Origin of the sequence: Paenibacillus sp. PSB04, assembly GCF_025809195.1 — a bacterium.
Classification (GTDB): Bacteria; Bacillota; Bacilli; order Paenibacillales; family Paenibacillaceae; genus Paenibacillus_AQ; species Paenibacillus_AQ favisporus.
Genome location: NZ_CP081301.1, coordinates 1,218,874 through 1,334,216, shown reverse-complemented (window position 1 = coordinate 1,334,216; position 115,343 = coordinate 1,218,874). Strand labels below are relative to the sequence as shown.

98 protein-coding genes, 1 tRNA gene and 1 other annotated feature (2 of these 100 only partly in view) are annotated in these 115,343 nt (G+C 51.1%); of the genes, 81 read left to right on the top strand and 18 right to left on the bottom strand.

All coding sequences use genetic code 11. The annotated features are described in order from the left end of the window. The 7 genes from mnmG to K2F33_RS06450 form a co-directional block, all read left to right on the top strand. Positions 1 to 856 carry the 3' end of a tRNA uridine-5-carboxymethylaminomethyl(34) synthesis enzyme MnmG gene (gene mnmG / locus K2F33_RS06480; protein WP_076172498.1) on the top strand. Its footprint begins 1,031 nt before the window's first position, so only the last 856 of its 1,887 coding nucleotides appear in the window; its start codon lies off the left edge, out of view; its stop codon occupies positions 854 to 856. A gap of 3 nt (positions 857 to 859) precedes the next feature. After that, positions 860 to 1,582 (top strand): 16S rRNA (guanine(527)-N(7))-methyltransferase RsmG, encoded by a 723-nt coding sequence (rsmG, locus tag K2F33_RS06475; RefSeq protein WP_145140300.1) that lies wholly within the window; start codon positions 860 to 862, stop codon positions 1,580 to 1,582. A gap of 745 nt (positions 1,583 to 2,327) precedes the next feature. Continuing rightward, entirely contained in the window at positions 2,328 to 3,143 is an 816-nt protein-coding gene (gene noc, locus K2F33_RS06470; RefSeq protein ID WP_076172496.1) for a nucleoid occlusion protein, read from the top strand. 403 nt (positions 3,144 to 3,546) lie between these two features. Then, a complete protein-coding gene (locus K2F33_RS06465) occupies positions 3,547 to 4,308 on the top strand; it encodes a ParA family protein (RefSeq protein WP_076172495.1) in 762 nt (253 codons plus the stop codon). Beyond that, positions 4,301 to 5,140: a ParB/RepB/Spo0J family partition protein gene (locus tag K2F33_RS06460; protein ID WP_076172494.1), complete on the top strand. Its 840-nt coding sequence runs from the start codon at positions 4,301 to 4,303 to the stop codon at positions 5,138 to 5,140. Before K2F33_RS06465 ends, K2F33_RS06460 begins: the two co-directional genes overlap by 8 nt. A 92-nt stretch (positions 5,141 to 5,232) precedes the next feature. Then, entirely contained in the window at positions 5,233 to 6,381 is a 1,149-nt protein-coding gene (locus K2F33_RS06455; RefSeq protein ID WP_263881284.1) for an aminotransferase class V-fold PLP-dependent enzyme, read from the top strand. A gap of 210 nt (positions 6,382 to 6,591) precedes the next feature. Beyond that, positions 6,592 to 7,092, top strand: a complete 501-nt coding sequence (locus K2F33_RS06450) for a DUF4446 family protein (protein ID WP_263882298.1) — start codon at positions 6,592 to 6,594, stop codon at positions 7,090 to 7,092. Here K2F33_RS06450 and yyaC read toward each other — a convergent pair. After that, positions 7,067 to 7,672, bottom strand: a complete 606-nt coding sequence (gene yyaC / locus K2F33_RS06445; protein WP_076172492.1) for a spore protease YyaC — start codon at positions 7,670 to 7,672, stop codon at positions 7,067 to 7,069. The genes K2F33_RS06450 and yyaC overlap by 26 nt on opposite strands. A gap of 144 nt (positions 7,673 to 7,816) precedes the next feature. Here yyaC and K2F33_RS06440 point away from each other — a divergent pair, with 144 nt between their 5' ends. The 4 genes from K2F33_RS06440 to K2F33_RS06425 all read left to right on the top strand — a co-directional run bounded on the left by K2F33_RS06440 (position 7,817) and on the right by K2F33_RS06425 (position 9,392). Beyond that, positions 7,817 to 8,077 (top strand): putative Se/S carrier protein, encoded by a 261-nt coding sequence (locus K2F33_RS06440; protein WP_076172602.1) that lies wholly within the window; start codon positions 7,817 to 7,819, stop codon positions 8,075 to 8,077. A 6-nt stretch (positions 8,078 to 8,083) separates the two neighbouring features. After that, complete coding sequence (locus K2F33_RS06435; protein WP_397345283.1) at positions 8,084 to 9,013, top strand: mechanosensitive ion channel family protein; 930 nt, start codon at positions 8,084 to 8,086, stop codon at positions 9,011 to 9,013. 2 nt (positions 9,014 to 9,015) lie between these two features. Continuing rightward, entirely contained in the window at positions 9,016 to 9,234 is a 219-nt protein-coding gene (locus K2F33_RS06430) for a DUF951 domain-containing protein (protein ID WP_263881283.1), read from the top strand. Positions 9,235 to 9,301: 67 nt separating this feature from the next. Further along, positions 9,302 to 9,392, top strand: a tRNA-Ser gene (locus K2F33_RS06425). Positions 9,393 to 9,825: 433 nt separating this feature from the next. Here the strand turns inward: K2F33_RS06425 and K2F33_RS06420 are convergent. Beyond that, positions 9,826 to 10,020 (bottom strand): YjzC family protein, encoded by a 195-nt coding sequence (locus K2F33_RS06420; protein WP_076172489.1) that lies wholly within the window; start codon positions 10,018 to 10,020, stop codon positions 9,826 to 9,828. A gap of 201 nt (positions 10,021 to 10,221) precedes the next feature. Between K2F33_RS06420 and rpsF the strand changes: the two genes are divergently transcribed. From rpsF to K2F33_RS06255, 33 genes are all read left to right on the top strand, one after another. Beyond that, on the top strand, positions 10,222 to 10,509 hold the full coding sequence (gene rpsF, locus K2F33_RS06415) for a 30S ribosomal protein S6 (RefSeq protein ID WP_076172488.1): 288 nt from the start codon (positions 10,222 to 10,224) through the stop codon (positions 10,507 to 10,509). A gap of 50 nt (positions 10,510 to 10,559) precedes the next feature. After that, on the top strand, positions 10,560 to 11,039 hold the full coding sequence (ssb, locus tag K2F33_RS06410) for a single-stranded DNA-binding protein (RefSeq protein ID WP_076172487.1): 480 nt from the start codon (positions 10,560 to 10,562) through the stop codon (positions 11,037 to 11,039). Positions 11,040 to 11,060: 21 nt separating this feature from the next. Beyond that, the gene (gene rpsR / locus K2F33_RS06405) at positions 11,061 to 11,333 is read left to right on the top strand and encodes a 30S ribosomal protein S18 (protein WP_076172485.1); all 273 of its coding nucleotides are present in this window, start codon (positions 11,061 to 11,063) and stop codon (positions 11,331 to 11,333) included. A gap of 326 nt (positions 11,334 to 11,659) precedes the next feature. Continuing rightward, the gene (locus tag K2F33_RS06400) at positions 11,660 to 13,495 is read left to right on the top strand and encodes a cache domain-containing sensor histidine kinase (protein ID WP_263881282.1); all 1,836 of its coding nucleotides are present in this window, start codon (positions 11,660 to 11,662) and stop codon (positions 13,493 to 13,495) included. Next, complete coding sequence (locus K2F33_RS06395; RefSeq protein WP_263881281.1) at positions 13,488 to 15,008, top strand: response regulator transcription factor; 1,521 nt, start codon at positions 13,488 to 13,490, stop codon at positions 15,006 to 15,008. The genes K2F33_RS06400 and K2F33_RS06395 overlap by 8 nt, the downstream gene beginning before the upstream one ends. Before the next feature lie 349 nt (positions 15,009 to 15,357). After that, complete coding sequence (locus K2F33_RS06390) at positions 15,358 to 16,848, top strand: ABC transporter substrate-binding protein (protein ID WP_076172481.1); 1,491 nt, start codon at positions 15,358 to 15,360, stop codon at positions 16,846 to 16,848. A gap of 91 nt (positions 16,849 to 16,939) precedes the next feature. Then, positions 16,940 to 17,869, top strand: coding sequence for an ABC transporter permease (locus tag K2F33_RS06385; RefSeq protein WP_076172479.1), 930 nt, complete (start codon positions 16,940 to 16,942; stop codon positions 17,867 to 17,869). Positions 17,870 to 17,896: 27 nt separating this feature from the next. Beyond that, on the top strand, positions 17,897 to 18,817 hold the full coding sequence (locus K2F33_RS06380) for a carbohydrate ABC transporter permease (protein WP_076172477.1): 921 nt from the start codon (positions 17,897 to 17,899) through the stop codon (positions 18,815 to 18,817). A gap of 39 nt (positions 18,818 to 18,856) precedes the next feature. Then, complete coding sequence (locus K2F33_RS06375) at positions 18,857 to 21,160, top strand: glycoside hydrolase family 3 N-terminal domain-containing protein (protein ID WP_263881280.1); 2,304 nt, start codon at positions 18,857 to 18,859, stop codon at positions 21,158 to 21,160. Further along, positions 21,161 to 24,262, top strand: a complete 3,102-nt coding sequence (locus K2F33_RS06370; protein ID WP_263881279.1) for an alpha-mannosidase — start codon at positions 21,161 to 21,163, stop codon at positions 24,260 to 24,262. It abuts the gene before it with no gap. Between the two features lie 99 nt (positions 24,263 to 24,361). Beyond that, the gene (locus tag K2F33_RS06365; RefSeq protein ID WP_076172470.1) at positions 24,362 to 25,681 is read left to right on the top strand and encodes a glycoside hydrolase family 125 protein; all 1,320 of its coding nucleotides are present in this window, start codon (positions 24,362 to 24,364) and stop codon (positions 25,679 to 25,681) included. Then, positions 25,678 to 28,800, top strand: a complete 3,123-nt coding sequence (locus K2F33_RS06360) for a beta-galactosidase (protein ID WP_263881278.1) — start codon at positions 25,678 to 25,680, stop codon at positions 28,798 to 28,800. Before K2F33_RS06365 ends, K2F33_RS06360 begins: the two co-directional genes overlap by 4 nt. 694 nt (positions 28,801 to 29,494) lie before the next feature. Next, complete coding sequence (locus tag K2F33_RS06355; protein ID WP_263881277.1) at positions 29,495 to 32,239, top strand: alpha-mannosidase; 2,745 nt, start codon at positions 29,495 to 29,497, stop codon at positions 32,237 to 32,239. A 964-nt stretch (positions 32,240 to 33,203) separates the two neighbouring features. After that, entirely contained in the window at positions 33,204 to 34,940 is a 1,737-nt protein-coding gene (locus tag K2F33_RS06350) for a peptide-binding protein (RefSeq protein ID WP_263881276.1), read from the top strand. 124 nt (positions 34,941 to 35,064) lie between these two features. Then, the gene (locus tag K2F33_RS06345) at positions 35,065 to 36,036 is read left to right on the top strand and encodes an ABC transporter permease (RefSeq protein WP_076172462.1); all 972 of its coding nucleotides are present in this window, start codon (positions 35,065 to 35,067) and stop codon (positions 36,034 to 36,036) included. Beyond that, positions 36,033 to 37,025, top strand: coding sequence for an ABC transporter permease (locus tag K2F33_RS06340; protein WP_076172460.1), 993 nt, complete (start codon positions 36,033 to 36,035; stop codon positions 37,023 to 37,025). Before K2F33_RS06345 ends, K2F33_RS06340 begins: the two co-directional genes overlap by 4 nt. Then, positions 36,992 to 38,020 carry an ABC transporter ATP-binding protein gene (locus tag K2F33_RS06335; RefSeq protein WP_076172458.1) on the top strand — a complete coding sequence of 343 codons (1,029 nt, stop codon included), beginning with the start codon at positions 36,992 to 36,994 and terminating at the stop codon, positions 38,018 to 38,020. The genes K2F33_RS06340 and K2F33_RS06335 overlap by 34 nt, the downstream gene beginning before the upstream one ends. After that, entirely contained in the window at positions 38,013 to 39,017 is a 1,005-nt protein-coding gene (locus tag K2F33_RS06330) for an ABC transporter ATP-binding protein (RefSeq protein ID WP_089549489.1), read from the top strand. Before K2F33_RS06335 ends, K2F33_RS06330 begins: the two co-directional genes overlap by 8 nt. A gap of 363 nt (positions 39,018 to 39,380) precedes the next feature. Then, entirely contained in the window at positions 39,381 to 40,400 is a 1,020-nt protein-coding gene (locus tag K2F33_RS06325) for an LCP family protein (RefSeq protein WP_076172453.1), read from the top strand. Between the two features lie 425 nt (positions 40,401 to 40,825). Further along, positions 40,826 to 41,278, top strand: a complete 453-nt coding sequence (locus tag K2F33_RS06320) for a CBS domain-containing protein (RefSeq protein WP_076172451.1) — start codon at positions 40,826 to 40,828, stop codon at positions 41,276 to 41,278. A 356-nt stretch (positions 41,279 to 41,634) separates the two neighbouring features. Further along, a complete protein-coding gene (locus tag K2F33_RS06315; protein ID WP_076172449.1) occupies positions 41,635 to 41,937 on the top strand; it encodes a MazG-like family protein in 303 nt (100 codons plus the stop codon). A gap of 11 nt (positions 41,938 to 41,948) precedes the next feature. After that, complete coding sequence (locus K2F33_RS06310) at positions 41,949 to 42,860, top strand: DUF2232 domain-containing protein (RefSeq protein ID WP_234489821.1); 912 nt, start codon at positions 41,949 to 41,951, stop codon at positions 42,858 to 42,860. 10 nt (positions 42,861 to 42,870) lie between these two features. After that, on the top strand, positions 42,871 to 44,874 hold the full coding sequence (locus K2F33_RS06305; protein WP_076172445.1) for a DHH family phosphoesterase: 2,004 nt from the start codon (positions 42,871 to 42,873) through the stop codon (positions 44,872 to 44,874). Continuing rightward, positions 44,871 to 45,314, top strand: coding sequence for a 50S ribosomal protein L9 (gene rplI / locus K2F33_RS06300; protein ID WP_076172443.1), 444 nt, complete (start codon positions 44,871 to 44,873; stop codon positions 45,312 to 45,314). Before K2F33_RS06305 ends, rplI begins: the two co-directional genes overlap by 4 nt. 1 nt (position 45,315) lies before the next feature. Continuing rightward, on the top strand, positions 45,316 to 46,677 hold the full coding sequence (gene dnaB / locus K2F33_RS06295; protein WP_076172441.1) for a replicative DNA helicase: 1,362 nt from the start codon (positions 45,316 to 45,318) through the stop codon (positions 46,675 to 46,677). Positions 46,678 to 47,027: 350 nt separating this feature from the next. Next, positions 47,028 to 48,308 carry an adenylosuccinate synthase gene (locus K2F33_RS06290; protein ID WP_076172439.1) on the top strand — a complete coding sequence of 427 codons (1,281 nt, stop codon included), beginning with the start codon at positions 47,028 to 47,030 and terminating at the stop codon, positions 48,306 to 48,308. Between the two features lie 513 nt (positions 48,309 to 48,821). Further along, positions 48,822 to 49,559, top strand: a complete 738-nt coding sequence (locus tag K2F33_RS06285) for a hypothetical protein (RefSeq protein WP_263881275.1) — start codon at positions 48,822 to 48,824, stop codon at positions 49,557 to 49,559. A 246-nt stretch (positions 49,560 to 49,805) separates the two neighbouring features. After that, positions 49,806 to 51,377: a peptidoglycan DD-metalloendopeptidase family protein gene (locus K2F33_RS06280; protein ID WP_263881274.1), complete on the top strand. Its 1,572-nt coding sequence runs from the start codon at positions 49,806 to 49,808 to the stop codon at positions 51,375 to 51,377. A 254-nt stretch (positions 51,378 to 51,631) separates the two neighbouring features. After that, entirely contained in the window at positions 51,632 to 52,366 is a 735-nt protein-coding gene (yycF, locus tag K2F33_RS06275; protein ID WP_076172433.1) for a response regulator YycF, read from the top strand. Continuing rightward, the gene (walK, locus tag K2F33_RS06270) at positions 52,367 to 54,205 is read left to right on the top strand and encodes a cell wall metabolism sensor histidine kinase WalK (protein WP_212985743.1); all 1,839 of its coding nucleotides are present in this window, start codon (positions 52,367 to 52,369) and stop codon (positions 54,203 to 54,205) included. It begins immediately after the preceding gene. Further along, the gene (locus K2F33_RS06265; RefSeq protein WP_263881273.1) at positions 54,202 to 55,488 is read left to right on the top strand and encodes a YycH family regulatory protein; all 1,287 of its coding nucleotides are present in this window, start codon (positions 54,202 to 54,204) and stop codon (positions 55,486 to 55,488) included. Before walK ends, K2F33_RS06265 begins: the two co-directional genes overlap by 4 nt. A gap of 272 nt (positions 55,489 to 55,760) precedes the next feature. Continuing rightward, positions 55,761 to 56,564 carry a two-component system regulatory protein YycI gene (gene yycI / locus K2F33_RS06260; RefSeq protein WP_076172427.1) on the top strand — a complete coding sequence of 268 codons (804 nt, stop codon included), beginning with the start codon at positions 55,761 to 55,763 and terminating at the stop codon, positions 56,562 to 56,564. Further along, on the top strand, positions 56,564 to 57,370 hold the full coding sequence (locus K2F33_RS06255; RefSeq protein WP_076172425.1) for an MBL fold metallo-hydrolase: 807 nt from the start codon (positions 56,564 to 56,566) through the stop codon (positions 57,368 to 57,370). Before yycI ends, K2F33_RS06255 begins: the two co-directional genes overlap by 1 nt. Here the strand turns inward: K2F33_RS06255 and K2F33_RS06250 are convergent. After that, positions 57,339 to 57,545 carry a hypothetical protein gene (locus K2F33_RS06250; RefSeq protein ID WP_076172423.1) on the bottom strand — a complete coding sequence of 69 codons (207 nt, stop codon included), beginning with the start codon at positions 57,543 to 57,545 and terminating at the stop codon, positions 57,339 to 57,341. The genes K2F33_RS06255 and K2F33_RS06250 overlap by 32 nt on opposite strands. Positions 57,546 to 58,248: 703 nt before the next feature. Here K2F33_RS06250 and K2F33_RS06245 point away from each other — a divergent pair. From K2F33_RS06245 to K2F33_RS06200, 10 genes are all read left to right on the top strand, one after another. Beyond that, the gene (locus tag K2F33_RS06245) at positions 58,249 to 59,502 is read left to right on the top strand and encodes a S1C family serine protease (RefSeq protein WP_076172421.1); all 1,254 of its coding nucleotides are present in this window, start codon (positions 58,249 to 58,251) and stop codon (positions 59,500 to 59,502) included. A 112-nt stretch (positions 59,503 to 59,614) separates the two neighbouring features. Next, positions 59,615 to 59,782, top strand: a complete 168-nt coding sequence (locus K2F33_RS06240; RefSeq protein ID WP_076172419.1) for a CxxH/CxxC protein — start codon at positions 59,615 to 59,617, stop codon at positions 59,780 to 59,782. 263 nt (positions 59,783 to 60,045) lie between these two features. After that, positions 60,046 to 60,525 (top strand): 23S rRNA (pseudouridine(1915)-N(3))-methyltransferase RlmH, encoded by a 480-nt coding sequence (gene rlmH, locus K2F33_RS06235; protein WP_263881272.1) that lies wholly within the window; start codon positions 60,046 to 60,048, stop codon positions 60,523 to 60,525. A 176-nt stretch (positions 60,526 to 60,701) separates the two neighbouring features. Continuing rightward, a complete protein-coding gene (locus tag K2F33_RS06230; protein WP_179232097.1) occupies positions 60,702 to 61,073 on the top strand; it encodes a hypothetical protein in 372 nt (123 codons plus the stop codon). 149 nt (positions 61,074 to 61,222) lie between these two features. Beyond that, positions 61,223 to 61,864: a hypothetical protein gene (locus K2F33_RS06225; RefSeq protein WP_263881271.1), complete on the top strand. Its 642-nt coding sequence runs from the start codon at positions 61,223 to 61,225 to the stop codon at positions 61,862 to 61,864. Positions 61,865 to 62,030: 166 nt separating this feature from the next. Then, entirely contained in the window at positions 62,031 to 63,863 is a 1,833-nt protein-coding gene (locus K2F33_RS06220) for a hypothetical protein (protein ID WP_263881270.1), read from the top strand. Between the two features lie 100 nt (positions 63,864 to 63,963). Then, positions 63,964 to 64,533 carry a TetR/AcrR family transcriptional regulator gene (locus K2F33_RS06215; RefSeq protein WP_076172408.1) on the top strand — a complete coding sequence of 190 codons (570 nt, stop codon included), beginning with the start codon at positions 63,964 to 63,966 and terminating at the stop codon, positions 64,531 to 64,533. A gap of 118 nt (positions 64,534 to 64,651) precedes the next feature. Then, positions 64,652 to 65,773 (top strand): ABC transporter permease, encoded by a 1,122-nt coding sequence (locus K2F33_RS06210; protein ID WP_263881269.1) that lies wholly within the window; start codon positions 64,652 to 64,654, stop codon positions 65,771 to 65,773. Beyond that, positions 65,773 to 66,468 carry an ABC transporter ATP-binding protein gene (locus K2F33_RS06205; protein WP_263881268.1) on the top strand — a complete coding sequence of 232 codons (696 nt, stop codon included), beginning with the start codon at positions 65,773 to 65,775 and terminating at the stop codon, positions 66,466 to 66,468. Before K2F33_RS06210 ends, K2F33_RS06205 begins: the two co-directional genes overlap by 1 nt. A gap of 260 nt (positions 66,469 to 66,728) precedes the next feature. Then, complete coding sequence (locus tag K2F33_RS06200; protein WP_263881267.1) at positions 66,729 to 68,852, top strand: bifunctional metallophosphatase/5'-nucleotidase; 2,124 nt, start codon at positions 66,729 to 66,731, stop codon at positions 68,850 to 68,852. 196 nt (positions 68,853 to 69,048) lie between these two features. Here K2F33_RS06200 and K2F33_RS06195 read toward each other — a convergent pair whose 3' ends face one another. After that, positions 69,049 to 69,435: a winged helix-turn-helix transcriptional regulator gene (locus K2F33_RS06195; protein WP_263881266.1), complete on the bottom strand. Its 387-nt coding sequence runs from the start codon at positions 69,433 to 69,435 to the stop codon at positions 69,049 to 69,051. Positions 69,436 to 69,646: 211 nt separating this feature from the next. Between K2F33_RS06195 and K2F33_RS06190 the strand changes: the two genes are divergently transcribed. From K2F33_RS06190 to srtB, 3 genes are all read left to right on the top strand, one after another. Beyond that, on the top strand, positions 69,647 to 70,237 hold the full coding sequence (locus tag K2F33_RS06190) for an NAD(P)H oxidoreductase (RefSeq protein ID WP_212985733.1): 591 nt from the start codon (positions 69,647 to 69,649) through the stop codon (positions 70,235 to 70,237). 552 nt (positions 70,238 to 70,789) lie between these two features. Further along, positions 70,790 to 77,050 carry a DUF7601 domain-containing protein gene (locus tag K2F33_RS06185; protein ID WP_263881265.1) on the top strand — a complete coding sequence of 2,087 codons (6,261 nt, stop codon included), beginning with the start codon at positions 70,790 to 70,792 and terminating at the stop codon, positions 77,048 to 77,050. 18 nt (positions 77,051 to 77,068) lie between these two features. Further along, on the top strand, positions 77,069 to 77,848 hold the full coding sequence (gene srtB, locus K2F33_RS06180) for a class B sortase (RefSeq protein ID WP_263881264.1): 780 nt from the start codon (positions 77,069 to 77,071) through the stop codon (positions 77,846 to 77,848). Between the two features lie 97 nt (positions 77,849 to 77,945). Here srtB and K2F33_RS06175 read toward each other — a convergent pair whose 3' ends face one another. After that, complete coding sequence (locus tag K2F33_RS06175) at positions 77,946 to 78,512, bottom strand: DUF4062 domain-containing protein (RefSeq protein ID WP_263881263.1); 567 nt, start codon at positions 78,510 to 78,512, stop codon at positions 77,946 to 77,948. Between the two features lie 368 nt (positions 78,513 to 78,880). Between K2F33_RS06175 and K2F33_RS06170 the strand changes: the two genes are divergently transcribed. From K2F33_RS06170 to K2F33_RS06160, 3 genes are all read left to right on the top strand, one after another. Continuing rightward, a complete protein-coding gene (locus K2F33_RS06170; RefSeq protein ID WP_263881262.1) occupies positions 78,881 to 79,228 on the top strand; it encodes a YciI family protein in 348 nt (115 codons plus the stop codon). 8 nt (positions 79,229 to 79,236) lie between these two features. Beyond that, complete coding sequence (locus K2F33_RS06165; RefSeq protein WP_263881261.1) at positions 79,237 to 80,460, top strand: RNA polymerase sigma factor; 1,224 nt, start codon at positions 79,237 to 79,239, stop codon at positions 80,458 to 80,460. A gap of 274 nt (positions 80,461 to 80,734) precedes the next feature. Further along, on the top strand, positions 80,735 to 81,748 hold the full coding sequence (locus tag K2F33_RS06160) for a DUF3231 family protein (protein WP_076172388.1): 1,014 nt from the start codon (positions 80,735 to 80,737) through the stop codon (positions 81,746 to 81,748). A gap of 158 nt (positions 81,749 to 81,906) precedes the next feature. Here the strand turns inward: K2F33_RS06160 and K2F33_RS06155 are convergent, their stop codons facing one another. After that, positions 81,907 to 82,557 (bottom strand): SDR family NAD(P)-dependent oxidoreductase, encoded by a 651-nt coding sequence (locus K2F33_RS06155; RefSeq protein WP_263881260.1) that lies wholly within the window; start codon positions 82,555 to 82,557, stop codon positions 81,907 to 81,909. A gap of 149 nt (positions 82,558 to 82,706) precedes the next feature. On the opposite strand from K2F33_RS06155, the gene K2F33_RS06150 reads away from it, so the two are divergent. Continuing rightward, the gene (locus K2F33_RS06150) at positions 82,707 to 83,162 is read left to right on the top strand and encodes an Lrp/AsnC family transcriptional regulator (protein WP_318672194.1); all 456 of its coding nucleotides are present in this window, start codon (positions 82,707 to 82,709) and stop codon (positions 83,160 to 83,162) included. Between the two features lie 74 nt (positions 83,163 to 83,236). Here the strand turns inward: K2F33_RS06150 and K2F33_RS06145 are convergent, their stop codons facing one another. Continuing rightward, positions 83,237 to 83,839 carry an isochorismatase family protein gene (locus K2F33_RS06145; RefSeq protein ID WP_089549512.1) on the bottom strand — a complete coding sequence of 201 codons (603 nt, stop codon included), beginning with the start codon at positions 83,837 to 83,839 and terminating at the stop codon, positions 83,237 to 83,239. A gap of 278 nt (positions 83,840 to 84,117) precedes the next feature. On the opposite strand from K2F33_RS06145, the gene K2F33_RS06140 reads away from it, so the two are divergent. After that, positions 84,118 to 84,582, top strand: a complete 465-nt coding sequence (locus K2F33_RS06140; RefSeq protein WP_263882297.1) for a phage tail protein — start codon at positions 84,118 to 84,120, stop codon at positions 84,580 to 84,582. A gap of 123 nt (positions 84,583 to 84,705) precedes the next feature. On the opposite strand, the gene K2F33_RS06135 is transcribed toward K2F33_RS06140, so the two are convergent. Further along, on the bottom strand, positions 84,706 to 85,314 hold the full coding sequence (locus K2F33_RS06135; protein WP_263881258.1) for a TetR/AcrR family transcriptional regulator: 609 nt from the start codon (positions 85,312 to 85,314) through the stop codon (positions 84,706 to 84,708). 249 nt (positions 85,315 to 85,563) lie between these two features. Here K2F33_RS06135 and K2F33_RS06130 point away from each other — a divergent pair, with 249 nt between their 5' ends. Then, positions 85,564 to 86,343 carry a nuclear transport factor 2 family protein gene (locus K2F33_RS06130; RefSeq protein ID WP_263881257.1) on the top strand — a complete coding sequence of 260 codons (780 nt, stop codon included), beginning with the start codon at positions 85,564 to 85,566 and terminating at the stop codon, positions 86,341 to 86,343. A gap of 226 nt (positions 86,344 to 86,569) precedes the next feature. Here the strand turns inward: K2F33_RS06130 and nfsA are convergent, their stop codons facing one another. After that, positions 86,570 to 87,310 carry an oxygen-insensitive NADPH nitroreductase gene (gene nfsA / locus K2F33_RS06125; protein WP_263881256.1) on the bottom strand — a complete coding sequence of 247 codons (741 nt, stop codon included), beginning with the start codon at positions 87,308 to 87,310 and terminating at the stop codon, positions 86,570 to 86,572. A gap of 232 nt (positions 87,311 to 87,542) precedes the next feature. On the opposite strand from nfsA, the gene K2F33_RS06120 reads away from it, so the two are divergent. Further along, entirely contained in the window at positions 87,543 to 87,887 is a 345-nt protein-coding gene (locus K2F33_RS06120) for a winged helix-turn-helix transcriptional regulator (protein WP_076172373.1), read from the top strand. Between the two features lie 440 nt (positions 87,888 to 88,327). Further along, positions 88,328 to 88,590, top strand: a binding site (T-box leader). A 76-nt stretch (positions 88,591 to 88,666) separates the two neighbouring features. Continuing rightward, entirely contained in the window at positions 88,667 to 90,337 is a 1,671-nt protein-coding gene (gene leuA / locus K2F33_RS06115; protein WP_076172371.1) for a 2-isopropylmalate synthase, read from the top strand. 242 nt (positions 90,338 to 90,579) lie between these two features. Here the strand turns inward: leuA and K2F33_RS06110 are convergent, their stop codons facing one another. Continuing rightward, positions 90,580 to 91,041 carry a MarR family winged helix-turn-helix transcriptional regulator gene (locus K2F33_RS06110; RefSeq protein WP_076172369.1) on the bottom strand — a complete coding sequence of 154 codons (462 nt, stop codon included), beginning with the start codon at positions 91,039 to 91,041 and terminating at the stop codon, positions 90,580 to 90,582. Positions 91,042 to 91,267: 226 nt separating this feature from the next. On the opposite strand from K2F33_RS06110, the gene K2F33_RS06105 reads away from it, so the two are divergent. From K2F33_RS06105 to K2F33_RS06090, 4 genes are all read left to right on the top strand, one after another. Continuing rightward, the gene (locus K2F33_RS06105) at positions 91,268 to 92,020 is read left to right on the top strand and encodes an SDR family oxidoreductase (protein ID WP_263881255.1); all 753 of its coding nucleotides are present in this window, start codon (positions 91,268 to 91,270) and stop codon (positions 92,018 to 92,020) included. 63 nt (positions 92,021 to 92,083) lie between these two features. Continuing rightward, positions 92,084 to 93,004 (top strand): alpha/beta hydrolase family protein, encoded by a 921-nt coding sequence (locus tag K2F33_RS06100; protein ID WP_263881254.1) that lies wholly within the window; start codon positions 92,084 to 92,086, stop codon positions 93,002 to 93,004. A 380-nt stretch (positions 93,005 to 93,384) separates the two neighbouring features. Then, positions 93,385 to 93,786 carry an RrF2 family transcriptional regulator gene (locus tag K2F33_RS06095; protein WP_076172363.1) on the top strand — a complete coding sequence of 134 codons (402 nt, stop codon included), beginning with the start codon at positions 93,385 to 93,387 and terminating at the stop codon, positions 93,784 to 93,786. 136 nt (positions 93,787 to 93,922) lie between these two features. Then, positions 93,923 to 94,585 (top strand): nitroreductase family protein, encoded by a 663-nt coding sequence (locus K2F33_RS06090; protein ID WP_263881253.1) that lies wholly within the window; start codon positions 93,923 to 93,925, stop codon positions 94,583 to 94,585. A 130-nt stretch (positions 94,586 to 94,715) separates the two neighbouring features. On the opposite strand, the gene K2F33_RS06085 is transcribed toward K2F33_RS06090, so the two are convergent. Then, positions 94,716 to 95,993: an MFS transporter gene (locus K2F33_RS06085; protein WP_263881252.1), complete on the bottom strand. Its 1,278-nt coding sequence runs from the start codon at positions 95,991 to 95,993 to the stop codon at positions 94,716 to 94,718. Between the two features lie 245 nt (positions 95,994 to 96,238). Between K2F33_RS06085 and K2F33_RS06080 the strand changes: the two genes are divergently transcribed. Then, positions 96,239 to 97,378, top strand: coding sequence for a 5-methyltetrahydropteroyltriglutamate--homocysteine S-methyltransferase (locus tag K2F33_RS06080; RefSeq protein WP_076172357.1), 1,140 nt, complete (start codon positions 96,239 to 96,241; stop codon positions 97,376 to 97,378). Positions 97,379 to 97,539: 161 nt separating this feature from the next. Here the strand turns inward: K2F33_RS06080 and K2F33_RS06075 are convergent, their stop codons facing one another. From K2F33_RS06075 to K2F33_RS06060, 4 genes are all read right to left on the bottom strand, one after another. Beyond that, a complete protein-coding gene (locus K2F33_RS06075; protein ID WP_076172354.1) occupies positions 97,540 to 97,923 on the bottom strand; it encodes a Dabb family protein in 384 nt (127 codons plus the stop codon). Between the two features lie 284 nt (positions 97,924 to 98,207). Further along, positions 98,208 to 98,564 (bottom strand): hypothetical protein, encoded by a 357-nt coding sequence (locus K2F33_RS06070; RefSeq protein ID WP_076172322.1) that lies wholly within the window; start codon positions 98,562 to 98,564, stop codon positions 98,208 to 98,210. Between the two features lie 178 nt (positions 98,565 to 98,742). Next, complete coding sequence (locus K2F33_RS06065) at positions 98,743 to 99,816, bottom strand: hypothetical protein (protein ID WP_263881251.1); 1,074 nt, start codon at positions 99,814 to 99,816, stop codon at positions 98,743 to 98,745. Between the two features lie 111 nt (positions 99,817 to 99,927). Beyond that, entirely contained in the window at positions 99,928 to 100,347 is a 420-nt protein-coding gene (locus K2F33_RS06060; protein WP_212985712.1) for a YybH family protein, read from the bottom strand. Between the two features lie 119 nt (positions 100,348 to 100,466). On the opposite strand from K2F33_RS06060, the gene K2F33_RS06055 reads away from it, so the two are divergent. The 6 genes from K2F33_RS06055 to K2F33_RS06030 all read left to right on the top strand — a co-directional run bounded on the left by K2F33_RS06055 (position 100,467) and on the right by K2F33_RS06030 (position 105,977). Continuing rightward, complete coding sequence (locus tag K2F33_RS06055; RefSeq protein ID WP_089549524.1) at positions 100,467 to 100,820, top strand: winged helix-turn-helix transcriptional regulator; 354 nt, start codon at positions 100,467 to 100,469, stop codon at positions 100,818 to 100,820. A 195-nt stretch (positions 100,821 to 101,015) separates the two neighbouring features. Beyond that, the gene (locus tag K2F33_RS06050; protein ID WP_263881250.1) at positions 101,016 to 101,834 is read left to right on the top strand and encodes a TIM barrel protein; all 819 of its coding nucleotides are present in this window, start codon (positions 101,016 to 101,018) and stop codon (positions 101,832 to 101,834) included. A gap of 25 nt (positions 101,835 to 101,859) precedes the next feature. Continuing rightward, on the top strand, positions 101,860 to 103,230 hold the full coding sequence (locus K2F33_RS06045) for an amino acid permease (RefSeq protein ID WP_076172312.1): 1,371 nt from the start codon (positions 101,860 to 101,862) through the stop codon (positions 103,228 to 103,230). A 79-nt stretch (positions 103,231 to 103,309) separates the two neighbouring features. Then, a complete protein-coding gene (locus K2F33_RS06040; RefSeq protein WP_263881249.1) occupies positions 103,310 to 104,323 on the top strand; it encodes an SIS domain-containing protein in 1,014 nt (337 codons plus the stop codon). A 63-nt stretch (positions 104,324 to 104,386) separates the two neighbouring features. After that, on the top strand, positions 104,387 to 105,169 hold the full coding sequence (gene frlD / locus K2F33_RS06035; protein ID WP_163882185.1) for a fructoselysine 6-kinase: 783 nt from the start codon (positions 104,387 to 104,389) through the stop codon (positions 105,167 to 105,169). Between the two features lie 70 nt (positions 105,170 to 105,239). Beyond that, entirely contained in the window at positions 105,240 to 105,977 is a 738-nt protein-coding gene (locus K2F33_RS06030; RefSeq protein WP_076172305.1) for a GntR family transcriptional regulator, read from the top strand. Between the two features lie 103 nt (positions 105,978 to 106,080). Here the strand turns inward: K2F33_RS06030 and K2F33_RS06025 are convergent, their stop codons facing one another. Further along, complete coding sequence (locus tag K2F33_RS06025) at positions 106,081 to 106,572, bottom strand: pyridoxamine 5'-phosphate oxidase family protein (protein ID WP_089549529.1); 492 nt, start codon at positions 106,570 to 106,572, stop codon at positions 106,081 to 106,083. Between the two features lie 456 nt (positions 106,573 to 107,028). Here K2F33_RS06025 and mqo point away from each other — a divergent pair, with 456 nt between their 5' ends. Continuing rightward, positions 107,029 to 108,537 carry a malate dehydrogenase (quinone) gene (gene mqo / locus K2F33_RS06020; protein WP_263881248.1) on the top strand — a complete coding sequence of 503 codons (1,509 nt, stop codon included), beginning with the start codon at positions 107,029 to 107,031 and terminating at the stop codon, positions 108,535 to 108,537. 195 nt (positions 108,538 to 108,732) lie between these two features. Here mqo and K2F33_RS06015 read toward each other — a convergent pair whose 3' ends face one another. Next, positions 108,733 to 109,113: a hypothetical protein gene (locus K2F33_RS06015; protein WP_244169313.1), complete on the bottom strand. Its 381-nt coding sequence runs from the start codon at positions 109,111 to 109,113 to the stop codon at positions 108,733 to 108,735. Between the two features lie 156 nt (positions 109,114 to 109,269). Here K2F33_RS06015 and K2F33_RS06010 point away from each other — a divergent pair, with 156 nt between their 5' ends. From K2F33_RS06010 to K2F33_RS05995, 4 genes are all read left to right on the top strand, one after another. Then, positions 109,270 to 110,349, top strand: a complete 1,080-nt coding sequence (locus K2F33_RS06010; RefSeq protein WP_263881247.1) for an ankyrin repeat domain-containing protein — start codon at positions 109,270 to 109,272, stop codon at positions 110,347 to 110,349. Between the two features lie 311 nt (positions 110,350 to 110,660). After that, positions 110,661 to 112,763 carry a TerD family protein gene (locus K2F33_RS06005; protein WP_263881246.1) on the top strand — a complete coding sequence of 701 codons (2,103 nt, stop codon included), beginning with the start codon at positions 110,661 to 110,663 and terminating at the stop codon, positions 112,761 to 112,763. A gap of 211 nt (positions 112,764 to 112,974) precedes the next feature. Continuing rightward, positions 112,975 to 113,475 (top strand): DinB family protein, encoded by a 501-nt coding sequence (locus K2F33_RS06000; RefSeq protein ID WP_089549533.1) that lies wholly within the window; start codon positions 112,975 to 112,977, stop codon positions 113,473 to 113,475. A gap of 130 nt (positions 113,476 to 113,605) precedes the next feature. Beyond that, positions 113,606 to 114,631: an SMI1/KNR4 family protein gene (locus tag K2F33_RS05995; protein ID WP_263881245.1), complete on the top strand. Its 1,026-nt coding sequence runs from the start codon at positions 113,606 to 113,608 to the stop codon at positions 114,629 to 114,631. A gap of 140 nt (positions 114,632 to 114,771) precedes the next feature. Here the strand turns inward: K2F33_RS05995 and tatC are convergent, their stop codons facing one another. Next, positions 114,772 to 115,343, bottom strand: partial view of a twin-arginine translocase subunit TatC gene (gene tatC / locus K2F33_RS05990; protein ID WP_076172290.1) — the 3' portion only. 199 nt of this gene lie beyond the right edge of the window; 572 of the gene's 771 nt are visible here — the last part of the coding sequence; its start codon lies off the right edge, out of view; it ends in the stop codon at positions 114,772 to 114,774.

Below are 115,343 nucleotides of genomic sequence, written 5' to 3'. Positions count from 1 at the left end.
ATATGACGCTATGGTACCGACGCAGCTGTGGCCATCTCTGGAAACGAAGAAGATGCCGGGATTGTTCACCGCCGGTCAAATTAACGGAACCTCCGGTTATGAAGAAGCTGCAGGTCAAGGCATCATGGCCGGCATTAACGCTGCACGCAAAGTACAGGGCAAAGAACCGGTCATTCTCGACCGTTCGCAAGGCTATATCGGAGTTCTGATCGACGACCTCGTGACGAAAGGTACCAATGAGCCTTACCGTCTCCTGACTTCCCGTGCGGAATACAGACTGCTGCTTCGCCATGACAACGCCGATCTGCGGTTGACGCCGGTAGGGCATGAGATCGGTCTGATCTCGGAGGAACGCTTCGCGAAGTTTTTGGATAAGAAGGAAAAGGTGGAGCTGGAAATCGAACGTCTACGTTCAACGAAGGTGGGTCCTTCACATGTGAATGCACTGTTAGAATCGATCGGTTCCGCCCCGATTCAGGATGGTAGCAACCTGCTGACCATTCTGCGCCGTCCAGAAGTAACCCACAGCCATATTGAACAAATTTCACCTTCGCCATATGAACTTACGGAAGAAATGAAGGAGCAGGTCGAAATTCAAATCAAGTATGCAGGGTATATCGAAAAGCAGCTGATCCACGTGGAACGTCTGCAAAAGATGGATAAGAAGAAGATTCCGGAATCGATCGACTATAACGATGTTCAAGGCATCGCCATCGAGGCTCGTCAAAAGCTCAGCAGCATCCGTCCGATTTCGATCGGTCAAGCTTCACGCATTTCCGGCGTGACGCCGGCGGATATTTCGATTCTGCTGGTATATCTGGAACACTATAATCGCGTTACAGCGGCAAGAGGTTAACGAATGGATCCGATACAAGAGCAATTTGTGCAGCGTTTAAAAGAACATGGCATTACGCTCGAACCATCCCAGTTGGAACAATTTGAAATTTATTTCAAGGAACTGGTCGAATGGAATGAGAAAATGAACCTTACCGGGATTACCGAGCGGGAGCAAGTGTATACCAAGCATTTCTATGATTCCATCTCCCTGGCGTTTTATGTGAATATGGGGGAGATCGGAACACTGGCCGATATCGGCTCAGGGGCGGGATTCCCAGGAATCCCGCTGAAGATTTGTTTTCCACACTTGAAGCTGACGATTATCGACTCGTTAAACAAGCGCATTTCCTTCCTGCAGCACGTTGTTCAGGAGACTGGCCTTAAGGATGTAGAACTTCTCCATGGCCGGGCCGAGGATTGGGGAAGGAAGGCGGGGTACCGTGATCATTTTGATCTCGTTACCGCCCGAGCAGTGGCCAGGCAGGCCGTCCTGAATGAGTTCTGTCTCCCCTTTGTCAAAGTGAACGGTCTGTTTGCGGCGATGAAAGGAAGCGATCCGGCGGAGGAAGTACAGGAGGCAGCCAAAAGCTTGAAGGAACTGCGGGGCAAGGTAATCGAAGTGGAACGCTTCTTGCTACCTGTAGAGGAATCGGCTCGCCATATTGTCCAGATCCGTAAGACTGCGCCTACCCCAGGCAAATATCCGAGAAAGGCCGGAACTGCGGTTAAATCGCCTTTAGTATAAGAAAAAAACTGGTTTCAGCTAGCTGTATCAGACCCTATGGAATGTGCAGTCGACTGACTTCCTATCAACGGACTGTCTGAAACCAAGTCATATTTATAAAATGAAGAGGATTGTTTCACGTGGAACAGTCCTCTTTTTTTGGATGATGAAAATATAAATTATCAGCGGAGCAGTTCGATCCTATATAATTTCAAGAAGACTTCTGAAATATGCGGCCTGTCCTCTATAGAGATACATCGATAGTCGCTTTACTAAGATTATAGAGTGATGAATATAACGGTGCCGAATCACTGTAAAATCGCAAGAAATGCTTCTGCTAGAAGCGGTTTGTCTTCTTTGATGTTCCATCGATAAGTGCTTTTATTAATGTGAAAAAATGGATAAATGGCAGGAAAAATCGGGAACTTTGGAGAATAGGATTATATGAAGAAAAGTGGTAGAATAGAGTATAAACTGTATTCTATGAACTGGCTTCAAATGGTATGATAGAGAGGGATGATCGTTGGTAAGTGGTCTAACAGTCAGACCGTTCAGTCATGTGAACCCTATACATAAAATCGCGTTCGGATCTGACGATTCTCATCTTCCATTTTGAAGTCATTGAACGACTCTCTATGTCTGGATTGCAGCTGTCAAAGCTCAAGGTTAGTTGTTACCCTTATCCTACATGGATGTCTCGATGACCTGTAGATTGTTGTTAGGTGCTCTAGCGGTGCTATTACGAATTTAGGTGGTAATATACGGAATGAAAGAACAATTTTCTAAATTGTTTGGTTTGACGGAACGAAGCAATGGGGATGAAGTAAAGCAAATTCCGGTGGCGGAAATCGTAAGCAGTCCTTACCAGCCCCGGACCATTTTTGATGACGATAAAATCGACGAACTCTGTCAAACGATCAAGACGCATGGGGTGATCCAGCCCATTGTTGTTCGTATCCGTAATGCCAAATATGAGATTATTGCCGGTGAGCGGCGCTGGCGTGCCGTTTCCAAACTCGGTTTGGAGACCATTCCCGCCATTGTCCGTGAATTCAATGATTCCCAAGCTGCTTCCATTGCATTGATCGAAAACCTCCAGCGTGAAGGCCTGACTTCCATTGAGGAAGCCGTTGCCTATCAAAAGCTCATTGACCTTCATCAGCTTACGCAGGAGAGCTTGGCGCAGCGTCTTGGGAAAAGCCAATCAACGATTGCCAATAAAATCCGGCTGCTTCATCTTCCGGAGGAAGTAAAAAATGCACTGATGGAGCGCAAAATTACTGAGCGGCACGCCCGCGCGTTACTGTCCCTCGATACCGAGGAACTGCAGCTGAAAGTGCTGGCTGAGATTGTATCCAAAGAGCTGAACGTGAAACAAACGGAGGCTAGGGTTGCCTTTTACAAGGAATCGGCAAAAATTAAAAAGGCAAAGCGCATCTCTTACTCCAAGGACGTCCGGTTGGCGCTGAACACGATTCGCCAATCCATCGATATGGTGTCTGGATCCGGGATGGCCATTAAAACGCAGGAAAACGACCATGAGGATCATTATGAAATCGTGATCAAAATTCCTAAGCGCTAATACGATGGAGCTTAGCGGCTGAGCGGCCGCTTTTTTTAGGAAGTCATAATGAATTTATGCTCTAAACCATGAAATCATAGGTTCCAGGCAGCTGAATTTCATAAGATGGAAGAATAGAGGGGAGGGGGAAAGTTCGCATCTCCCATTTTTCTCGTCAATGTTCTGAAATCAAAGTAGTTCATTAATGGTGTCCGAATAATTGAGTAAAGGTTTTTCTTGTTATTCCAGCAAGGGGAAGCGCACTACTGCAGGGCGAAGCCGTTTCTGCGTATCTGTATACTTGAAAACCGGTACTTCTGATTTACCGCCGGGGGCATACAGGTATTTGCAGCCGTTTGTTTTGCTGATGATCACAATCCCGCGACCTACAAGAAGAGTCTTCATACACATAGAGGTGAATTGAGTGTCCAAAATTATTGCCATAGCAAATCAAAAGGGCGGAGTCGGCAAGACGACAACCTCCGTCAATCTCGGTGCAGGATTGGCTTCGCTCGGAAAAAGGGTGCTGCTCGTCGATATCGATCCCCAAGGCAATACAACCAGTGGGGTAGGTGTCAATAAAGCGGATGTAGCGAACTGCATTTATGATGTGATTATCAATGATGTACATCCCAAGGATGCGATCCTGCAAACGCAAATCGAAGGACTTCATATTATTCCGGCAACGATTCAATTGGCTGGAGCGGAAATTGAACTGGTACCGACCATTTCAAGGGAGCTTCGGCTTAAAAAGTCGCTTCAGTTGGTGAAAGCAAATTATGACTATATTTTAATCGATTGTCCGCCGTCTCTTGGTATACTTACTATTAACTCACTTACTGCCGCTGACTCGGTCATTATTCCTATCCAGTGCGAATACTATGCCCTTGAAGGATTAAGCCAGCTGCTGAATTCGATTCGTCTCGTCCAGAAGCATTTGAACACTTCGCTCCGGATTGAAGGCGTTCTGCTCACCATGCTGGATGCTCGGACGAATTTGGGGATTCAAGTGATTGAAGAAGTAAAGAAATACTTTCAGGAAAAAGTGTACCAAACGATCATTCCGAGAAATATTCGACTTAGTGAAGCTCCGTCCCATGGTCAGTCGATCATTACGTATGATCCGCGTTCGAAAGGCGCTGAGGTATATTTAGAGTTGGCAAAGGAAGTGATTTCGTATGAGTAAACGATTGGGTAAAGGGCTCGATGCTTTAATTCCTTCACTTTCGATTAATGAAGATGACAAAATCGTAGAAATCCCACTCAGCCAACTTCGTGCCAATCCTTACCAGCCGCGCAAGGACTTTAACGAGGAATCAATTCAGGAATTGGCCGAATCGATTCGTCAGCATGGGGTCATTCAACCGATTATTGTACGCAGCGTGCTCAAAGGATATGAAATTATTGCAGGGGAGCGGCGCTTTAGAGCTTCGCAATACTGCGGCAAGGCCACTATCCCGGCTGTGGTTCGCACATTCAGCGATCAACAGGTGATGGAGATTGCCTTGATTGAAAACTTGCAGCGCGAGAATTTAAATGCGATGGAAGTGGCTGTTGCTTACCAGGGCTTGATGGATCAATACTCACTGACGCAGGAAGAGCTGTCGTTGAAAGTGGGGAAATCCAGATCCCATATAGCAAACTTCCTTCGTTTGCTGGCTTTACCGGATGAAGTCAAAGACTATGTTTCACGTGGAACAATTTCCATGGGCCATGCGAGAGCGTTGGTTGGTCTCAAGGATCCGTCCCTCATCAAGCAGTTGGCAAAGCAATGCGTCAACAATGAGTGGAGCGTACGGGATCTTGAGGAGGCTGTGAAACAGCTCGACCGGAAACCGGCGGATAAAAACAAGGTGAAAGTCAAAAAGCGCGATCCTTATATCGATAACTTGGAAGAGTCGCTGCGGGAGCGGTTTAGAACGACAGTGAAGATCAAGCAAAACAAAGATAAAGGCAAAATCGAATTGAACTATTACAGCAAACAGGACCTGGAACGGCTGCTGGAGTTGTTGCAATAAAGATCAGTGGATGGGATGACGCGTCTAGGTGATTCCTGAAAAGGACCGAAGATGCGTCATTCTTTGTTCCTTGGATCGGAGTGAAACGGGATATGAACGAAGTTGTATATCTGGATCATGCAGCGACTTCCTGGCCGAAACCGCCTGGTGTTCTTGCAGCCATGCAAAAGGCGATGGAGGAAGCGGCGGCGAATCCAGGACGAGGGAGCCATCAAATGGCCGTGCAAGCGAGCAGGGTTCTCTTTGAGACCCGCCGGGTGCTGGCTCAGTTGTTTCGGGTGAAGAACCCGAATAACATCATTTTCACCCATAACACAACCCAGGCATTGAATATGGCGATCAAGGGGATCTTGAAGTCCGGTGACTATGTGGTTGCGACGATGATCGAACACAACTCCGTACGGAGACCGTTGGAATATTTAATGCGGACACTGGATATTCAAGTGGATTACATTGGGGTAAATGATCAAGGAGAACTGGACATGCAGCAGCTGGAGGCATGCTTATCCAAAAATCCGAGGCTGGTGGTTTGCAGCCATAGCTCGAATTTGTTGGGGAGTATTCTGCCAATCCAGCGAATTGGTGAGCTGGCACGCAGCAGTGGTGCAGTATTTTTGGTAGATGCTGCACAAAGCGCCGGCGTGCTGGACATTGATGTGGAGTCCTGCTGCATCGACATGTTGGCTTTTCCGGGCCATAAAGGGCTGCTCGGTCCGCAAGGGACGGGAGGGCTTTACTTATCGCCGGAGATCGAACTGGAGCCGCTGATCCACGGAGGAACGGGCAGCCAATCGGAGGAAAAGGAAATGCCCAGCGTAAGGCCGGACCGGTATGAAGCTGGGACCTTGAACACGGTTGGAATTGCCGGGCTAAGAGCAGGGGTAGAGTATGTGCTTAAGGAAACCCCTCAGCAGATTTATGAGCATGAATGGGCGTTGACACAAATGATGATCGATGGGTTGAAGGGTCTGCCGGGTATGAACTTGCTTGGTCCGGCACAAGGGAAGGAAAGGACCGGAATCGTGGCCTTTACGATCGAGGGCCGGGATTCTACGGAAATCGCCTTCCGCTTGGACCGGCAATATGGAATCGCAGTCAGAGCGGGGATGCACTGTACGCCGCTGGCTCACTATGCGGTGCGAACGGATAAGACCGGAGCAGTGAGGGCGAGTGTGGGTGCGAACAGCACGGAGCAGGAGGTTCAACGGATGGTTGAAGCGATGCGCGAGCTGGTTCGTTAACTAGATGGCCTGACGCAAGCCTCGAAGTCTATTAGTAATCAAACCTCGATGGCAAGACAAAACCGGTTCTCCCCTGTAAAGCTGAAGGGACAACCGGCAGAATGAATGTTTGTGATTTTTAACCGTATAGTATCAAGGACCATGAATAAATGGGATCACGATACGTCTTGGGAACGGGTAGGTCAAGATTGAGGAAAAGGAATGAACAGCATGTCGGACTTAAATGATTTAATCAGCGAACAATTACCAGGAATCATTGGCGGGATCGTACTCCTCATTTTGATCTTGCTCGTGTTGGTGCTGACACAAGGGGCAAAGCTTAGAAAAGTTCGCCGCAAATACGAAACGATGATGGCCGGCAGCGGGGTAGAGGATTTAGAAACACTGCTCATCGATCTAAAGACACAGGTGGACAGCGTGGAGGATGAGCAGCAGCAGCAGCGTGAATCCGTGTCAACGGCATTGAACAAGCTTCAAACGATCAAGGGTAATATCGGTATTAAACGCTACAATGCATTCAGCGAACGTGGGAGCGATCTAAGCTTTTCGATTGCGATCGTTGATGCCGATCGAAGTGGAGTCGTCATCACTGCGCTGTACAGCCGTGACAGCTCCTATGTTTATGCCAAGCCGGTAGAAGCCGGGCAGTCGACTTATCCCCTTTCACCGGAAGAGGTAGAGGCGATTACTCTAGCCTTGCAAAAAGCGTAGTACGGGCTTTCCATTCCTTAATGGCGGAATGGAGGCTTGAGGCAATAATTTCGGACAAACGCATCACCAAGCTCAGCCTGGTGTTCTGCAATACAAAATATTCCATGAAGCCGCCGACATTAACGATACCCGTCAAATGGATATCGCCAACCGGCGGTAATTCTTTATGTACGCCTGCGCCGGGTTTGAGGGGGCCGTTGGCGACTTGAATGCAGCCTACGCTGGAGGATTGTCCAAGGCACGCATCGATGCCGATGACAAATGGATTGTCATACAGCGAATAGATCGAGGAGAGCGTCTCCTGGAGGTTAACGGCATGCACAGGCTCGTCCAGCGTGCCGAACAAGTGAAACCATGGACTTTTATACCGGGCCAATGCAGTGCCTACCAAAGGACCGAGGCAGTCGCCCGTGGACCGGTCGGTACCGATACATACAACGATAACCTGTTGATTTTCCCCGGCTTGAGAGAGATGAAACAGAAGACGATGAATAATAGCGGAATGGATTTCAGGGTCGGTATGTGGTATTTTTAAGCATGTAGGCTCCTGTTTGGGAGACGTTTTTGGCCACTGAGTCATAGAATCTTCCTCTCCTTGCATTTGGTAGTAACTAGTATATGGAAGGAAGAGGGTTTTTATACTTCATGCAGGAATTCCATAGAAAAAGTAATTCTGACGAATGCAGCACAAATCAAGGTGGGGGAGAAACGGATGGCGGCGGAGATGGAAACCTGGATGCTGATTGCTTTTGATTCGACACAGCAGGCGCTGCGCGCCGAGATGCTGCTTGAATATGCGGAGGTTGAAATTGATTTATTTCCTACACCAAAGGAAATTACAGCGGGCTGTGCATTATCGATCCAGTTCCCGCCGGACCAGCTGGATAGCGTACAGACGATCATCCAGCAGGAGCAGGTGGAGATTCGAGGAATCTACTTCAAAGACAGCATAGAGGGATATAAGAGCATCGAGGATAGGAGGTAGAGTTGATTGAGTAAGTTATGGCTGGAAGAGACCATTCCCAATCCAGAGCAGGCTGTCAAGCAGGCGGTAAGTATCGGCGATAAGTTTCTGGATTGGGTGACGAATGTAGATATGTGGACCAACGTGCTGTTTTCGGGCATTCGTATCATCATTCTGTTTTTTGTTTCCCGCGTCATTATACGGGTTGTATCCAAAATTATAGACAAATCCCTGGCGAGACAGGAGCAGAGCCGGATGAACGTCAATCCGCGGAGGTTCGCCACGGTAGCCGAACTGCTGAAAAACGTAACGGCGGTCACCTGTAATTTTATTATGGTGCTCCTGATTCTGTCGGAGTTCAACTTTCATTTGGGACCGCTCCTTGCGGGAGCAGGAGTCCTTGGTTTGGCCATAGGTTTTGGCGCGCAAAGTTTGGTTAAAGATGTGATTACCGGATTCTTCATTATATTAGAAGACCAATTTGCGGTAGGGGACGTTATCCAGACGGGTACCTTCAAAGGCACCGTAGAGATGATCGGCCTTCGGACCACACGCATCGTAAGCCCTACCGGGGAAGTTTATATTTTGCCTAACGGTTCCATCGCCAGCGTAACGAACTACTCCTTATCCAATGCGCTCGCGGTTGTTGACCTTCCCATGAAAAACGAGCGAAATCTGGAAGAAACCGTAGCCCTGATTAAACAGGCGCTTACCGGCATTCAGCAGCGGGATCCTAATGTCATTTCGGTGCCGAATGTACTCGGGGTGCAATCCTTGAACACGAGTGAATACGTCATCCGGATCGTAGCCGAGTGCATGCCGAACACCAAAGGCGATGTTGAACGGCAGATTCAGGCCGACGTGAAGCAGGCTTTGGAATACGAGGACATGATGAAACAGGCACAGGCCGAGCTTGCGGCAGGTAAAGAAGGGAACAACGAAATGGGGGAAGGATAACGGTGGAACGTAAAGTGTTTCAACTCGGAGATATCGTCCAAATGAAGAAAAACCACCCATGCGGCAGTAACGAAATGGAAATTATCCGCATGGGAATGGATATCCGGATCAAATGCGTCGGCTGCCAGCACAGCGTATTGATCCCGCGGGCGAAGTTTGAGAAAAATATGAAAAAGGTGCTTCGATCGAAATCGGAAGAGGGAATGGAAGGACAGGTTTAGTAATAAACAGCTTTTGGACAAAGGGCTTGCACAAATGATGGACATGTGCTATAATCAATTTTGCTGCGGAAAGGTACCCAAGAGGTCTAAGGGGGCTGACTCGAAATCAGTTAGGCGTCGCAAGGCGTGCGAGGGTTCGAATCCCTCTCTTTCCGCCACATTCCCTTTTTTAAGTGACTGCGCATAGAATACATACAGTGAAAACCTTCAGTTGAGTAAACTGGAGGTTTTCTTAGTTGTTGGATCGTTTCCTTTTATGATCCTTTGCTTTCATAATAAGAGGGGAACAATTACTGCTGTATACAAACCAAAGGAGGACCCATAAGGTCCTCCGATTTGGCAGGCGATGCCATGATTTTTTGGAATTCATCCACACAACACTTCAGCAAGTGAAACTCGGGTCAGCCTTTAGCAAATCTTTGCTTTAGACAATAAAGTGTTTTTAGCACTTCCCTCCGCTTCTTGAACGTGCTGTTTCTGACTTCCTGTGCTTTGTTGCGTTGATCATGTCCAACGGAACCACACCTCTCTCAAGCACCGCCTGATTGTAATATGCGCAGTTTTCGTGCGCTTATGCATCCATTCGTAAAATTAGTGGACCCGCGCTTTCGTCATCCGTTTCCATTTGCGGTCTTTCTTCGAGGTCTCTGGAAAGGTATCGCCCTTAGCCAGCTCGACCCGCTGCGGATCCGTGATTTCAGTATGGAAGCTGTTTTCACCAACCTCCATATATACGCCGGGGTTCGGCGCTTTGTCGCCTGGTTCAAATTCGGTTCTTTCACCCATGGACAAGGCCTCCTTTAATCGTTAAAATGGACTGCCTCTGTAGTGTGTACCCTTGGCGGAGAAACATGTGTGGAACAGGATCAATACGGCATTGTACTTGCAATCATTGGGCCAATTTGATATATTAATATGGTGCGAGTTTAGACTCGTTCCTTGCTCCTGACATGATCAGGGGCCGAAGTCCATAAGGAGGTGAAACATATGCGCAAATACGAAGTGATGTACATTATTCGTCCTGACATTGAACAAGATGCTGTTCAAGCCGCAGTCGAAAAATTCCAAGGCATCATCTCCAACGGTGGAGAAATCACTAAGCATGAAGTGATGGGTAAACGCCGCCTTGCGTATGAGATCAACAAATTCCGTGACGGTACTTTTGTTCTGGTTAACTTCAGCGCCAATCCTGACGTTGTAGCCGAGCTTGAGCGCCTCATGAAAATTTCTGACGAAGTAATTCGTTATCTCATTACGCTTGACGTTGTTGCTTAATATCCGTTTACGGAATTAGTGATGAAATTCGCTCAAAGGAGGGGACTCGATTGTTGAACCGTGTTATTTTGATCGGCCGGTTGACCCGGGATCCGGAACTGCGCTATACACCTTCAGGGGTAGCCGTAACGCAGTTTACGCTCGCTGTGGATCGCCCGTTTACGGCGCAAGGCGGAGAGCGTGAGGCGGACTTTATTCCGGTGGTCACATGGAGACAGCTTGCTGAGACCTGCGCCAATTATCTGCGCAAAGGCCGTCTGACGGCTGTAGAAGGGCGCATCCAGGTACGGAATTACGAGAATAACGAAGGTAAACGTGTATACGTCACCGAAGTCATTGCCGATAACGTACGTTTCCTGGAATCCAACCGTGAAGGCGGTGGAGGCGGAAGCACCCCGCGTGAGGAGCCTTCCTACAATGGAGGCGGTGGACGTGGCGGTAACAGCTACTCGCGGAACAATTCCAATCAGGATCCTTTTTCCGATGACGGAAAACCGATTGATATTTCGGATGATGATTTGCCATTTTAATAAGGAAAGGACTGAAACAGCATGGCTTTTAAACAAAGAGAAGGCGGAGACAACGATAAAAGACCGGCTCGCCGCGGCGGCCGTAACAAACGTCGTAAAGTGTGCTTCTTCACTGTGAACAAAATTACTCACATTGACTATAAAGATACCGATCTGCTGAAGAAATTTATCAGCGAACGCGGTAAAATTTTGCCTCGCCGTGTAACCGGCACTAGCGCAAAATACCAACGTATGCTGACGATTGCGATCAAACGCTCCCGTCAAATCGCATTGCTGCCATACACTACAGAGTAATCTGTATCATGGCGAACGAGAAAGCCAGTACCTTGGACATCCCAGGTGCTGGCTTTTTTGCTGTGATGAACATGTTCATAATTATTCCATTTGTCTTACGGGAAACGAAAAAGTTATCATAGGGGTATTGCTGCATCGAGCAGAGGCGGTAAGGTTGTAAGCGTACCCGTAGGAAAGGGCAGGGCGCAGCTTTCCATTTCCCGGGCAATTTCATGATCGTGAAGTTCCGGCTGGATTGATTCGCAAACGGGCTTCGTAAACAGCGTGTTCCTTAATGATCAACGAGGGTATGATATAATGGAAAAACGGAGAAAAGGGGGATTACGATGGGACTGGGCAGAATCTACAGGAATTATTTTAAAAATAACATGTTCATGAGGATTCTGCTGATTTTCACGATCATTGCCATTCTAACAATCGTGATTCTGTCCTATCTGATGTTCTCTTCCCTATCCCAATCGATTGTGGAGAAGGAACTCAACAACCAGAAGGCTGCGATGGAAAATGTCAGCCGGTATCTGGATCAGCGTTACCAATCGGTAGAAAATATCGCCAGGGATATGTATCGAAACGAAATGCTGTTCTCTAACATTTCTTTTTTGATGGAGCATCCTTATTCGCAATATGTACAGCATCGCATGGACCAGTTTTTTAACGAAACGAACAACAACTCGACGGACCCGCTGCAGTATTTCCAGCAGGTGATGGACGAAAATGGAGATATCCGCAACATCATGCTGTACAGTTCAGAGAAGCAGTTTCTGTCTGTGTTTAAGCCAAACAAGCAGTATAAGCAGCTGACCACGGATATGACCCATTCCTATATACCGGAAGTTATGGCGATGGATTATAAGGGCATCACCGCTCCGAATTACTGGATCCGGAAGGCGGCGGACCAATGGGCGCCGGAGCTGTACGCCATCCGGGTACCGATCAATAACAGGCAGCTGAAGAATGCGGGACAGTTCCTCGTATATTTGGATTCGGGCGACATTTCCGATGCCCTGACGAGCTATAAGGACAGCTTCAAAGGGGATATTGCGGTGCTTTCGGCGGATGGCAAGGTTTTGTATGATTCGGAAGGGAAATATTATGGAAAGACCTATCCGTATATGGATGTGACCGATTCGCTGTATGACGGTGGGAATACCCGCCCGGCTGAGGTCAGCAGCCGAATGTATATCAACAAGCTGACTTCGGCTGACAACGGATACGTCGTGATTGGTGCAGTTCCGAAAAAGGACGTGGAGGCCAGTTATTCGGGCATCCGGAAAACGATTATAACGATCAGCGGGATCTGTATATTGTTTGCGATCTTTTTCCCGGCCTTCTTTGTGATTAATTTCGCCAACCGGACGAACCGGATTATTAGGATTACGCGCAAGGTGAAAAACGGCGATTTGTCCGCACGGATCGATAACCCGGGAGAAGACGAGCTTGGCCAGATTTCCCGAAGCTTTAACGACATGCTGGACGAGCTGAACCTGTATATCGAGCGGGTGTACAAAGCCGAAATTAAACAAAAGCAGACGGAGCTGGTGGCTCTGCAGGCGAGGATCAATCCTCACTTTTTGTACAATACGCTTGAAGTGATTCGGATGCGGGCCATTTCCCAAGGGGCTAAAGATGTCGGGGAAATGATCTATAGCTTGTCCGTGCTCTTCAAAAGCCTGGTCAAGCAGAAAAAGATTTACACGCTCAAGGATGAGCTGGAGGCATGCCGCTTGTATCTGGAGCTGTTCCGGATCCGTTATAAGGAAAAGTTCAGCTATACGATCGATTCAGACCCGGCGCTGCAGGGCAAATCGGTCATGAGGCTGTCGCTGCAGCCGCTGATCGAAAACTATATCGTTCACGGCATCCAGACCAATCGCGACGATAATCATCTGGACATTCGGGTGAGGGATGAAGGCGAAATGCTGGTGGCTGTGATTACGGATAATGGCAAAGGTATCACGCCTGAGCGCCTGGCTGAAATCCATGAAGAGCTCGGGAAGCCGGAGGAGTCCGGCGAAATGTTTGGGCTGCGGAGCGTGCACAGCCGGCTGCAGTTTTTGTACGGTCCGGCTTACGGGGTGGAAATTGACAGTCGGCCTGGAGTCGGTACGGTTGTCACCGTACGTTACCCTAACCGGGAAGGGACGGATACTGAAGATGTATAAAGTGTTTATTGTGGACGATGAGCCGTTCATTATCGAAGGGCTGTACGATATTTTGGATTGGGCAGCACTGGGGCTGGAGATTGTCGGGCACGCAGAGAATGGACGCCAGGCGCTCGAAGCCATGGCGTCTACACCCGTGGATGTGCTGATTACGGATATTTCCATGCCGGTGATGGACGGCCTGAGTCTGATCGGCGAGGCTCGCAAAACCCGCAGCGACCTCAAGGTGATCATCCTAAGCGGATACAACGAGTTCGATTACTTGAAGCAGGGGATGAGGCTCGGTATCGAGAACTACTTGCTGAAGCCGATCAATGTGGAGGAACTGGAATCGACTCTCCGCAATACCGTGTCCAAGCTGGACAGTACGAGGGCGAGCGGATTGTACAGCGCTTTTGATGTGCAAATTTTGAAGGACAATACGCTCTATCGCTGGATGAACGGACAGATCGCCCCTCCGGAATTTATAGAAAGAGCCGATCTGCTTGGCGTGAACTTGGACCGGCCTTATATGGCCGTAGCGGTGCTTCGGACCGCAGCCGATGAGGCGTTGTTCGGGCAGGTTGACGATTTGCTGCAAGACAGCACGGAGCTGACGCTGTTCCGCGATGTGGATGGGGATACGGTCCTTATTGGAAGTCTGGAGAACCCGCAGGAGGGGAAGGCTCGTCTGATGACAGCACTGGAGCAGTTGGAGGCTGATTTAGCGAGGCAGGGCTGCACGGTGCATATCGGTGTCGGCTCGGCGGTGAGCCTGCCTGGAGAGGCTTCTGTCAGCTACAAGGAGGCCAAGCAGTCGCTGGAGTATTTTATGGTATTTCCGGATCGGCGGATCATCGACTACACCAGCTTGGAGGAGAATAGCGGCGGCCCGGAGCGGCATATCGCCATCGCTTGGGACGAATACGCCAAGCTGATTCTGGCGAGGGACGAGGCCGGGCTGAATCGAAAAATCCAAGACGACTTTGAGCAGATGCAGAAGGCGGGACATATCCGCCCGGAGGATCTGCTGAACGCGGCCTTGGAGCTGGTGATTCGCTTCAAAATGGAGCTTGAGCAGATCAAGCATACGGATGAGTCGGATATATTTAAGAACGGCTTAGGCAAGGTCCGGGACAGCTCCTCGCTGCAGGATCTCATTACTGCTCTGCAGGAAGTGGCTGGAGCTGCGGTCCAGTCGCTGCTTCAGGATATGAAGAACCCCGTCGTGAATCAGGTGCTGGTCCATATTCACAATCATTATGCGGACGAACTGTCGCTGAAGACGCTGGGGGCACAGTATCATATTCATCCGGTGTACCTGGGACAGCTGTTTCATAAGGAAACCGGGGAAACGTTCGCCGAATACATCAACAAGTTCCGGATCGAAAAGGCGAAGCAGCAGCTGAAGAACACGAACCTCAAGGTGCAGGAGATTGCGCGGAACGTAGGCTACTGGGAGACCGGATATTTTTATAAACAGTTCAGGAAATATGTCGGGATCTCGCCGACGGATTACAAGGGGCTGGGTTGACCGGCTGGAGACACCCTGAATCAGATGAGACTAAACACCTACCATCTCATCCGGTTTAGGGTTTTTTTGTGACGTTTGATGCAGAAAAAACCAAATGAAAATGAAAGAAAAACAATAAAAGTAAGCGTTTCACTGAAAAAATGACAAATTTAGACAAAAAGAAAACCTTTTCTTTAATTTGTACACGGATTTATTTAGTTTATCTTCTTTTTGTAACGGCTTACATCCGTTAAGGTTATCTTAGTTAAACAAACCGAGCCGGAAACAATAAAAGAAAAAGCCGGTTTGGCCGCTTGGTGGGCAGACAGCTAGACAACATTGACTGCAACACAAAAAGGGAGGAACACACATGAGCAAGGGTAAGAAAAGCTTCTCGTTCGCACTGGCCATGTTGACGGCCTTCGCGCTTGTACTCAGCGCGTGCGGTGGGGGCAACAAAGACGCGGAAAGCAGTGGTTCCGGATCTTCGGGAAGCTCCGAGAAACCGGTAAACCTGATCTGGTACACGATCGGCACGCCGCAAAAAGACGTTGACAAGGTTATGGCCGAGGTCAGCAAGTATACGCAGGAGAAGATTAATGCAACCGTCACCATGAAAATGATCGACTGGGGCGACTACCAGCAAAAAATGCAGGTAAACGTAGCTTCCGGCGAACCGATGGACATTATGTTCACATCCGCAGGCGGATTCGATTACGTACAGAACGCAAGAAAAGGCGCGTTCATGGAACTCGACGATCTGCTTGATAAATATGGAAAAGGTATCAAAGATACTATCGATCCTGCTTTCCTGGAAGGCTCCAAAGTCGATGGACACAACTATGGCATTCCGGCCAACAAAGAGCTTCCACAGCAAGAAGTATGGCGCTTCAACCAAAACCTGGTGGACAAGTACAAACTGGATACCTCCAATGTACGTTCCCTGGATAGCATTGAGCCGCTGTTGAAAGCGATTAAGGAAAAAGAACCGAACGTAACACCGTTCGCGATGGACAAGAACTACGTTCCTTATGTTCCTTATGACTACATCATTCAGAATCTGCCAATGGCTGTGAAGCTGGATACGACCGATTACAAAATCGTCGATATCCTCGAAACGCCAGAAATGAAGCAGGCGCTGACAACGATGCACAAATATTATCAAGCCGGCTATGTGGCTCCGGAAGCAGCAACAACGGGCTCCACTAGCGATCTGATGACTTCCGGCAACTGGTTCATGGACCGTGCGCAAACCCAGCCGCTGGCTGACAATACTTGGTCTGCAAGCTATGGCTATCCGGTTAAATCGACACCGGCAAGTGATGCGATCATCACGAACACATCGGTTCAAGGCTCGATCATGGCGATTTCCGCAAACTCCGAGCATCCGGAGAAAGCAATGGAATTCCTGAACCTGCTGAATACGGATCCGGTTCTTCGCAACATGGTGGATTCCGGTATCGAAGGAACACACTACAAGAAGGTTGACGACAAGCACATTGAAAACCTTCCAGAGGGCAAAAACTACGACATGCCGTCGTACTCCCTCGGCAACAACATGCTGCTCTACTTGAACCCGAATGACCCGGATGACAAGTGGGAGCAATTCAAGAAATTTAACGCTGAAGGTAAAGATTCTCCAATCCTGAGCTTCAACTTCGACAGCACGAAAGTAGCAACCGAAATGGCAGCTGTACAAAACGTGAAGGAACAGTTCTGGGCATCCCTGATGACCGGTACCGTTGATCCGGAAACCTACCTGCCAAAAGCGATTGCGGCCTTCAAGCAAGCCGGCCTGGACAAGGTCATCGCTGAAGCTCAAACTCAGCTTGACGCCTGGAAAGCTGCAAACAACAAGTAATGTAGAAAAAAATTCGGAAAGGATCGGGCGGGTGACTTAGCGCCCGGTCCTTTTTCAATGTATAACCAATCAATCATGGGAGGGAAACAGAATGGCCGCATTTTTCAAAAACCTCATTAGAAACAAAGTCATGCTGTTTATGGTGCTGCCCGGTGCCATTTGGTTTTTCTTCTTTTCCTACCTGCCGCTGGTGGGTACGATCGTGGCATTCAAGCAATACCGTTTCAACCGGGAAGGCTTCTGGGCCAGTATCAGCAAGAGTGAGTGGGTAGGCTGGGACAACTTTAAGTTCCTGTTCAGCACCAATGACGCCTACACGATTACGCGTAACACGTTATTGTACAACCTGGCTTTTATTATCCTTGGATTGATCCTGTCCGTAGCCATGGCAGTTCTGCTCTCCGAGCTGGTCGGCAAAACGATGGCGAAAATTTATCAGACCGGGATGTTCCTTCCTTACTTCCTGTCCTGGGTCATCGTCGGATACTTTGCATTCAGCTTCCTGAGCATGGACCGCGGGATGATCAACCAAATCCTTGGCTGGTTCGGCGCCGAGCCGGTTCAGTGGTATTCCGATCCAAAATATTGGCCGTATATCCTTGTCTTCGTCAGTCTTTGGAAATCCGTCGGTTATAACAGCGTCGTGTATCTCGCCTCCATCATGGGCATCGACAAATCCCTGTATGAAGCGGCCATGATCGACGGCGCCAGCAAGTGGCAGCAAATCAAGAACATTACGATTCCGATGCTCTCGCCGATCATCATTATCATGACGCTGCTCGCAGTGGGCCGGATCTTCTACGCCGACTTCGGTCTGTTCTACCAGGTTCCAAGAGACTCGGGTACGCTGTACTCCGTAACCAACGTTATCGATACGTACGTATACCGCGGTCTGAAAACAACTGGCGAAATCGGTATGAGTACCGCTGCAGGCCTGTACCAATCGGTTGTCGGCTTTGTACTCGTTATCGTGTCCAACTTTGTCGTCCGCAAAATCGACAAGGACAGCGCATTATTCTAAATCATTTTTTGAAGGGAGTGTCAGGTTATGGCGGAGGTCATTCAAAGAAAAAAACGGGATTTTCATCATGTTTCGCGAGGCGCGAACGCTGTTCTTCATACGATTGCGGCGATCTTTTCCTTCTTGTGCGTATTTCCTTTTCTGTTCGTCGTCATTATCTCGTTAACCGATGAAAAAACGCTGGCAACGGACGGCTACCGTCTGATCCCGGCCAAATGGAGCTTCGAGGCTTATAAATTCGTATTTCAAAGCGGCGACACGCTGCTCCGTTCCTATGGCGTGACGATCCTCGTTACCGTCGTGGGTACGCTCGTCAGCTTGATCCTGATCTCGCTGTACGCCTATGCGATTTCACGGAAAAGCTTCCGCTACCGCAGATTTTTCTCCGTATTCGCGATTCTTACCATGCTGTTTAACGGCGGGATGATTCCGACGTACATGGTTGTGTCGCAATTGCTCGGATTAAAAGATACCCTGTGGGCGCTGATTTTGCCGCTCGCGATGAACGCTTTTTATATCATGATCCTGCGTACGTTCTACAGCACCAGCGTACCGGAGGCGATTATCGAATCGGGCCGGATCGACGGCGCGGGCGATTTCTACATTTTCCTCCGCATCGTGCTGCCGTTGTCTTTGCCAGGTCTGGCGACGATCGGACTGTTCAGTACGCTAGGGTATTGGAACGACTGGTTTAATGCCTTGCTCTATATCGACAATCCGAACCTGGTGCCGCTGCAATCGATGCTGATGCGGATCGAATCCAGCATTCAGTTCATTCAGCAAAACTCGGCCAACAGCTCGCTCAGCATGGCTGCACTGCAGTCCATTCCGCAGGATACGTCCCGTATGGCGATGGTCGTGCTCGCTACGCTGCCAATTATTTTTGCATATCCGTTCTTCCAACGTTATTTTGTACAAGGACTTACCGTAGGTGCCGTCAAAGAATAATAAACAACATCACTTTAGGGAGACAGGAGAGAAGTCGAGATGTTGATTTACAAAGACAAGACGAAACCAGCTGTGGAGAGGGCCCGGCATTTGCTAGGTCTGATGACTTTGGAAGAAAAGGTCGGCCAGCTCGTGCAGCCATTCGGCTGGCAAACCTATGAACATAGAGATGGGAAGATTGAATTAACGGAGTCTTTTAAGCAGCAAGTCCAAAATGGCGGTGTCGGTTCCCTGTACGGGGTGCTGCGCGCCGATCCGTGGACCGGCGTCACGCTGGAGAATGGCCTGTCCGCCAAGGAAGGTGCGGAGGCGGTTAACGAAATTCAGCGTTATGCCATTGAGAATTCCCGGCTCGGCATTCCGATCCTGATCGGGGAGGAGTGCTCGCACGGGCATATGGCGATCGACGGCACGGTGTATCCGGTGCCGCTGCTGCTCGGGAGCACGTGGAACGTCGATTTGTACCGCGAGATGTGCCGCGCCGTCGCCGCGGAGACGCGGGCACAGGGCGGTGCGGTGACATACTCGCCGGTGCTGGACGTCGTGCGCGATCCCCGCTGGGGGCGCACGGAGGAGTGCTTCGCCGAAGACCCTTACCTGATCGGCGAATTTGCCGCCGCATCGGTCCAGGGGCTTCAGGGCGATGCTCTGGACAGCGACGCGAGCGTTGCTGCGACGCTGAAGCATTTTGTCGGATACGGCAGCTCCGAAGGCGGACGCAACGCCGGCCCCGTGCACATGGGCTGGCGTGAACTGCTTGAGGTGGACCTGTATCCGTTCAAGAAAGCAGTGGAAGCCGGCGCTGTGTCCATCATGCCGGCTTATAACGAAATTGACGGTGTGCCATGCACGGTCAATACGGAACTGCTGGAGGACGTCCTCCGCAAGCAGTGGGGATTTGACGGCATGGTCATCACCGACTGTGGGGCCATCGACATGCTGGCCGCGGGACATGACGTGGCGGAAGACGGCATGGACGCCGCCGTTCAGGCCATCAAGGCGGGCATCGATATGGAGATGTCCGGCGAAATGTTCGGCCGGTATCTGCTGGAGGCGGTCAGCCAGGGCAAGCTTGGCATTGGTGTCCTGGACCGGGCGGTGCTGCGGGTGCTGGTACTCAAGTTCAAGCTGGGCTTGTTCGACCGGCCATATGTGGATCCGGAGCGGGCTGGGCAGGTCATTGGCCAAAGCGAGCATGTGCAGCTGGCACGCAAGCTGGCGGAGGAAGGCATCATTCTCTTGAAGAACGAGAAGGATGCGCTGCCGTTGGACAAGCGGGCGGGCACCATTGCGGTGATCGGGCCGAATGCCGACCACGGCTATAACCAGCTGGGCGATTACACGTCGCCGCAGCCGGCGGACAAAGTGGCGACCGTGCTGAAGGGCATCCGGGCGAAGCTCGGCGCCGAATCCGGCCGGGTGCTGTATGCGCCGGGCTGCCGGATTAAAGGCGATTCCCGCGAAGGATTTGACACGGCGCTGTCCTGCGCGTCTCAGGCAGACACCGTGGTGATGGTGATGGGTGGATCGAGCGCCCGCGATTTCGGCGAAGGCACGATCGACCTGAAGACAGGGGCTTCGAAGGTGTCGGACAACTCCTGGAACGACATGGAGTGCGGCGAAGGCATCGACCGCATGACGCTGGGATTGGCAGGCGTGCAGCTGGAACTGATTCAGGAAATCCATAAACTCGGCAAACGCCTCGTCGTGGTGTATATCAACGGCCGTCCGATTGCTGAGCCATGGGTGGACGAGCATGCCGACGCGATTCTGGAGGCTTGGTATCCGGGGCAGGAGGGCGGACACGCGGTGGCGGACATTTTGTTCGGCGACGTCAATCCGTCCGGACGGCTCACCGTATCAATTCCGAAGCATGTCGGCCAGCTGCCGGTATATTACAACGGCAAACGCTCGCGGGGCAAGCGGTATATGGAAGAGGACTCGAAGCCGCGTTACCCGTTCGGCTATGGCCTCAGTTATACGACCTTTGGTTACGATCAGCTCCGCATCAGCGCCGATTCGATAACGGAAGACGAAACGGCAACCGTGTCGGTGAACGTGACAAACACCGGCAGCCGTACCGGAGCGGAAGTCGTGCAGCTGTACATTTCAGATAGCGTGAGCGCCGCAAGCCGTCCGTTGATGGAGCTCAAAGGGTTTACGAAAGTGGAACTTGAACCGGGTGAATCCCGGACCGTGGAATTTAAGATCGGCAGGGAACAGCTGCAGTACGTGGGCAGGGACCTGAAGCCCGTCGTGGAAACGGGGCTGTTCCGGATCCATGTCGGCAGACATGTAAACGACACGATAAGCACGGAGTTGGCCGTGCGGGAGGGTAAATAAATGGAACGGATCAGACGCTTTATCCGTGAATTATCGGACAACCGCTGGCTCGAGCAGACAGAGCTCCGCAGCTGGGACATCACCCGCTCTTACTACAAATTGCCTGGCGAATATGAGAATACGGCTCCTTACCCGGAAGGGAAGGGGCTGGCCTCTTTTCCAAGCAAGCAAGGAACGACATATTTCTTCCGGACCCGGCTTGAGCTGCCGGAAGGCTGGCCATCCGAGCCGTTCGGGCTCGTCTTTGCTTCGGGCGGAGAAGGGCTTCTGCGCGTCAACGGGGTTTCATACCAGGGCCTCGACCGCAATCATACGTATGTAACGCTCGATCCTGCAGTGATCGGAGAGACGCCGGAACTCGAAATCGAGTTGTTTGATCCGGTTCCGGAACCGGTCGATCCATTGAACCAGCAGGCCGTCATCAACCCGCCGATCACGTCGGTCACGAGCCTGCTTGTGCGGCCGAATCATGCGGTGCTGAGCCTGATGTATACAGTCACCGTCGTGCGTGACTCGCTGGTGCTGCTGCCGCAGGAAGATTTCCGCCGCGTGCGCCTGATGGAAGTGCTGTACCGGGCGATGGACCGGTTCGTGAACCTGGATGCGGCGGCCATCCGTGATGGCAGGGGCGTTGCCGAAATCGAGGCAGCGCTTAGAGCAGACGTCCAGGAAGTAGGCGGCAATGCCGAGGGGCTGGAGCATATGGTCGGCCAGTCGCACATCGATATCGCCTGGCTGTGGCCTGTCCGCGAAACGGTCCGCAAGGCGAGCCGCACGTTCTCGACGGTCGACCGGCTGATGGAGGAATATCCGGAGTACCGGTACACGCAAAGCCAGCCGCAGCTCTTCGCCTTTCTGAAGGAAAACGATCCCGAGCTGTTCGAACGGGTCAAGGCGCGGATCATGGAAGGACGCTGGGAGCTGGTCGGCGGCATGTGGGTCGAGCCCGACCTGAATCTGCCGAGCGGCGAATCACTGATCCGGCAGATGCTGTACGGCCAGCGGTTCTACCAGGAGGAATTCGGCCGGATGTCGAATATCGAATGGCTGCCGGACACGTTTGGCTACTGCGCATCGCTGCCACAAATTTTGAAGCACGGCAAAGTGGATTATTTCATGACGACCAAGCTCGGTTGGAACGACACCAACCTGTTCCCATACGATTTGTTCCATTGGGTCGGCATCGATGGAACGCCGATTTTGTCTTATCTGAACCATGGCGTGAACGAACACACACTGCCAAAGGATGTTCACGATCACTGGCAGTCCTATCGGGAAAAGGCGCTGCATCCCGAGCAGATGCTCCTGTACGGACACGGGGACGGCGGCGGTGGTGTCACCCGCGAGATGCTGGAGTACATCGACCGGTCCAATCTGATGGTCGGGCAGCCGGCAAGCCGTTACAGTACGGCGGCCAAGTTCTTCGAGAGCATCGAGCAGGCGGGTCCCGTGCTTCCGACGTGGCGCGGCGATCTCTACCTGGAGCTGCACCGCGGCACGTATACGACGCATGCCCGCAACAAACGCAGCAACCGCAAGGCTGAGGTGCTGTACCGGGAAGCCGAGCTGTGGAACACGCTGGCTGGGCCGAACATGGATGCGGCCAACCGTACAGAGGTGACGCAGCAGCTGCATGACGGCTGGAAGCTGATCCTGTTGAACCAGTTCCATGACATCATTCCGGGCTCGGCGATTACCGAAACGTATGAAACGTCGGACAAGGAATACGGCGAAATTTTCACCAAGGGAGAACACGCCTTGAACGAAGGGCTGAACACGCTGGTGTCGGATATCGACACTTCCGGCAAGGAGGGCACTCCGTACGTTGTCTTCAACAGTCTCGGATGGAGCCGGAGCGCTGTGGTTCATATCGAAGCCGAACAAGGCGAAGGCGCCTTGGCTGCTTATGACGAGCACGGCACGCGCCTGGAGACGGACGCTGTCGAAGGCGGCATCTCCGTCCGGGTTCCCGACGTACCGGCACTGGGTTACAAAACCGTGTGGGTGAAGCCGGAAGCCGCCGTGAATGCTGACTCCGCGGGGATTCAGTCATTCGGCGATACGTGGGAGACTTCCGCTTACCTTGTGCGGTTCAACGAGCGGGGCGAAATCACCAGCCTGCTGGATAAGGCTGCCGGCCGCGAAGTCGTGAAGCAAGGGGAACGCGCCAACCGGTTCTACTTCTTCCACGACCGTCCGACGCTGTGGGACGCTTGGGACATTGACACCCGCTACGAACAGCAGCCGGCCGGTGAGGCGGAGCTGCTCGAGAAGCGGCTGGTTCTGGCCGGACGCACTAAAGACGTGCTCCGCTTCAACTGGAAGATCGGCCAATCCGAAATCACGCAGGACATGATTTTCTATCACCATGACCGGCGGATCGATTTCAAAACGCATGTTCACTGGAACGAGGCGCACAAGCTTCTGAAAGTGGGCTTTCCGGTCGATGTGGTCACCGATAAGGCGACCTACGAAATTCCATTTGGTTCCCTTGAGCGCGCCACCCACCGGAACACGAGCTGGGAGCAGGCGCAGTACGAGGTATGCGGACACCGCTTCGTGGACGTGTCGGAGCATGGATACGGCGTCAGCCTGCTGAACGACTGCAAATACGGTTATGACGTTCAGGGCAGCACGATCCGTCTGTCTCTGCTGCGGGCGCCGAAGTGGCCGGACGTGACGGCAGACCTTGGCGAGCATGACTTCACCTACTCCTTGCTGCCGCATCAAGGCGGCTGGAGGGAGTCGCACACCGTCCGTCAGGCGGCGGAGCTGAACGTGGACATGCCGGTTCGCCAGGCGGAGTCCGGTGAACAAGGCTCACGTCCGTCAACGGGATCGGTGATTTCTCTATCCGGTGGGCATGTCGTGCTCGACACGGTGAAACCGTCCGAAGACGGAAGCGGCGTCATCCTGCGGTTCTATGAATCGACCGGTGGACGCGAACAGATCGAGCTGACATGGCCGGGTGCCATCACAGAGGCTTATCTATCCAACGCGCTGGAGGAGCCGGCCCATCCGCTGCAGCTTCAGGAGGGGAAACTGCAACTGTCTTTTGCCCCTTATGAAATTAAAACCGTCCTGCTTAAGCAGGTTGATTAACGCAATATATAGAAGTTTGGTATAGATCGTATAACAATACATGATTTGATGTGACATCATTACACTCTACAATTCAGCCAAGTAAAGGGGCGTATCGCTTTGGAACAATTCAGACTTCCTAAAATACCGATGCCGGCGCTGGAGATGCCGCAGGCGATCCAGGACGTAATTAAAGAAGCCGAGCAGAAGCTGGCTCACCGGCCGAAGCTGCTGCAGCTGTTCAAAAACTGCTTTCCAAATACGCTGGAAACGACAACAAAGCTGATGGATGACGGAACGACCTTCGTCATTACAGGAGACATCCCAGCCTCCTGGCTGCGCGATTCCGTGGAGCAGGTCGTCCATTACGTACCTTTTGCTAAGGAAGACCAGGATCTGCAGCGCATTATCGGCGGTTTGATCAAACGCCATGTTCACTACGTCTTGATCGACCCGTACGCCAATGCGTTCAATGAGTCGGCCAATGACTGGCACTGGAATACGACGGACGAAACGGACATGTCCCCATGGGTGTGGGAGCGCAAATTCGAGATCGATTCGTTGTGCTTCGTCATTCGTCTGGCGTACCTGTACTGGAAGGAAACCGAGCTGACCGATATTTTCGATGCCAATTTCAAAAAGGCCATGCGCGCCATCATCGACGTGTTCAAAACGGAGCAGCACCACTTCGAGAAGTCTCCGTACCGCTTTACGCGCAACAACGGCATCCTGACCGACTCCCTGCGCAATAACGGAATGGGCATGCCGGTTAACTACACAGGTATGATCTGGTCGGGCTTCCGCTCCAGCGACGACGCTTGCGACTTCCATTACAACATTCCAGGCAATATGTTTGCGGTCGTGGCGCTGCGCCAAATGCAGGAGTTCGCCGAGTGGGTCTTCCGCGATATGGACATGCTCGCTGAGCTTAAAGAGCTGGAGATCGAAGTCAACTACGGTATTCAGCTGTATGGCATTTACCGCCATCCGCAGTTCGGGCCGATCTACGCCTACGAGACCGACGGCTACGGCAACTACTGCCTGATGGACGACGCCGGTACGCCGGGCCTGATGTCCATCCCTTACTTGGGATACACAACGGCGGACGATCCGATTTATCAAAATACGAGACGGTTTGCGCTCAGCAAAGAAAATCCGTTCTACTTCGAGGGCAAAGCGGCCAAGGGCATCGGCAGCCCGCACACTCCCGAGGACTATATCTGGCATATGGCCTTGTCCATGCAGGGATTGACCGCGCAGACGGCTGAAGAGAAGCTGGAGATGATCGCCATGCTGGAAGCGACCGATGCGGATACAGGTTTCATGCATGAAGGGTTCCACGCTGATGATCCGACCACTTTTACGCGAAAATGGTTCGCCTGGTCTAACAGCCTGTTCTCCCAGCTCGTGTATAAGGCCATGAAGGACGGTCTGCTATGAGCCGGCATATCATCATTCTATGCGATCCGGATTTCCCGGCTGCGGGCAAGCTCCCGCAGGCCGGAGACTTCCAGCATGCCGCAGAAGTGGCGGTCGTTCGCGCCGAAGAACTGGCTGACGCGCTTCGCGGAGTGGATCAAGGTTGTTTTGTCAATTTGCACGCGCCTTATTTTCCAAAGGCTGCCTGGACGGAAATTTCCGCCTTCCTGCATCGGGGAGGCAGCCTGGTCAGTGCAGGCGGGGCGCCTTTTAAAATTCCTGTGGTACGGGATAACGGGTCCTGGGTGTCGGAGACCGAGCAAACCGCCTATCATCAGGAACTCTATATTCACGAAGCGCTGCGGGTTGACACAAGTAAAGTCACGAAACTCGCCGTTTCGGACCGCATCCCGCTGCTGAACGGCCAAGAAGGTCTGTTTGAGCTGGCAGATGCCTGGAACCTGGTACCGCATACGACCAAAAGCGCCGATTTGCCGCAGCAGATGGGCTCAGCCGGCCCGATGAGCACGCAGATCTATCCGCTGCTTACCGGCCTCAGCGCTGAAGGGCGCGAGATCGCCGCGCCGATCGTGCTGTGGGAGAACTCCCGCGTGACGTTCGCCGGCTCGCGCTGGATGTTCGTGTTCCTGCCGCTAACGGAAGCGTTCTGGAGCGGGAAGGGTGCTGCGCACCTGATCGACTGGGCGCGTTTCTGCGCCCGGGGCGTGACCGAGCTGTCGCTGAAGCCGAATTACGCTTCGTACGAAGCCGGGGAACACGCCGTGCTGACGCTGCAGACGCAGATTTTGCAGCGCGGGGAATCGCGCAGTGTGGCGCCTGAGCTGTGGAGCTTCGAGCTGGAAGTAAGCCATGAGGGCGGAAGCGGAGAGGCCTGGACCCACCGGTTCCAGGCGCAGGTGACGAAGGAGCAGAATTTCGTGCGCATTCCGGTGCCTATGGCCTTGAAGAGCGGGCTTTACCGCATCGTATGCCGCGCAGAGGGACCGGACGGCGAGGTTCGCGTGCTGCGCCAGGGTTTCTGGGGCCGTGACGACCTCCTTCTGGCCGAGGGCTCGCCGATTACCCGCAGCCGCGACTATTTCATCAAAGACGGGCGGCCGCTGCCTGTTGTGGGCATGACGTACATGACCTCCGACGTGGCGCGCAAGTTCCTGTTCCTGCCGAACGTGGACGTATGGGAGCGGGACATGGCCCAGATGGCCAAAGCGGGCATCAACTGGATCCGCACCGGCGTCTGGACGGCTTACCGGAATATTATGCAGGTCGACGGCCATGCCTCGGAGGAAGTGCTGCGCGCGATCGACGCCTTCTTCCTGACAGCCAAGCGCCACGGCCTGCAGGTGACCTTTACGTTCTTCTCCTTTACACCGGAGACGTGGGAAGGGCTGAACCCTTATCTCGACCCGCAGAGCGTCGAGGCTCAGAAACGCTTCATCCGCAGCATCGTCAGCCGCCACACGGCCACGACGCATGTGGACTGGGATTTGATTAATGAACCGTCGATGTTTGATCCGCCGCGGATTTTCTCGGAGGGACCGCGTTCCGCCCGGGATCCGTTTGAGCACCAGGCGTTCGTGGAGTGGCTGGAGCGCCGTCACGGCGATATCCGCAGCCTCCAGGAAGCATGGAACATGACACCGGACCAGCTGCCTGACTTTGCTTCGGTATCCATTCCGGAAGCGGAAGAGATCAACTTCGACGTGCAGGATATGCACAAAGCCAAGAAGGGAACGAGATGGCTCGATTACTGCCTGTTCTCGATGGATATGCACAACCGGTGGGCGGAGCAGCTCGTCGGCACGATCAAGGAGCTGTGCCCTGACCATTTGGTGACCGTCGGGCAGGACGAAGCGCTCGGCGCCCAGCGCCCATCTCCGTTCTTCTATGAGCAGGCCGTCGATTATACGACGGTGCACTCCTGGTGGCTGAACGACTATCTGGTATGGGACGGCATTTTCACCAAAACGCCGGATAAACCGAACCTGGTTCAGGAAACCGGCATTATGTACGTAGAAACGCCGGACGGCCGCGCCAAGCGGTCCGAAGCCGAGCTGCGCAGCATTCTGGAGCGGAAATACGCTTACGCCTTCTCTACCGGGGGGGCGGGTGCGATCCACTGGATCTGGAATACGAACTTCTATATGGACAACGCCAACGAATCGCATATCGGAGCGCTCCGCGCCGATGGCACGGAGAAGCCGGAAGCGGACGTATCCTACGACTTTGGACGCTTCATCGCAGCCACGCGGGACTTGTTTACGGACCGGGAGCTCGAGGACATCGTCGCCGTCTTCCCGTACTCCAACGACTTCTCGAACCGCGCATTTGCGTTCCAGTCGACGACGCGGCTGACCCGGCTGCTGGCCTATGACCTGAAGCTGCCGTTCCGTGCGGCATCGGAATACCATCTGGACGCGCTGCGGCAGAAGGCGCCGAAGCTGATCCTGCTGCCGAGCCCGCATAACATGGACAGCCGGGCGCTGGACGAGCTGCTGGAGCTCGTCAAGGAGACCGGCGCGACGCTGCTCGCCACCGGCCCGCTCGGCCTGGACGCCTACTGGCGTCCGACGACGCGCCTCGACGCCGTCCTTGGCGAGCGCCGGCTTGCCAATGTGCGCCGGGAGGAAATGCTCGGCGTGAATGGCCGTCTGCTGCCGGTATCCTTTGGGCACCGGCGGATCGCCGAAGTGGCGAAGGAAATCCCGGCCACAGCTGCAGGGACTGGCGCAAGCATGGATGCGCTCGTGGACGTGCCGCTGGGCAAGGGCCGGCTGATCTGGAGCCCGCTGCCGCTCGAGCTGAACGGCCGGGACGAGCCGATCCTTGAGCTGTACCGGTACGCGGCTGCCGCAGCTTGCGTTGAGCGTGAGCTCGAGTGGCTGGCCGGCGGGGACCTGCCGGGCGTGTACGGCCGGAAGCTCAGCTTCAAGGACGGCAGCCTGTACGTGTTCGTCTCCGAGTACGGCTGGGATGCCCCGGTACAGGTCAAGGACCCGCAGACCGGAGCCGTCTACAGCTTTACGCTCGAGAGCGACCGCAGCGTGTTGTTTGCCGCCGACCGGGAGGGACGCATTACGGCCGTGTACCGGCCGGACGAGGTTGACATCCAAGTAGATTAAGCATGTTGAGTTGATTTGTACAATAAAGGTGTAGGTGATTGTCAGGAACTTTTGCAGAGGTGGAGCCATCGGGGCAAACGGGATGGGCATCAAACCAATCCTTGCAGGGCAGGGGGAAAAGGATAATTATGGTGCGGGATCCAGGGATCCTGCCCCTTCTCACTGCCGTATCGGAGGCAAGGTTTATGTCCACTGTGAATGGACAGTTGTTTTTAGGAGCCGGTGTTATTCCGGCAGGAAGCCCGCGGTCTTATTGGGCTAAAGGCATTTTGGCAGCAATAGCCGGCTTTTGAATGTTGGGCCCATGGCGTCCTCCTATTTGGGGAGTTCTTTGGGATTGATCACCAAAACTGGGCAATCGGCAGGGGTTTTTTATAAACTTTTAATCGAAGGTTCAGGCCTGCAGAAATCGTCTGATGTACGGATCGCCAAATTTTTTTCTTCTATTATATATAGGTTATATTTCAGACTTACTTTGAATGTTAATTTGTACGCGATGGATGGACACTTGCGGAAGGAGATGATGATGTCCGTAAGTCATCCATGCCAGCATCCGGCCATCTATGACAGTGCAAATTTATCCAGGGCAGGGTTTGGCTATAAGCTGGACCTTAGCCCAATATGTTGATCTGCAAGCAGGGGATGAGAGTTCCGATCAGGAACAAGCCGCCCAAGTAAAGGAGACCCGATTTCTATGTCAAACAAGCCGAAACGAACGGCGCATATCATCTCCCATACTCACTGGGACCGGGAATGGTATTTGCCCTATGAAAAACATCATGTCCGTCTCATCCGTCTGATGGACGTGCTGATGGATACGTTGGAGAACGATACGGAGTACAAGAGCTTTTACCTGGACGGGCAAACGATCATTCTGGAGGATTACCTTCAGGTGCGTCCCGAGCAGAAGGAACGGCTTGAAAAATACATCCGTGAAGGCCGCATTTTCATCGGCCCGTGGTATATTCTGCAGGATGCGTTCCTGACCAGCGGCGAGGCCAACATCCGCAACATGCAAATCGGCCATAAGGACGCCCGCCGTTACGGGCAAATTTCCAAGGTGGGATATTTCCCCGACACCTTTGGCATTGTCGGCCAGGCGCCGCAGCTGATGCGCCAATCCGGCATCGATAACGCCTTGTTCGGCCGCGGCGTCAAGCCGACCGGCTTTAACAATACCGTTGCCGACTCCGAATATGAGTCTTCCTTCTCGGAGCTCATCTGGGAAGGTCCGGACGGCTCGAAGGTGCTCGGCATTCTGTTTGCCAACTGGTACAGCAACGGCAACGAAATTCCGGCCGATCCCGAAGAGGCGAAGGCGTTCTGGGACCGGAAGCTGGCTGACGCGGAGAAGTACGCGTCGACGCCGGAGCTTCTCTTCATGAACGGCTGCGACCACCAGCCGATCCAGACCGATTTGGCTGAGGCGCTGGAGACTGCGCGCAAGCTGTATCCGGACACGGAGTTCGTCCACTCGAACTTCCCGCAGTATTTGGAATCGGTCAAAGGCCATCAAGAGAACGAGCTGTCCGTCGTTCGCGGCGAGCTTCGGAGCCAGCGGACCGACGGATGGGGGACGCTTGTGAACACGGCGTCTGCCCGCGTATATCTAAAGCAGATGAACCAGCATGGCCAGGCGCTGCTGGAAAAGGTAGCCGAGCCTCTGGCGGCATATGCCCACCTGACCGGTCAGGCCTACCCGCATCATCTGTTTACGTATGCATGGAAAACGCTGATGCAGAACCATCCGCATGACAGCATCTGCGGCTGCAGCGTCGATGAGGTTCACCGCGAGATGGTAACCCGCTTTGCGAAGAGCCGCGACGTGGCGGAATCGATCATTGATGACAGCAAGCGGGCGGTGGCCGATGCGGTGGATACGTCATCCTTCGCGCAGTATGGCGAAGATGCGCTCCCGTTCGTGGTGTTTAACACTACTGGGTGGGAGCGGACCGGCACTGTATCCGTCGAGTTGGACGTACAGCGGATTTACTTCCGCGACGGCATCCCGCTGGACGAAATCAGCCGCCGGATTCAGGCGCTCGAGCTTGGTGAGCGTGTGGTGCTGGACCCGAGCGGAAAGCCGGTGCCTTTTACGCTCGAGGATCTGGGCCAGCGCTTCGGCTACGATCTGCCGGATGACCGGTTCCGTCAGCCGTATATGGCGCGTGCCGTGCGAATTACGCTGCAGGCGGACGCCGTTCCGGCGCACGGACTTCGGGCGTACGCACTCGTGTCCGGCCAGGCAGCGGCGCAGCACTCGGACAATGCTTCAGCATCGCTGATCACCGGGAGCAACGTGATGGAAAATAGCATCCTGCGGGTAGTGGCCCAGCCGAACGGAAGCCTTACGGTAACCGACAAGCGAAACGGACGCGAATACCGTGACCTGCTCGTTTATGAGGATACCGGGGACATCGGTAACGAATACATGTACAAGCAGCCGGAAGGTGAAGCTCCGCTGACGACGCGCGATCTGCAAGCATCCATCCAGGTTGTGGAAGATACGCCTTACCGCGCTACCCTCGAAATCGTTCATGACTGGGAGGTACCGGCATCGGCGGATGAGCTTCTTCAGAAGGAGCAGATCGAAGTGGTCTACTATCCGGAGCGCAAAGCTCAACGGGTGAAAGAAACCGTGCCAATGAAGATCCGTACCCTGGTTCGTCTGGAGAAGGACGGCAAGGGCGTTAAAGTGGAGGCCTCGTTTAACAACCAGGCCAAGGATCACCGTGTCCGCGTATTGTTCCCGACTGACATTGAAGCCAGCCGGCACCGCGTGGACTCCATGTTTGAAATCGTGACACGGGATAATCAGCCCGCGATCGAATGGCAGAATCCGAGCAATGCCCAGCATCAGCAGGCTTTTGTCGATGTGAGCGGTGAGACAGCCGGCCTGGCGGTAGCCAACCTCGGCTTGAACGAGTATGAAGTGCTGCGGGACGGCCGGAATACCATCGCGGTCACGCTGCTGCGTTCGGTCGGAGAGTTGGGCGACTGGGGCTGGTTCCCGACGCCGGAGGCTCAATGCCTTGGCGAACATGCCGTTCAGCTTGAAATCATTCCGCATGACGGCCGCGGGGAGGAGTCCGGAGCTTACGCGGAAGCCTACCAATTCCAAATTCCGTGGACAAGCGTGCAAACCGGAATCCATACCGGCGAGCTGCCTGCGGTACATGCTCCTTTTGCCTGGAGCGGTGAGGGAGTCGCCTTCTCGGCGTGGACCGTTAACGAGGATTCCGGAGATCATATGCTTCGCTGGTACAACATGAAACAGCAGCCTGCCAGCCTTCGGTTGGAATGGCCTCAATCGGTGAGCCGTGCATATAAAACGACCATTCTGGAAGAGACGGAAGGCGCTTCGGTAGAACAGCTGTCTGAGTCTTTTGAGCTGGAAGCGGGACCTTGCGAAATCGTAACGATAGGTATTGAGCGCTAGTATGTTTAACTGTGTGGAATAATTTGGTCATCATAGATTTATTCAAAAACTGATTTATAATAGGGGTGTGAGGGGGCTTTTCCCCCTCCGGCAACCCCGGCTCCTTGACAATTTAAATATTGTAATTCCCATCTATTTACCAGAATTACCCGCTATTTTTATAATTGACAGATGATTTATGTTCCAGTAAATTTGAACGTAATCAATTGTTGATTTGCAAGAGATGACGCGGAAGATTCCTATGCTGTTAGTCTGTGGCTGCCATAATTTGCAAGAAACCTCGCTATTATGTCACAGAACCTAACATGCATTTTTATGTATTCTCAATGTAAGCGGTTTATACTTTGAACATTTTGAAAACATGGATATTCCAGACGTCAAACCTTCCTGTTTTTAACATTTAAATTTGGTGAAAACGGATCGCCTCTTTCATCAAAATCCCATTGATACAGCTAATATTCAGCCATTTTAAAAAATATATTAAAACCGCCTAAAAAAAATATTGACGTGATATTAATTTACACGTATTATTTACATTAAATTTATTAGGAAGTTTTAACCATTTCATATATAGTCCTTTTTGCTGATTCAAATTGACCGATGGTCATTTAAAGCATTAATGCTTTATTGCGCTATAATGCACTGCGCGTCCACGTCGCGGAATCAACCGTCCTTTATCGCTGCACGATCCCGCATCGGTCCTGCCTTACTTCTGGATATATTATTTTTTAATATATTGCTTTACCTTGCTACCGTCGTCTTGTTGCAATATGAAAGGTCTACAAGAGGGGGAATTGTTTCAACGTCATTCGGGGGTCAGTTACGGTAACCGAAGTAGGTGTAAAGTCCCTAATGGTTTTCGCGGCCAGATTCGCTTAAGACCATTGGAGAGGTCTTGGGTTGTTCTCGTATCTTATGCGGGACGCCATTATTTTTCAAATCATAAAGGGGAGGAAAATGGTACATGACAAGCAAGAAAAAATGGCTCTCATTACTCGTTTCATTATCGGTAGTCAGCACGCTGTTCGTAGGATGCGGCAGCAAGGATGATGCAAGCAGCACACCTAAAGACGAGGGGAACAAAGAATCGTCTACGAATACGGGCACGGAGGGAACGAAAGAGGCGACCGGTCCGGTGGACGGCGGTACGCTGACTTACGGAAGCTTCTCCGACATCGTTAGCGTAAACCCACTGTTCGTTCAAGATACAGCTTCTGGTGATGCTGCGGAGTTCATGTATGCCAAGCTGTATGACATTAACCGTACAGGTGAAGTCGTAGCCGAGCCTTGGTCTATTGCCGCTGAGCCGATGACGATTTCCGAAGACGGACTTACGTATACCATCAAGCTGAAAGATTCGGCGAAATGGAGCGACGGCGAAGCGATTACGGCCGACGACGTCGTCTTTACATTCAATTCGATTAAGGACCCTAAAGTCGGATCCCCTGGAATGTCCGGATTTGACAAGGTAACGAAAATCGAGAAAGTGGATGACCTTACCGTTAAAATTACGCTGAAACAAGTCTACGCTCCATTCCAATATGTTTTGTCTACCCAAATCGTTCCGGAGCACATCCTGAAGGACATTAAGCCTGAAGAGCTGCAAAAGAACGTATACGGAACCGATCCGGCCAAAACGGTATCCAGCGGTCCTTGGGTATGGAAAGAGTGGAAGCAGAAGCAGTACCTTTCCTTCGAAAGAAACCCGAACTACTGGGGTCCTAAACCTCATATCGACAAGATCGTATATAAAATCTATGCCGACCAAAACACAGAAGTTCAAGCCCTTATCAAAGGCGACGTTGACCTTCTGGGCGGTATCCCGGTAACCCAAGTCGACGCCGTGAAGAGCAGAGACGGCTTGACCGTTATCCAGGAGCCAGGTCCGCAATACGAGTACCTCGGATTCAACTTCAACCCGGACAACTTCAAGGACAAATTCGTTCCTTGGGCTGGACAAAAAACAAGACAAGCGATTGCTTACGCGCTTAACCGTCAAGGCATGATCGACAACGTTCTGAAAGGCACAGGCAAGCTGATGAACGCTCCGTTCCTGCCAGGTTCCTGGGCAGATCCGGGCGATGCGGCCGTCAACTATGCCTTTGATCCGGAAAAAGCGAAGCAGCTGCTGGCTGAAGACGGATGGACTGCAGGCAGCGACGGCATCCTGACGAAAGACGGACACCGTTTCTCCTTCGAACTTCAATACAACTCGGGTAACAGCCGCCGTGAGCAAGTGGCGAGCGTAATCCAGCAAAACCTGAAGGATGTAGGTATCGAAGTTGTTCCTAAAGCGCTCGACTTCGCTGCATGGGTTGACCAAAACCTGACTCCAGGTAAATACCCGGCAATCCTGATGGGCTGGTCCCTGAACAACCCTGATCCGGACGGAGAAACGACGTTCAGCTCGAAATACTTCCCGCCGGCTGGTCAGAACCAAGGTTTCTATAAGAACGAAAAACTCGACAAGCTGTGGGAAGAAGGAACGGCTGTCGTAGACCAAGAGAAGCGTAAAGAGATTTACAAACAAATCGGTCAAGAGATTTCGACGGACCTTCCATACGTGTTCATGTACCAATACGGTACGCCAACCGCGTATAACAGCAGCAAGGTGAAATTTGCGGAAGAGGATGCTCCTGAATCCTCCCTGGCTTACGGATACTTCTTCCACCTGATCAACTGGTGGGTAGACGCAAAATAATAGACAACATAGGAAGTAACAACGGTGCTAGAGGGGGAGGAAACTTCCCCTCCACCCTTTTTTGTGTTTAAAAAAGGATGATGGTTAGGCGTCCGTGTCCGTATCATCTCTAGGAGGATCAACAATGACTGAATACTTCATCCGCCGCTTACTGCAATCCATTCTTGTACTCTTTCTGATCTCTTTGGTTGCATTCGGCCTTATTCACGCTGCGCCAGGCGGTCCAACACAGATGATGATGGCCCCTGGAGTATCACCCGAAACCGCAAAGATCCAAGCCCATAACCTGGGTCTGGATAAGCCGGTTCCTACCCAGTATGTTATTTGGTTGACGAACATGTTGAAAGGCGACTTGGGTCACACGTTCAAAAACAACCTGCCGGTTGGCGAAGTGTTGTGGCCAACAGTTGGCAACACGATCAAACTGATGGCGTTCGCCTGGTTTATCTCACTGCTCATCGCCATTCCATGGGGGATTTATAACAGTACGAAAGTGTACGGCATTTCCGATCAGACGGCTAACTTTGTCAGTTACATTGGCTTTGCAATGCCTGCGTTCTGGTTCGGGATCATCCTCCAGGAATTGTTTTCCTTAAAACTAGACTGGCTCCCGCTATCCGACATGTACGACATGGATAAGCAAGGGAATTTCGGCAACCTGCTGTATCACTTGATTCTGCCTTGCTCCGTCTTGGTGCTTGGTTTCTTGGCCTCATACTCCAAATACGCGCGTTCCAGTATGCTTGAAGTGCTGGAGCAGGACTACATCCGTACGGCCCGTGCGAAGGGTGTTCCTGAGCGCAAAGTTATTTTCCGGCATGCGCTGCGTAATGCCCTGATTCCGATCATTACGATCATCGGCCTCGACCTGCCGATTCTGGTCGGCGGAGCGACCCTGACGGAAAGCGTATTTAACTGGCCGGGCATGGGACGCTTGTTCGTCGAAATGGCCCGTTCGCGTGAGTATTCCGTGTTAATGGCGATTACGCTCATTACGGCTGTGGTCGTCGTTGCCGGTAACTTTATCGCTGATATTCTGTATAAGATCGTCGACCCACGCGTGAAACTTGGAAGTAAAGGAGGCAAATCGGCATGAGTGACATGAACATCGAGACAGCTCCTAATGTTCAGGCATCTGAGCATCCGGAACCAGCCAGCGCGCCACTTCCCCCTTCCAAGAAGCCTCCGGGCCCGTGGATGACGGTCGTGAAGAAATTCCTTCGTAATCCTTATGCCGTAACCGGGCTTATTGTATTGCTCTTTTTTGTCGTGATATCGGTACTGGCAAACGTTATTTCGCCTTACGACCCTGCTAAAATCGATCTGATGAATTCCAACTTGAAGCCAGGCACTGGCGATCACCTTCTGGGCACAGACGAACTAGGGCGCGATATTTTCTCAAGATTGCTGCACAGCGGTCAGATTTCCCTGACGGTCGGATTTTCCGTCGCGGCCATTTCCGTCATCATCGGTACATTGGTCGGCGCGATTTCCGGCTTCTTCGGCGGCTGGATCGATACGATCTTCATGCGTCTGATTGACGTCATGAACTCGATACCGACGCTGTTCCTGAACATTCTGGTCATGGCGATTTTCGGAACGAAAATCCAATATATGATCATGATTTTGGCCTTTACAAGCTGGATGGGCGTGGCCCGTCTCGTTCGCGGTACGTACCTGCAGCTTCGTGAAATGCAGTACGTTGAAGCTGCCCGTGCTATCGGGGTTTCCAGAACAGGTATTATTTTCAGGCATTTGCTTCGTAACGCAAGCTTTCCGATTATCGTAAACGCCACCCTGATGGTAGGGGGCGCGATTCTTTCCGAGTCCGGATTGTCCTACCTGGGTCTGGGTATCCAGGCACCGGCCACAAGCTGGGGACTTATGCTGAGCAACTCGCAGGAGTTTATGCTGATTGACCCGTTGCAGGCCATTTATCCAGGGGTTTGTATCCTGGCGGTCGTGCTTGCCGTCAACTTCATCGGCGACGGTATCCGCGATGCGATGGACCCTAGACAGAAGAAGAAGATTTCCCGGAGGAGGCTGGACAAATGGCGGAAAAACTACTCGAAATCCGGAATCTGACCACGGCATTTATGTCCGAGAATGGTTTCGTCAAAGCGACGGACCGGATCTCACTCAATATCGAAAAAGGACAGACGCTCTGCCTCGTCGGCGAGTCCGGCAGCGGAAAAAGTGTTACCTCTTTATCCATCATGCGTCTGATAGATTATGCAGGGGGCAGTATACTGGAAGGTAACATCCGGTTTAATGGCGACGACCTTGCAACTAAAGAGCAGGATCAGATGAGATCGATCCGCGGCAACAAGATCGCGATGATTTTCCAGGACCCGATGTCTGCGCTTAATCCCGTCTTTACCGTGGGCGAGCAGATCGCGGAGAGCCTGCGTCTGCATCAGAACAAGAGCCACAGCGAAGCCTGGAAAGAAGCGATCGAGCTGCTTCGTCTGGTAGGTATACCGGCTCCGGAAATGCGAGCCAAGCAGTACCCGCACGAGTTGTCCGGCGGTATGTGTCAGCGCGTCGTCATCGCGGTGGCACTGGCCTGCAAGCCCGAGCTCTTGATTGCGGATGAACCGACAACCGCATTGGACGTGACGGTACAGGCACAGATTCTGGACCTTCTGATGAAACTGAAAGAAGAACTCGGTATGGCGATTCTGCTGATTACACACGATATGGGTGTGGCTGCCGAGGTAGCTGACCATATTGCCGTTATGTATGCGGGCTCGATCGTCGAGCAGGGTACGGTTGAAGAGATTTTCTCGAACCCCTCCCACCCATACACGGTTGGTCTGCTGCAGTCCATTCCGGGATTTGAAGGCAAACGCGGCAACGAATTGTACACGATCAAGGGTACCATCCCTGGTCTGGGCAACCTGCCGAAAGGATGCCGCTTTAACCCGCGCTGCCCGCATGTGATGGATAAATGCCGTCAGGTGGAGCCGGGCGATATTCAGATCGGCGAAGAACACAGCACGAAGTGCTGGTTGTACGAAGACAAGGATCGTAACGGAGTCTCGGTAAGCGGTGGAATAGGGGGAAATGCCAATGGCTAAGAACTTGATCGAAGTAGAGCACGTGAAGAAGTATTTCCCTATCCATAAAGGACTGCTGAACCGTGTTGTGGGCAATGTCAAAGCGGTCGACGACGTGTCCATTACGATCCGCGAAGGCGAAACTTTCGGACTCGTCGGCGAGTCCGGATGCGGCAAGTCTACGCTGGGCCGGGTCATTTTACGGCTGCAGAACGCTACTGCTGGTGCCGTTAAATTTAACGGGCGCGATATTCATTCCATGGGCTCCAAGGAATTGAACAAAATGCGCGAGGAAATGCAAATTATTTTCCAGGATCCGTTCGGTTCCCTGAACCCTCGTTTCCTGGTCAAGGATATTATCGGCGAACCGCTGAAGGTCCATACGAAGATGTCTTCTTCGGAGATCGAAAAGCGCGTCATTGAGCTGATGGAGCTGGTCGGTCTGGACGCTTCGCGCCGGAACCGTTATCCGCATGAATTTTCCGGCGGTCAGCGCCAGCGGATCGGGATCGCCCGCGCCATCGCCCTGAATCCGAAATTCATCGTGGCCGACGAAGCGGTATCGGCGCTTGACGTGTCGGTCCAGTCGCAGGTCATCAACCTGCTGATGAAGCTGCAGCGCGAAATGGGCCTGACGTTCCTGTTCATCGCCCACGGCCTCAACGTCGTCCGTCATATCTCCGACCGCGTCGGCGTCATGTACCTCGGTAAAATGGTTGAGGTCGGCGAAACGGAAACGCTGTACGCCAACCCGCTTCATCCTTACACCGCGGCGCTTCTGTCCGCGATTCCGAAGCCGACACCAACGAAGAAACGCAACCGGATCGTCCTTCAGGGCGATGTGCCGTCTCCGGCCAATCCACCGTCCGGCTGCCGTTTCCATCCACGCTGCCCGTTTGCTCAGGAGAAATGCAGCCAAGTGGAACCGGCCCTGACGGAAGTGCTTCCTGGGCGCCAGGTGGCCTGCCACTTCCCGATCGGCGTGGAAGGCGGTTCGGACCTGAACAGCCTGAAGTAATATTATATTCTGCGATTAGAGTTATATGCTGCGTATACAGGAAGGATTGGGGTCCTTCTGAGCGTTCCATATACAGCCCTGCCTGCGGTGTTCAGCCGAGGCGGGGCTTTTTTTGAGGAATGAAAACGGCTCAGAAATATCCTCATTCCGGTAACACTGTTACCTTTTTAAGGTTTTCTTTTGTTTCGTTTGCGTTTACAATGTAAATGTCGTTTGGCTGTGACTTTATACCCAAATGGCAGCGGGCAAGCTTGTGCGTCAAGCCTTCGCCCCTCGTGTAAATATAGAAGGGAGGGATGGAAGTACAGGCGCGACCTGGCTATAATTCATTTTTTATTCTAAATTTAAAGAAGGAATCCCTTAATGAAAAAGAGAACAAAAACATATATAACGTTAACTGTGATTTTGCTGCTTCTGGCCGGAGGGGCTTATCTCTTCCGCAAGCAGCTCGCAGTCATGGCCTTTGACCTGTTCCTGTCCAAGCAAGTGGAAAGCTCGCTGCAGAAATCGTATCAGCCGTTGACGTCCCAGGACAACGTGCCAAGCAAGCCGGTGGAGAAGATTGCGTACCAAAGCAAGCCGTTCTCGGTGCTGCTGCTCGGATCCGACCAGCGTGACAACGAACCGTCGCGTTCGGATACGATCATTTATTCGGTCGTACGTCCAAAGGATTCCAAGGTGCTGCTCATTTCGATTCCGCGGGACACGTATACAGAGATTGTCGGCAAAGGTAAAAAAGATAAAATTACCCATGCGTATGCCTTTGGAGGTCAGCAGATGTCCAAGGATACCGTTGAGGCGTTCCTGGACCACGATATCAATTATTATGCCACCATCAATTTCAAAGGTCTGAAGGACGCGGTTGACGCGCTGGGCGGCGTGGAGCTGCCGATCGGCAAAGATATTGTCAACAAAGGCAAGGACCACGAGAAATTTACGGTCAAAGCCAATAAACCTATTTACAGCGGTGAAGAAGCGCTCAACTATGTGCGCTACCGGGAGGACAGCGATTTTAACCGGACGAAGCGCCAGCAGGTCTTTTTGGACGCGGTGGCCAACCGGATGCTGAACCTGAATCAAATTTCCAAAATTCCGGAGCTGCTCGAAATTATGGGTGACAATTTCAAAACCGATATGCAGCCCAATTTCATTATCAATTTAGCGAAACAAGTGCTCGCCGGTGATAAGGCTGAGATGACCGCCTATACCATCATGGGTGAGGGCATGAAGATTGACGGCGTTTATTATGATGAGCCGATCAAGAAGGATGTGCAGAACGCCAAGAAGCTGATCGACAGCTGGGAGAATCCGGACACCCCTTCGGATCAGCTGTTGACGCCGGACATGTTGGATAAGAAGGAAGAAACGACTGTTGCAAAGTAACAAAAACGTCTATCGACGAACATTCTAAGAAGCCAGACCGCATTTAGCGGAAGTTTTTATTGCGATATAAGGATGCTGAGTCTCCGAAGATTAAGCTCTCTTATATCTAAAACAAAAACGTTTATCGACGAATGTTCTAAGAAGCCAGACCGCGTTTAGCGGAAGTTTTTATTGCGATATAAGGATGTTGAGTCCACGAAGATTAAGCTTTTTTATATCAAAACAAAGCGTGCCTATTGGCTCGCATATAGAAAAAACCAAACCGCAACAAGCATAAGTGTGCATTTGCGGGATCAGAAATGCGGGGCATGATCGGCAGCCACAGGTTCGGCTGCTGATTTTGTGTCCCTACTGAGACATTGGGCGGTTTGAAACGTATGGAGTTAGGGGAACCTTGAAAAAGGGTAAGAGGAGGATCAATTTTCATGAATATAGCGTTTTTTCTGCTCCCTAAACAGGAAGTGGTCAGTGTTACCATGGACTCCACGCTGCGGCAAACGCTGGAACGGATGGAGTATCACAGGTACACGGCCGTACCGATCGTCGGGAAGAACGGGGAATATGCAGGAACGGTCACGGAAGGCGATCTGCTCTGGTATATGAAGAACTCCGGCGGAAAGGTGACGTTCGAGAATACGTCCAAATTTCTGCTGAAGGAAGTTCCGCTCAAAGTGCATAATAAGCCGGTGTCCATCGACGCCAATATGGAAGATCTGATTAATTTGGCGAAAGTACAGAACTTCGTGCCGGTGGTGGATGATATGAACCGGTTTATCGGCATCGTGCGCAGAAGCCAGATTATCGAATATTGTGAGAAGTTCGTCTCCAGAGAATCCACAGCTTCGGAGGAGACCAAGGCATCCATAGAGACCCGCTAATCCGCTGGTTTGAGGAAGCTGGGCAAAGATTTTGAATAAGCAATGGCAAAAGACCTGCTTGGATTGGGATGTACGGGATGGCAGGTCTTTTTTGCCTTATCATTTATTCATTTACCCGTTTGTAGGCAGGAACATAGGCAGAGGTTAATAACGCCACTTTGCTGGAAGTTTGCCGCCGTTTTAGGCCAGGGGGGCTTTTCGTGAGAGGCTATTATTTATGCTATAATGGAGAATAAAGCTTTTTCATCAGAAAGAGGCGTATTTGCTGATATTGGGCCGCCGAAGAGAAACCGAATAGGCATCGGAGGATAAAGCCCCACATCGTGGGGTTATTTAAGGGAGTGTGACCTAGAGGCATGCCAAAGGATTTGGATGTAGCCAAACGCGCTAAAGTTATTGAATGGCTGAAAACCGAAGTCGTAGACCACGTATCCCGTCTTTTCAAAGCCTTGTGGGAAGGCAGCACCACCCGAGTGGGCGACAGTCTCGCCAGCTTGATTATGAGCTCTTACATACTGGCCCGCAGGCTCGGCATGTCCTATCGGGACATGGATGATCTGCTGCTCGACAAATTGAAGAAGCATAAACAGGAAGGTCACCAGCTTGAAGATTGGTACCAGGATATTTCCGCGCTGGAAGAACATATGCGTAAGAGGTGAACACATTGAAAATGCGCTGGACGTCGGTAGTCTGGAGTGTCGTCTATTTGCTCCTGCTGCTATCTTTACTATCTCCCTTCTCGATTGTGACCGTCTTTTTTCTCATCCTGCCGGCCGCAATCCTATTCACAACACTTAACGTCAAATCGTTCATACTGCATGTGCTCCCGGTTTGGCTGATTGCCTACCTTGTACATCCGGTGTATTTGCTGCTCGCCGTTTATTTTATGATTCCTGCCCTGATTATGGGGCGGGCCTACAAGAGAAGGGTGCCGGCTATACGCACATTGATGCTGGGTGCAGGTACCATTCTGGCGGAACTGCTGCTCCTGCTATTGGTCGGAACGGCGTTCTTCCACTTTGATCTGTCCAGCTACGTCCATGACATTGTCAAAATGACGATGTCTCCGCTGCGTGATGTGGGCGGAAGCAACCCGCTGATTTCGGATATGGCCTGGTCCCCCGAGGAGATGCAGATGGTAAGCGACGCCACGGTGCAAATGATTCCTTTTGCCATGATAGTCAGTTCCTTTATGATGGCGGTGATCACGCACGCGCTTGCTCGTCCGATCATGGACAGCATGGGCTTCTCTGTCCCAAGGCTGAAGCCGGCCCGCGAGTGGATGCTGCCGAGATCCCTGATCTGGTATTATCTGATTGGTGTCATTATTGAAATTTTCGCAAGCGGATCAAAGAACAGCTTTCTCGACATGATTGCCGCGAACTTGCTGCCGCTTCTGCATATTTGCTTTATGATTCAAGCGTTTGGCTTCTTCTTCTTTTTGGGGCACAAGCGGAAATGGCATCCCGTCATCCCGCTGCTGTTCGCGATTCCCATTCTGCTGTTCCCGCCGATGCGGATTATCGGCATTCTGGATCTTGCATTTCCGCTTCGTCAATTTATGACCAAATCAAAACGTTAGGGTGGGTGTCATGCCTAAATTTCTACAGAAACGCTGGCACGGCTATTATACCGTCTGGGCGTTTGCGCTGATGCTGGTTCTGGTCATTATTGTGACCCGGTATAACTGGGCGCTGGGAATCGTCAGCCTCTGCCTTGTCGTCGCGCTCTGCTATGCGGTGCTGAAGAAGGAAATGGACTTCCGCAAAAAACTGCTTGAATATATCAACGGCCTCTCCTTCCGGGTGAAACGGGTGGAAGGGGAAGCCATCAATACGCTGCCCTTTGGGATCGTGCTGTACAGCGAGGACCGCGTGGTTGAATGGAATAATCGGTTCGTCTGTACCATGTTCGGTCAAAAATCGCTTGTGGGCGCTAGCCTATCCGAGCTGTTTCCCGATCTGATGCCGCTGCTTGCCGAGAAAAGGGACGGCGGCCGGGAAGCGCATAAGGACGGGCCCAAGGAGATCGAGACGGAAATCCAGGTGGGCGAGCTGCACTATCATTTGATCCTGAATACCGATGAGCGGCTGATCTATCTGTACGACGTAACGGAGATGGTCGTGCTCCGGGAGAAATACGAGGCCGAGAAGCTGGCGATCGGCATTATTATGATGGATAACCTGGACGAGGCGGCCCAGGGCATGGATGACCAGCAGCGCACGTCGCTCATTGCGAAGGTGACCAGCGAAATCACGGAATGGGCGAAGCATTACGAAGTGTATCTGCGGCGCTTGTCGTCCGACCGGTATTTGATGATGCTGAACTACAGATCGCTCCAGGAGCTGGAGAAAAGCCGCTTTGTCATTCTTGACGAGGTCCGCGAAATGACCGCGGAGCTGAAGGTGCCGATGACGCTGAGCATCGGGCTGGGCTTTGGCCCAGACAGCATCAGCGAGCTGGGCGAGCTGGCGCAGTCGTCGCTCGACATGGCGCTCGGGCGCGGCGGCGACCAGGCGGCCGTCAAGGCCGGCCAGCGGCTGTCCTTCTACGGCGGCAAGTCCAACGCCGTCGAGAAGCGCACGCGGGTCCGGGCGCGCGTCATCGCGCACGCACTGCGCGACCTGATGCAGGAGAGCGACAAGGTGTTCATCATGGGGCACAAGATGCCGGATATGGACGTCATCGGTGCCTCCATCGGCGTGCTGAAGGCGGCGCAGATGTACAATGTGGAAGCGTACATCGTGCTCCCGGGCACGAACCCGTCTATTGAGCGGATGATGACCCAGGTCCAGAAGGACGAGAAGCTCGTCGAGCGCTTCATCTCGCCGGAGCAGGCGCTGCAGCTGATCAGCCCGCACAGCCTGCTGGTCGTGGTGGACACGCACAAGGCGTCCATGACGATCGAACCGAAGCTGGTTCATCACGCCAGCCGGGTCGTCGTGGTCGACCATCACCGCCGCGGCGAAGAATTCATCAACGACGCCGTGCTCGTGTACATGGAGCCGTACGCTTCATCCGCGTGCGAGCTGGTGACGGAGCTGCTGCAGTATATCCATGAGAAAATCCAGCTCACGCCGCTGGAAGCGACCATGCTGCTGGCCGGGATTACGGTGGATACGAAGCATTTTGCGCTGCATACCGGTTCCCGGACCTTTGAGGCGGCAGGCTTCCTCCGCCGGAGCGGAGCGGATACGATCCAGATCCAGCGGATGCTGAAGGAAGACCTGCAGGAATATCTGGCAAAGTCAGATATCATTAAGCGTGCTAAAATGGTATATGATCATATCGCTCTGGCCGTCACGGATCCGGGAACGGTCATCCCGCAGCTGCTCATTGCGCAGGTGGCGGATACGCTGCTGAACATGACGGATGTGGTGGCCTCCTTCGTGATCAGTGAACGTCCGGACGGGTTGATCGGGATCAGCGCCCGTTCCTTCGGGAAGATGAACGTGCAGGTCGTGATGGAGCGCCTCGGCGGCGGAGGCCATCTGACCAATGCTGCCGTGCAGCTGAAGGGTACCGTTAAGGAAGCGGAGGCCCAGCTGCTCGAAGTTCTTGCACAAATTGAGGAGAAAGAGGGGTTGTTCGAATGAAAGTCATTTTTATCAAGGATGTTAAGGGTCAAGGCAAAAAAGGGGACATTAAAGATATATCGGAAGGCTACGCAACGAATTTCCTTATTCCGCGCGGCCTCGCCCGTGTGGCAACCGAGGGTAACATGAAGACGCTGGAGAACCAGAACGCGGCCGAACAGAAGCGCAAAGAGCAGGAGAAAGAGGAAGCACAGGTTCTCGGCAAAAAATTGGAAGAGATGACCGTACAGCTTAAAGCGAAAGCCGGGGAAGGCGGACGGCTGTTCGGAGCAATCACGAGCAAGCAAATCGCGGATGCACTTTCGCAGCAAGGCATCAAGATCGACAAACGCAAGATCGAATTGGATGAGCCGATCCGGACATTGGGCGTGACGCAGATGACCGTGAAGCTTCATCCGGATGTCAAAGCTACGCTGAAGGTCCAGGTCACGGAGGAATAAGATGGGCGGAGAGCTCTTTTTCGACCGGATTCCCCCGCAAAATCTGGAGGCGGAGCAGGCGGTTCTAGGTGCGATTCTGCTGCAGAGCGAGGCTATGATCACCGCGATGGAGCGGGTTACGCCCGAGGATTTCTACGATGTGCCGCATCAGCTGATTTATGAGGCGATGATCCAGCTTGGAGAAGAGAACCAGCCGATTGATCTCATTACCTTAACCTCGCGTCTGCAGGACAAGGGACAGCTGGAAGAAATCGGAGGCGTCAGCTACCTGGCGAAGCTGGCACATGCGGTGCCGACAGCGGCCAATGTGGAGTATTACGCCCAGATCATCGAAGAGAAATCCATGCTGCGGCGGCTCATCCGCACAGCGACGCAGATCGTCAGCGAAGGCTATACCGGCGGCGAAGACGTATCCGGCATGCTGAGCGACGCCGAGCGGCGCATCCTGGAGATTTCCAACCGGCGCAGCGGCAGCGGCTTTGTCGCCATCCGCGACGTGCTGATGGAAGTGTTCGAGCGCGTTGAGGTGCTGCACCAGCAGAGCGGAAGCACCACCGGCATACCGACAGGCTTTGTCGATTTGGACCGGATGACGAACGGCTTCCAGCGTTCCGACCTGATTATCGTGGCTGCCCGTCCTTCCGTCGGCAAGACGGCGTTTGCCTTGAACATCGCCCAGAACGTGGCGGTGCGTGCGAAAGAAACGGTCGCGATCTTCAGTCTGGAGATGTCGGCGCCCCAGCTCGTCAACCGGATGATCTGTGCCGAAGCCAACCTGGATGCCAACCTGATGCGTACCGGCGATTTCAAGACCGATGAGGATTGGGCCAAGCTGACCATGGGGATCGCTTCCCTGGCGGAGGCCGAAATTTACATCGATGATACGCCAGGCATTACCGTTGCGGATATCCGCTCCAAGTGCCGCCGTCTGAAGAAGGAGAAGGGGCTCGGGATGATCGTAATCGACTACCTGCAGCTGATCCAGGGACGCGGCAAAGCCGGCGAGAACCGCCAGCAGGAAGTATCCGAAATTTCCCGTACACTGAAACAGATCGCGCGTGAGCTCAGCGTGCCAGTTATCGCGTTGTCCCAGCTTAGCCGGGGCGTAGAGCAGCGGCAGGACAAGCGTCCGATGATGAGTGACCTTCGTGAATCGGGTTCCATCGAGCAGGACGCCGATATCGTTGCGTTCCTATACCGCGACGACTACTATAACCAGGAGACAGAGAAGAAAAACATCATCGAGATCATTATCGCCAAGCAGCGTAACGGTCCGGTGGGCACCGTCGAACTGGTCTTCATGAAGAATTTCAATAAGTTCGTCAATTACGAGCGGACGCACACCGACGCATTCGCGATGTAGCGAAGCCGGCGATGTTGTTCGCGAGAACAGATAGATGGATCCAATCGATCTTATAAATGGTTATCCATATTTCTAAGAATGCTTGTCTTATTTCCGAACAATTGTACTTTAGTGAGTGCAATTGTTCGTTTTTTATTTGACTTTAAAAATGGGGACTGTTACACTGGTAATGCTGCTTTAGCACAGTCCAGCGCTCGTCTCATGGTAGGGGACACTGGAACGTGTGAGGGTTTTACATGCCCTTTGACGGTGGCAGCTTTAAAATGGTGCATAATCATACTTGCAGGTAAACATAATGAAATAAGCTTGTAATTAAAATGCGGTGGTACACACCAAGCGGGGGAATGAACATGTCAACAGTAGTCGTTGTGGGAACACAATGGGGAGACGAGGGCAAAGGCAAGATTACGGATTATCTTGCAGAAAGCGCCGATGTGGTGGCCCGGTATCAAGGCGGCAACAATGCCGGTCATACCATTCTGATTGACGGTAAAAAATATAAGCTCAGCCTGATTCCATCCGGCGTATTTTATTCCGATAAAATTTGCGTCATCGGCAACGGGATGGTCATCAACCCGGCGGCACTGCTCGAAGAGATCCAATACATTCACGACAACGGATTTACGACGGACAACCTGAGAATCAGCGATCGCGCGCATGTCATTATGCCGTATCACATGGTGCTGGACGGTCTGGAGGAAGACCGTAAGGGCCCGAACAAGATCGGCACGACCCGGAAAGGGATCGGCCCATGCTACATGGACAAGGCGGCACGCAACGGTATCCGGATCTCCGATCTGATGGATCCCGAAGAGTTCGAACTGAAGCTTCGCCATCTGATGAAAGAGAAGAACCAGGTCATCGAAATGTACGGCGGGGAGCCGCTAGACGTCGAGGAAGTGCTGAAGCAGTACCTGGACTATGCGGAGCAAATCCGGAAGTACGTTACCGATACCTCGGTCGTCCTGAACGACGCGATCGACGAAGACCGCAAGGTGCTGTTTGAGGGTGCGCAAGGGGTCATGCTGGATATCGACCAAGGCACGTACCCATATGTGACTTCGTCCAACCCGTCCGCGGGCGGCGTATGTATCGGATCGGGCGTAGGGCCGTCCAAAATCCAGCAGGTTATTGGCGTGGCCAAATCCTACACGACCCGTGTAGGCGACGGACCGTTCCCGACCGAGCTGAACAATGAGATCGGCGATTATATCCGGGAGAAAGGCCATGAGTACGGCACCGTCACCGGACGTGCGCGCCGCGTCGGCTGGTTTGACAGCGTCGTGGTCCGCCATGCCCGCCGTGTCAGCGGCCTGACAGGACTGTCGCTGAACTCCCTGGACGTGCTTACAGGTCTCGATACGGTTAAAATCTGCACCGGATACAAATACCGGGGGGAAATCATCACCCACTACCCGTCGAGCCTGAAAATGCTGGGCGAATGCGAAGCGGTGTACGAGGAAATGCCAGGCTGGCACGAAGATATTTCCGGCGCGAAGACGCTGGACGATCTGCCGGAAACGACACGTAACTACGTTAACCGCGTATCCGAGCTCACAGGCATTCCAATTGCTATCTTCTCGGTAGGACGCAACCGTAATCAGACCAATCAGGTGCTGCCGATCTATTAATAAGTCATCAGTTGTACAGTAGCCTGGGAAACAGGCGAATTGATACCGTTTTGATCGAAGAGGTCACCTTAACGCCAAGTGCGTTAAGGTGGCCTTTTTTGATGATGTAATAAAAGTATAAACCACGCGGAGTCAGCTTCCTTGTTGTGGAGTCTGCCTAAAGGTACCTGGAATAAGCATCGAAGCGTAAGCTCCACTTTGTTGGGGCTATTTTGCGTACCGCAGGATTGAATCTTCCGCTTCCCGTCAATACTGCTAGATATATAGATTGAATTTGAAAATTTACAGGAAGTTTCAGTTCATTCTATTGAACAGCGCCGTTTCATAGAGTTCGGCCGCCGTGACTCTGATAGAGTCGGGGCGGTGCAGAATGGGCGGCCTGGCCCGTAGCGATTATGCTCTAATAACAGTCAATCATACGTGTTGGCATGGATAGGTCGTCACAAAGAATAACGGCTGGAATGCCGGAAAACAGCCCGGATATGACGGGAAGGGCAAAGGAGGAGGTGCGCCATGAAGATTGCGCAATGGCTGCTCAAAACGGTGCTGACCGTGGTGCTGATCAGCGGCCTGACGGTACTTACGACAGGAGCTGTCGTGAATATGTATGTCCAATCGCTGCTGGCCAGCTTTAACATTCAGCTGGAGGGCCAGCCGACGGGCATTGGTGGCATGATGAAGGGAATGCTGGGATTGAACAACACCAAGGAAAAGGAGCCCGATAAAGAGGCGGCCAGCACGGCTCATGCGGCGGACGACAGCAAGTCAACGGTTGGAAGCACGAATACGGCAGAAACCGGAACAGGCAGCACGGAGGGAGCGGGAGAAACTGCCGGAACCGGGTCCCAGACCGGAACCAACACTGGTGAGGCGGGATCGGGGGGCAGTACGTCCGGTATGGAGACGGGGGGAAACGCAGACGGCGAGGGCACGGATGCGCCGGACGACGCGCTGCCCGTTATGGGGCAGGGCCTGAGCGAATCAGCCATGGGCGGCCAGTCCGCAGCCGATCAGCAGGTCGTCATCAGCCCGGACGAAATGATCCAGAAGAAAGATGAGCTGACTACAACGGAGAAGGAGCAGATTTTTAACATTTTGATGAAAAAGCTGCCGCAATCGGAAATGCAAAAAATTTCGGCCGCCATGGAGGACGGCCTGACCGAGCAAGAATTATCGACAATAGAAGACACGATCTCCAAGTATTTGACGAAGGAAGAATATGCCGCGCTTAGTAAACTGCTGGAGCAATAGGCAGCTGGAAACACTGGGCGATCAAACCCAACGGAGGAAGTTGTAACCTTTTAATGAATTAAAGCAACGCAATCCACTTATAGGTAAATAACATAAACCCGCGCCGGACGCGGGTTTTTTGCTGTGCGCCGAGAGTTGAATTGTTTGTAAACGTTGTGTTAAAGTATAGATTGTGTAAAAAGGTATCAAAATTTTAACTTTTTCGTCATTTTTGAAAAAGCATACAAAGCAAACAAGGAGAGAGTTATGAAGGGTTTTAAGGGTAACCGCTGGAAGGAGAATAATCAAGCTTCGACAAATTCCGCGCAACTCTCCGGAAAGCAGGATGAACATCAGCATATGGGCGCTGCGACGCCTGAAACCGAACCTCAAGGGCGGAAATGGAGCGCTCCACGGAAATGGATCGCGGGTACGGCCGGTGCGGTCATCGTGATCGCTGGACTTGTGTATGCAGGCAATCAGTACGTCAATGCCAATATGGTCCCGTATTATCATGTCCTTGTACATAATCAGGAAATCGGGACGGTCAAGGATCCCTCTCAAATCGATAAGCTGTTCAGCCAGAAACAGCAGGAATATCAAGATAAATATCCGGGTGTGGAGATGGTGCTTCAGACGGACGGCATCACGACGAAGGTCGAGAAGGCGTTTCAGGCCAAGCCCGATACGGATAACACGCTCAAGAAGCTGGACGGTATGCTTAAGGCATATGCCGAAGGTGTGGAACTGAAAGTAAACGGCAAGGTCGTCGGGATCGTGAAGGACCAGGCCACGGTGGATGCCGCGCTGGAACAGGCGCAGATGAAGTTCGCGCCGAAGGCTGCAGTCACTGCGGCCAGCGGGAAGGACAAGGCGGAAACGAAGCTGAAGAAGATGGCGGCTACAACCTCCTCTGCGAAAACCGCGTCGACGCCGGGAACTTCGGTCCAAAAGGTGTCTATTGAGGAGAAAGTGACGGTAGCGCCGGTCAAAGCCGACCCGAACAAAGTGCTGACCGCTGCGGAGGCAGCCAAGCTGCTGACGACCGGGCAGGAAGCGCCGCTGGTGTACACGGTGGAGGAAGGCGATACGATCAGCACGATCGCGAGCCAGTTCAAGATCAGCCAGAAGGAGATTTACAGCAACAATCCGGGTGTGAAGGAAAAGTACCTGCAGATCGGCGATCAGCTGAAGCTGACCGTACCGAAGCCGCCAATTACGGTGAAGACGGTCGAGAAGGTGACCGAACAGGTATCGACTGCGCCGGAAATCGAAATCCGCAAGAGCAAGGAACTGCCGGCCGGCAAGACCAAGGTCGTTCGGCCCGGACAGGAAGGCCTGAAGGTAATGACCTATCAGGTGACGAAGGAGAATGGAAAGGTCGTCAGTGAGCAGTGGCTCGGACAAACGGTCGTGAAGTCTTCGCTCAAAGAGGTCGTCCTGCAGGGAACGAAAGTTCCTGGCAGAGGTTCCGGACAGTTCGCCTGGCCGGTGAGCGGCCATGTCATATCCAGTTCCTACGGCACGCGCTGGGGCAAGATGCATAAGGGCATCGACATGGTATCCGGCAACCGGACGATCATGGCGGCTGACGACGGCACGGTAACCTTTACGGGCCAAATCAGCGGCTACGGCAACGCCATCATCATCAGTCACGGCAACGGCTATGAAACGCTGTACGGACATTTGAACAGCATCTCGGTTCACAGCGGTCAAAAAGTAAGCCAAGGCCAAAAAATCGGCATCATGGGCAGCACCGGACATTCGACCGGCACCCACCTGCATTTTGAGATCCACAAGAACGGTTCGATTCAGAACCCGATGAAATATTTGAACTGAGTTGGGCTGCGGTAAGGATTAGCATAAGATCATAACCGGATACAGCTATCATATATTTATATTCAAAGCATGGTCTCCTGAGGGAGGCCGTGCTTTTTTTAGTGGGATGGCGGAGGTTTGCAAGAAATTTTCATGAAAAGGAAAGGATTACTGCCAAAACTGCGGCTCTGCGGGATGTGACGGGCTTCCAGGTATGGTAAAATAAAAAGGACAGTGTCAACAAGTACGGAGAGAAAAAGAGGTGGGGTCAGCCGATGCAGGGAACCATTTTGGTCGTGGATGATGAACAGCCGATTGCCGATATTTTGAAATTTAATTTGGAAAAAGAGGGATACGAGGTCATCTGTACCTTTGACGGCGTGAGCGCCGTGGAAATGGCCTTGTCTGCGCAGCCGGACCTGATGCTGCTGGATCTGATGCTGCCCGGCAAAGACGGCATGGATGTGTGCCGCGAGGTGCGCGCCGCCGGGATGGAGCTGCCGATTATTATGCTGACGGCCAAGGACGAGGAGATCGACAAGGTGCTGGGGCTGGAACTTGGGGCGGATGACTATGTCACCAAGCCGTTCAGCACGCGCGAGCTGCTGGCCCGGGTAAAGGCGCAGATGCGGCGCCAGAACAAACCGAACGGTACGGAGGCGGCCGCCGCGCCTGCCGCGGAGACGCCGAAGCAGGGCGTGCAGCTGTTCGGCCTGTTTATCGATACGGACATGTATCTGGTGTACAAGGACGGCGAAGCGCTGGATCTGACGCACCGGGAGTACGAGCTGCTGTATTACTTGGCCAAAAATGCGGGCAAAGTCATGACGCGGGAGCATCTGCTGCAGGCGGTATGGGGATTTGAATACTTCGGCGATGTCCGCACCGTCGATGTGACGATCCGGCGTCTGCGCGAGAAAATCGAGGAGAATCCGAGCAAGCCGGAATACATCCTTACCCGGAGGGGGCTTGGCTACGTCATGCGGAGTCCCAAAAACGGAGGCCTGTAAATGAAATGGCCCTCCTTTTTCCGCACGATCCAGGCGAAGCTGATCATCATCTATGTGCTGCTTATCCTGATCGCGATGCAGCTGATCGGGGTGTATTTTGTCAGCGCGATGAAAAATTCCCTGACCAGCAACTTTACGAAGGACCTTCAGGAGCGGGCGGAGCTGCTGTCGGTGCTGGCAGCGGATAAGCTGGGCGGCACCGGGGATACGGGAGAGAATAATCCGGTGGAGAGCCTGGGAGCAATCGTCAACAACCTGTTCAACCTGAACGGGGCGGAAATCCAGGTGCTTGACGCCAGCGGCAAGGTGCTGATCACGTCTTACCCTTCGCATGCCGACTATGTCGGGAAGAAGAACACGCAGACGGTCGTGAGCCGGGCGCTGCAGGGCATCAAGGACAACGAGGAATACGTCATCGATGAAGACAACGTGCGCAAGAAGGTCGTGGCGAAGCCGGTCATGAACAATGGGAAAATCGTCGGCGCCATCTACATCGTCGCTTCGATGAAGGAGCTGTACGATACGATGGGCCGGGTGAACAACATTTTTATTTCCGGGATCCTGCTGGCGCTGGGGATGACCTGCGTGCTCGGCGTCATTCTGGCTCATACGATCACTCACCCGATCAAGGAAATGACCAACCACGCCACCGCGGTGGCCGAGGGCAGCTTCGACCAGAAAATGCCCGTATTCGGCAACGATGAAATCGGCCAGCTCAGCGAGGCGTTCAACTATATGACTTCGCGGCTGCGCGAAGCGCTGATCCAGAACGAAGAGGAGAAAGAGAAGCTCGCTTCGATCCTGACGAACATGAGCGACGGCGTGATCGCCACGGACGAAGCCGGCAAGGTCATCCTGATGAACCGCCGCGCCGGGGCGATCCTTGGCGTGGACGAGGATGAGTTGGCCGGAAGCGATATCGCGCAAGTGCTGGGACTGACGCCGGAGCAGGCGGACACGTTCACGGAAGGAACGTACGTGACGATGCTGCTGCAGATCAGTCCGGAAGAGGAGAAGGAGAAATCGCGCCATTACATGGTGCGCGTGACCTTTACTCCGATTCACCGCCGCGAATTCGGCATCACGGGCACGATTGCCGTGCTGCAGGATGTGACGGAGCAGGAGAAGCTCGAGGCGTCACGCCGTGAGTTCGTGGCGAACGTGTCGCATGAGCTGCGCACACCGCTCACGACGATCAAGAGCTACACCGAAGCGCTGGATGACGGGGCGCTGGACGATCCGCCGCTGGCGGCACGGTTTGTCGGGGTCATCCAGAACGAAACGGAGCGGATGATCCGGCTCGTGACGGACCTGCTCCATCTGTCCAGGCTGGACAACAAGGAGGCGCTCTTGCGCAAGCAGCCGACCGATGTGCTGGAAATGCTGGAGGACGTGTCGGACCGCTTTTCTTTTCAAATGCAGCAGAAGGGCATTCTGGCGGAAGTCCGCGTGGAGGAAGGGGTTCAGAAGGCGCCGTTCGATCGGGACCAGATCGATCAGGTGCTGGACAACCTCGTGTCCAATGCGCTCAAATATACGCCTTCCGGCGGCAGCATCACGATGGAAGCGGCGCTGACCGAAGGCCGTCTGCTCGCCATTTCGGTGCAGGATACCGGCATCGGCATTCCGAAGAAGGACCTGGACCGGATCTTCGAGCGCTTCTACCGGGTGGACAAGGCCCGTTCCCGCAACATGGGCGGCACCGGACTCGGACTGTCCATCGCCCGCGAGATCGTGCTCGCCCACGGCGGCACCATCTCCCTTCAGTCGGAGCTGGGGCAGGGCACGAAGGTGACGTTTACGCTGCCTCTGGGTGACGAAGGGGGGAGCGCCTCATGAAGGAGAAGATGAAATCGATCCTGCTGGCGCTGCTCGTTGCCGGCAGCCTGGTGCAGAGCTATTACCTGATTTACCGGCTGCCGGGCGGGGATTCGATCGCCAAAACGGAGAACAATTATATCAAGACGGACAACATGGGGCCGGAGGAGAGCGCCGAGAATCTGATTTATCCGGATAAAATGCAGATTCATATGGGGGAAGGCAAGCATACCGTCTTCTACCCGAACTCCACGTTCTACAACTTGATCTACTCGCGTCTGAAGGGACGCAGCTTCGAGAGCTTCCAGCGCCGTCCGGTGGAGAACACGGACTGGAGCAAGATCCGCAATGAGGATCCCGGGATCGAGCTGACCTTCGGATCGGGAATCCCGGTATCGCTGCTCCAGCGCGTCATGCAGATCGCGCCTGACTCGCTGTTTGAAGCGGAGCGGATCGACCGGATCTGGATTTACACGTCGCCGAACGATTCCAAGACGCACGCGATGTTCTTCAGTACGGAAGGCGATGTCGTCTACGAAGCCGGCAAAGTCGACCTGACGGTGCAGGATGTGCAGCAGCATGTCGATTTCGGCAAGGAATGGACGGCTTACTCTTCGGAGGCAGGCGGCAAATATTATGTGCCGCAGTCGTCCATCCAGATGGTGGAGGCTGAGGTCAATATCGGCGTCTATACGGTGGAACAGATGCAGCAGAGCCTCTTCTTCGACCCCGGAATAACCCGTTACATCCAGGAAAAGGACGGATCGGAGATTTATACGGACAGCAAGCGGAGCCTCCAGGTGCGGCAGGAGCAGAAGTGGATCAGCTACACCGATCCGGCAGCGCCGCCGGCGGGCGAGAGCAGCGACGGGAAGGATGCACTGGCTGCCGTTGACTTCGTCAACGAGCATGGCGGCTGGAACGGAACCTACCGGCTCGGCCAGTCGGGCACCGGAGAGGACCGCAGCCAAATCGTGTTCCAGCAGTATTACGGCGCCTATCCGATTCTGGACACGCTTAATTTCCATTACGGCACGATCCGGCTGAACCTGCAGCAGGGCACCGTGTCGGCCTATGAACGCTCCCTGATCTATATGAAGTCCGGAGAGCAGCATAAGACAATGGTGAAGCTGCCGGGCGGTGCCGAGCTCAAGGAGAAGCTGAGCCGGATCAACAAGGAATCGGCGATCGAGGATCTATATCCGGCGTATTTGCCGGAGCTGACCAAGACCGGAACGGGGCTGAAGCTGACGCCGGTCTGGGCGGTGAAGCAGGCGAGCGGCGCCGTGACGGTGATCCGCTAAAGGGACGCCAGGCTTGGCATAATGCGGGTTGACCGATGGAAAAGAGTGGCGTAAGGTGGGAGTAGCAGGGAATTCTGCCTCCCAATCTATATCTTGCTGCTGTATTTAGGGCAATAACGGATGCAGCATCTAGCATGAAAGGTCGATTAGAAGGAGCAAAGCTCCATTTTCATAACGATCGGATGGATCGCGTCGACGCTTGGAAATCTTGGGTTAGCCGAAGCTATGGGGAACCAAGCGGGATCAAATTTCGGGTAAAAGGAGGGCAAGGGATGGATTGGGGACGGGCCAAAAATGTGCTGATCTACGCTTTTTTGCTGCTGAACCTGGTGCTGGGCTACCAGCTGTGGGCCGACGTGCGCGAACAGGCGGACACCAATCTGGACTTTGCATCCCTGGCGGACAGCACGCAGAAGGCGATGGAGGAAAAATCGATTCAGCTGCTGTGCCCGATTCCGAGCATGACGCCCGCGCTGCCCAAAATCTCCTATCACTACGTCAGCGGGGAAAGCATCGGCAAGCCGGTCACGCTGAAGAAGCCGGTCGAGAGCAAGCTGATCTTTATGGGTACCGACCTTGTGGACGCCCTGGGCGACCAGATTCCCGAGTTCGGCAATTACCGGTATGACCCCCAGGCGAGTCAGGAGATGACGGAAGCGGAGCTGGAACGGGTGAAAGTTGCCGGCGCCGCGGGCCGATTCGTCATGCATACGCTGGTGGACGGGAAATGGCCGCTGTTCAACGACCAGCTCGAGCTGTACTACAGCGAGCAGAAAATCGTGTCGTACCGCCAGTCGCTGGTGGAGATCGCCCCGATGGAGGACGAGCAGGAGCAGAAGATTTTGCCGGCATCCGGGGCACTGAAACGGTTAGTGGACGCTTTTATCCCGGAAGGTTCGTCCATAAAGGATATTCAGCTGGGCTATTACGGCCAGGTATTTAACTCGGAGAGCCAGGTGGCTGCGCCATCATGGCGGTTCACGCTGGAGAGCGGAGAAATTTATTACGTACAGGGGATCAGCGGTGACGTGACCGTGAACAGCCCCAAGGATGAAGAGGGAAAGGAGCAGGGATGATGGGCATATCTTTTACCGTTCTGTCGAGCGGATCGACGGGGAACGCAACCGTGGTAAGAAATGAAGACACGACGCTGATGATCGATGCCGGGCTTAGTGCCAAGCGGATCGACGAGCTGATGGAGCAGCGGGAGCTGTCGGGAGAGGAACTTGACGGGATTCTTGTCACCCATGAGCATTCCGACCATATTAAAGGGCTCGGTGCCGTGGCCCGCAAATACGATCTGCCGATCTATGCCAACGAGAAGACATGGGAGGCGATCAACAAGTCCGTCGGCAAAATCGCCGAGGAGAACCGTGTCGTGATGGACAGCGGCGAAGTGCGGGATTTCGGATCGCTGCGGGTGGAGTCTTTTCAAATCTCGCATGACGCGGCAGAGCCGGTGGGCTACTGCTTCTACGACGGGGACGAGAAGCTGAGCGTGGCCACGGACCTGGGCTATATGAGCGATAAGGTGAAGCAGGCCATCAGCGGCTCGAACGTGCTCGTGCTGGAGGCGAATCACGATATTGAGATGCTGCGGATGGGCCGTTATCCGTGGAACACCAAGCGCCGCATTCTGGGCGACCTCGGGCACTTGTCCAACGATGCCGCAGGCGAGGCGATGAGCGAGCTGCTGACCGGAGACCTGAAGCGCACCTATCTGGCGCATTTAAGCCGGGACCATAATCAGATGGATTTGGCGAAAATGACCGTGCGTGCCGGGATGGAAGACCGGGGATGCTTCTATAAAGACAGCGAATTTAAACTGTGCGACACTTACTACGACCGGCCTACACCGTGGGATAAGGTGAGTGAGCCATAAACTCGTCGAGCTCCGCCGCTTTTCTCTCTACCTCGTCACGGGTGAGAATGCCCTTGTCAATGAGCAGTTCAATGATCGTGCTTAAGGCAAGGGTATTGCGGTAGTGCTCGTCCTTTAAATCCCCCAGCTTGGCCATCATATTCACATAGTCCATCGAAGACGGAAATCGTTCCATGAGTCCGTTCCTCCTTGTTTTTCAACATCGGTTCAATTCCATAACCCACCAATGACGCAAGCGATAAAAGATTAGGGCAACCGCCCCACTTATGTTACAATAACTATACCGCATGAATGTCCGCGAGGGCTTGCATACAGCGGGTTTGACTGGTGTCCAGCCTGCAGCATAGCAGGTCGTGCTTCGCCCTTTTTCATAGTTTCATCAGGCTTTACTTTTATTCTAGTCTGTTAATGCTGGAAACATTCCTGTTTCTATGAAAATAAATCTCATATGCTGTATAGAATAGGCTAAAGAATGAATGTTATAGGCCGCCTATCGGGCCGTTATAGCAGGTAGTTCAATGCAAAGCTTTAGTTCAATCTATATAGAAAGAGAATCCGAAGTCAACGTGGGCAAATTCCATACATACAAATGTGAGTGACTGAGACTTCGACGCTTCAAATTTGCTGCTTAGATTCAGCCCAATGTGGTGATGTAAAAAATAAAGGGTCTGCCTCGTGCAACCTTGGTAAGCTGGAAGCAGTTATTAATAGTATAGGCAGCCTGAACGATTAGAAGCTTATAAGAACATGCCGCCACGTCATTAGTTATACAGACCGGCCATTGGCGACGGATATTTTTCATTTCTCGTCAAAGGCATCTGTATGGATGAATCTCACAAGATTTTCGGGATGCGTTACAACAAAGGGGAGAGGATCACATGGGGCTGTTTCGTGACGATTTTTATTCGACCAAAATTTCCAAACGGCGAAGCCTTCGCAAAGTATATCCCGCACAGCGGGTGTGGGGCAGAAGCAGGCGCAGCCGGGGGACGTCCACGCTGTTCGTGGCGACGGTCAGCTCCGTCATCAGTGCAGTAGTGGCGGTGCTCCTGTTCAGCCTCATCACCGGCCTTCCTTCCCATACAAGGGAGACGGCGGCGGTCAGTGCCGTTACTTCAACCCCGTTGGACGGCAGCGGAGATCCGTTCGACCGGCTCGTTCAGGCAGCGGCCAAAGTCCGCCCGACCGTCGTCAGCATCGTGAACTATAAAGATGCGAAGGACGCGGACAAGGGGACAGCCGACCTGGAGGATTCGGCGCTCGGATCAGGGGTCATTTTCAAGAAGGAGAACGGCAAAGCTTATGTCATCACCAATAACCACGTCATTGAAGGCTCACAGGATCTGGAAGTGATGACGGTCGGCGGGGACATGAAAAAGGCAACGCTCGTCGGTACCGATAAAGTGACGGATATCGCCGTCTTGTCGGTGGACGACAAGAACATTGCCGATGTGGCGGAAATGGGCGATTCTACGAAGCTGCGCCTAGGGGAGACCGTGTTCGCTATTGGCAATCCGCTCGGGCTCGGCGATACGCTGACGTCCGGCATCATCAGCTACACCAACCGGGTCGTGCCGGTGTCGCTGAACCAGGATGGCGTGTACGACTGGGAGCAGGAAGTGATCCAGACCGACGCGGCCATCAATGAAGGCAACAGCGGCGGCGCGCTGGTGGACCTGAACGGCAAAGTGATCGGCATCAACACGATGAAGATTTCTGATGCTGGCGTGGAAGGCCTGGGCTTTGCCATCCCGGTCGATCAGGTGATGAAAACGGTGGATGAGCTGATGAAATACGGCAAAATTTCACGTCCTTACCTGGGCGTGTACACCGTGGACCTGAACAATCCGTACGCCCCGCTGGATGAAGACCAGCGCAAGGAGCTGAAGCTTCCGGCTGATGTGAAAGACGGCGTGGTCGTGTTGGATGCCATCGGACCTGCCAAGGATGCGGGGCTCAAGCTAAACGACGTCATTACGGAGTTCAACGGGAACCCGATCAAGACTACGCTGGAGCTGAAGAAGTACCTGTATGACAAAGTGAAGATCGGCGACATGCTCAAGGTTACCTTCTACCGTGCAGGCCAGCAGGAGACCGTGGACGTCAAGCTCGCCGACAAGCCGGATTCCTAAAATAGGACGTGTGATCCGGCCCAAAACCGGATATAATGAGAGTCATAGGTTTTCGGATGATTAACAGCCAGAAAAACGTACATTGTGTGCAATTGTAAGGGGATGCCATTTTATGTTTGTCGTTTGTAAAGACCATGTGGAGCTCGCGATCGATATGTTCGTCGACGAGTACGAGGACGCGCCGGATATCGTGGACCTGAAGGAGACGGAGTTCTCAGACTGGGACCCGCCTGTACAGTGCGCGCACTGCGAACAGCCGGCCAAGTTCCTGGTCGTGTAGCCGCAGGGTTAGCAGGAAATGCTATGAAGAGATGAATAGCGATGGGGAGAGCGTGGAGACACGCTCTTTTTTACTTTTTGGAAGAGTGGATAGGGTTCGTGAAATGCACTCAGTAGATAGGGGTTCGCAGGCGATTTTCAAGGGGCTCTTTTCTGGTCGGGAAAGTGTCGTGGCCCCGAAGATTGAAGCGGAATTGGAGTGTCTAAGACCCTATGGGAGTGCTTTATGATGTGAGGACGTAAAAGATAAGTGGAGGGGTATTCATGCTGATTCAAATGATCGGCGTCGGCAAGCTGAAGGAGAAATATCTGGTGCAGGGCATCCAGGAATACGCCAAGCGGCTGACGCCTTACATCAAATTTCAGATGGTGGAGGTCGCGGACGAGAAGGCCCCCGACACCTTGAGCGAAGCCGAGGTGTCGATTGTGAAGGAGCGCGAGGGCGAACGCATCCTCGCGCACATCAAAGAGAGCGCGCATGTGATCGCGTTCGCCATTGGCGGCCAGCTCTGGAGCTCGGAGGAGCTGGCCGCCGAGATCGACCGGCTCGGCACCTACGGGACGAGCCATGTCGTGTTCGTGATCGGAGGGAGCCATGGGCTCTCCGATCCGGTGCTGCGCCGCGCCCAGCAGCGCTTGAGCTTCGGGCGCATGACCCTGCCGCACCAGCTGATGCGGCTGGTGCTGGTGGAACAGATTTATCGCGCGGTGAAGATCAATCGGGGAGAACCGTATCATAAGTAAGGCGAAACAGCGATTACGGATTCCATATCATCATCCGCTAGTCTATGCTGCGCGTGGCATCGCTTCCTGGGCGCTTCGTCCGAAAAACCGCAGACTCTGGGTGCCCAAAAAGGAATATAATAAATACTTAGAAATTTGTATCTAAACATAGCATTCATGTTGAAAGGAGAATATAGATGACCGTAAAGTTTAGCTTGAGTTATACGGATGGAGATTTCATCGACAACCTAGAAGTTCCAATTTATAAAGTGTATCGCAAGGGTACCTCTTTTCAACTGTATCATTTAAATCGCAACCCTGCTCGTAATGAACACAAAGAATTGCTGGTTATCGATGAATCGGGGATAACACCAGAGAGCATGTTTAAAAGCGTTACAGAATTTTGCGAAAAAATTATCCCCTATTTATTGGATAGGAAAAATGATTCGTTATTTTTATTTGGGGAGTATTATGATGCAGAGAAAGATAAGATGGTGGACATTGATGATATTGAGATTTCCTGTTTAATAGGCGGGGCAGCCATCTTACAAGAAGAAGAGAATAAGTAATGTAGGATCTACAGAGGTAGTTACTGAGGAATATGAATCAATAGATTTTTTTAATTAGGATAATCGTGGCTTAAATATGATGTGGAAACGTGGAGATTTCCTTGCGCGGTCTGAAAGGTACCTCATTAAGTTTCTTGGAGGAGAGTTGAATGCCGTTGGACAATAAAACAAAAGTTTTAGTTGAGCGGACAGACAGTATACTTTATTATGCCGAATCTGACCTATCGAAAGATCAGGGGGCAGGCTGGATCGGCGGAAATGCACCTGACTTTTTTGATGATCAAGATGACCTCATCTATGATGGTAACCAGAAATATGTTTTTTACTTGACCCTTGTCCATCCCTTTAAACCGGAGAGCATGATTTCGATCTTCATCCCTGAAGACTATGAGGAGTATTTGGAGAACAATATGTATCCTAATTGCTCGATTAAGGTGATAGAGCATCCCATTTCAACTGAAAGCGCCAAAGAGATGTTTACTAATCCAGGCCTTATAAAACATTTCATTTCAGATGGTGCACTAAGCAATGACAAGAAATCGATAGACCAGTCTTTTTTGATCAAAGTAGGTGGAAACCCGAGACTTATTCAAAATGAAGACAATTATTTTACGAAGCTTAGGGAGGAGTCATTTTCCTTCTTATTTCAGGTAGATGAAGATGGTTACCCCGAAACGTTGGTTCAACATGATTACAACTACCCTTTTGGTTTTGGATCACTCTATATCTTCGCTTTGATAGGAGCGACCGAGATCCAACACCCTGTAGCAGGCTTTTGGCAATTCTCTTGATCTCGCTCTTTTAGATGCTACGATGAACCGTATCATAAGTAACAGCGAAAAATAATGGTAATCCTCGTATTCTCAAAACCTATCTATATTATGTCATGCGGTCATGTCATATTTTATGGGAATCGCTGCTTTACAAAATAAACTAACACATCGAGAGTAGGACACTATGGGTTTTAAAGATGAATTAAAACGTGAAATACGTAACGCAATGAAAGATGTAAAAAAAGAAGTACAAAAGACGTGGAGAATTGATTATAAAGGGCATAGTGTTGAAATTATACATGAGCTAAAAAAAGAGTGTCTTATCATTGATGGGGCTACGGTGGATACGAATAAACGAAAATCGATATTTTCATACTTTGTTCCTTATTCCAAATTATCAGGTACGATTGATCTGGAAGATGGCGTAAACCATACGGTGTCCGTTAAACTGGGTGGTTATATAAGCTTTAACTGTATTATCACGATTGACAATGTAACGGTGTTGGATGATGCATTGGTGCTTGATTTTCTTCCGTGGAACCATAAGGAAAAGATCATTCCGTTTATTGAGCGACAAGTTCAAACACACAACAAAATAGTAGATGATGGTTTACCGGATGACGAATATGTATATGATGAGAATCATCCACCAGTGGCTGCAGGTTCATCTGATCATTTCGTAGATGACATCCCCACTCCATTTTTTGTGAAAAAGCTGTTGAAGCTTTTTAAAAGACAACTCCATCATCCTACGAACAAAACACGAAAGGCAACATACGAAGAAATCATTTCTGACAATATCGCTAGCTACGGTGAGGAATTTATTGAGCGCTTTAAACAAGCTGAGTGGGATGAATCTCTCGTACAGCAAGAAGCAATATGGCTTCTAGAACATGCAGCACATAGAGAGGTTGTAAAATTCTCAATCACAGTACTTGGGTGTACGAATTGTGAAAAGTATAAAGAGCTGTTATTCACATTAGGCATGCATGAAGAATTCACATTATATGTCTTATTTGCATTGAAAAATGGAACAAAGGAAGCGAATGACCAAATTTGGCGGCTCGCTCAGTCTGTCCATGGCTGGGGCAAAATTGCTGCAGTTGAAAAATTAGAAGCAACAACGCCAGAAATAAAACAATGGCTGCTGACAAAGGGCTGTGAAAATATCATTAAGAATGAATATTTTGTCTACATGTGTGCCATTAAAGGAGATCTTCCTGCAGCACTAAATCCAGAGATGATCTCAAAACAGCTGTATGATGGAGTAGGTTTAATCATCCAAACTTTACTTCATGAAAATGTGGAACATGATATTGAAGACTATATATTTGAAAAGGCGATTCTTTATCGCTTCTTAGACCATGCTCGTATCCACTGCCAAACCCTTGAAGATTTTTATCCCCTTATGAAAATATGTAAATATATAAATGCTGATGAAATTTGGGGAGAAAGATCTAATGATTGCAGAAGGCAGCAGGAGCGCAATTCTATTCAGAAGGCGATTCAACCAATTATAAATAATCCTAAGTGGTCACAGCTTGCCATGGATACACTACAACAAGATATCGATGTTAAGGCTCTTGAAGTCGCCCATTTTTACCAATTAGACATCGTTCCGAATTTGTTTAAGATGCTAGAGAAACATCCGACAAATAGCGAAATATACTTTTCTATTATGAATACAAATCATCGCCAGCATATCATAGACCTCTGCGTATTCGCAGAAAATCATTTATCGTTATCAAGCCCGTCAAAAGAAGAAGAACATTGTCTGCGATATATTGTTCAAGATTTACATGAGCATGCAGGAGTAGGGCTACCACTGGTTCAAGCTGCTCTTGAATCGGATACGGAGCTAATGCAATATCAGGCTCTAAGTGTGCTTGAAGAATGGACTCCTTCGATATGGCAACGGCCTAGTATACTTGCTGCTATTAAGAACATCTCGACTACGACAAAAGATAAGTATTACCGCAAGTTAGCAAATCAGTTATTATCTAAATCCCTCGACTAATTTTCGCCGACTATACGTGTTAAGCTGAACCGTACGACAAATAGGGCGAAATTTTTGTTACAATGTAGACTACGGCTAGCAATTAGGGACGGTGATTAACATGGGAAGAAAGCAGGCTTTTACAAAATCAGAGTTGCTTGACCAAACCAAGAGAGTGCTTCTCGAATACGGTTATGAGGGATTTCAACTTAAGTTGTTATCCAAGAGCCTGGTTGGAGCAAGAAGCACGATTTACCAATATTATGCCAACAAAGAAGAGATAGTTGCTGCATGTATGAAACGATCAATGGAAAATGTATTACAGAAGGCGTCGGCTATTGATGAAACGGATTGCATGAATGCCCTTCAACAGCTGCTAGATGTATATCTGGAGGAAGCTAGTTTCCATCAATTACTTGGATATGCTCATAAAATAAATAAAGCCAATTCTGCGGCTGCAGCCAATGATCTTGAATTTGTTGAGCAAGCGCATGTGACTTTAAAAAATCAACTGGAGCGATTGTTTGCTCGTGCTCAGGAAGAGGGACACTTGAATACAAGTATCCCACTTCCTGCGATTATAGGTGTATTTTTTAACCTGATTGAAACTCCCAATATGATGAATATTCCAACACCTCAGTGGAGTAAGCTGTTGTACCAAATGTGGCTGGGAGGGGTAGGAAGACGATAGGGAGCACAAATATATTTGACACTCGTGTCATATAAAACCTATAATAAATACGTACCGGACGAAATGTGATTAATTTGACACGCGTGTCATTTATCTGTGCTGAGGGGAGGATTAGCATATGTTTTTGGCATTGAAGGAATTGAGACACAGCAAGACAAGGTTTTCGATGATCGCTATTATTTTTGTGCTCATTTCTTGGCTGGTATTTATATTGTCAGGTTTGGGGAATGGGTTATCTACGCTTGCGGCTTCGACGTTTAAAACGATGAGGGCTGATTATGTGGTTTTTGAACAAGGGTCTAAGGCTTCAATGAGTAAATCTTTATTGTCTAATGATTTGTCAGCTAAATTAGCAGAAATGCCGAATGTAAGTGCCGTTTCACCTATGGGAACCATCATGGCATCGGCAATCAAAGGGAGTAGCAAGTTGAATGAGGATAAAGTAGATATAGCGATTGTTGGAATTAACCCGGGGAGCTTTCTTGAGCCGGCGATTATTGAAGGAACGGGGCTGGCATCCGATCAGATGACGAAGGTCATCGTTAATGAGACGATGAAAGACGAAGGATTTAAGCTAGGGGACACCTTCCAATTAGATGGTTCGACGGAATCGTTGACGATTGTCGGCTTCGTCAAGAATCAGACTTATAACCACGTAGCAGCTGTATTTACACCTATTGAAGAGTGGCGTAAGCTTGCGTTTGCGGCACCAGGCTCGGACAAAGGAGTTAAGGACCCCGTCAATGCGATGATGCTTCAAGGTAAAGATATTGATCGGAACACTATCAATGAACAGCTTTCGGGTACCGATACGGTTACTCGTGCGGCAGCGGTACAGGGAATGCCTGGATACAAAGAAGAGAATGGCACGATCATGATGATGCTTGCGTTCCTGCTTGCGATCTCTGCATTCATCATTGGCGTGTTCTTCTATGTATTCACGATGCAGAAGTCCAACCAGTTCGGGATTATGAAAGCGATCGGGGCCAAGAATGGATTCCTAGGTAAAGCCGTCGTCTCACAGGTGTTCGTCTTGTCGCTCTCAAGCATTATCGTTGGCATTTTATTGACTTATGGTACAGCGGCAATCATGCCCAAAAGCATGCCGTTCATGCTGGATACGAAACTGGTGCTCACGTATTCCATTGTATTATTGGTGATCTCATTGCTTAGTTCGTTGGTATCCGTTCGCACGATTTCGAAAATTGATCCGCTTAAGGCACTTGGGAGGGTTGAGTAATGACTGAAGGCTTGCAAATAACAACAGCTTCCAAATATTACAACGAGGGATTGAATCGTATTGCGGCATTAGACCGAGTGTCCATAAAAGTAGAGCCGGGTGAGTTCGTCGCAGTGGTAGGTCCGTCCGGTTCTGGAAAAAGCACCTTCCTATCCATCGCGGGTGCACTGCTAAAAGCTTCCGATGGAGAGGTCATACTAAATGGGAAGGACATCTCAAAGCTATCAGGCAAACAACTATCCGATATCCGCTTGCATGAGATTGGTTTCATCATGCAGGCCTCGAATTTAGTTCCATATCTGAACGTCCTCGATCAGTTGCTTATTGTGAAGCGGATGTCGGGAAAGATTCGTGCAGCAGACAAAGCGATGGCTATAAAGTTACTTGAAGAGCTTGGACTAGGCAATAAGCTGAAGAGCTACCCGGATGAGCTGTCGGGGGGCGAGAAGCAGCGTACCGCCATTGCCCGCGCGTTAATTAACGATCCCAATATCATATTGGCGGATGAACCTACAGCAAGCCTGGATACCAAGCGCGCCCATGAAGTTGTCTCCTTGATTGCCCATGAGGTGAGAACACGCCATAAAGCGGCGATTATGGTCACACACGATGAGCGGCTGCTTACCTACTGCGACAAGGTATACCGGATGGAAGATGGCAAATTATTTCTAGCGGAACTGGAGTCCATCCATTGAACGTCCAGAACCAGGTTCAGAGGCAGCAAATAAAGAATCTCCAATTCTCGGAAGCGAGATCACAACTTATGAAGTGGCATCAGTAAAAAACCGATAGGCTCCCATACGGCAGACAGATTATATAATAAATTCATAATCTTGTTTCATCTCTACCAATCTCCCAACTTTTTTACATAGATTTGATATATTCTACGACTTCCATGATTTGATTTATGTTAAAATATCTCCGGATCAGAAATTGGAGAGGGGTTTTATAACTCATGTCATGGAAAAAAGTTCTGGGTAAAAGCACCATTCGTGTGGCTACTACTGCTCTATTACTTTCCCAATTGTTTGGCGTAGTAGGTTCTGTCTCAGCTGCAGGCAATGATGTCGAAGTACATTTGATTGGAATCAATGACCTGCACGGTCAGTTGGACACCACATCGATAGTTAGTGATAAAAAGGTCGGAACAGCTCCAATTCTAGCAACATATTTAAAAGAAGCTCAAGCCAAATATGCAAACTCCCTGCTCTTCCATAATGGAGACTCTGTTGGAGCATCCGCCCCCGTCTCATCTCTGGATCGTGATGAGCCTACGATGGAATGGATGAATATGATGGGCTTTGATGTAGGTTCTTTGGGCAATCATGAATTCGACCAAGGTATCGCTGCATTAAAAGCACAAATCTTTGGTGGTCTGGATCCAAAAGAAGGCAAGGTAACCCATGCGGGCGCAAAATTTGATTATGTAAATGCAAACGTCATTGAAACTTCCACAGGCAAACCATTGATTAAGCCATATGTGGTTAAAGAAGTGGGCGGAGTCAAAATCGGATTTATCGGATTGGTGACGAAAGCGACACCTTCTAAAGTATCCCCAGCGGGTACAGCAGGCGTGCGTTTCTTAAGCGCAGAGGAAGAAGTTGCAGCCGTTAATAAATATGCAAAAGAATTACAAGATCAAGGTGTAGAAACGATCATCGTCCTGGCACATGATCCTGCAACAACCAAAGAAGGCGTAACCACTGGAGAAGCGGCTGATTTGGCCAAAGCTTTGCCTGCCGATTCCCCTGTAGATGTTATCGTTGCAGGTGACAATCATGCTTTAGCTAACGGTGAAGTGAATGGAAAATTGATTGTGCAGGCTTATTCTTATGGTACGGCATTTGAAGATATTAAGCTGATGATTGATCCTGCTACAGGGGATGTAACCGAAAAGTCAGCTGCAGTTACAACAACTTTTCAAGACGGTGTCAAAGAAGACCCTGAATCTTTAGCTATTATTAAAAAATCATTGGACAAGCATCCTGAGCTAACGAAGCCAGTAGGTACGACAGATGGTTCTGTCACTCGTACAGATGCTTATAATAACGAAGCTCCTCTTGGAAATCTCATTGCAGATGCAATGCGTCAAGCAGACTTTGGTGATAAAGCAAGCGCTGCTGACTTTGCATTTATGAATCCAGGTGGGATTCGTGCGGATCTGCCGCAAGGCGATGTGACCTTTGCTGATCTTGCTAAAATCCAACCTTTTGGCAATACTTTGGTGAAACTGGAGCTGACGGGTGCACAAATTCAAACCTTGCTGCAGCAGCAATGGGGTACAAATGCGGACGGTACACCAAACACCAAAACACTACAAATCTCTGGCTTGAAGTATACGGCAGATCTCAATAAGCCCGTTGCTGAACGTGTGACTAGTCTCACTCTTGAAGACGGTACACCGATTGATCCTGGAAAAACATATACGGCTGTAGTCAACAACTTTATGGCAGCAGGCGGAGATAACTATAAAGTGCTGGTGGATGCTAAATCATCCTTAGCCGGTCCGATCGATCTGGATGTATTCTATCAGTACATTGTAGATAAATTTAAAGGTGGCGCTATTCAAGCTAAAACAGAAGGACGCATTACCAACTTAGGTGCATCTACAGAACAACCGGAAACGCCTGTAACCACAGAAGTTATTTCTCGTGCTGAGTTTGTCAGTGCTCTAGTAGATATGTTGAAACTAAACCAAGTAGCTGCAGCACCTGCATTCAAGGATGTTGCTGCTGACGCTGCCTATGCAGATGCCATCGCTGAAGCTGCTCATGCCGGACTTATTCAAGGCTACGGTGGTAACTTCAATCCGGATCGTGATATCACACGTGAAGAAGCGGCTACCATTCTTGCTAAATTGTTGAACAACCCAGTTTCTGATAAAAACGCTGCTGCGATCCTTGCAGGTTTTGAAGATGGCAAAACCGTTTCTGCCTACGCGGTTAAATCTATGGCCACTCTGATTGATAAAGGTATTCTAAGTACAGCGGATAAAAAATGGCTTCAACCTAAACAAGGTCTTTCCAATAGCGATGCAAAAGCGTTAATTCAAAAGGCTGTCGCGGCAAAGGCTTCATAATGTAGAAGTGATTCATAGCTTATATTAAGACAGAAAAACACATCCCTTTGGTGAAAAGTCTTCTTTATTGATGAACCTCAATTAGTCTCTCATTTCATGGAGAGGTAGGTTTATTTAGAAGAATGCTATATCCCAATTGAGGATGTGTTTTTTTCCATCGGTAATCCCGAATACCCGTTCTTTTAAGTGTGGAAATTTACTTTGAACAGCTTTTAAACTCTTCCAAGACCTTGGATTTGTCGCCATAAACCTTTTCCAGGTGATCCTCTCCCCAATAGCATAAAAGGTCAAGCGCAGGCTTTAATCCCCAGCCGTAGGGAGTTAACGTATACTCCACTTTAGGTGGGATTTCTTGATAAATCTTGCGTGCGACGATCTCATCCTTTTCCAGGCCTCTTAGTTGAGTGGTCAGCATCTTCTGCGTAATGCCGGGGATTAGCCGGCGAAGTTCCGAGGTCCGTTTCGGTCCTGTCATCAAATGATAGATGATTAAAGGCTTCCATTTCCCTCCCATTACTTCTAATGCAGCCTCCACCCCAACTTTATACTTCTCTCGAATGCGATTTTCCTTTTGTTCAGTCATCTTGGATTCCTCCGCAAAAAGGATGTGTTTTCGCTAAGAACATAACTTCTAGGGCATCTATCCAGGGCACTTCCATGTTCCTAGGGTACCCGTATGATCCTATAGAACGTGAAAGTGCGTACTTCCAGGTTATTTCGGCACTGTTTATAATAGCATCAGCCGTTGATCATGGCTACAAGTTAGCTGTTGAGAAAGGAATGAGGATACAAGCATGAATGTATTATGTGTTGTTTCGCACCCGCGAAAAGATTCCCTGACCTTTCAGGTCGCCGATCGTTTCGTACAAGGTCTTGCCGAGGCCGGCCACGACTATGAGATATTGGATTTACACGGGATTGGCTTTGACCCGGTTTTACAAGGAGCGGATGAACCGGATTGGTCTGCAGCCAAACAGTCCTTTTCTCCTGAGGTGGAAAGGGAAATAAGGCGAATGAAGGAGCACGACGCTCTGGCGTTTATTTTTCCAGTTTGGTGGTGGAATTTGCCAGCCATGCTAAAAGGTTATATTGACCGTGTATGGAACAATGGGTTTGCATACGGTTCGAACCATCTTCAGCATCAGCATGTCTTGTGGATTGGTCTGGCGGGCGTTTCCAAAGAACAGATGGAAAAGAGAAATTACGATAAAATGATTACCCATCTGCTCAATGTGGGAATTGCAGATTATTGCGGTGTATCCAGTTCCAATGTTGAATTTTTATACGAGACGTTGGACTCCGATTCCAAGCATTATGAGATGCTGCTTAATCAAGCTTATCACTTAGGGTTGAAATATGCCAAGGAGCGAGGATCCGCAGTATAGAGGTTGGCATTCAGGCCCGGGCCCATAAAGACTCGTTCGGAATAATTGAATTCCTACGGGTCTTTTTTGTTTTGCATTTAGAGACAACCATTAACGTTCCATTAAAGTTGATCCGACCTTCTCACAATCCATTTCCAGCCCGTAGTTGGGCTACATAGAAAGCGTGACCTTATCTGTAGTCTGTTAATATTCAGTAATTATTCAGTAGGAATGAGTATAATCATCGCAAGTCGACTATATTCTCCAAAATTAGACAGAATTAAATGGTCTGGTCATATGTTGATGCACTACACTGAGGAGATTTCGTGATGATAGATCACAGGGAAACTCAGATAACAGGATAAGAAGAGAGCACAACTACATGTGTCACCAACTAGGCCTATCAGCATCTGTGGAGGAGTGGAAAGGAGGGAACTCTGCAAGATTTAGATGATGCAAAGGGCTGCTGGGATCGAGCAAATAGAAGATATCTATTCGGTTGAGCGTTATTGAACCGATGATCCTACAGTCGCAAAAATTTCAGTAGTTTCGGGAATGGAGGACAAAAGTGTCTTGAAACGAAAACGCAGCATAGGTAAAGCAATACTCTCTTTCTGCTTGGCAATTATGCTAGTCCTGCAGACGGTGGCTTTCTCGGCTGCCGCATTTGCGGAGAGTGCGCCAGACAATTCCGGGACGGAAGTAGTTAGTGAATCTGGCTCACTGAGCACGGACGAACCGTCGTCGGGATCAGATGTGGAGATCGTTCCAAACGATTCCGAAACGGAAGTAGTAAGTGAACCCGGCTCACCGGACGCGACTGAACCGCCGGTAACTGAGGCGGTGTATGGTGCACCGGAGGGCGTCATGCCGTTAGCGGCGGGGCCGACGGATAAGACGGGTTTATTCATGGGCAAAAACGCCCCCTTTCCGCTGACGGTTACCCAAGGGGGGCCTTCGATAAAGCCTGTAAACGCCCCGGATTACGACGAGAATGTCGACAAAATCACCGGCAGACAGACATTCACCCTTACGTCGGAGAGTCTCCGTGTGCCGATGCGGAGCGATAGTGACTCGAATTCAAACGATCCAGACACTTACATCCAGAAGGGCGACTTCATTGAGTTGAAGCAAGAGGATTATTTTCTGGGCGTAACCTTGACGAACGCCACAATACCTCTAAACGTTAACCTGTTTGGGCAAAACTACAAGCTGGGCACCGCCATTTTCACCGGGACCAGCATTAAGGTCGTTTTTGACGGCGATGATAGCTTGTTCCTCCAGGGGACCGATGTTTCCTTCCGCTTTGACACCACCGCGAAGGCTGATGTGGCGGGCATGGACTACGGCACGACCAAGCCCATCACCATTTTCGGAAGCGCCTATACGCTGGAAAACCCGAAAGTTACAGCGAAGTACAGCATCAGCTTGCGCTCCAACAGTAACACAGACAGCTTTGACAATACGCAGCAACGAGACAAGGTCGAGATATCCAACGCCGATTTTCAAGCGGGCAAAATTAAATGGCAAGCGGTTGTCACAGCCACTGACATGGACGATGTCAACATCAAGCTGCCGCTGGACGGAACGATATTTTCTAATGACCTGACTAATGTCGGCAATTATGTTACAGGTTCCTTCGAGGTAAAGGATGCCGCCAACCATGTGGTGATAGGAGCAGCGCCGACCTACAGCGGGGGCGAGCTGACCTACACCTTCCCTGACAATATCGGCGACACGGCAACCATCGTCTTCGAAACATGGATTCCTAAGGAAAAATACTACAAGCAGTATCGTTATAATGATACTAGCTGGGACTTAACCAATACACAGCAAGTAAGTAATGGTAAGGGAACAAGTGTAGTAAAATTGCTGGAATCGGACAATACGGTGCTGACAACAAGTAATCCGTGGACAGTTGCGCTCAAGCCTGTCTGGATTCAGAAGGCCGGCGTGCAGAACTACAAGGACAACACCATCACATGGACCATTACAGTTAACTATAATGGCAAATACAACAGGACGCCTCTGCAAGACTTCGTAATAACGGATGTTATCCCTGCAGGGCTCACCTTTAAGTCTGTGACATTTCAGAAGCTTGAAGCAAATGCATGGTCGGATATACATACGATTACGGCGAGGCCTGCAGATGATGTTTATTCCTTCGGAGATGTGAACGGCCCGGTGAGGCTGGTCATTGTCACTGACATTACCGGCACGCAAACCAGCTTTACTAACAAGGCTACCGCCAAGTGGAATCTGGATCAGACGGACGGTAATGGGCAAAACAACGACATCGGAGTAACGGATCAGGCAACGGTCACCAAAGCGTCCAACAGCCTGAGCAAGACGGCCAACGGCGGTGATCTGACATCAGGTACGTTAGGATGGAAGGTGAGCTTCAAACCGCTGGACGCGATGCCGGACGGCAACATCTATGACCTGCTCGTGTACGGAGATGGAAGCGACATTGACTGGAACAACGTTACGGTCAGCCCGTCCATCGATCCCGCACTCTTGACGGCAATACGAACCAAAAATGCGGCAAATCCAAGATACTGGCAGCGGTATAAGCCGGATTCTTTTGACTCCGCCGATGGGTTAACCGGAAAAGTCTACACCATTTCCCAAAATGGCAAGGCAGTCGCCGACATTCTGTCCGTCACCGGTTTTACAACCGGAGAGAAGGTGTATACGTATACCTTTAACACCTTCTTGACGAACTGGAAGCATTTTGCACACAATTTCGGGAATAATTTTTACAATCAAGTATCTCTGTTCGACGGTGGAACTTATGCAATGGGCGCAGGTTCGAACAATAACGCTTTCAACAGCGGCATGCTGGCTAAGGGGATGCTCTTTGCATCAAAACCGGTGAACCCGGCAACCGGCGTGGAAGATAATGTTGCGCCAAATCAGGTCAACAGTTACATCTACTCCGGAAATGAGAAGGACTATTGGACAAGAGCGGCTTATGACCGGGCGACCAACACGGTAACTTTCCGGTTGGCGGTCAACGCCAACGGAATCAATACCGAGGAAATGGCAAAGCACGGCGGCACGCATGTCGCACAAAATATTCAGGTCATCGACAACCTCCCCGAGGGCTGGGAGTTTAAGCCTTATTCCGAGGGGAAAGCATTTGAGATTTACAATGGAGTAAGGGCCGATTACGGCTTAAGTGTCAACGCGGCTACGCCTATTGCCGACCCTGGCAATCTGGTAAGCTTTTCAGCCACTGGCAACGTGGGGACGTTTAGCTTTACGAAGCTGGAACAGCCATACGTGATCCTGGTAAAGGCGGGTCCAACGGCGGCAACCCTCAAGCAATATGCCGAAGTCGGCCAGACAGAAACGACGGTATATAACAAGGCGGAGCTGTCCATCAAATGGGGGGACGAGGATACAGTAGTCAACGTCGAGCGGGATAACAAGCCCATCCAACGTAAAGTCATCGTTCCTTCGTCAAAATCCGTGAGCAAAACGGTAAGAAAGGCAGCCCCTGGCGTGCTGGAATGGACCGTGGAATATGCTACACCATTTACAGTGAAGGATACCGCCTACTTGCAGGATACGTTAGGCAAGGGGCTCAAACTGCGCAATGATGAATTTGACCGGCTCTCTCTCCGGGCTCCCGATATGGCGGTATATCCTGCCAAGCTAACGGCTAGCGGAGCTTTGGCCAAAGACGGTGATGCTCTTGATCTGTACGCTCCTGACAGCGAGGTCAAGGTGACGGCGAACAAGGAGGCAGACGGGACGACGACACTGACCTTCAAGATGGCGAACCCGAACAAGCTGTATCTGTTCATCTACCAGACTGAAATCGACGGCACTGTACTCGGTGTCGGCGACAAGGCTGGCAACCATGTGCAGATGATGGGCGACGATGCCGCCAAGGATGTCAGCAGTCATGCGGAATACACGGTAGAGAGTGCAGACATTAGTGGCGGTGCCGGATGGCAGCCTATTCTGAAGCTGAAAAAGGTCGATCCGGACGGCAAGCCGCTCCAGGGCGTAGAGTTTACGCTGTACAACAAGGATGGTTCGGTAGCTCTTGACAAGAAGGGGAACCCGATCAAGGGAGTTACTGACAGCAAAGGCGAGCTGATTTTTAACGTCGAGGTAGGGCTTTACGATCTGAAGGAAACCTGGATCGACGAGACGACCTATCTGCCAACTGAGCGAGTTTATAACGTGCGTGTGTCTAGTACGCCATTTAACCCGATCTGGGTGGATGGCAATCTGGTCGATAGCACTAATCCGCTGATCGTGCCTACGCCGGCCCAGGGCAAGCTGACCATCACCAATAAGGTGGAAGGCAACGGAAGCGACCCTAACAAAGAGTTCGAGTACACCGTAACCTTCAACGGTGAGGGTAAGGGCGGAGAGTACTTCTATAAAAAGTCAGATAATACGACTGGCATGATCAAAAGCGGTGGCAAGATTACCCTTAAGCACGGGCAAACTATGACGCTGCCGGCATTGCCTGCAGGTCTGGTCTATACCGTTATCGAGGGCGATTATACGACCGTTGACGGTTACACGACTAAGCCGGAGTCGCGAGAATGGTCTGACACAATCGTGAATAAAGGCGACCACAAGGCGGACTTTATCAATGAGCGAACCGTCAACAAGCTGACGATCAGCAATACGGTCATGGGCAACGGCGGCGACAAGACGAAGGCGTTCGAGTACACCGTTAGCTTTGAGGGTGCAGGCAAGGACGGAAGCTACTCTTACGAGAAGTCGGATGGCAGTACAGGTACGATCAAGTCTGGCGAATCCTTCACACTCAAGGATGGAGAGACCCTGAAAATGGTGGGTCTGCCTAAAGATCTAAAATACACAGTTACTCAGAAGGACTATACAACCGATGATTACGTGACTACTCCTGAGGAACAAAACTATACCGGTGTCATGCAAGGTACTGATAAAGAAGCCCCGTTCACAAACGTGCGAGTCATAAAGGGCGACCTGCTCATCAGCAACACGGTTAAAGGCAAAGACGACGACAAGAAAAAATTGTTCAAGTACACGATCACCTTCACAGGAGCGGGATCGGACGAATCCTACGCCTTTGAGAAGCCGGATGGCACCAAGGGCATGATTAGTAGCGGAGACACCTTCGAGCTTACGGATGGTCAGACGCTCGTTGTGCATGAACTTCCGACGGGTCTTCAGTATACGGTGACCCAGGACGATTATTCGGAAGACGGCTATGTGACGGATCCTGAAAGTTTCATTCGCACAGGCACCATTCCGGAGAAAACAGCGGCCAAAGCATACTTTGTAAATACCCGCCCATATCTGGAAGGCGTGCTGCGTGACAACAACACAGGCGAAGTTATTCCGAACGCGGAAATCATCGTGACGAACAAGAAGACCGATGAACAGCAAAAGATTCGGACGAATGAGAAGGGTGAATATTCGATTCCGGCCGCAGCCGATACCGACTATACGATCACTTATACGAAGCTGTATCATGTAGGTGGGAAAGATGTCCCCGTCGAGTTCACGCAAAAAGCAAATGTGGACGGCAGTGTGATAGACGAGACCGTTCCGGCCGACATTACGGCGGTAGGGATCGTGCTGTTCAAGCAGCTGGATGGAACAAAAGAGCTATTCAACGATTCTTTTACCAGCCAGATGCATATCTATTTGAAGGACAAGGACGGCAATTATATTCAAGAGAACGGTCGTCCCAAGGCGTTTCCGATGGCTTCAAACGGCACTTTCTCCGTGGAAGGGCTAACCGAGCAGAAGTACACCATGGAAGTTCGCTATGAAGCTGAGGACGGTCAGGAATTGCTCTTCAAGGTGACGCAGCTGGACGTGAAAGCAAACGGAGAGCTGAATATTTCCGAGGAATTGGTCGATCCTTACGGTACGGTTTATGATGAAACGACAGGAGACGCTATCACCGGCAAGAAAATTGATGGAGCCAAAGTTACTCTGTATTATGCGGATACGCAGCGGAATAGAGATAACGGGCACACTCCGGATACGAAAGTAACGCTTCCTCCGGTTCCGAACTTCCCGCCGCACAACAACAAGAGCCCCGAGCAAGATAGCGACGCAAATGGCTTCTATGCATTCATGGTGTTTCCTGACGCGGATTACTATCTGATCGTAACGAAGGACGGATATGAGACGCATCGGAGCGATACGATTTCTGTCGATTATGACATTATCAAATACGACGTGCCAATGAAGCCGATCCGTTCCGGTGGTGGCTCCGACAACGGTAACGGTGGGGGCGACAACGGCAACGGGGGAACCGATAACGGTAACGGCGGAACCAACAACGGCAACAGTGGAACCGACAACGGCAACGGCAACAACGGAACCGGCAATGGCAACAACGGAACCGGTAACGGCAACGGCGGAACCGATAACGGTAACAACGGAACCGATAACGGCAACGGCGGAACCGACAACGGTAACGGCGGAACCGGTAACGGTAACAGTGGAACCGGTAACGGTAACAGTGGAACCGACAACGGCAACGGTGGAACCGACAACGGCAACGGTGGAGCCGATAACGGTAACAGTGGAACCGATAACGGCAACAGTGGAACCGACAACGGCAACGGCGGAACCAACAACGGCAACAGTGGAACCGACAACGGTAACGGCGGAACCGATAACGGCAACGGCGGAACCGACAACGGCAACAACGGAACCGGCAACGTCGACAACGAACTGGACGATGCTCCGAAAACCGGAGACAACAGCGTATCGCCTATCCTTTATATGGCTTTAGCGCTGATGTCCTTGATGACGATCGGGCTCTGCCTAATCGGTAACAAGAAGAAAAAGCACATTCAGTGACGGAAAGGCGGTAAGAACATGAGTAAAACTAAAAAGATTCTTATCGCCGTTTCCCTCCTTGTGTTCGTATTTTCTCTCTTCAGTATTGCGAAGACTCTCCTTCGAGATTACGCTGAACAGCAGAAAATTAAAGAGCTGACAAAAGTTAGGGAGGATGGGTCTGGCAAAGGCGGAGGGGATGCAATCCCCTCCCTTTTGTCCAATAAGGCGGGTAAGCCGGTCATGCTTCCCGAATTTCGAGAGCTTTACGAGAGGAATCCGGATATCGTCGGCTGGCTGAAGATTGACGGCACCCGAATTGAGTACCCGGTCATGCAGAATCCACAGGATGCGGAGTACTATCTCAATCATGATTTCGATAAGAAGGAAAACAAAGGCGGCCTCCCCTTTTTGGATGCGCATAGCCGGGCCAATGGTTCGGGCATTTTGCTGATTCATGGACATCACATGAAAAGCGGCTGGATGTTTAAAGATTTAATGAAGTACAAGAACGAAAATTTTTACAAAGAGCACGCTACGTTCCAGTTCAGCACGCTTTATGAAAAGGAAAAGTACGAAATTGTAGCCGTCATTCTGTCACAAGTTTATCGCAAATCGGACGACGTTTTTAAATACTACCAGATTGAAAATGTAAGTACGCCCGCCGAGTTCGATTCGTATGTACAGAACATCAAGAAACTCGCTCTTTATGATACGGGCGTAGCTGTCCGGTATGGCGACAAGCTTGTTGTACTGTCCACTTGCGAATACTCAACCGAAAACGGCCGGCTAGCGGTGGTTGCGCGAAAGATTAAATGACGATGTTGAAATACGGAGTCAAGCTGGTTGATATCGCGTTCTCCCTTTGGAGGACGCGATTTTTTAGCATTCGGGGCTGACGGTGCCAGCCCCTCTTTCATTTCTTTTTTTCCAATTCCGCCTTTAATCTTGCATTCTCCTCCAACAGCTTTTGAACGTCCGGGACATCTTTGCCGGAAACCCAGCCATGTAAATCGTCTCTTGCGGCATACAACGGCAATTGATCACGAAGTACCATTTTAATATGCCGTACATCTTCCACATAATAGATAGGGACCTGTTCCATGACCGTTTGCTTAAACTCTTGAAACTCCTGATAGTATTCAATCGCTGTAAAGTCGTATGGCTTTTGTCTCAATGCTTCTTCTGTGACAACAAAAGCAAATCTGGGTTTGCCCGCTCCTCCGGCATACTCATACTCCCAATGCGTATAGCTTTTGGATTCATCAGGAAGCGTCAAACCATAGAATCCTCCGAGAATCAGGATATATACATCGGACTCATCGATCCATCTCTTCCTAATGTTCACTGGGCTTTCCTTGAAAAATTGCTCGATTCCTGCAGGGATATGACCGGCTTGAAGTATGGCTTCCACAGCGGTATGTCTTTCCTCAATTAGATCATAGTAAGTAGACGATATGTAAATTTGTAGTTTTTTTCTCATAAGCCCACCTAAATTATAGAATTCGTAAAAATATAGAATGAAATAAAGAAATGAATGAAATAAGCCGTATTGGGCTGTTATAACAGGAGGTTCAGCGCAGACTTTATTTCAATCTATTTAGAATCTAACATTCGCTCACTTTATATGTCAAAATTAGCAAGTATATATGGCTTACATTTAAGGGCTTTTGTATTCACTGCGCACTTTTTGTGGGGATTTGGAGTTTCGTTTGGTTTCCTGTGAGCGCATCCCAAATGACTCCGGCTTTTTATATAAATATTTTTCTTGTAATGTAGAAATCGGAGCAGCCCACACGACATTATAGTGCAACCCAATTCCAATACGGTTTTACAGGGAGGAGTTTTTGTATGAGTTACACCCTAATGTTTTACGAGAGCCAGGAGGATTTTGCGGCTAGAATGGATCCAGCCCGGCAACAAGAATACCTGGCAGGCTGGACGCATTACGTGCATGCTTTACGACAGTCTGGAATCGTGGTGTTTGGTTCGGGGCTTCATGCTCCAGAGACAGCTGCAACGATGAAACGGCGCGGCGGTGAAATGGAGGTTCAGGACGGACCGTTTCCCGAGACGAAAGAGCAGCTCGGCGGAATATTCGTGATTGATGTTCCGGATCTGGATACTGCATTAGAGTGGGCTGCTCGAGGGCCTGTCGATACGGTGGAGGTCAGACAAAACCTTCCCGCGCTGAAGTAATCATCTCTATGGAAGCTCATCAAGTTATTGAACAAACAGCTCGTAACGCTTACGGCCGATTACTCTCCTATTTAGCTGTAAATTGGCATGATCTGCAGGCGGTTGAGGATGCGATCGGAGACGCTTTTCTCGCTGCGTTAGAAACTTGGCCGAAGATCGGCATTCCGGATAAGCCTGAGGCATGGCTGGTTATTGCCGCCCGTAGGCGGCTTATCGACCGTGCACGCCGTACCCGCGTTTCCGAAAGTGCGCTGCCGACACTCATTGCCATGTCAGAGGATACACAGCGGCTCGCATCGTCAAACACTGGTTTTCCGGACGAACGACTGCGGATGATGTTTCTTTGTACTCATCCGGCCATTGACCCTGCGATGCGTACACCGCTGATGCTGCAGACGGTGCTTGGAATCGATGCAGCCCGAATTGCATCTGCATTCATCGTCAAGCCCTCCACCATGAGCCAGCGTCTGACGCGGGTAAAGGCCAAAATTCGTACCGAACGCATCACATTTGAATTGCCCGATGCTGAAGAAATTCCGAATCGTCTCGATTCCGTCCTGGAGGCTATTTACGCTGCATACGGGAGCGGGTGGGACGAAGCAGCCAGTGCCGATTCGCCTCACAGGAGATTGGCAGAGGAATCGATCTATCTGGGAAGGCTGCTTCTCCAGTTCAACCCCCGCGAGCCGGAGGTTAATGGCCTGTTGGCGCTCATGCTGCACTGTGAAGCACGAGCTGGGGCTCGGCATGATGAAGAGGGGAACTATATTCCCCTCTCGCAGCAGAATTGTGCCCGATGGGAACAAAGCCTGATCTTGGAGGCGGAGCGTTATCTGCATATCGCCTCGCAAGCCGGTGAAATCGGACGCTTTCAACTCATGGCCGCGATCCAATCCGTGCATGCACAGCGTTTATGGACTGGGCAAACAGAGTGGGAGGCGATTGCTCAATTATACGAGGGCCTCATTCGTATATCCCCTACCCTGGGCGCATTAGTCGGCCGAGCCGCTGCAGTGGCGGAGGCTTATGGATCGGAACGCGGCATTGCGCTTCTAGAAGCCATTCCATCTGCAGAAGTGGTAAGCTATCAGCCCTATTGGGCACTTGCCGGCCATTTATACAAACGGATGCAGCGGAAGGAAGATGCTCACTTGGCTTATAGCCGTGCCATTGGGCTAAGCACAGATATATCGATTCGGCAATTTCTAAATCGCCAAGATGCTGAGATATAAAGCAACACATCGGGATAAAATATACTACCCGAGGAAGAAAGGGGCTGGCGTGCCAGCCCCTTTCTCACTTTTCCGCCGATAAACCCGTTAATCCGTACCATAAGTAACGGTAAATGTTTTATAGAATTTGTTAGCCTTTGGACAACTTGTCCCTCTTCCGTATGGGGGGACTTTGCAGGAGGGAGATGTGCTTAATTTAGGGTGCGCTTCTAGTGTATTTCAAAGCTGGTCACTGGATATCCTAGGCATGGGTTCCCAATAGACCATAAAAGGAATGAGCTTTGTGAAAACAGATCAATCACAATTAACGGCAGCGGAGATGGGAAAACTTTGGGCAACGTATGTTGGAAATACGATGGGGAAATGCGTGCTTAGTTATTATCTCCAGCATGTGAACGATAAAGAAATTAAAAAAATTTTACAATTTGCCCAGGGGTTATGTGAAGATTATATACAGGATATCGAAGCCATTTTTAAACAAGCGGCCTTTCCCATACCGGTCGGGTTTACGAAGGACGACGTAAATCTGGAAGCACCCCGACTGTATGAAGATGACTTTTATCTTCATTACTTACAGTATCTGGGCAAAGCTGGGATGAGTATTTATAGCGTGGCTATACCTTTAGTAACGCGGAAAGATATCCGGGACTTTTTTGTCAAGACCCTTCATGATACGAGCCAATTAATGGTTCGGGTCAATGATGTTTTGCTTTCCAAAAATGCATCAATAAATCCACCCGTCATTCCTCCTCCCGAAGGAGTTGATTTTATTACCAAACAGAGTTTCTTAAATGTATTTTTTGGAAACGGGAGACCGCTGCAAGGCTTGGAAATCGCCCATTTATACGGAAACATGAACAACGACATCACAAGTAAAGCCATTATTACTGGCTTTGTTCAGGTGGCAAAGAGTGAAAAAGTCAGACAATATTTAGAACGCGGAAAGAATCTTAACCAAAAACATATTGATCAGATGTCGGATAAATTGTCCAAAGACGGTTTGCCATCTCCTTCGCTCATTGATCATCTGGTCAGACCATCAACGGAGTCTCCTTTCTCAGACAAACTGATGGTTTATCATAAAATCGATATGTTTGCCATGAAGATCCGGGAATACGCCAATGGTGCCTCACTTAGTGCAAGAAAAGATGTTGCCGCCTTATTTGCAAAATGTCAGTTGCAAGTATCGTTATATGTAGAAGATGGTGCCAATATTATGATTGACCATGGCTGGTTGGAGCAACCTCCAGAAGCTATAGACCGAGATGAGGTACAAGCGGGACATTAAAAGCTTGATCTAGAAGCTGTTTTGGGCACCATAGTTGAATCGAGTGGCTATAGGTATAGGAAGGGCCATCCTTTACAGGATGGCCTTTAAGCTTGCGGTTACAGACAGCCGGGTGATCCGTACCCTAAGTAAGGCGAAAATGACCGCTAATGGAGTACTCACTGATAGATAAGTTCACGTTCGTTCTGCTTTTCATACATATCCCAATACGTTTGGGCGATTCGATCAGGGTCGAAATTTGTGTTCACCACAACTGTACCAGCAATGGTGATGGTGCCCACATGAATGCCATGTTGCTTCAATTCTTCTCCTAATGTATAGGCTAAGCTGCGTAGAGCGGCTTTTCCGACAGACAAAGAAGCTAATTCATAAGCAGGAGTTAGGGCAAATCCACCGCCTGTGAACAAGATCGTTCCACTCTTCCGTTCAATGAAGTCGGGAATAACTTGTAAAGCACTGCTTAGAGCCCCGACCACATTGACATTAAGATCGTCCAACAACTCGGCCTCCGTTAGTTTCGATGCAGTCCCCAGTTTAATAACAGCTGCATTATAGACAAGTACCTCCGGGATTCCATGATTTCTTTTGATCTGCTGGAACGCGGTTTGAAGAGAGTCCGCATCCGCAGCATTCGCTGTTGTTCCATATGCCTCTATGCCCTGGGCCTCCAGGCTCTTTACAAGCTCGCCCAGCGATTTTTCATTCCTGGCCACAAGAATAACTTTGAACCCTTTCAAACCGAATATTTTAGCTACGCCAGAACTCACTCCGGGACCTGCCCCAACAATTACAATAGATTTTTTGCCCATATAGACTCGCTCCTTCAATTTGGATTCCAATGTACTCCACAAATTATATTTGATAGTATGGGAATGCTACATGGGTCAACCAAGGTGTTTATCATCATTCGCTAAGGAAATCAAACCATTTAGCTTCATACGCTTATAGAATATAAGGGGTGGGTCACTTGGATCAGGTTGATAAGAATATCCTGTTAGTTTTGCAGGACAATGCAAGGATCTTTATGACAGAACTAGGCAGGATGGTTGGGCTAACCCAGCCTGCTGTAACGGAGAGAGTTCGGCGGATGGAGGAAAGGGGAGTGATTAAAGAGTATCGGGCGGTCGTCGCAAGAGAAAAGATAGGTAAACATACAATGGCGGCTATTTGGCTGCGCGCAACGAATTGCGAATCACTTTATGCTTTCTGCCAATCCGCCCAGGAAGTGATTGAGTGCCACAGGATAAGCGGGGGAGAGTATAATCACTTGTTGAAGGTAGTTACCGCGTCACTGCCGGATTTAGAGATGTTTGAGAACGAAATCGTAAAGTACGGGAAATTTGCAACGTCCATCGTACTTTCTTCCCCTATTGAAAATAAATCCCTGGCCGCGGTCGTCCCCGAGTCTAATTAACGACTTAACCAGGTGGTTTGAAGAAAGTGCAATCTATCGGATTCAGGGATGCTTTGGCCAACCCCTCCAGGGAACTAAATCCCTTTTAATACCTCTTCCGTTGTGCGAATCCGCCCCATCCTCGGGAAAATAACATCCCGTACATGCTCATGCTCAGCCTTCGTGAACCCGGTCATGGCGTCAATCGCGAAAATGATATCATATCCGTGCTGAAAAGCTTCTCTGGCGGTTGTATCCACACCGATCCCTGATGCTATACCGCAGATGACGATGGTATCAATGTTTCGGCGGCGCAGTTGAAGATCAAGATCTGTCCCGTGGAAGGCCCCCCATTGCTTTTTGGAGATGATATGATCCGTTTCAGTTACGCCGAGTTCGGGAACAAATTCGTCCCAGCCTTCGACCAGATTTAGTTTGGGAGGCGCGGTATCCAGCATAGGGCTGAGCATATCTTTGAAGTCTTTACTGGATACATGCACGAGCGCCACAAAAGCCCCATGACTTCGGAAAAGCTGGGTCAGCTTGGCTGCATTGGCAATGACCGCTTCCGCGGAATAAGGTGCATACTGCTGACCTATCCATTTTTGGAGATCGATGACGACCAGAGCTGTTCTGTTCCAATCGATTAACGGTTCTCTTTGCCCGCTATGCGTATGATTGTCATGAAGTTGATTCATAGGAAACCCTCCGCTAATCTTGTAATGTAATGATGACGGAATCAGTATAAATTAGGCCGTGGTGATTAACGAGAGAGTGGATTATCCTAGGAGTGATTCTCCTAGAATACACAGATTTTATGAAGATATGTGAAGGATTTTGACGCAAAGTGCTGAATATGTAAACGGGATGTTTGTTTCTACCAGTCTATGTAAACAATATTTAGAAGACTAACAAAATCGTCAGTCAGCTTGTGAAATATAGATATCTGAAAATTAAGGGAAAACGAGGGATGGAAATGTCGTATATCGTTGATTTTCAAAATGTATCTACGGTGGGTTTAGAATCTTCACCTGTCGCTGAAGCACTTGCTGGTTTGCGCGCAAATGAAGCTCGTTACTTTATGAACAAATACAAGCATGAATTTACGGTTGTGCCTGCCAGCGAAAGCCAGGAGACCCTGGATTATGTGAACCGGATTTTGAAAGAAGAACGGGATATTGAGTTTGCGGCCAAGCCTTTGGAAACTTCGCGTTTTCAAGTGGAAAATATCCAAATGGCCTACGTTTTTTATGAGGATGGTCTCGCACTTAATGTCATGTATACCGTGGATGACCCGAAGAAACGGGCTGTCGGCTTCAAGCTTTCGGAAGGGATGGAGGTACCCCAGGAGTTGGAAGGGAAGTTTAAGTTTGCGAGGCAGAAGTCCAAGCTGGCCGGAACGATTCGGGGCTCGTTTTTTGTCATTAAAGGGGAATATTAAGCAAGGCATAGGACGCGAAGCAATCAGATTAAAACATAACGGGACAGGCGGGGCAGACCATGCTCTCCTGTCCTTTGTCTTTTAAAGAACGCCAGCCTATAACACATCTCTGCTCTCGCGTTCCTACTCCTCGACAGCAATGCCGGCAGCTCTCAAATGGCCATAGGTCACGATGTTACTGAACTGGGATGATACCTCAGCCGCGGACAGGGGCCGGTCGTTTTTGATCCACCAAATCACGATCCCCATGAAAGCCGATACGAGGTATTCAAGCAGCAATTCTTTAGATACCGCTAACGGCGAATCCCCCTGCGCAGGACTCCACCCCTCATCCAGTTTGCCTTTGATGATCGCCTCCATTTTTGCTCGAAACGGATAGATTCTGCTCTCCTCCACCAACATGGCATAGTACAAAGTAATACTCCCCGAAATGTGTTCCAGAACGGCTTGCATGACGGTCTCCAGTCTGGACAGACGGAAAGGGTTCATATGGAATGGGCAAAGCACGACGGTCTGCTGCAATTCGCTCAACAGCTCGTTCATACATGTATCTAATAAATCCGGCTTGTTCTGGTAGTGAAGATAAAACGTGTTTCGATTGATCATCGCCTGGTCGGCAATATCCTGGATCGTGATCGCTTCGTATCCTTTTTCCTGAATCAGCTCATAAAATGCCTTTCGGATCGATTGTTTCGTGCGCACAATTCTTAGATCGGTCTTCTTTTTGTTCATATGAATTTCGCTCTCCTACAAGAAATTTAAGGCGTTAAGCGACAAATCCGTGCGAAATGCCTCTTATCCTGCAAAACTCAAAATATTGAATATTGAGGGTGCTATGGTTCCTTATTATAATGAGCACAAGATAAATAAACAACATCGTGTTCATTATTTATCTGATGACGATAAATGGTGCGAGATCAGGACCGGTCCATCAAGCGCAAACGTTAATTTTAACTTTCGATATAAAGGGAGGATATTTCGATGACATTCAACGATCATAATGAGCTTGTTCTTAAGGCAACCGCTGTGCTGGAAAGCTTGGAGAGCGGCAGCCCCAAAGCGATTACGACTTACGTTCATCCGGATAAATATATTCAGCACAACCAAGCCTTACCTGATGGCCGTGATGCCATGCTAGGTGCGCTAGCTCATTTAAAGGAAAACGGTACGAAGGTCAGCATTAAACGTGCTTTGGTCGACGGGGATTTGGTGGTCCTCCATTCCGCATATGAATTCTTCGGTCCTAAGATCGGGATTGATATTTTCCGTTTTGAACATGGACTCATCGTCGAGCATTGGGACAATTTGCAGGAGATGGTGGAGAAGACGCCAAGCGGCCATACGATGATTGACGGACCGGTCACGGTTCAGGATATCGATAAGACGGACGCGAACAAAGGGCTTGTCCAAAGCTATGTGGAGAACATTTTGTTTGGGAAAAATCCGGAGCTGCTGAACTCCTATTTTGACGGGGATCGTTACATCCAGCATAGTCCGCATATTGGGGATGGCCTTTCGGGACTGCATGCGGCACTCCAGGCGCTATCGGAGAGAAATGTTGAATTTCAATATACTCAGCTCCATCAGGTCATTGGCCAAGGCGATTTTGTGCTTACGGTAAGTGAAGGTTTGTTCGATGGCCAGCCTACCGCTTTTTACGATTTGTTCCGGGTGGAGAACGGAAAGATCGCCGAGCATTGGGACGTAGTCGAAGCCATCCTGCCGGCAGAAAAGCGGAAAAATTCAAACAGCCGGTTTTAAGGCTTGAGGGGAGTTAATAGAAAGGCATCGCCGAATCATTGCGGCGGTGTCAGCTTTGCTCACCAACCGCCACAGTCGGAGGTCCGGCTGTAATTTGCCGGAGCTGTTGGCGCAGAACGATGCCGAACTGAAAGAGGGATTTTCGCAACCGCTTTGCAATCGCGGTTGCGAAAATCCCTATTATTCTGCAGCGCTAATGTAGTTAACTTACCTCGGTCTTAACCGTTTATTTTTTCGCATATCCTTGCTTGTTCAAATAGTTCATCATTTGAGGGAGAATACTTCTCTGGAGATGATCTTGGATATGGTCACTCCATCCCTTTACTTTTTTCACTGTGAAGGGAGCCATAACCGGACGGCTCTCATAATACTTCAACATGGCTTCATCATAGGTGGCTAATTTCTCTTGATCCAGTGGTTGATATTGATTTTCTTGCAAGACCATGGATTGAGGCAGCCGCGGCTTAAGTTCAGGTTTATCTCCTGCCGGGGTACCCAAGCATAATCCCACCAAAGGTATCACATACTTCGGTAATTTCAACAGGTCAGATAATTCGTTAATATTAGCTCTGACAGCCCCGATAAATACACCTCCAAGTCCCATGGATTCGGCTGCTGTTAAGGCATTTTGTGCCATTAGTCCAGCGTCGAACGTACCAACCAACAGAAATTCAATATATTCAATATCCACCACTGGGGCAATTTGATGATTACGGTTGAAATCTGCACAAAAAATCCAAAACTCTGCTGCTTCTTCAATATAGGGTTGATCCATACTGAGTTGCATCACTTTTTTTCGCAGATCAGGATTTGTGATTCGAATAATCGAAACGGCTTGAAGAAGACTGGAAGATGAAGTTTGACTGACTGCTTTAAAGATTGCTTCTCGCTGTTCTTCTGTCAAGGATTTATTGGTAAAGGATCGCACAGATGCATGATTATGAAGCAGTGAAATGGTTTCATTCATGTAATCCATCTCCATATTTATTTGATATAATAACTCCGTATTGATAAGGAACTCACATGTTTTTGCGTGTTCCCTACTCTCCTTTAAGCTGTATAGGCTTAGAGTTTAAATATTGGCCAATGTTGTTCTGTCCCGGTGACATTGACACTATCATAAAATTTTTCGTTGGGTCCGCAAAGAGGGCAATATAAATGAACATAGTACAACTTTTTGTACCTTCAGGGGGATATCAATGAGGGTCTGCAATGAAGGATTTGATAAAGCGTTTATCGATGAAAACAGGGATATGTACGCGATATCCTTTACCCAATATGTCCTTTCAGGACGTTGGAAATACTTTATATTATGGTATCTAAGAGGAGAAACGCGTCGCTATACGGATATCAAAAAATTTCTTGGCGGTTTATCGCAAGGCTCTCTCACAAAGCAGCTTAGAGAGTTGGAGCAAGATGGAGTCATTAAACGTGATGTTTATCCAGAAGTTCCTCCTCGGGTAGAGTATTCGCTTACAGACAAGGGGAATAAATTACTGCCGATCCTTGAGAAGATGGAGGACTTCGGTAGAGAGTATGGATAACAAAATTAATGTACTATGACCCCGAAGTGTTCAATATTTTGAGGGAAAAAGCCAGCATTTAGCCTTTGGAAAAGGGATTCACTACTGCCTTGAGTGGTTTACGAATGGGGAAATGATCGATATAAAAATGGATGAATCCAATATTGGGGAATACATCACAAGACCACAGCAAAGCTCCAGATTGTTAGACGCCATGAATGCTAAATGCTTTGTGCCTCCTTTGAAGCATGGGAAGTAAACCCTGATTATAGGTTACTGCATAAATTGGAAGGGAACACGAACGATAATGATGGTTAAAAACCGCCGCACCCACTATTTTTGTATATAAAAATTAAATATCGCAGCATTCAGCCAAATAAAAAAGCCCTCACGGAAGAACAATACGTTGTAGATTGCACTTGACACCATCGTGTCGGTGATATAGCATTAATCCTAATAATTAAACTACGTTGAAAAGGAATAGTACGGTTTTCTAAGCGAACAGAGAGCTGTTGGCCGGTGTGAAACAGCCGTGGAGAAAATTGGAACTCACCTTGGAGTTGCTCGCTGAAACAGTAAAGTAGGTGGAGCCGGAGCCTGACCGTTATCATCAGGAGGATCCAGGTTTGTCTGTGTATGCAAACCGTATCCGTAGAGTGCATGCCGGCGTTGGCATGAATTCGGAGTGGTACCGCGTAAGATGTTAAAGTCTTTCGTCTCTGTAATGGAGATGAAAGGCTTTTTTTGCGCCTCCGATCTTTGGCAGATTAGCATAGGAATCGACGAAAGGAAGGGTATCCATGAAAAATGTAAACAAATACGACAGAGGATATTTTATGCCGCCGGAGACCAGCCTGAACTGGACCCGGAAGGAATATATTACGGAGGCGCCGATTTGGTGCAGCGTTGACCTTCGTGACGGCAATCAGGCGTTGATCGTTCCGATGAATCTGGAGGAGAAGCTGGAATACTTCAAGCTGCTTGTAGAAATCGGATTTAAGGAGATCGAGGTCGGATTTCCTGCAGCTTCGGAAACGGAATTTGCCTTTTTGCGCACATTGATCGAGCAGGATTTGATCCCGGACGACGTGACGATCCAGGTGCTGACCCAGTCGAGAGAGCACATCATCCGCAAAACGTTCGAATCGCTGAAGGGCGCGAAAAAAGCCGTCGTCCATCTGTACAACTCCACCTCCGTGGCGCAGCGGGAGCAGGTATTCCGCAAATCCAAGGAAGAGATTATCGATATCGCTGTGAGCGGCGCCAAGCTGCTGAAGGAGTGCGCGCAGGAGACGGAAGGGAACTTCCAGTTCCAATATTCGCCGGAGAGCTTTACCGGCACGGAGATCGAGTTTGCGCTGGACATCTGCAACAGTGTGCTTGATGTATGGCAGCCGACCGCAGAGAATACGGTCATTATCAATCTTCCGGCTACGGTATCCATGTCGATGCCTCACGTCTACGCCAGCCAGATCGAGTATATGAGCGAGCATCTGAACTTCCGGGAACATGTCATTCTGTCGGTTCATCCGCATAATGACAGAGGCACGGGCGTGGCGGACGCCGAGCTCGGCATGCTGGCCGGAGCTCAGCGCGTCGAAGGCACATTGTTCGGAAACGGGGAACGGACGGGGAACGTGGACATTGTGACGCTGGCGCTCAACATGTACTCTCACGGGGTCGATCCGAAGCTGAATTTTGAGAACATTCCGGCGATTGCCTCCGTGTACGAACGGCTGACCAAAATGAGAGTGGGCGAAAGACATCCTTACGGAGGCGAGCTGGTATTCACCGCGTTCTCCGGTTCGCATCAGGATGCCATTGCCAAAGGAATGAAATGGCGCGAGGAAAAGGATCCGCAGCATTGGTCGGTCCCTTATCTGCTGATTGATCCGATGGACATCGGCAGGGAATACGAAGGCGACATTATCCGCATCAACAGCCAGTCCGGTAAAGGCGGAATCGGATACGTGCTGCAGCTGAAGTACGGACTTGACCTCCCGGCGAAAATGCGCGAAAACTTCGGATACTTCGTTAAAAACGTATCGGATCAGCAGCAGAAGGAACTGATGCCTGAGGAGATCTACGCCATTTTCTTGAAGGAATACGTGAATATCCAAACGCCTGTCGAGTTTGTGAAATACCGCATGACGGACAACGAGGACTTCCAAACGATCGTCACGATTCGTACCGGCAACGAAGTCAAGGAAATCGCCGGCAACGGAAACGGCAGACTCGATGCGATCAGCAATGCGCTGCAAACTGAGCTTGGGCTGGATTATTCCGATCTGGTCTATACGGAACATGCTCTGGAAATAGGCTCGAAATCCCAAGCGGTGTCTTACATCGGGATCACGGCTTCCAACGGCAGTGTATATTGGGGATGCGGCATTGACGTTGATATTATGACGTCGTCGGTAAAAGCGCTCTTTAGTGCCGTGAATCAGTTTAGCCGCAATACCAATAACTGATCGCTTTCAGCGAAGCAAAATTCGATTCCATTCACTCCAACCTATAGAGGGTGAGAGCATTCTCCCACATAAGAAAAGGAGCTGCCGCGGGCAGCTCCTTTCTTGTTTATTCGCCCATAGACACCTTAGAGAGGGGTTAGGGCTTACACAATGTAGAAGGCCCCTTCACCGTTTGGGTGATGGGCACGTTCTTTACTGATCGATGTAGTCATCTGTTTCACGAATAGCATTAACAAACGTGGTCAGGGCGGCGGGGTTTTACCAGACGAAGACCTTGTCTTCTCCGCCAGCCTAGTAATCGACTCGATGTCTTGCTCGGTTAATTGATCAAAGAAATGCCTGCGTATGGCCCTGGAGGCGATAGGACGGGCATCTTCCAGCACGGATTTGCCGGCGGGAGTGATGATGACTTGAACGCCACGATCCGTGTTCAGCGGCTTCCTCCTCACGAGTCCACGTTTCTCCATCCGCGTCAAATGATGTGACAATCGGCTCTTATCCCAGTCCATCGAGTCGGCTAATTCCTGCTGGCGAAGGCTGCCGTCCCCAAACAGGTCTAACCGGTCCAAAACACCATAATCACCTTCCGATAGCCCGGTCTGCTCGGATATTTCCTTGATGACGCGGCCGAAGATGGTTTGGAAGGAGCCCTTCCACATATGCCATATTCGCATTTCTTCTTCATTCAGCTCGTTCTTATCCATAGAAACATCATATCATGGTTGACGCATCAACCACAACATGTTACAGTAGATACCAGGTTGACGCATCAACCAAATGTGATCGCACATAATGGGTTGAGGTGCAACCAAGTTTTTTACCATTTAGGTTGATGTATCAACCCGAGGATATATTTTGGATACAAAGTTGGCGCATCAGCCTGAGCATTAACAAATACCATACTTCAATGCACGAAAGGAGATTTTTTAGATGCAGGATAAACCCGTCGCCCTGGTTACCGGGGCCAACAAAGGAATCGGCCATCAAATTGCCAAAGATCTCGCTGCACACGGCTTCACCGTACTCGTCGGGTCGCGCAGCCTTAAGAATGGGGAGGAGGCAGCAAAAAGTATAGGAGCAGACGCACGCGCCCTCCAGCTCGACGTCACGAATCAGGCCTCCGTCGACGCCGCGGCAGAGCATATCCGCCGAGAGCTCGGCCGACTCGACGTGCTCGTGAACAATGCCGGCATCTCGCATGCGGGCAATCCGGACCGGCCGCTTGAGGAGATCGCGGAATCGTGCCGGCCCAGCGTCGCTTCTCTTGACGAGGTACGCGCGGTGTTCGAGACGAACGTGTTTGGCGTTATCGCGGTCACCCAAGCGATGCTGCCGCTCCTGCGTGAGGCGCCGGCGGCACGCATCGTCAACGTATCCAGCGAAGCGGGATCGTTGACGCTCAACGCCGACCCGGCCAATCCGCATCGTCCGATGTTCGGTGCCGTGTACAGCCCGTCGAAGACCGCCCTCAACGCCGTGACGCTTGCTTTCGCCATCGAACTCGAGTCGGCGGGCATCAAGGTCAACGCAGCATGCCCGGGCTTTACCGGGACGGACCTCAACAACTTCGCGGGAACGCGCACCGTCGAACAGGGGGCACGTGAACCCGTGCGTCTGGCGCTCCTCGATGAGAACGGTCCGACAGGCACGTTTTCAAACGAGGACGGCCCACTCCCGTGGTAATGCAGCTTCTAGTGGTTGATCCCAACCCCCCCCCAATCTCTCTCAACGAAAGGAACTTTAATTATGGAAATCAACGTTAATACATCTACTCCGATCATCTCGGTAAAACCGGTAGTGCTGCCCGCGCCGGAACGGGGTGAGGATCTGCAAGTGAGGGTGTCTGCGCCCGCAACGGGGCATGATCTGCCCATTATCGTTTTCTCCCATGGCTTTGGCTCGTCGATGGACGGCTATGCTCCCTTGGTGGACTTCTGGGCAGCACACGGCTTCGTAGTTGTTCAACCTACCCACCTCGACTCGAGAACGCTGAATCTTCCACCTGAAGATTCCCGAACACCGCTGATCTGGCGCATTCGGGTTGATGACCTGAAGCGCATTCTCGACCAGCTTGACCTGATTGAGGCTTCTGTGCCTGGTCTCAGGGGACGCCTCGATCGGAGCCGCATTGCCGCAGCTGGACACTCCTGGGGAGGCCAGACGGTGAGCACGCTGCTCGGCGCCCGTGTCCTTGATGCCGACGGTAAGCCGGGTGAGGACATGTCCGACCCGCGGATTCAGGCGGGATTGCTGCTTGCCACGACGGGCAAGGGTGGAGCCGACTTAAGCCCATTCGCGGCCGAGCACTTCCCCTTCATGAATCCGAGCTTCGCGGACATGAATACGCCGACCCTCGTGGTCGCGGGGGACCAGGATCAGTCCCGGCTGTCCACACGGGGGCCGGACTGGTTCGCCGATCCGTACTTCCTGAGCCCGGGCAGCAAGAGTCTGCTCACCCTTTTCGGGGGAGAGCACTCGCTGGGCGGAATTCCCGGGTACAACGTCACGGAGACGACGGACGAGAACCCCGAACGGGTCGCCCTGCTCCAGCGGGTCACTTGGGCTTATCTGCGCAGCGCGCTTGGCATCGACGATTCCAGCTGGGCGGCAGCCCGCGCGGCTTTGGAAGAAGGGGCCAACCCGCTGGGCCGTATCGAGTCGAAGTAAGGGCCTAATGGGCGTGCCGGCCTGAGAGTCATATGAAGCCCCACCGGCCGCGAGCATCCATTTGAAGTTCGGTGACGGGACAACTTTCCAGGACGATAGTCAAACAAGCGATATCACAACGGCCATCCCTAAAAAGGATGGCCTTTAAACTTGCCGTTATAGGCGGGGTCGTGAAGCTTGCCACAAACCAAAAGTTTGGGGGAGCACCAACAATGGGATACCCAAACACATCAACATGACGCCTGCCTTATCCCGCAAACATCCACTCCGTTCATCGCGAGTTTTATGTTTGAGGAAAGAACTGATATGATAAAAGAAAGTATTGCTGATACAGACACATGTTGTGAGATTGCGATACACTGTAAACAGGAGGGATTTAAATGATATCTAACCGGAGCGTCCAGATTGGTCCGCCGCGTTTCGCCACTGCCGTACATGCCCTGATCTTGCTTGCCAAATGCGAAGGAATGCTTTCCAGCGCGGCCATAGCCTGCGATGTCCAATCACATGCCACATTCCTCCGCAGAGTATTGGCGCAGCTCACGCATAGCGGAATGGTCGAAGCGAGAGAAGGACGGAACGGGGGCTACTATCTAAAGCGCCGTCCGGATCAAATTACGCTGGCGGATATATATTTGGCTGTAAAATCGGATTGCTGCGAACAAGAGGTTCAGGAGCAATGCGCTTCAGGCCAACAAAAACTTGAAGCGATTATGGGAGAAGTGCAGAATCAGACGATCGAATTGCTCAAGCAGCATACGTTAGCCGATTTGATGCAATAATAATTACCGGATTGCAATGTGAGCCGAAAAGTTATATACTGTGTTCATGTAAGTTGCAGTTGGTGGCCCGACTGCATTTTATTTTAAGATATACTGTGCCTGTACTGAGCACAGTAATTACGAGGAGGAGAGAAACATGTCCGTTTCACAATTGTCACAAACCGTGGAGCAGCAGCCATTTTTCAACGTTATTCAGGAACGGCGGTCCGTCCGCAGCTATGATCCCGAAGTGAAAATTTCGCGGGAGGAAATGAACGAAATCCTGCAGCAAGCTGCGCTGGCTCCTTCAGCCGCCAATCTGCAGCCGTGGCGATTCCTCGTCATCGACTCGCAGGAGCTGAAGCAAAAACTGTATCCGATTGCCTTCAATCAGCAGCAAGTGATCGAAGCTTCGGCTGTCATTGCGGTACTCGGAGATCTGGAGGGTTATAAACTGGCCGAGAAGATTTACGGAATGGCGGTTGATGCGGGTTACATGCCTGCAGACACTGCTCAATCCTTTGTGGAACGCTATCAAACGATGTTCGCGAGCATGCCTTCAGAGACTGTTCTCCAGAAAATATCTATTGACGGTGGATTGGTATCCATGCAGCTTATGCTTGTCGCCCGTGCCAAAGGATATGATACGGTTCCGATGGGCGGCTTTGATCATGCTAAATTTGCAGAAGCGTTCGATATTCCAGAGAGATACGCTCCTATTATGCTTATCGCCATCGGCAAGGCAGCAAATCCCGGACACCCGACATTAAGACTGCCGATGGAGGATGTCACTTTCTTCAACGAAATGCCTAAGGCATAATATCATCATTCAAGCGTGAAAAAAACACCCGAGGATATGAACTGTATCTCAGCGGTTTGGACGATACCGTTCCATCAGCATATAAAAGACAGAAACCACTCCAGATCATGGAGTGGTTTTTTAGCGGAATTTACATTCGTGCGCCGGGAGCAGATTCGTTACGGAAAGCCTGACGGCCGATCAGGCCGACTCCCAGCGCCAGCAAGGTTAGGACTGCTGCTAACAAGTATAGGTTCACAATGCCGAGCCATTCGGCAAGGGCAGCCATAACGAGCAGCGAAATACAGAACACCAGATTCAGCAAGGAGGCTTGGGCGGACAGCACTTTCGGCAGCACCCCTTTGTCAACGCTGCGCTGAATCAAAGTGCGGCGGTTGATCACCGAGAGCTCGGCGAATGGGCCCATCAGCAGGACGAGAATGAGCGCGATAAAGGGCTGGGTGTTGAGGGCGTATATGGCGGTGAGGATGCCATACCCCGCCATGCCGATCAGCATGGCGGCCAGAAGGCTGCTGCCGATGGCGCGTGAAATGGCCAGAACCAGCAGTCCGCCGCCGACTGTCCCCGCAAAATAAGCCGCATTAATGAAGCCCCACCACTCTTCGCCTTGGCCAAGTGCCGTCTGAACGAAGGCCAGCGTAAAAGCGCCGACCCATACCGAACCGCCCAGCATGTCGATGATGTCCATGAAGGTCAGCAGCCGCAGGCGCGGCATTTGCCAGATGATTTTCCAGCCCTCGGTCAAGGTGTGCCATCTGGAAGCTGGAGCCGCTGCTAAGCTGTCGTCAGGCGCTGCGTCGGTCGGCTGCTGTTCAAGATGGGCTTCCGCCGGCTCCTTGACGCCTAGTGTAAAAGCCGCTGCCAGCCCGTAGACGACGGCCGTCACCAGCAGTGTTGGACTGGGTCCAAGCAAGGCGACAATAACGCCGCTGAGCCCCCAGCCGGCAAACTGTACGACCTGATCACTGACGCTGATCAAGCTGTTGGCCTTGAGCAGGCCCTGCTCATGTGCGACGAGCCGCGGAACAAGCGCGTTGCGGGCGGGAACCGTCCACCCGTCCAGGAAAGACATGGCGAAGACCAGCGCAAACACCAGAACAAACACAGCGTCCTTTCCGGTAAGCTGCAGGTAAACGGCCAAGCCTACGAACAGCAGAAACTGGCCCGTCTGCGAGAGGAGCAGCAGGGATGGAAGTTTGAAGCGGTTCAACAGCAGCGGCGCGATCAGGCCGCTCAGCATTTGGGCGCCGCTGCGCATCAGCGGCATAAACGCCGCCGATATGAGTGATTCGGTCTGGTTTAACACCAGCACCGTAAGCGCCATAATGTAGAGCACATCCGCGGCGTTTGCCGCCGTCTGGGTGGTCCACAGGAAATAGAAAGGCCGGGTTAAGAAGGATGATTTCATGGCGGTCAAAGTCTCCATTCCTACGTGCATGATGCAAAAAGCTTGTAACAAGATTAAGAATACGGGAACTTGAAGTTTTTTACAATGAAGGAAAGACACCTAATAGGGCAAGCACAGAGGCATCCTGTAAAAAGAAAATCAGCTATAGTTAATAGCTATAACAGGCTATAACCTTTTAGTAGAACGTTATACCCAAGGGGTTATGCTATAGTGATTTTAATATTATTTTCCGAGGAGATTAGCCGATGAGCACACAAACCAAACCTACAAAACGAACCGTTACTCCGTTTCGATATGATATCGTCGGCAGCTTTTTGCGCCCACAAGCGTTGAAAGAAGCCAGAGCCCAATTCCAGAACGGTGAAATCACCGCTGAGCAGCTGAGAGAAGTAGAGAGCGCCGAGATCATCAAGCTCGTGCAGAAGCAAAAGGAAGTAGGGCTTCAAGCGGTCACCGACGGCGAATTCCGCCGTTCTTGGTGGCATCTGGACTTCTTCTGGGGCTTGGATGGCGTAGAGCGGACCATCGTTGATCAAGGCTACCAATTTAACGGTGCGCAGTCCAGACCCGAAACCGCCCGCCTGACTGGTAAAGTGGGTTACAGCAGCCATCCGTTTGTATCGCATTATGCGTTTTTAAAAGAGGTTGCTGGCGAAGATGTCGTTGCGCGTCAATCCATTCCTGCGGCCGCGCAGTTCCTGTTCGAGCTGGACCGGGCAGAAAATCAGGAGAGCACGCAAGCCATCTATCCGAATCGGGAAGAGCTTGTTACGGATATTGCCAAAGCCTACAAAGCAGCGATCCTTGCACTCTATGAAGCCGGCTGCCGCAGCCTCCAAATCGACGATTGCACGTGGGGAGCGCTTTGCGACGAACAGTTTATGGCGTTTATGAAGCAGGCCGGCGTCAACGTGGCAGAATATGCGAATGAATTTGCAAGATTGAATGAGGAAGTGGTATCCGGTCTTCCGGATGACCTCGTCGTCACCACGCATGTATGCCGCGGTAATTATGTATCGACTTACGCCGGAGTTGGAGGAGGCTACGAGCCGATCGCGCAAACGCTCCTGGGTATCGATAACTACTCCGGCTACTATCTGGAGTTCGATACCGAGCGGGCAGGCGATTTCAAGCCGCTGCGCTTCCTGAAGGACAATCAACAGGTCGTGCTGGGCCTGTTCTCTTCTAAATTCGGTGAGCTGGAAAATAAAGAGGACATCCTGAAACGGATCGAGGAAGCGACACAGTACGTCGACCTGAACCGGATTTGCCTGAGCCCGCAATGCGGCTTCGCCTCTACGGAAGAAGGCAACCACCTGACCGAGGAGCAGCAATGGCGCAAGCTTGCTTTCATTAAAGAAATCGCGGAAGAGATTTGGAAGTAACTCATATATCGAAATAGAATAAGCACCAATATAGCCGTATGGATGATGATCCGTACGGCTAAAGATGCTCTCTAAGTACTTCACGAAATGAGGCGGTTGCTGCCTCGAGTCCGCGTGTATAGAACTGATACTAAAAAAAACCGGGAGGCTGTAAGGAATGGTCATGTTAGGCCGATCCGGTCAAACAACGCCATCCATTCCGGGTCAACCGCAGCGTTCCGGCAAGCGGCGATTTTTGCCAAAATATCTGGGTCAGGATCATTCAACACCGTCATTTGGGACAGTTTGGATAATAAAGGGATGAACTGAAAATCCCCTTCGCGATGGGCAGGCTCACGAAAATACCGGTCGAGCGACGCCAAGTCAGGGATGCTGACACAATATGCATGCGTGAATCCCTCCTGAGGATCACCGAAATAGCGCCCAAGGGAATAAAACGCGACTGATTCCGCCTTGGCTGTACGCTCGATAATCGAAAGGACCCTCTGTATTTCCGCTTCATTGACGCCATCTTTGAATTGAAACCGCAAAATGCTTGTGATCATCTCCGTCCCTCCGAATATCGTCTAATTAGAACACCCCCTGAATTTCCATTGATGCCTCAACGATATTGTACCAAGGTCACTTACCGAATGTAAGAAGTCAACTCACTTGGATATAGTCATCTATTATGGATCAGCTTACTTAATTAAAGTTAAAATAACTTGAAGCGCGTATCTAAGAGGGAAACCTCTTGAAACAAGTAAAAGCCCCTTCCGGCTAATTGCCGAAAAGAGCTAAATTCTGTCTTTTGATACGGTACTTCGTCTCTCCCCCGCAACCTGAATAATCACCGCTTGAGAGTCATACGCCAGCTGTCCGAGCGGCTGAGCTCCGTGGAGGTTCTCGAGGTATTCACGGCGCTGACCAAGAGGAAAATGATTTGATCTTCGCCGGTGTTGTTGTTAAATAACACTTTGTTTGGCGTTAAATCCCCGGCACCGCCTCGGGCAACAAACTTTCCCGGAGACGGCTGGGCCTCGATTTTAATCGCAAAGGCTTCATTATTGAACAAAAAATTAAGGTTGTTTAATACCAATTTTCTTCCCTTTTTCACCCGGATGACGATTTGCTGCAGCAGCAGTGTTTTCCGCGGCCCTACTTTGACCGGCGTTTTTCCGCCTACGATCCCGCTTAGTTGAATCATGCTCTCACCTCTCTAATGAAATTCCTACAACGTATTCATAGAGGGTGAGCTTGGACACGGCACTGCAGGCCATACCACCAAGGCAAAGGCAGTACATTTTCATTTCGAGCCGGACCCGGATTTCCGCAGCGCTTCCCGATTAATTCACAGCTTCTGAAACAATGGAAAAGGAATTCCCTTACAAATACATTTCCCGGGTTTCTTCTCCAAAAAATACGGTTACGTCCTGATACTCGGCGATATCGATCCGGTGCTGCCGCATGATTTTCTGAATAAAAATGGCGTCCGCAAAGAGCATGTTGACGATTTTTCCGCACGCTAACGGGGTGTCCTTGAGATGATCGACCAAATCATGAATGTTATCAAACTGAAAATAAAGGATATAACAGACATAATTCTGAAGCAGCATGCGGAATCCGTATTCTCGATACGGGTTGGTTCCGGCATCCAAGAGAGCGTCTCTCAGCAAATCGAAAAATGTTGTTTGATGTTCCGAGTGCATCCGGAGCAGCTCATCCACGTCATTGATCAGCCGCAGTACGGTCTCGAAACCTTCTTCCGAAGGCATAAGCAGCCTGGATGATTTACCCTCAATCGATCTTAGCAGCTCCAGCGTGAGGTGTTTATCGGCCTGAATTTCGTGAGGAGTGATTAGCCATCGATCCTTATACTCATCGTGCTTGTCGCAGTAGTAATCGTGGTATAAGGAAAAATAGCGCTCTACGCGGATACCCGTTTTCGTATGAACCAAATCCCGGCCCCGGAAAGAAAAGCCGTACAGAGTTTCCTCGTTAACCGGGTGGGCATAAAGGTAGAAAAAGAAGAAAAAGTCCCTTAGCTGCTCTTTCTGCACTTCATTCAACCGGGCCGCATCTGTCAACTGTCCCAATTGAAAAAAGCAGTAATGTTTCATGAAATCATTCATTGCACGGTAAGGATGGGGACTTGCAATGGACGTCGTCGAATTGATCGTATACAGGAGAAAATAGAGGATCTGCTCATCGTAGACATCGAGGTCCGGAAAGTAACCCGAGAGCAGCGGGCTCCAGTCGGGGTTAGCCGTGTACCGGGGATCTTTCGGCTGTAATGCGTCTGCCCATTCCACAAACGGTTCGTCATCATGATCGGCAAAAAATAATTCGGCGCTGCCATCCTCGAAAAGGCCGTATTTAAAGCCTTCCGTGTGATCAAGCTCGAATCCTCTATTAAATTTGATGTTCAAATAATTGTTAAATAGCGATTGAAGTGTCATTTGTCTGTTCCTCGGTTCCTTAATCATTCTGCTTGCATTCGCTTGCCGGCCGCTAACAGGCTGCTTTAGAGGTTTTCGACATGAAGCGGGCATAACCTCCTGCGAAAATCCTCAGCATGAACGTATTCGTTCCAAAATTTCGGAGCCCGAAGGGTGGTCTACGATGTACCGCCAGCTTCCGTCGGTTTGCCGTCTTATCACTTCAGACGTATGTCCTTCCACCTGAGCCGGATTGCCGTTCCCATCCTGTGTATGAAGGATGAAATGGGCACGCAGCAAAGCGATATTTTCGAATGGGATGCAGTAAATGTTCCTGGACGTCATGCGTCCCTGCAGCTGCAGCAAATCCTCGAGCGTTCTGCGGATTTTTTCGATTCCTTGGTCAAGCTCGCCGGCTGGGTTTATCAAAATGCTGTTTGATTCGTATAACGAAAGCAGTGCGTTGATATCGCCGGAGTTGAAGGCCTCGGCAAAAGCAGCATTCATGTCCTCCGGCCGCATGACCGGATTGAAGTTCAATGGTGGCTTCATAAGATCGCCTCTTTTCGTATAATGGAAATATACAGGTAGCTTATACGATCCTTCACCGGTATTGAAGTACGCAGAAATAGATGACGTAGTCATAAAAACCTGACCAGCAGGAGGAAAAGATGCCTTATCAGGATGGAACATTTGGTTGTCCGGTAGATGTGGGACTGCAGCTGATCAACGGGAAATGGAAACCGAAGATTATCTACGAGCTGCTTCAGCAAACGTGCCGTTTCGGCGAGCTTCACCGGCGAATTCCCGGTGTTTCCAGGCATGTGCTGACGACACAGCTGCGGGAGTTGGAAGAAGGCGGTATCGTACAGCGAAATGCATTTTTGACCGTGCCGCCAAAAGTTGAATATTCGCTGACGGAGTTTGGCCAGCGTTTGGAGCCCATTTTGGAGCAGATCATGAAAGTGGGAGAGCACTATATTTCACAGCAAAAACAGGAGGCGGCTGCTGATCCGCCAAGCTGAGTCGAGTTATGTCGATGTAAGTTATGAATACCGCTAAGCTATATTCTTTTCTCTAGATATCCCGCAGCACCCCCTTTCTAGGGCGGGTGCCACAGCGGGATTTTTTATTTTAAACGAATGGGTTGACATTATGTATTACTTAATTATAATACAAGACATAACAATTAAAAGCGCTATCATTTTGGAGGTGAAGCGATGGATCTTGCAGGCATGAATATTACGTATAGGCATTTTCCTTTTGAACACTTTCTCGATTCCATGACGGAGCTCGGGGTGGATCGCATCGAGCTGTGGGCAGGTGAGCCGCATTTCTATGTGTATCGGGGCGGCCTTAGCCAAGTAAGGCGCATCCGTCAGGAACTTCGCTCCAGGCGGATGAAGGTGGTCTGCTATACGCCGGAACAGTGCGTGTACCCTTACAATCTGGCGGCATCCGATCCGGATCTGCGGCAGAAGAGCGTAGACTATTTTATCGAGAATATGTACGCCGCATTGGAATTGGACTGCAGTATGATGCTGGTCACCTCAGGGATCGGAGACTTCCATCTGTCTGAGGATCAGTCATGGACGTACGCGGCCGATTCGATCGGCAGGCTGGCCCGGGTGGCGGAGCAGGAAGGCGTGACGCTTGCTTTGGAGCCCCTGACCCGCTTCGAGTCGAACTTGATGACGGACGTCAAGGGAATCCGGAAATTGCTGGATGAGATAAGGTCCCCGGCGCTTCAGGGAATGATCGACTCGGTAGCCATGCATCTGGCCGGCGAAACGCCGGAGGATTATTTCTCCTTACTGCCGGATCTGTGTCATTTTCATCTGATCGACGGCGACGGAACTTCGGATGCGCATCTGGCTCTGGACGACGGGACACTGGATTGGAGAGGGTATGTCACCGACCTTCAAAGCCGGGGCTACCAAGGGACCTGCACGCTGGAGATTATGGGACACCGTTATTATCAAAATCCGCACGAGACGGTTAAGCAATCCATTCAAAAAATTAGGGAACTGGGCATCTGATCATTCGGATTGGGAGGAACTCACGATGAGTAATGGCACACTTACAAGAAAGCTGGGCTTCTGGTCAGCCTTGGCCTTAGCGGTGGGAACAACGATCGGCTCCGGAATCTTCGTCTCGACCGGGGATGTGGCAAGGGCTGCGGGCCTGCCTTCCATGTCCATCCTGGCTTGGATTATCGGCGGCGTTATTGCCATCCCGCAGGTTATGGTGCTGGCCGAGCTGTCTACTGCTTACCCGGAAAATGGAAGCGGTTACGTGTATCTGAACAAAGCGGGTTGGCGGCCGCTTGCCTTCCTGTACGGATGGGCGACGTTCTGGGCGCTCGATCCTCCGTCCATCTCGATCATGGCACTCGCGATCGTCACTTATCTGGCAAGCTTCTTCCCGTTCTTTAGCGGGATTGCGGGCAAGCTCCTGGGCATTGCCATTATTTTGTTCATTACCTCCATTCATTACCGCAGCGTAAAGGAGGGCGGCCGCTTTCAAGTCATCATTACTTTGCTCAAGATTATTCCGTTCCTCATCGTCATCGCGCTGGGCTTGATGTATATGAATTATGATCACTTTTCGTATACTCCTGCGGCGGGAACGCATAGCGGCAGCCTGATCGGCGGAGTATCGGCCACAACCTGGGCGTATACGGGAATGGCGTCGATCTGCTTTATGGCAGGGGAAATCCGAAATCCCGGGAAGGTGCTGCCGAAGGCACTCATCAGCTCGGTGCTGATCGTTCTTGGTCTTTACACGCTGCTGTCTGTTTGCATTACCGGTTTAATGCCGTTTGACAAGCTGATGGGCTCCAGCGCCGCCGTATCCGATGCGGTGAGCTACATTCCGGGGTTCTCCGGCATCGCCTCGTCCTTCGTGGCGGTCACAGCTATTATCGTCATCCTCGGCGCGTTAAGCTCGTGCATCATGTTCCAGCCGCGTCTTGAGTATGCCATGGCCAAGGACGGGCTGTTCTTTCAGCGCTTTGCAAAAGTCCATCCCAAGTACGAAACGCCAAGCTTCTCGATTCTGGCCCAAGTTACGTATGCCTGCATTCTCGTCTTTTTCAGCGATTTAACCGCACTGCTGGGTTACTTTACGCTGATTCAGCTGGTGATTAACATCCTGGACTTTGCTGCGATTTATAAGTGCCGGAAAAGAGAGGACTACAAGCCGATCTACCGCATGCCTTTCTGGAGAATTACAACGGTGCTGGCGATCTTGGGCGCAGCCTGGCTGGCGTGGGGAACCTTCACCTGGGCTCCGCTCGAGGGGATGATTGCGGCGCTGATCGTGATCGTCACCGGTCTGCCTGTCTATTACTATTGGGAAAAGAAATACGGACGCCATCGACACCAAGACAGCAGCCCCCCAATGATGGCCCAGCCCGCAAAAAAAGAATTGTAAGTTTGGTAATATCTAATTATAATACAAGACATAACAAATAGAGGGGCGGCAACCGCTCCAGCACAGGAGGGAACGCGACATGTTTAATTTTGACGAAGAGCTGTTTCTAAAATTGGTGGAAAAGGAAGGCCTCGCTTACCGAAGCCAGATTGAGGACATCGTCGACGGGATCTGCAGCAAAGGTTACAGCAACATCTTCATGATCGGCGCGGGCGGTACCATCGCGATGATGTACCCGTATGAATATATCCTGAAATCGAGCTCCAAGATCGACGTGCACGCCGAAATCGCCGCGGAATTTCTGGTGATGAACAACAAGCATTTCAGCAAGGATTCCGTGTGCATCTTCACCTCGGTATCCGGAACGACGAAGGAGACCATCGAGGCGATCGAGTACTGCAAAGAGCGGGGTGCAACGACCTTTGCCCTGGTGGCCGAGCCGGACACGCCGATCACGAAGCTGGTCGATCACTGCATTACGACCGGGTCGGAGAAGCACTCCTTCGATACATTCTTCATGCTGCTGTACATGGTCGTATTCCGGTTCATGTATAACAATAACGAGTTCCCTCATTATGAGCAATTCACCAAGGAAGTCGCCCTGCTGCCGCAAGCCATTCTGGATGCCGTCAAAGCGTTTGATAAGCGGGCCGAGGCCTTTGCCGTTGAGCATAAAGATACGAACTACCACATGATGGTCGGCTCGGGGAACCTGTGGGGCAACACCTATTCCTACGCTATGTGCGTGCTGGAAGAGATGCAGTGGATTCCCGCCAAGTCCATCCATGCGGCTGAATTTTTCCACGGCACCCTGGAGCTCGTCGTAGAAGATACAAGCGTCATTCTGCTGAAGGGTGAGGATGAAACGAGACCGCTGGCGGACCGTGTGGAACGATTTGCCGAGAAGGTCACCAAACGGCTGACGGTGATTGACACGAAAGATTTTGTGATGGAAGGGATCAGCGATGAGTTCCGGAAGCATTTTGCCGTGAGTATCAACTGGGCGTTGCTGAGCCGGATCAGCGTCTATCTGGAACGCGAAAGAAACCATCCGCTGACTTTGAGACGATACTATCGCAAGATGGAATACTAATACGTACGGGGAGCGCTGCCTATCCCGGCAGAGCTCCTTCCTTACACGGGAAGGTGAGACAAGATGCGAATCGTTACAGTCGGAGACAATTGTATGGATGTTTACCGATCCTCGGGGAAAGCCTGTCCTGGAGGAAATCCGGTAAACGTAGCCGTCTATTTGACCGAACTGGGTGCGGAGACAGCCTATATCGGCTGGGTGGGCAACGACCAGTATGGGGAGATTATGGTTCAGGCGATTCGGGGCAAGGGCGTAGATACGTCCAGGGTCTCGGTCCAAGAAGGCCGCACGGCGGTGACCTACGTCGATATGGTAGGCAGCGAAAGAAAGCTGGGCGATTATGAAGAAGGCGTGATGGCTGATTTCGCCTTGAACTCCGAGGATCTGCGCTTTACGGAGTCATTCCAGCTGGTGCATTCCGCGATTTGGGGCCATGCCGATTCGTATTTCGCTAATTTTAAGGAAAAAGGACTGCTGACTTCCTTCGACTTTGCCGATAAGCTGGATCATGAGCTGGTGACGACACTGACGCCATACGTGGACTACCCGTTCTTGTCCTATACACAGGATGACGAACATATCCGCCGCCTCATGCGGGAGATCAAGGACCGGGGCTCCAAAATCGTCGTAGCCACGCTTGGAGAAAACGGTTCTTTGGCCTACGATGGAGAACGGTTCTACAAGCACGGAATTACGGAGGTGGAGGTAGTCGATACGCTGGGAGCGGGTGATTCATTTATCGCCGGATTTATATACGGTATTCTGAAAGGGCTTCCGGTCGCAGCCTGCCTGGAGCAGGGCGCCGATAAAGCCGCAAAGACGATCAGCTACTTTGCTGCATGGTGACTGGACGTAGCCATCAATGTATAATAGAGAGATACAAATTTGATCATTGATGGATAAGGATGAATGTTCAATGAATTTGAATCCTTCAACCCCTCAGCCGCTGTACATGCAGATCAGGCAAATGTTGAAGAATGATATACAGCAGGGGCGCTACAAACCGGATGAGCAGATCCCGACAGAGGCCGAGCTATGCGATATTTATAGCGTGAGCCGGATTACGATCCGCAAGGCGATCGAGGAGCTGGTCCGGGAAGGAGCGCTGACCCGGATTCCACGGCGGGGGACGTTTGTGGCCTCCAACAAATTCCATAATGAGCTGCTGTCTGTAAGCGGATTCTCCGAATTCAGCCATCAGCTTGGGATGATTCCGAATTCCCGGATACTCAGGAGCGACGTGATTGAAGCGACCGAAGACGTGGCCAGGTATCTTCGCATCGATGCGGGCAGCCCGGTGCTCGAGCTGGAGCGGCTTATGTACGTCAATGACCGTCCGCTGTTTTACGACATCGCGCATTATTCGCTGACACGCTTTCCCGACCTGGAGAAGAAGATTACTACGAACGAATCGACGTATAAAATTCTGTCCGAGGATTACGGAACGGAAATCGTTAGCAACGATAAAGAGATCGATGTGATCGGCGCGACCAAGGAGTATGCCAAGCTGCTGGAATGCGACATCGGGGCGAATCTGTTCCGAATTTTAAAAGTGGCCTTTGACGCCAAGGATGAGCCGGTGCATCTCTCTACCTTCATGTGTGAGACCAACCGGGTCACGCTGACGGTTCACCGGGCGAAGCAGGGGCAGTAGACTTAGGGCTGAACGCTCATGCGGACAGGGACGGGCGGACACTGCACTGTGATCTGAAAATAAAAACGGACGCGGGTTAAGAACCGGCGTCCGTTTTTTTATCCTAATCCAATTCCACAGTTCGATTCATATTGGTGCCTTCGTTGCTTTTACCCATCAGTCTGCGGAACAGGAACCGGGCCATTTTGAACTTGTTGCCGGCATCCCAGTACTCGGCTGCTTCAGCCTGCACCTTGATGAGCACAAGGTTCGGATCGTCATAGTTCGTTTCCAGCAGCTGCTCGTAAACGGGGTTCCACAATTCCTTCAGCTTTTCGGTGCTGTTCACCAGCTCAGCTTCACCGCGGATGGAGACGAAGGACTTGCCGGCATAGGCCACGTTGACCTGCCGGTTTTGCAGCAATTCATGGAACTTCTCAGTGTCTTTCTTGGTCAGGAACCACAGGTCGCCGTCGAATTCGATATCCTGGGTCTTCATGGGACGTGAAACCAGCCCTTCTTCCGAGACGGTCGTCAGCATGGCTGTGTCGATGCCCTTAATCAAATCGCGTACTTTCTCGATCGCTTCTTGGTTGTCCGGAGTTGGATTTGTCATTTTGTTCACCTTTTCCTAGTGTGTGTTTTTATTAGTATTACACTTATTTATACGCTGCCAAACCAAGAGAATTGGGCTGACTCCACTCCTGATTTGAGTCCCCTTATGCACAAGCCTATACCTAGACCCCCGAGGTTCATCGCGTCTTAACGGAGAAGGTATTTCCGAAGCAGACTGAGGATGTTTACCACAGAGGGGTGGGCAAATTCACCAGATTAGGAGACGATCCCATGACCAAAGCCGCGATTCCGGTACGCTGCCGGGCGATGGCCTTTGGTTTTTTGTTTATTTCCGAGCTGTTCGCACGACAATCATTTAACACTCCAGAGAATAGTGCTATACTATAAATTAAGTAATCATTCATCAGAAAAGGTGGATAACCGGGTCGCACTCTGGCTTGCCTCTTGAGAGCGCCTACATCTTTTCTTCAAATACTAGCGTGTAAGGACGGTAATTATGAGCAACAGACAAACCGATACAGACGTTATCTTAATTGGTGCCGGAATCATGAGTGCGACTTTGGGGACACTGTTGAAAGAATTAGTACCGAACTGGAAAATTACAGTGTTTGAGAAGCTGGCAAGCCCGGGAGAGGAAAGCTCGAACGAATGGAACAACGCAGGAACGGGGCATGCCGCCCTGTGCGAGCTGAACTACACATCCGTAAAACCGGATGGATCCATAGATATCAGCAAAGCGATTAGCGTCAACGAGCAATTTCAGGTTTCCATGCAGTTCTGGTCTTATCTGGTCAAAAGTAATTTGATCCGCAATCCGCAGGACTTTATTATGCCGCTCCCCCATATGAGCATGGTTCAGGGGAAAGAAGACGTGGCATTTTTGAAGAAGCGTTTTGAGACGATGTCCAAAAACCCGCTGTTTCAAGGGATGGAATTCTCCGACGATCCGAAAAAACTGATGGAATGGATTCCGCTCATTATGAAGGACCGGACCTCGGATGAACCGATCGCGGCCACCAAAATGGACTCGGGAACGGACGTCAACTTTGGCGCTTTAACGCGTATGCTGTTTGAGCATTTGAAGAGCAAAAATGTTGGTATTCATTACAAGCACAGTGTGGACGATATTAAACGCAACAGCGATGGCGCGTGGGAATTGAAAATACGCAATTTGAGCAGCGGCAGCGTCGAACGCCATACGGCGAAGTTCGTCTTTATCGGCGGTGGCGGCGGCAGCCTTCCGCTCCTTCAGAAATCTGGCATCCCGGAAGGGAAGCATATCGGCGGATTCCCGATCAGCGGACTCTTTATGGTGTGCAACAATCCGGAAGTGGTAGCGCAGCACCATGCCAAGGTGTACGGCAAGGCCAAAGTGGGTGCGCCGCCGATGTCGGTGCCGCATTTGGACACCCGGTTCATCGACAATCAGAAGTCGCTGCTCTTTGGGCCGTTTGCGGGCTTTTCGCCAAAGTTCCTGAAGACCGGTTCCATGTTCGATTTGCTGGGTTCGGTCAAGCCGAACAACGTGCTCACGATGTTAGCTGCAGGCGCCAAGAACCTGTCGCTGACCAAGTACCTGATCCAGCAGGTGATGCTGTCGAAGGAAAAACGTATGGAAGAGCTGCGTGAGTTCATCCCGAACGCCAAGAGCGAGGATTGGGATATGCTGGTGGCCGGCCAGCGCGTGCAGGTCATCAAAGATACGGAAGCGGGCGGCAAAGGCACGCTTCAGTTCGGTACGGAAGTCGTGACCGCCTCGGACGGATCCATTGCTGCCTTGCTGGGGGCTTCTCCGGGGGCCTCCACCGCCGTTTCCGTCATGCTCGAGGTCATCGAAAAATGCTTCCCTCAGCATGCGAAGGCGTGGGAGCCGAAGATTCGGGAAATGATTCCGTCTTATGGCGCGCCTTTGATGAAAAATCCGGGGCTGATCCGCGAAATTCATACGTCGACGGCACGCACGCTCGGTCTCAACCGTGGATTGCATTCGGCCAACGTGATGTAAATATAGCGATATGATAAGAAAAACGTCTATCGACGTACCTTCAAGAAGACAGACCGCGTTTAACTGAAGTTTTTCTTGCGATTATAGAATGGTTCAGCTTCGCTGAAATTTATAAATTCTATAATCTTAAATAAAACGGCCTTCACCCTGAGCTTTAAGGGATGAGGGCCGTTTTGCATTTGCAGAGGACACCGGTCAGGGTACGTAAGCACCGACGACTTCAAACTTTGGCTCGCCTGCGATCGTCATATACTTCACTTCAACGACGCAGCCTTTCTGAAAGGAGGGAATATTCACGATCGGGATAAACGTTTTGACGATGGTATGATGAGATTCGCCATCCGGCTTGGTGACGGTTAAATCAAGCAGCACCTCCGGTTGATTATTGAGCTGCGCATTCGTTTGCTGAATGGAATTGATGACGGCTTGCGCGGATGTGCCGTTTGTGAGGATGGTTTTGCGCTGCGATAGCCCTTTACGTTGACGGGTTACTGTCTTGATGGCAAAAGTGATCGTCAGTGAGGCGGTAAGTAACGAAAAGATAATGATGATCATAACAATTGTCGTCAATGGCATGCACCTCGCTTCCATTTTTAATATAATTCAGGTAAATGGCCCCAAGTATTATATATTAAGCTTAATGCAGCGCAGGGGGATCCGTCTACGATTTACAAATAAATCATCTACATAGATTGAATTAAGTTTAACCATTTGGGCAGGGGAGAGGAAAACATGATTCAGTTGAAAGATATCGGGAAATTCAAGGAGCTTCCAGAAATCGCAATGCATATCTATCAAGGGAATATTCCGGCTTTGCGGGATGCTCTCGCGGAGGGTTGGGATATTGAGGAGGATATCGTACTTAGCCGGTATAATGCGTTAAGTCCGCTTGACCTTGCCGTGATCGCGGAACGGCTGGATGTAGTTAAGCTGCTGGTAGAACACGGCGTCAACCTCAATAACGCACAGAGTCCGGCTTTTTTACGGGCTGTACGTTATGGGAAGAAGGAGATGGTACGCTATATCCACGCGCAGGGTGCCAGAATGGACATGCTTAATCGAGTGGGCTCCGGCGCGTATTCGCAGGCTTATTATGGCAACAAAAGCAACATCCCGCTCATTCAGGAGCTGGGCCTCGATATCAAGCTGCACGGCGGGGCTGTACTTCGCCAGGCGGTGTCCGATCATGACTATAAAACCCTCAATTACTTGCTCGATCAAGGGGTGGACATTAACTACAACCAGCCGGATCAAGTCTATCCTTACGAAGCGACGCCGTTAACCGTGGCCGCGCGCATTGGAAATTTCGACATGGTCAAGTTTTTGGTCGAGCGGGGCGCGGATGTGACGTTAGCGGAAAAGGACGGTGAACGGCCGTATACGATCGCGGTCAGCCAAAAGAACGTAGTTCTGGCCGATTATTTAAAATCGCTGGAACCGCCGGAATTTCATGACGTGGCGAATAAGAAGCATGAACTGAGAGCGTATAAATTACCGGAGGAGCTGGTCGATCTGTTAACGGGTGACCGTCTGCGCCTTGAGTTAGCCCCCAATGAGTACGATATCCGGCATATCGACTTCTTCACATTGACCGACACGATCCCGATCAAGGTTGGGCGGCAGAAGCTGCTGCGCCTATCGGCAGACATAGACAACTATTCGGATCTTCAGCTCATGTGGAATCCGAAGAAAAAAGGATGGATCGGCTGCTATGACGTCGAGCATGACCACTATTCGGACCTGTGCCGTTTGGGAGAGTTCCTCGAGCAGCCTGGTACGTATCTTATTCGTTTTCTGGAGGGTGAGCTGTAGAAACAGTAATGGGTGCTTGAGGATGATCCGGACGAATCTGGGTGATTTTTCATACATCGTAATACTTTCGCCCTGTTGGCGCGCTGCGGAGTATGGGAAGATGGGGACATCAAAGGCTCGGGTTCAGCAAAATCCGAAGCCCTTGACCTTCAGGCTATGGCGGTCCTTCCTTCTAACTTCATTTGGCGAACATAGGGCCGCCGCTTCCCTGAAGGATTCCGATTCAGAGAGGAGGCGTCCAGGCTATCATGCTCCTTCCTTCTTAAACCCTTATTAAAAATTAGGGGCATGGGTTTCCTGGACTCTTTAATATGAATATCAATACCATCTACTTACGAAGAGCCAATCATCTGATCGTGGAACAAGGGCAGGGAGGCGAGCCGCTCCCGAAGGCCTATTTGGCATCCGCCCTGAAAAATATTGAAGCGCTGGGATATACGTTTTCGCATGCGCTGCTGCGCGCGGTAAAGGACTTATCTAAAGTACAGTTTGAAGCATTATACCAACAGCTGGTCGCGGATTTACAGGTTATGGTCGGGGCTCATGTGAAGTTCAAACCGATGTACCCGGATTTTCCGATGCAGGTCATGGAGCATAGCGATGCCGAGCTGTATCTGAATGCGATTTATCATTACCTGACGTTGGATGTACCGGCGTACGGGCAAGCGGACCGGCTGCCCCTGGAGGATGAAGGTAACCTGAAAGTGATTGGTTTGGGGAGCCGGGCGGAATTCATGAGCCTGATCTCCCGGTTGATTCAAGCCAAAGGCTCAATCTCCGATCGTGACAAACAGGATATTGATGACGTTATTGCGTTTGCCGGCGAGGATGATTTGGAAGTGCTTCTACCGGACGACATCCCGTTCAAGGAAAATGCGGCATTCGTCGCAGCGTCCTTAATGAAGCATGACCAGTCCAATCTGGAGCAGATCGGACGGTACTTCCGGACGGCGACCGATGTCCTTCGGCTGGCAGCCGCATGGTCAGATGGAGACGTCAGTCTGGCCGAGGCGACGCGCTTCCGCAAATTCAAACGGCGCGAGCGACGGCTGCTGCTGGGACTGCTCGAGAAGTGCCCATCCATCACGGAAGATATGCTGCGGTACAAGGAGCGCTGGATTCGGCTGGGCGAAATTCTGCATCCTTCCGAATATAAGCATCGCTTCCGGCGGTGCGAGGAAGCCTTTGACGTCCTGCGCAACGACAAGCCGTTCACGACCTTTAACGGAAGCGTGGAGCTGGCCTTCCAATTCCGGAACGTTTGGACGCTGATCGATCTCCTGATGCAGCGCCCGGGCGAACTGGCGAGAAGGCTCGATCATCTGCTCCGGTCCACCGAGCATACAGAGTATGTCGTGCTGGCTTTTGGCGAGGTGGTTAAGGAAGTATCGACGCCGGTGCTGCTGCAGGTGAAGAACCATTTTGCCCGCCGCCAGGAACGGCAGCAATTGCGCGTCTTTTTTCCAAAAGGGAATGTCGCCAATGCGTTTGCCCTTCGGAACAACCTGCCGGAGATTGACGAAGAGGCATGCCGGGACATCGTGCAGCTATGCGAGCAGGCGCTGATCGGGCGCTTCTCTGCCCTGCCGCCGCTCGGGAAGGTGTATGTCGACAAGCGGCTCCAAAGCTACCTCGTACCGTTCTCCGGGCGCTCTGCCAGCAAAGCACTGCATACGATCGTGCGCGGCAGCCGGGTGCCGATGGCGGAAGGGGATACGATTCGTTTCTTCAGCTGGTGGAAAGAGGGCCTGGTGGACGGCAAGCCGACGGGCCGTGTGGACATCGACCTGTCCGCCGTAATGTACGATCGTGACTGGCAGTATATGGAACATATTTCGTATACGAACTTACGGTCGTCCAAGTACCGGGCTGTGCACAGCGGAGATATCGTTTCGGCCCCTCAAGGCGCGAGCGAGTTTATCGACCTGCACATTCCTTCCATCGTCGATTACGGCGGACGGTATATTGTGACGACGTTGCATTCGTTCACAAGCCAGCCGTATTGCGATTTGCCGGAGTGCTTTACGGGCTGGATGATGCGGAAGAAGCCCGGGTCCGGCGAAATTTTCGAGCCTGGTACGGTCGCGAACAAAATCGATGTCACCGCCGATACGCAGATTGCCATCCCCGTAATCTTGGATCTGGTGGAACGCACGGTGATCTGGACGGACCTATCTTTAACTCGGCATCCGTACTACTACAACAACGTCGAGGGGAACCAAAAAGGAATGGTCCTGATGGGCAAAGCGATGACGACTTTGCGGAAACCGGACCTGTATGATCTGTTCACCCTCCATGCCAAGGCCCGCGGGGTGCTGACCGAAACTCCGGGGGAGGCCGATGCGTTGTTCTCTGTTGAGCAAGGAGTAACTCCTTATGATATCGAGGAAATTATGGCGGAATATATGGTGTAGATTCGGATATACCGAAAAACGTAAAGAGATTAACCGATAACCGGCTCATGGCTATCATGCGTCGGTTTTTTGCGTTCGTGATTTTTTTAATAAAATTCGCAACTATGACAAACCCTGTCACCAATATGGGCTAAGATGGACGTATGAAAGGCCGAAAGGAAGCAGAGGCTGGTCGTAAGAAATTTTAATCATCAAAAGGAGGAAGAACGTTATGTATGTGACGGTGCAGGATTTTATTCAGGAATGGAACAAGGAAGCCGAATTGACGCAGGGGGTTCTGGATGCGCTGACGGATGAATCGCTGGGGCAGCAGGTCTATCCGGAAGGACGGACTTTGGGCAGGATCGCCTGGCATTTTGTCTCGAATATCCCCGACTATTTGAACGAATTCGGCATCGCGATGGATAAGGTCGCAAATCCGGATGAAGTCCCTTCCGCTAAAGAGATTGCGGATACCTTCCGGACGGTCAGCTCGACAGCCGCCAAGGCACTGGAAGAGCAGTGGACCGATGAGTCACTTCGCAAGGTACAGAACGCATTTGGACGAATGGAATCCAACGCCTCCATCCTCATGGGGCTGATCAAGCATATTGCGCATCATCGGGGTCAAGCGACGGTTCTGATGCGTCAAGCGGGACTGGGCATACCGGCTGTCTACGGGCCATCGAAGGAAGGATGGGTGAAGCTGGGGGTACAGCAGCCGCCGCTGTAGAATCATTGGGCGCCCGATACGGCGCTTTTTTTATAAATGCTATGCAACTCCTTGAGGCTGCCGCGCCCTGGAGAACCGCCTGCGGAAAATGCTATAATCACAGCAAGAGTATATCGCAGGGGGAATGAGGATGAGCGAGGATCTGTTGGAACAGCTGGAGACATGGCATGAAGAGGATGAATACGAACGCATCGTAGAGGCCGTAACGGAAATTCCTGCGGAGGAGCGGAATTATGAGCTGGTCGGCCATTTAGGCCGGGCGCTGAACAATCTGGAACGCTACGAGGAGGCGGTGCAGCAGTTTCTGACCGTTGCCGAGGAAGGAGCGGAAGATCCGCTCTGGCATTACCGGATTGGACTGGCCTATTATTACCTGGAGCAGTACGATGACGCCGAGCGGGAGTTTACCCGTGCCGATGAGCTGGAGCCTGGGGATGAGGATACCCTGGAGTTTCTGGAATGGATCCGTGCCAAGAAGGCCGGGGAATTCGAGGAAGAGACGGATGAAGATTTAGATTCAGACGACTCGGCGGAAGACAGTGGCTCGGATGAAGCCGGGGAAACCGATGAAACGGACGGTGCCGCGGCGGCCGTAGCTTCGGTGAATGCCATCCTATCGGACGAAGCCAATTTAGATGTGCCGTATGGCTCGCCAAATGAGGGGTTCGATATCAACAACTTCTGGAACGACGCCGATCCCGATGCGGAATCGTACGTTTCAGCTCCGCCGACGGATGATCTGATCGATTCCGTGCAAGAGGAGCTGGTGTTCAAGCTGCCGGCGTTTTATGTGCAGATGATGAAAATACATAACGGGGGCATTCCCCGCAGCAGGTACTTCCCGCTGGGTGAAGCCGCCGATGGAGCGCCAAGCGGGGTCCGGATTAACGGCATGTTCGGCATCGGCCGGGACAAAGCCAAGTCGCTCTGCGGGGCCTCCGGCAGCCGGTTTATCATCGAGAACGGTGGTTATCCGGAGTTCGGCGTCGTCATTTGCGACTGCCCACAGGAGTCCGGCGTGGTTATGCTGGATTACCGTGGCTCCGGCAACGATGGAGAGCCTGAGGTTGTGCATGTAGAACAGGCAACCGGGCGTAAGATTACCCGGCTCGCGCCCGATTTTGAAACCTTTGTTCGCGGACTAGTTAACGCCTAGGGCCCGTGACAACAAAGCAGCCATGAACGCGTGAGCGGGGATGGAATCCCTGCAATATCGCGCCAAAAAATCAAGAGGAAGCTGCTCCCTCGCAGGGGAGCCAGCTTCCTTTTTTATGGGGCAATTCCATTTCCGTTCTTTTAGGTTGCCGAATAGGAGCCATCCGTGACGGCATGCTCCAATGCCTCTTTCGCACGCTGCTTCTTGCGATGCACCCAACCGGTCAGCCAAGCGCTGATTTCGTACAAGGCGATGAGCGGAACAGCCACCATGAGATGGGAGACGAGGTCAGGCGGCGAGATCAGTGCAGCCACGGCAACCAGAACGACGTACGCGTAACGCCTCATTCCTTTTAGAATCGACGGGTTTAAGATCCCGATCCGCGCCAGAAACATAACGATCACGGGCAGTTCGAAGGCAATGGCGAGCGGGATCATGATATTAAACATAAACCCGAAGTACTGGGATACCCCATAGGTCTCCACAAGGCCGATCTGACGGTTGATGCCGGCTGTAAAGCGCAGGCTCATCGGAAAGACGACGAAATACGCAAAGGCCACGCCCACCAGAAAGCATGATGCAGCGAACGGTATGTAGCGGACTGCCGCCTTTTGCTCGCCAGGCTTGAGTCCCTGGCAGACAAACCGCCAAATCTGGTACATGCCAAAGGGTATGGTCGGCAGCAGCGACAGTACCACGGCAATGCTCATAT

Excerpts from the sequence above, each read along its gene's own strand:
- rsmG (WP_145140300.1), top strand. The coding sequence starts at position 860 with ATGGATCCGATACAAGAGCAATTTGTGCAGCGTTTAAAAGAACATGGC.
- noc (WP_076172496.1), top strand. The coding sequence starts at position 2,328 with ATGAAAGAACAATTTTCTAAATTGTTTGGTTTGACGGAACGAAGCAAT.
- K2F33_RS06460 (WP_076172494.1), top strand. The coding sequence starts at position 4,301 with ATGAGTAAACGATTGGGTAAAGGGCTCGATGCTTTAATTCCTTCACTT.
- K2F33_RS06455 (WP_263881284.1), top strand. The coding sequence starts at position 5,233 with ATGAACGAAGTTGTATATCTGGATCATGCAGCGACTTCCTGGCCGAAA.
- K2F33_RS06450 (WP_263882298.1), top strand. The coding sequence starts at position 6,592 with ATGTCGGACTTAAATGATTTAATCAGCGAACAATTACCAGGAATCATT.
- yyaC (WP_076172492.1), bottom strand. The coding sequence starts at position 7,672 with ATGACTCAGTGGCCAAAAACGTCTCCCAAACAGGAGCCTACATGCTTA.
- K2F33_RS06440 (WP_076172602.1), top strand. The coding sequence starts at position 7,817 with ATGGAAACCTGGATGCTGATTGCTTTTGATTCGACACAGCAGGCGCTG.
- K2F33_RS06420 (WP_076172489.1), bottom strand. The coding sequence starts at position 10,020 with ATGGGTGAAAGAACCGAATTTGAACCAGGCGACAAAGCGCCGAACCCC.
- rpsF (WP_076172488.1), top strand. The coding sequence starts at position 10,222 with ATGCGCAAATACGAAGTGATGTACATTATTCGTCCTGACATTGAACAA.
- rpsR (WP_076172485.1), top strand. The coding sequence starts at position 11,061 with ATGGCTTTTAAACAAAGAGAAGGCGGAGACAACGATAAAAGACCGGCT.
- K2F33_RS06400 (WP_263881282.1), top strand. The coding sequence starts at position 11,660 with ATGGGACTGGGCAGAATCTACAGGAATTATTTTAAAAATAACATGTTC.
- K2F33_RS06395 (WP_263881281.1), top strand. The coding sequence starts at position 13,488 with ATGTATAAAGTGTTTATTGTGGACGATGAGCCGTTCATTATCGAAGGG.
- K2F33_RS06390 (WP_076172481.1), top strand. The coding sequence starts at position 15,358 with ATGAGCAAGGGTAAGAAAAGCTTCTCGTTCGCACTGGCCATGTTGACG.
- K2F33_RS06385 (WP_076172479.1), top strand. The coding sequence starts at position 16,940 with ATGGCCGCATTTTTCAAAAACCTCATTAGAAACAAAGTCATGCTGTTT.
- K2F33_RS06380 (WP_076172477.1), top strand. The coding sequence starts at position 17,897 with ATGGCGGAGGTCATTCAAAGAAAAAAACGGGATTTTCATCATGTTTCG.
- K2F33_RS06375 (WP_263881280.1), top strand. The coding sequence starts at position 18,857 with ATGTTGATTTACAAAGACAAGACGAAACCAGCTGTGGAGAGGGCCCGG.
- K2F33_RS06370 (WP_263881279.1), top strand. The coding sequence starts at position 21,161 with ATGGAACGGATCAGACGCTTTATCCGTGAATTATCGGACAACCGCTGG.
- K2F33_RS06360 (WP_263881278.1), top strand. The coding sequence starts at position 25,678 with ATGAGCCGGCATATCATCATTCTATGCGATCCGGATTTCCCGGCTGCG.
- K2F33_RS06355 (WP_263881277.1), top strand. The coding sequence starts at position 29,495 with ATGTCAAACAAGCCGAAACGAACGGCGCATATCATCTCCCATACTCAC.
- K2F33_RS06350 (WP_263881276.1), top strand. The coding sequence starts at position 33,204 with ATGACAAGCAAGAAAAAATGGCTCTCATTACTCGTTTCATTATCGGTA.
- K2F33_RS06345 (WP_076172462.1), top strand. The coding sequence starts at position 35,065 with ATGACTGAATACTTCATCCGCCGCTTACTGCAATCCATTCTTGTACTC.
- K2F33_RS06340 (WP_076172460.1), top strand. The coding sequence starts at position 36,033 with ATGAGTGACATGAACATCGAGACAGCTCCTAATGTTCAGGCATCTGAG.
- K2F33_RS06335 (WP_076172458.1), top strand. The coding sequence starts at position 36,992 with ATGGCGGAAAAACTACTCGAAATCCGGAATCTGACCACGGCATTTATG.
- K2F33_RS06330 (WP_089549489.1), top strand. The coding sequence starts at position 38,013 with ATGGCTAAGAACTTGATCGAAGTAGAGCACGTGAAGAAGTATTTCCCT.
- K2F33_RS06325 (WP_076172453.1), top strand. The coding sequence starts at position 39,381 with ATGAAAAAGAGAACAAAAACATATATAACGTTAACTGTGATTTTGCTG.
- K2F33_RS06320 (WP_076172451.1), top strand. The coding sequence starts at position 40,826 with ATGAATATAGCGTTTTTTCTGCTCCCTAAACAGGAAGTGGTCAGTGTT.
- K2F33_RS06315 (WP_076172449.1), top strand. The coding sequence starts at position 41,635 with ATGCCAAAGGATTTGGATGTAGCCAAACGCGCTAAAGTTATTGAATGG.
- K2F33_RS06310 (WP_234489821.1), top strand. The coding sequence starts at position 41,949 with ATGCGCTGGACGTCGGTAGTCTGGAGTGTCGTCTATTTGCTCCTGCTG.
- K2F33_RS06305 (WP_076172445.1), top strand. The coding sequence starts at position 42,871 with ATGCCTAAATTTCTACAGAAACGCTGGCACGGCTATTATACCGTCTGG.
- rplI (WP_076172443.1), top strand. The coding sequence starts at position 44,871 with ATGAAAGTCATTTTTATCAAGGATGTTAAGGGTCAAGGCAAAAAAGGG.
- dnaB (WP_076172441.1), top strand. The coding sequence starts at position 45,316 with ATGGGCGGAGAGCTCTTTTTCGACCGGATTCCCCCGCAAAATCTGGAG.
- K2F33_RS06290 (WP_076172439.1), top strand. The coding sequence starts at position 47,028 with ATGTCAACAGTAGTCGTTGTGGGAACACAATGGGGAGACGAGGGCAAA.
- K2F33_RS06285 (WP_263881275.1), top strand. The coding sequence starts at position 48,822 with ATGAAGATTGCGCAATGGCTGCTCAAAACGGTGCTGACCGTGGTGCTG.
- K2F33_RS06280 (WP_263881274.1), top strand. The coding sequence starts at position 49,806 with ATGAAGGGTTTTAAGGGTAACCGCTGGAAGGAGAATAATCAAGCTTCG.
- yycF (WP_076172433.1), top strand. The coding sequence starts at position 51,632 with ATGCAGGGAACCATTTTGGTCGTGGATGATGAACAGCCGATTGCCGAT.
- walK (WP_212985743.1), top strand. The coding sequence starts at position 52,367 with ATGAAATGGCCCTCCTTTTTCCGCACGATCCAGGCGAAGCTGATCATC.
- K2F33_RS06265 (WP_263881273.1), top strand. The coding sequence starts at position 54,202 with ATGAAGGAGAAGATGAAATCGATCCTGCTGGCGCTGCTCGTTGCCGGC.
- yycI (WP_076172427.1), top strand. The coding sequence starts at position 55,761 with ATGGATTGGGGACGGGCCAAAAATGTGCTGATCTACGCTTTTTTGCTG.
- K2F33_RS06255 (WP_076172425.1), top strand. The coding sequence starts at position 56,564 with ATGGGCATATCTTTTACCGTTCTGTCGAGCGGATCGACGGGGAACGCA.
- K2F33_RS06250 (WP_076172423.1), bottom strand. The coding sequence starts at position 57,545 with ATGGAACGATTTCCGTCTTCGATGGACTATGTGAATATGATGGCCAAG.
- K2F33_RS06245 (WP_076172421.1), top strand. The coding sequence starts at position 58,249 with ATGGGGCTGTTTCGTGACGATTTTTATTCGACCAAAATTTCCAAACGG.
- K2F33_RS06240 (WP_076172419.1), top strand. The coding sequence starts at position 59,615 with ATGTTTGTCGTTTGTAAAGACCATGTGGAGCTCGCGATCGATATGTTC.
- rlmH (WP_263881272.1), top strand. The coding sequence starts at position 60,046 with ATGCTGATTCAAATGATCGGCGTCGGCAAGCTGAAGGAGAAATATCTG.
- K2F33_RS06230 (WP_179232097.1), top strand. The coding sequence starts at position 60,702 with ATGACCGTAAAGTTTAGCTTGAGTTATACGGATGGAGATTTCATCGAC.
- K2F33_RS06225 (WP_263881271.1), top strand. The coding sequence starts at position 61,223 with ATGCCGTTGGACAATAAAACAAAAGTTTTAGTTGAGCGGACAGACAGT.
- K2F33_RS06220 (WP_263881270.1), top strand. The coding sequence starts at position 62,031 with ATGGGTTTTAAAGATGAATTAAAACGTGAAATACGTAACGCAATGAAA.
- K2F33_RS06215 (WP_076172408.1), top strand. The coding sequence starts at position 63,964 with ATGGGAAGAAAGCAGGCTTTTACAAAATCAGAGTTGCTTGACCAAACC.
- K2F33_RS06210 (WP_263881269.1), top strand. The coding sequence starts at position 64,652 with ATGTTTTTGGCATTGAAGGAATTGAGACACAGCAAGACAAGGTTTTCG.
- K2F33_RS06205 (WP_263881268.1), top strand. The coding sequence starts at position 65,773 with ATGACTGAAGGCTTGCAAATAACAACAGCTTCCAAATATTACAACGAG.
- K2F33_RS06200 (WP_263881267.1), top strand. The coding sequence starts at position 66,729 with ATGTCATGGAAAAAAGTTCTGGGTAAAAGCACCATTCGTGTGGCTACT.
- K2F33_RS06195 (WP_263881266.1), bottom strand. The coding sequence starts at position 69,435 with ATGACTGAACAAAAGGAAAATCGCATTCGAGAGAAGTATAAAGTTGGG.
- K2F33_RS06190 (WP_212985733.1), top strand. The coding sequence starts at position 69,647 with ATGAATGTATTATGTGTTGTTTCGCACCCGCGAAAAGATTCCCTGACC.
- srtB (WP_263881264.1), top strand. The coding sequence starts at position 77,069 with ATGAGTAAAACTAAAAAGATTCTTATCGCCGTTTCCCTCCTTGTGTTC.
- K2F33_RS06175 (WP_263881263.1), bottom strand. The coding sequence starts at position 78,512 with ATGAGAAAAAAACTACAAATTTACATATCGTCTACTTACTATGATCTA.
- K2F33_RS06170 (WP_263881262.1), top strand. The coding sequence starts at position 78,881 with ATGAGTTACACCCTAATGTTTTACGAGAGCCAGGAGGATTTTGCGGCT.
- K2F33_RS06165 (WP_263881261.1), top strand. The coding sequence starts at position 79,237 with ATGGAAGCTCATCAAGTTATTGAACAAACAGCTCGTAACGCTTACGGC.
- K2F33_RS06160 (WP_076172388.1), top strand. The coding sequence starts at position 80,735 with ATGAGCTTTGTGAAAACAGATCAATCACAATTAACGGCAGCGGAGATG.
- K2F33_RS06155 (WP_263881260.1), bottom strand. The coding sequence starts at position 82,557 with ATGGGCAAAAAATCTATTGTAATTGTTGGGGCAGGTCCCGGAGTGAGT.
- K2F33_RS06145 (WP_089549512.1), bottom strand. The coding sequence starts at position 83,839 with ATGAATCAACTTCATGACAATCATACGCATAGCGGGCAAAGAGAACCG.
- K2F33_RS06140 (WP_263882297.1), top strand. The coding sequence starts at position 84,118 with ATGTCGTATATCGTTGATTTTCAAAATGTATCTACGGTGGGTTTAGAA.
- K2F33_RS06135 (WP_263881258.1), bottom strand. The coding sequence starts at position 85,314 with ATGAACAAAAAGAAGACCGATCTAAGAATTGTGCGCACGAAACAATCG.
- K2F33_RS06130 (WP_263881257.1), top strand. The coding sequence starts at position 85,564 with ATGACATTCAACGATCATAATGAGCTTGTTCTTAAGGCAACCGCTGTG.
- nfsA (WP_263881256.1), bottom strand. The coding sequence starts at position 87,310 with ATGAATGAAACCATTTCACTGCTTCATAATCATGCATCTGTGCGATCC.
- K2F33_RS06120 (WP_076172373.1), top strand. The coding sequence starts at position 87,543 with ATGAGGGTCTGCAATGAAGGATTTGATAAAGCGTTTATCGATGAAAAC.
- leuA (WP_076172371.1), top strand. The coding sequence starts at position 88,667 with ATGAAAAATGTAAACAAATACGACAGAGGATATTTTATGCCGCCGGAG.
- K2F33_RS06110 (WP_076172369.1), bottom strand. The coding sequence starts at position 91,041 with ATGGATAAGAACGAGCTGAATGAAGAAGAAATGCGAATATGGCATATG.
- K2F33_RS06105 (WP_263881255.1), top strand. The coding sequence starts at position 91,268 with ATGCAGGATAAACCCGTCGCCCTGGTTACCGGGGCCAACAAAGGAATC.
- K2F33_RS06100 (WP_263881254.1), top strand. The coding sequence starts at position 92,084 with ATGGAAATCAACGTTAATACATCTACTCCGATCATCTCGGTAAAACCG.
- K2F33_RS06095 (WP_076172363.1), top strand. The coding sequence starts at position 93,385 with ATGATATCTAACCGGAGCGTCCAGATTGGTCCGCCGCGTTTCGCCACT.
- K2F33_RS06090 (WP_263881253.1), top strand. The coding sequence starts at position 93,923 with ATGTCCGTTTCACAATTGTCACAAACCGTGGAGCAGCAGCCATTTTTC.
- K2F33_RS06085 (WP_263881252.1), bottom strand. The coding sequence starts at position 95,993 with ATGAAATCATCCTTCTTAACCCGGCCTTTCTATTTCCTGTGGACCACC.
- K2F33_RS06080 (WP_076172357.1), top strand. The coding sequence starts at position 96,239 with ATGAGCACACAAACCAAACCTACAAAACGAACCGTTACTCCGTTTCGA.
- K2F33_RS06075 (WP_076172354.1), bottom strand. The coding sequence starts at position 97,923 with ATGATCACAAGCATTTTGCGGTTTCAATTCAAAGATGGCGTCAATGAA.
- K2F33_RS06070 (WP_076172322.1), bottom strand. The coding sequence starts at position 98,564 with ATGATTCAACTAAGCGGGATCGTAGGCGGAAAAACGCCGGTCAAAGTA.
- K2F33_RS06065 (WP_263881251.1), bottom strand. The coding sequence starts at position 99,816 with ATGACACTTCAATCGCTATTTAACAATTATTTGAACATCAAATTTAAT.
- K2F33_RS06060 (WP_212985712.1), bottom strand. The coding sequence starts at position 100,347 with ATGAAGCCACCATTGAACTTCAATCCGGTCATGCGGCCGGAGGACATG.
- K2F33_RS06055 (WP_089549524.1), top strand. The coding sequence starts at position 100,467 with ATGCCTTATCAGGATGGAACATTTGGTTGTCCGGTAGATGTGGGACTG.
- K2F33_RS06050 (WP_263881250.1), top strand. The coding sequence starts at position 101,016 with ATGGATCTTGCAGGCATGAATATTACGTATAGGCATTTTCCTTTTGAA.
- K2F33_RS06045 (WP_076172312.1), top strand. The coding sequence starts at position 101,860 with ATGAGTAATGGCACACTTACAAGAAAGCTGGGCTTCTGGTCAGCCTTG.
- K2F33_RS06040 (WP_263881249.1), top strand. The coding sequence starts at position 103,310 with ATGTTTAATTTTGACGAAGAGCTGTTTCTAAAATTGGTGGAAAAGGAA.
- frlD (WP_163882185.1), top strand. The coding sequence starts at position 104,387 with ATGCGAATCGTTACAGTCGGAGACAATTGTATGGATGTTTACCGATCC.
- K2F33_RS06030 (WP_076172305.1), top strand. The coding sequence starts at position 105,240 with ATGAATTTGAATCCTTCAACCCCTCAGCCGCTGTACATGCAGATCAGG.
- K2F33_RS06025 (WP_089549529.1), bottom strand. The coding sequence starts at position 106,572 with ATGACAAATCCAACTCCGGACAACCAAGAAGCGATCGAGAAAGTACGC.
- mqo (WP_263881248.1), top strand. The coding sequence starts at position 107,029 with ATGAGCAACAGACAAACCGATACAGACGTTATCTTAATTGGTGCCGGA.
- K2F33_RS06015 (WP_244169313.1), bottom strand. The coding sequence starts at position 109,113 with ATGCCATTGACGACAATTGTTATGATCATCATTATCTTTTCGTTACTT.
- K2F33_RS06010 (WP_263881247.1), top strand. The coding sequence starts at position 109,270 with ATGATTCAGTTGAAAGATATCGGGAAATTCAAGGAGCTTCCAGAAATC.
- K2F33_RS06005 (WP_263881246.1), top strand. The coding sequence starts at position 110,661 with ATGAATATCAATACCATCTACTTACGAAGAGCCAATCATCTGATCGTG.
- K2F33_RS06000 (WP_089549533.1), top strand. The coding sequence starts at position 112,975 with ATGTATGTGACGGTGCAGGATTTTATTCAGGAATGGAACAAGGAAGCC.
- K2F33_RS05995 (WP_263881245.1), top strand. The coding sequence starts at position 113,606 with ATGAGCGAGGATCTGTTGGAACAGCTGGAGACATGGCATGAAGAGGAT.